This window comes from Bacillus salipaludis, assembly GCF_030938565.1.
In the GTDB taxonomy this organism is placed as follows: Bacteria; Bacillota; Bacilli; order Bacillales; family Cytobacillaceae; genus Neobacillus; species Neobacillus salipaludis_A.
This window is the reverse complement of record NZ_JAVGVR010000001.1, coordinates 5,935,897-6,051,239: the sequence shown is the minus strand read 5'-3', so window position 1 is coordinate 6,051,239 and position 115,343 is coordinate 5,935,897. Positions and strand designations below refer to the sequence as shown.

Genomic DNA, 115,343 nt, shown 5'->3' with positions numbered 1-115,343 from the left:
AACCAACTATATTTTAACGAAGATGGAACAAGAAGGCGTTTCCTATGAATCAGCCTTGAAAGAGGCACAGGAGCTTGGGTATGCGGAAGCAGATCCAACAAGTGATGTCGAAGGCTATGATGCAAGATATAAAGTTGTCATTCTAGCAAACTATATCATGGGTATTCCATTAAAGGTAGAAGACGTTTCTTGTAAAGGAATCACCGAGATTTCATTAAAGGACATTGAAGAAGCGAAGGCTGAAGGAAAGCGCTGGAAGCTGCTTGGGAAAGTGAAAAAGGAAAACGGCGAAGTGACTGCTTCGGTTGCACCGGAAAAGGTTGAGATTACCGATTCATTAGCATCGATTGGCGGCGCTGTCAATGCGATTACGTATGAATGTGATCTGCTGGGGCCTGTTACCTTAAGCGGGGCTGGAGCTGGTAAAACAGAAACAGGATTTTCTCTGTTAATCGACTTGATTCATATTAACCGTGAGCGTAAACCGGTAGTCGTTTAATAAAAAATAGAAAGGCGTGAAAGGGATGACAGTTCAAATCAGAGGACAGAAGATGTTGATTGGCGGCCAATGGGTGGAGCGTGATCAAGTGATTGAAGTGCGCGACCCCCAGGATAATCGTTTGATTGATACCGTTCCAGCAGCTACTAAGGAAGATATGCTTGAATGTATTGAGGCGGCAAAAGTAGGGGCCAAAATCGCGGCCGGCATGCCTGTGCACGAAAGAATCAGAGTCATCCATGCGGCTGCTGATTATATTGAAGAACATAAAGAGCGTTATGCTTCAATCATCAGTCAAGAAGGAAGCAAAACGATTCGCGAAGCGCAAAAAGAAGCCGCCCGCTGTATTCAAACATTAAGAATTAGTGCCGAAGAGGCAAGGAGATTAAATGGGGAAACGCTCTCCTTTGATCAAATGCCTGGCAGTGAGAATCGCGTTGGGTATTACTATCGCTTTCCAATTGGAATTATTGCCGCGATTACTCCTTTTAATGATCCGTTAAATCTTGTTGCCCACAAGGTTGGGCCGGCGATTGCGGCCGGCAATGCGATTATCGTAAAACCTGCAAGCGTGACACCGCTAAGTGCCCTATTGCTTGCAGAAGCCTTCTCCTCTGCAGGACTTCCGCCTAATGTGCTGTCTGTCATCACCGGACATGGCCGTGAGATCGGTGACATCCTTGTCACACATCCTGCGATTCGGATGATTAGTTTTACAGGAGGATTGGAAGCGGGAGAAGAAATCGTTCGGAAAGCCGGTTTGAAAAAGATTGGGATGGAGCTTGGTTCCAATTCTCCTGTCATCGTGCTGGAGGATGCGGACCTTGGAGATGCAGTTGAATCGTCCGTATCTGGTGCCTTTTGGGCTGCTGGTCAGAATTGTCTTGGTGTGCAGCGTATTTATATCCAAGCGGGGATCATGGCAGAATTTCAAAAAGCATTTGTTACGAGAACAGAGCAATATCATGTTGGCGATAAACAATCTGTACTTACCGACATGGGACCGCTGATTACCGAAAAAGAAGCGATCCGTGTTGAAAAAATGGTTGAGGAAGCCATCGAAAAAGGTGCCATTTTACTAACAGGAGGAAAACGGAACGGAGCCTTTTACGCCCCTACTGTTTTGACGAATGTTCCTGAAAACTGCAGCATCGCAAAAGAAGAAATTTTTGGACCGGTTGTTCTTCTTTGCCCGGTAGCGGATCTAGATGAGGCCATTCAAAAGTCAAACAGCGTGGAGTATGGCTTGCAGGCGGGAATTTTTACAAAAAATATCGAAAAAGCTCATAAGGCCATTTCCAAATTGGATGTGGGCGGGATTATGATCAATGACAGCAGTGATTATCGAATTGATGCGATGCCGTTCGGCGGTGTGAAAAATTCTGGATTAGGCAGGGAAGGCATCAAGTTTGCCCTCCAAGAAATGACGGAACCAAAGGTCGTGTGCTTTAAGTTATCAGATCAGTAATTTTTAAAAAAAGTTGATTCCACCAGGGAGGAAATTCGCTTATGTCATTTACAACAAGTGAGTATAAAGAGAGAATACGGAAAACGAAAGAACGAATGATGCAAAAAGGAATTGATGTCCTGCTCATCACCGATCCGGCCAATATCAATTATTTATCTGGCTATGATGGTTGGTCATTTTATGTGCATCAGATGCTTGTTGTCATCATTGACGAAGAACAGCCGATGTGGATTGGAAGAGGAATGGATGCGAATGCTGCTAAGGTAACGACCTGGCTCTATCGCGACCATATCATTCCTTACCCGGATGATTATATTCATTCAGACACCAAGCATCCGATGGATTTCGTAGCTGGCTTTTTAAAGCAAATTGGCCAAGAAAATCGCTCCATAGGGGTCGAAATGGAAAACTATTATTTCACAGCCAAAAGCTACGAGCAACTAAAAAAAGGTCTGCCAAATGCTAATCTACAAGATGCAACTTTGCTGGTGAATTGGGTGCGCCTCATCAAATCCGATGCGGAAATTGAATATATGAAACGCGCAGCTGTGATCGCCGAAAAAGCGATGCAGGCAGGAATTGAGCTAATTCAAGAGGGTGTCAGGGAATGTGATGTAGCTGCGAAGATTTTTTACACCCAAATTACGGGAACGGAGGAATTTGGCGGAGATTATCCAGCGATTGTACCGCTATTGCCATCCGGTGAAAAAACCTCGACTCCGCATTTGACTTGGACAGATGAACGGTATAAAGACGGGGATGCGGTTATTTTAGAATTGGCAGGATGCTATAAAAGATATCATTCCCCACTAGCCCGAACCGTTCAAATTGGTAAGCCAAAAGAAGAAATGGAAACCCTTTCAAAGGTGGCGGTCGAAGGCATTAATGCTTGCCTTGAGATGATTCGCCCTGGTATCGCGGCGGAGGAAATTGAAGAAACCTGGAGAAAGACAATTGAGAAAAGCGGCTTTGTAAAGGAATCACGGCTTGGTTATTCAATGGGCTGTAATTACCCGCCAGATTGGGGCGAGCACACGGTAAGTATTCGTAAAGGGGACAAAACAATCTTACAGCCGAATATGACATTCCACCTGATTCCAGGATTATGGCTCGACAAATATGGTTTTGAAGTGAGTGAGTCCATCCGGATCACCGAATCAGGCTGCGAAACCTTTGCCAAAATGCCAAGAGACCTGACCTTGAAGGAATTCGTTTAGTTAAGGAAAATTTAAGTTAAAAGGATAAAATTTATTCGATTAAATAAGGGGATGATGCATGGATGAAGAAAGCTACGATGGCTACTGCAATAGGGAATCTAGTTGAATGGTATGAATACGGTATCTATAGTTATACTGCGGCTCTTATTGGTGCTCAGTTTTTTCCGGAAAAAAGTAGTTCAGTAGCTTTGTTATACGGATTTGCGATATTTGCAATTTCGTTCTTCTTTAGACCGCTCGGTGGAATAATCTTTGGTTCGATTGGTGACCGTTTGGGGCGTAAGAAAGTAATGGTGGTAACGATTATGGTAATGTCCTCTTCAACCGCTATTATCGGGTTAATTCCCAGTTACGGGTCCATTGGTATTTTCGCACCGCTATTATTAATTTTGATGCGGATGACACAAGGGTTAGCCGCAGGCGGGGAGTATACAGGAGCATCTGTCTTTATGAATGAATCAGCTCCTGGTCGGAGACGCGGGCTATTCACTAGTTTACTAGAATCGGGATCTTTACTCGGCTACATTATCGGTTCCATATTTGTCGCGTTGCTCACGTCCGGGCTAAGCCATGACGATATGGCAGCATGGGGATGGCGGATTCCATTTATTTGTTCCTTGCCTTTAGCATTAGTGGGAATGTATGTTAGAACGAAAGTGGATGATACACCAACTTTTATTCAGATGAAGAAAGAGAATACTTTATCTAAGAACCCTCTAAAAGAAATGTTTTCAACTGCTCGCAAGCCGCTTGCGATTGCCTTCTTAAATGTGGCGTTCGCCAATGGTGCTTATTATACCTTGCTAACTTATCTTCCTTCTTATTTTGAGACACAGGTGGGGCTTTCGACAATGCAATCCCTTGTGGTTACGACGAGCGGGATGTTGTTCATGATGATTCTCTTTCCGATTTTTGGTATCCTGGCTGATCGCTATGGCAGGAAAAGGTTTCTGCTCTTATCATCCTTACTAGCTATTTTTACAGCGGTTCCGATTATTGCTTTCGTTTCAGGCGGATCTTCAGCTGGTCCGATAGTAGGTTACTTTGCCTTAGGAATCATTGTTGCGATGTTTATTGGGGTATTTCCTTCGACCATTCCATTGTTGTTTCCGGATCGAGTAAGAAACAGTGCCTATGGGATTTCCTATAATGTTTCGACTGCCATCTTTGGAGGTGGTGCACCATTCATTATCACCTCCTTACAAACAGCTACAGGAAACAACCTCATGCCGGCTTTCTATTTAATTGGGACAGGACTAATGGCCATAGTTTCCATCATGCTCATACCTAAAACCATCAAAAAAGCAACAACCAACGGTGCAATCGAATCAGACACCCACTCTGCCTAAACAGAAGAGCTAAGACCACTGGTCCCTATGGACGGTGGTCTTTTTGAATTCGGCAAAATCCGGGCCGTGCCTGTCACCACCTGGATTTTGTCGAAGCCCTTCAGCCCGATGCAATTGAATTCATTTTTTATCGATTACTTATGTTAAGATAGGTTCTAGTGAGGTTTTTGGAAGGAAGTTGTCATTTATGAATGATTATATAGATGAAAGCAGGCGCGATGATCAGGGTTATAAGCTGGCGGTGGCGGGGACTGGCTATGTCGGACTGGTAGCCGGTGTGTGTTTTGCTGAGGTAGGCCACATGGTGACGTGTGTCGATGTCGATGAAGACAAGATCGCCAGGATGAAACAGGGGATTTCTCCTATCTTTGAGGCGGGCCTTGAAGAGCTTATGAAGAAGAATTATGCGGCTGGCAGATTGCGGTTTACCACAGACTATTCACAGGCCTACAAGGATGCAGACGCGATTTTCATCGGAGTTGGAACCCCGGAGCAGCCGGACGGTTCAGCGGATCTTTCGTCAATTGCCACTGTTGCGCGGCAAATTGCTGAAACCATTGAGAAGGACTGCTTAGTGGTGGTGAAATCAACGGTTCCTGTGGGGACCAACGATAAAGTAGAACAGTTTATCCATGATTTTCTACCTCATCATGGCGGACAGGTAATGGGAAATGGGTCCGCCTCGGAAAAGCCAATCCGAGTCGAGGTAGCTTCAAATCCCGAATTCCTGGCACAGGGTACAGCTGTCCACGACACACTAAATGCGCCGAGAATCATCATTGGGACGGAAAGCAAGTGGGCAGAACAGATGCTGCAGAAGATTTATGAACCGTTTCAGCTGCCGATTGTTTCCGTCAGCCGGCGATCGGCGGAGATGATTAAATATGCCGCAAATGATTTCCTTGCGCTAAAAATTTCCTATATGAATGATATCGCGAATCTATGTGAGCTAGTTGGTGCCGATATTCAGGATGTAGCGGTCGGGATGAGTTTCGATGAGCGAATCGGCGCGAAATTTTTACATGCTGGAATTGGCTATGGCGGCAGCTGTTTTCCGAAGGATACGAAGGCGCTCAACTATTTGGCTGAGCAGCACGGATATGAGCTGCGGACCGTCAAGGCGGCCATTGACGTGAACATCGATCAAAAGACGGTACTATATAAGAAGGCCAGCAAACGGTTGATCACCTTCAATGGCTTGAAGGTGGCTGTGCTCGGTTTGACATTTAAGCCGGGAACGGATGACACACGGGAGGCACCGTCCCTTGATAATGTTCCCCTGCTATTGGAGCAGGGGGCCGAGGTTTTTGCCTATGACCCGGTTGGCGCCGAGCAATTTAAGCGGCGGTTTCCTGAGGGGTCCATTGGAAAAGGAAGTATCACATATGTGGAAAAGGCCGCAGAAGCGTTAGAGGGTGCCCATGTCTGTTTTATTTTTACCGAGTGGGGCGAAATCAAAGCGGTGAAGCCTGAAGATTATAAAAAGTGGATGCGAACACCGCTGGTATATGATGGCCGCAATATTTACCTGGTGGAAGAAATGAAGGGAGCTGGGGTTGAATATTATTCGGTTGGAAGACAAGCGGGAACGCGGAGAAGCGCTGCTGTTCTAGAGAGGGAAATAAATCATGTTTGAAAAAAATAAGACCTATCTGATCACTGGGGCGGCAGGGTTTATCGGCTATTTTTTAGCGCGGAGGTTATTAGAACAAGGCTGCCGGGTCATTGGGCTTGATAATTTAAACGATTATTATGATGTAAACCTGAAGAAAGCCCGTCTGGAAAAACTTCGAAACTATGAGCAGTTTATTTTTATGAAAGGGGATATTTCCGACAAGGAAGCGGTCTTCGGAGCATTTGAGACGCATGAACCTCATATTGTGGTGAACTTGGCCGCGCAAGCAGGGGTTCGTTATTCGATTGAGAACCCGGATGTTTATATTCAAAGCAATCTGATTGGTTTTTATAATATTTTAGAGGCGTGCCGGCATCACCCGGTTGACCATCTTGTATATGCTTCATCGAGCTCGGTTTATGGGGAAAATGAAAAAGTCCCTTTTACAGAAACGGATTTTGTCGACCACCCAGTTTCGCTTTATGCGGCAACGAAAAAGTCAAATGAGCTGATGGCCTATACGTATAGCCATCTTTATAAAATTCCCGTCACAGGGTTGCGCTTTTTTACGGTTTACGGACCGATGGGGCGGCCGGATATGGCCTATTTCGGGTTTACTCAGAAGTATTTTGCGGGTGAGCCGATTCGGATTTTTAATAATGGTGATGTGGAAAACGATCTCTATCGCGATTTTACGTATATTGATGATATTGTTGAAGGACTGGTGCGTCTACTGGAAGTGCCTCCTATGGCAGATGGAGGTGTACCACATACTGTCTTCAATATTGGCAACCATCGCCCGGAAAAATTGATGGACTTCATTGAGACATTGGAAAAAGCTTTAGGTCGGACGCTGGGCAGAGAGGTTCTTTTTAAAAAAGTCTTTGAACCTATCAAGCCGGGGGACGTTCCGGCCACCTTTGCTTCGACAGACAGGCTTGAAAAAGCAGTAGGCTTTAAACCTTCAACTTCAATTGAAGAAGGGCTGCAAAAATTCACGGATTGGTATTGTGAATATTATCAGGTGAAATAAAAGGGATGAGTAACATAATGACAGGGGAAAGAGTATTAAGTCAGCCATTTGTTTCAATTGTGATCCCTACCTACAATCGGCTTTATCAATTAGCCGAGTTGGTGGAGGCACTCAGCAGGCAGACGTACAAAAATTTTGAGGTAATCATTGTTAACGATTGTGGGGAAAAGGTCGATGTCCTTCAGGAAGTGTATCCTGATTTGAATCTAGTGATAGTGGAGCTGGGGGAGAATTCGAAGCATGTTTTGGCCCGCAATCAAGGGGTATTACGGGCTAAAGGCGAGTTCATCATGCTGATTGATGATGATGATTTAATTATCCCGACCCATCTTGAAACGATGGTCGGAGCGATTGAAGACTATGATTTGGTTTATTCCGATGTAGAGATTGTGAATTTTGCTGTGGAACACCAGGTGAGAGTTGCAGCCAGCCGGTTTTTATTTGCCTATGAGATGGACTTAGAGGCGATGAGAAGCTTCTCCACCTATGTCCCCTCCGGAAGTCTTTATCGACGGGAGTTGCATCAAACATTGGGGTTATTTGACCCAGACGTACATAACTATTGGGATTGGGACTTCTTCTTGCGGGTAGCGGAAAACCACCGGGTTCATCGGGTGGCGAAAGCCGGCGTTCTATACGACTTTTCCGATGCGAACAATAACCAATCGAAAGATCCGGCATCAAGAAGAGACTATCTAGACAAACTATCCGAAAAACACCAGCTTGGAAGCCTCCCAACCAAAAATTTCTTCCAGCTCCTAGAACAACCCGAAGTCAAACAAAGACAAGCCGAAAGCCACATCCTCTGGGACGGCCAACCGTTTCGGTCTCGATTAATTGGGTAAGGGGTTCTTTTAATTCGACAAAAGTCGGGCGGTGCCTGTCACCATTCGATTTTTGTCGAATTTTTAGTGATTTCTAAATACTTTTATTTTTTATGAGTATATTATTACAAAATAACGTGTTTTTTTTGCTATTGGTACTCTAAAGATGGTATTAAAGGAGTTTGGGCAAAATTTCCCCTTATGACTTGGTATATCAATATTATTTACTATTTTTTTTAATATTTTTACTTTTATTATCTTAGTTCACATGAAAAATGGACTATGATACGATCAATTTGGTTTTGGAATTGTTGTGCCCATCAATCGAACAATGAAACAACAAAATGAATCAGTCATCATACCTTCCAAAATCATCAAAATTCTTTAATAGAGGTGTGGATGATGAAGCTTAACCAAGCTTTTCAAAACGAGAACCTGAAACTTTTAACGGAAATCCGTGATCTTAAACTCAAAATGCAAAAACTCTACCAAGAAAAAGGTCCAAGCGCCCCCGACTACATCACACTTTCACTAAAACTCAATTTCCTCATGAACGAATACTTTGATGAAAAATTAGTCCATCTGCAATAGACTTATTATCCTATTCGACAAAATTCGGATGGTGCCTGTCACCATCCGAATTTTGTCGATTCTCCCCTTTTTTTACAAAAAAATCTCAAAATATCTCAAAATATCTTAAATTTTGTAATAGAGTAATAGTATAATTGTCTTATGAAAATATTTCGAGAATAAAAATATGGGGAGGAAGTATGAAAAAAGCAGTTATTTTAATAGTGGTTATGTTGATGTGTTCGACAATGTTCCCGCAATGGCTGACAGGGGGACAGGCCTTTGCAAAGGCCAACTATCCGGATGTGAATGAATATATTAAAACAAAAAAGCTCACACCGGTGAAATTCGAATATCAGCATATCAGTAAGTTTCCAGACTTTAATTATCGCAATGGCTATGCGATGGTTGAAGGGGTCGTCGCCCATGAAACGGCAAACAGCCACTCGACCATCTACGACGAAATCGCCTATATGTCGAAACATTATAACAATGCATTTGTGCATGCATTTGTCGATGGCTCCCATGTCATCGAAATCCAGTCCCCCGATTATGGGGCATGGGGCGCAGGACCGTATGCTAACAAACGCTTTGTCCATGTCGAACTGGTCCGAGTACATAGCTTTGATCAATTTGCTCGCTCCATCAATAACTACGCGAACTACCTTGCCTTTCTACTATTTGAATACAATCTAGGAGTCACAAGCGCTGAAAAAACAGGTAAAGGCACATTGTGGTCCCATAATGCCGTTTCCAAATTCCTTGGCGGCACAGACCATGGTGATCCGCATGGTTATTTTTCCCAATGGGGCTATAACTGGAATGACTTTGTTAATCAAGTCACGCAAAAATACAATACCTTAAATACAACAATCGATACAAAAAGATTAGGCTATATCAAAAACGAAGGCGCAAAAATTTATCAAGAAATTGGTGAAGACACCACTGCCATTACAGCAGATTCAACCTATACCAATCGCGTTTATTACATAAAAGAACAAGCGATCGAAGACGGTCAAATCTTTTTTCTATTAAGTAATGAAAAAGGAATCATCGGTTGGGCAAAGTCAGCGGATTTATCCGTAATGCCATACGCCATCATCAGTAAAAAATCAAAGAATTTTATTTTAAAAGGAACCGGAAAAGCCTATAGCAAGGAATGGGGCCAGAAAAATGACGCCGTCATCGCGACGCTTTCTTCCTATGCCGACCAAGAATTCGCGGTCAACGCAACGGAGCAAATCGGAAACTCAATTTGGTATCACGGAACGCTTGCAGGCCAACCGGTTTGGGTGTATTCAAGCAACGTAACGACCATCACTGAAAGCAGCACAAACCGATTAGGTGTGGTCAAAAATCCTGACGTTAAGATTTATAAGAACATTGGTGAGGAAGCGACTGCGAATCTAGCGGGTGCAACGAATACCAGCACTGTTTTTTACATTAAAAAGAAAGCTGCGGCAAACGGTAAAACCTATTACCTGCTTAGCACACAGCCAAGCAGCACAAAAGGAGTAATCGGCTGGGCAAAATCGACGGATTTAACAACGGAATCCTATGCAGAAGTTGATAAAAATCCGAAGATGTTTTTAATCAATGGATCCGGCAGCGCCTATAGCAAGGCATGGGGCGGTGTAAAGGATTCCACTATTAAAAATCTATCCGTCTATAAGGAACAGGGATTTAAGGCGCAGCTAACCGCTAAAATCGGCAGTACCATTTGGTATCGCGGACAGTTGGATGGTAAGACGGTTTGGGTTCCTTCTTATTCTGTCAAATCAATCAAAGAGAGCAGCACAAGCCGTTTAGGCCGTGTAAGAAGCAGCAGTGTAAAGATTTATAAACTGATAGGAGATAGCTCGTCTGGCTTCAAGGCAGGTTCAACCTATACGAATCATGTCTATTATATGAAGAAACAAGCAAGCTTTATGGGACAAACCTATTACTTGCTGAGCAATCAGGCTAGTGCAAGCAAAGGAGTCATTGGTTGGGTGAAACAAACTGACCTTTCCTCACAGAGCTATGCGCAGGTCAAACAAATAAGCAAAAAACTTGTTGTCAAAGGAACTGGCAGCGCCTACAGCAAACTATGGGGCAGCAAAAAAGACACCATCTACAAAAGCCTATCCAAATACAAAGGAAGTACCTTCAAAATCACTTCCACATGGAAAGTCGGAAAAACAACCTGGTACTACGGCAACTTCGGCGGCAAAAAAGTATGGATCGACAAAAAATATTTGAAATAATGATTCGACAAAAATCGGGTGGTGCCTGTCACCACCCGATTTTTGTCGAATTCTTCCCATTGAAAACGTTTTCGGTGAAAGCTATAATAATTTTAACTCTTCAAGTTTGGTAGGTTTATATTTTTTTATTCAATTAATTTCACCACTGGAGAAATTAAACTAAGAAATTGTGAATACACCTAGAAAAGTAGCATGGGATTATAGTCTTTATTAACACCATGGATAAAATTGCGGTATTGGATTTAAGATTACTTCTATCCCCAATCCTGTTATAGGAGACGAAATGGAAGTAATCCAATCATATTCTTTCAAGGGTATAACTCATATCAAACACAACAAGCAAAGTACCTGAAAAAATTATCAAAGGGGGAAGACAATTGAAGAAGACTCATTTTTGGAAAACGCTGCTGTTAATCGTTCTTTCGGCAATAGTAGTCGTTGGATGTTCCAGCAAGGAAAGCAGCAGTGAAAAGAAGCCTGGTACCAAATCAGGTGACAAAGAAATGGTGATTGCAGTAAATGAAAACTTTATTTCGATGGACCCGCACAATACGGGTGATACCAATTCTAACTCCGTGCAGTCTGCCATGCTTGAAGGGCTATTGGGCTTTGATGCAGAAGGAAAGATTATACCTAAACTAGCAGAAGAGTACAGCGTTAGTGATAATGCATTGGAATATACCTTTAAACTGCGTAAAGGGGTAAAGTTCCATGATGGGGAAGACTTTAATGCAGAAGCCGTAAAAGCCAACTTTGAAAGAATCATGAAAGATGACAGCCTTCGTTTAAACAGCCGCGGATTTAATCTCATCACGAAAATCGATGTAATCAATGATTATGAAATGAAAATCACCATCAAAGAACCATATGCTGGGATGTTAACCAGATTTGTATCCGCAAAAATTCTTAGTCCGAAGCTCTTAGCTGAAGGAAATGACAAAATTGCCAAAAACCCAGTCGGAACAGGTCCATTTAAATTTGTTGAATGGGTTCAAGGCGATCATTTAACCGTTGAACGTTTTGATGGGTACTGGAACAAGGCTGACCGTGTGAAAAAGATTACCTATAAACCAGTTCCGGAAAATGGCTCTCGCGTTGCTATGTTGAAAACAGGTGAAGCACAGGTCATCTATCCACTGCCAAGTCAAAATATTAAAGAATTAGAGAGTAATTCTGACGTTAAAGTAGAAAAAATTCCTTCTACGATCGCACGTTATGTATCGATTAACACGATGAAAAAGCCTTTTAACGATCCGCGTGTTCGTCAGGCATTAAACTATGCCGTTGATAAGGATGCTTTTATCAGTGTTGTCAATGCGGGCTTCGGGCTTCCTTTAGACTCGATTATCCCGAGCAAAACGCTTCACTATGTAAAACAGGAAGAATATCAGCAAAATATCGAAAAAGCAAAGCAATTATTAAAAGAAGCTGGATATGCAAATGGCTTCAAAACGGAAATTTGGGGGAATACAAACTCCGACACGATGAAGGGAATGCAGTTCATCCAGCAGCAATTAAAAGCCATTGGCGTCGATGTAAATATTAAATCAATGGAAGAAGGCACTCTTTCGGATGAAATTTATGGAGCACAAAAACCGGAAGATACAAAATTACAAATGTGGTATGTAAGCTGGTCTGCCTATCCTTCTGATACAACCAATGCGACAAAACCATTATTCTATGGCGGTTCGTTCCCTCCAAGGGTGCGAATACGGCTTATTACAAAAATGACAAGGTAGACAAATGGATGGATGAAGTGAATAAAACAGCAGATGAAGCAAAACAGGATGAAATCTATAGCAATATCCAGTCCACCATTTATAAAGATGCTCCATGGATTTTCCTAGGCGTCGATGAAATTTTAACTGGCAAGAGAACAAATGTGGAAGGTGTCAACATTACGCCAGATGGCGGAATTGACGTAACAAACGCAAACTTGAAGTAATTTTAATGGTTATAAAAAAGGCGGAGGGGGACTCTCTCCCCCGAGGCTTCTTACCTTCTTAGAAGATAAGAATAATTAAATTTTGACTTCGAGAACGGTCTAGCGCGCTTTTCTTAGAAAGGGGTTTTCACCATGCTCCAATATATTTTAAAAAGAATACTAGAAATGATTCCTATTCTATTTATTGTTTCTATTTTAATCTTCCTCTTTACCCACTTAATTCCTGGAGACCCAGCACGACTGGTGGCAGGAAAAGACGCCACGTTAGATGAGGTCGAAGCGATTCGGGCGCAGCTTGGGCTCAATCAGCCGATTTGGGAGCAATATTTTACCTACATGGGCCACCTATTTCAAGGGAATTTAGGTACCTCCCTGAAGACAAAATTACCAGTAACGGATATGTTTGTTGACCGCTTTATGCCATCGATTTATTTAACATTAGCCAGTATGGTTTGGGCTTTAATCATTGGATTAATTATTGGAACATTCTCCGCTGTTTTTAAAAATAAATGGCCCGATTATCTTGGGATGGTAACAGCGGTTTCGGGAATTTCGTTACCAGGTTTTTGGTTAGGGTTAATCCTCATTCAGATTTTCTCCGTACAGCTGGGATGGTTTCCAACAGGCGGTGCAGAGGGCTGGCAAAGCTATGTGTTACCATCGTTAACGCTGGGTGCCGGCATCATGTCGATGCTTGCCCGGTTTACCAGATCTTCATTACTCGAAACGCTTAAGGCTGATTTTATCCGTACGGGACGTGCAAAGGGATTGAAGGAATCGGTTGTCATTCCTAAGCATGCCCTGAGAAATTCACTTATTCCGGTTGTAACCATTGCTGGTTTGCAGTTTGGCTTTTTACTGGGAGGCTCCGTTGTAGTAGAAACTGTTTTTAGTTTCCCGGGAATGGGTCGGTTATTAATTGACTCGATTGCCTTTCGTGACTACCCTGTCATCCAGGCTGAATTATTACTGTTCTCCGTTGAATTTATTATTGTCAATTTAATTGTCGACCTTTTATATAGTTATCTTAATCCTAAAATCCGCTACGTTTCATAGAGGAGGGCCGTAATGGAATTATCGAAACAAGTTACTCAAAATCAGACGATCATCACAGAAAAAAGGTATTCTCCGTTTAAGGACTTTTGGAAAAATTGGAAAAAGCAAAAAACAGCGTTCTGGGCAAGTTTTTTTATCCTATTACTGATTATCATCGCAATTATTGGTCCTTATATCGCACCGTATGATCCCTATAAACCTGATTATAATGCACTGTTACAAGGTCCAGGCAAAGACCACCTAGCAGGCACGGATGAATATGGGAGAGATATCTTTAGTAGATTACTAGCCGGTGCTAGAATCTCATTGAGTGTAAGCTTTCTTTCTGTTTTTCTGGGAGCTTTGGTTGGTACCATGTTAGGGCTTGTCAGCGGCTATTTTGGCGGCTGGTTAGACCGGTTTATCATGAGAGGAAGCGACGTCATGTTTGCTTTTCCAGATATCCTTCTTGCGATTGCAATTGTCGCAATCTTGGGACCGGGATTGACGAATGTCGTGATTGCCGTGTCCATTTTTGGTGTCCCATCCTTCGCGAGATTGGTGAGGGGAGCTACGCTTGAGGCAAAAGAAACTGTATTTGTGGAGGCGGCCAAATCGATGGGGGCATCCCATTTTCGAATTATGTTTCAACATATTCTGCCGGAAACACTTGGTAGTTTAATTGTTTTTATCTCAATGCGGATTGGAACAGCCATCTTGGCAGCCTCGAGTTTAAGCTTCCTTGGTTTAGGGGCAAGTCCAGAAACACCGGATTGGGGAGCGATGTTAAGCCTCGGACGTGATTATTTAGGTACATCGTCGCATGTCGTAATGATGCCGGGGATTGCCATCTTTTTAACCGTTTTGGCCTTCAATGTTGTCGGCGATGGGCTGCGAGATGTACTGGACCCGAAAACGAAGAATGAATAAGGGAGTTTGAAAAGGATGGAGAAGCTGCTGCAGGTAGAAAAGCTTGAAACAGAATTCACGAAGGATAAACATAAAACGAAAATTTTACACGGTGTTAACTTTCACATCCATAAAGGTGAGGTTGTCGGTCTTGTTGGTGAATCAGGAAGTGGAAAAAGTATCACTTCCCTCTCCATCATGAAATTATTTAAAGGGACGAGCGGAGAAATTTCAGGCGGCAGGATTCAATTTAATCAAGAGGATTTAACGAGCAAATCTGAAGGGGAAATGAGGAAAATTCGTGGAAAACAAATTGCGATGATTTTTCAAGAACCGATGACTTCTTTAAATCCCGTGATGAAAATTGGCGAGCAGCTGCTCGAGCCGATCCGCCTTCATTTAGGATTTGATGAGAAGAAGGCACGGGAACATGCCGTTTCAATTTTAAAAAAGGTCGGTATTCCAAGGGCGGAGGAAATCATGAAGGAGTTTCCCCATCAGTTATCCGGCGGTATGCGGCAAAGAATCATGATTGCGATGGCGATAACCTGTCATCCACAGCTACTCATCGCGGATGAACCGACGACGGCACTGGATGTCACCATCCAGGCGCAAATATTAGATCTAATCAAACAACTTCAACAAAAGGAACAAATGTCGGTGTTATTGATCACACATGATTTAGGGGTTGTTGCGGAAATGTGTGATCGGGTAGTCGTATTGTATGCAGGCAGAGTGGTTGAAGAGGCGAATGTATTCGATTTATTTGAAAGCCCAAAACATCCTTATACGAAAGGGCTGATTGGCTCTGTGCCAAAGCTTGGTCAGAAAAGGGATAAATTGGACTCGATTAGAGGCAATGTCCCGGACCCGAATCATTTACCTCAAGGATGCAAGTTTGCACCAAGGTGTAATGATGCGATGCCGATTTGTTATCAGGAAGAACCTCCAGAATTGAAATTTGATCATGGCAGGACTTGCAGCTGCTGGTTATACAAAGAGGAAAGGGGGGGCATACGTGTCTAATACTCTTTTAAAGGTATCAGGGTTAAAGAAATCTTTTTCGATTCCGGATGGCATGTTTGGAAAAAAGAAAACGCTCAAAGCGGTCCATGATGTATCCTTCATGATTCCGGAGGGGAAGACGTTTAGTCTTGTAGGGGAAAGCGGCTGCGGAAAATCGACAACAGGGAGACTGATTAATCGGCTGATTGCACCGAACCAGGGCGAAATCTGGCTTGACGGGGATGAAATCTCGGGAAAAAAAGAATCTCAATTAAAAACAATGCGAAAAAAGGTGCAAATGATTTTTCAGGACCCGTATGCCTCTCTTAATCCAAGAATGAAAGTTCGTGATATTGTTGCCGAACCACTTGCGATTCATACGAAGCTATCAAGGGCAGAGCGATATAAACAGGTAGCGGAAATTTTAGAGGTCGTTGGTTTAAGTGAGTATCATGCAAATCGTTACGCCCATGAGTTCAGCGGCGGCCAGCGTCAGCGCATTGGCATTGCACGGGCACTGATTCTGAAACCAAGATTGATTATTGCGGATGAACCCGTATCGGCCTTAGATGTTTCCATCCAGGCTCAAATCCTTAATCTTTTGAAGGATTTACAAGCTGAATTTAACTTAACCTATCTATTTATCTCGCATGATTTAAGTGTTGTTGAGCATATCAGTGACCATATTGGTGTGATGTATTTAGGGACGATCGTGGAGTCTGGGCCGAAAGAGGTTATTTTTTCTAACCCGCAGCATCCGTATACAAAAGCGCTTTTGTCGTCGATTCCAATTCCAGACCCGCGCCTGCGAAGGGAAAGGATTATTTTACAAGGGGATTTACCAAGTCCTGTAAATCCGCCGGCAGGCTGCCGATTTCATACACGCTGCCCTGTAGCGACTGAGGCTTGTAAAGGGACGGAACCTGCTTTGAAAAAAGCGGGAACAGACGATCATTTTGTTGCTTGTCATTTGGTAGAATAGCAGTTTTAAAAAAATAGGAGGGGTTTTCGATGAAGGTTGGATTAAGTACATACAGTTTAGTGAAGGAATTACGCGAAGGGACCATGGACGTATTGGATGTCATTCAATGGATTGCGGATAATGGCGGCGAACATATGGAAATGGTTCCTTACGGTTATTCGATGGTCGATAATCCCGAATTAGCGGATCAAGTTAAGGAAAAAGCAGCAACACTCGGGATTGAGCTGTCAGCCTATTCCTTGCCGGCAAACTTTGTTCAAGAGACTGAAGAGGCTTTTCAAGAAGAAGTGGAACGTCTCAAAACACATGTAGATATCGTCAATCGTTTAGGGATCAAGATTATGCGCCATGATGTAACGGCCTTCACGCTAAAGCCTGAAGAAATGACCATCCATTATTTTGAAGAACATTTTTCAAAATTTGTTAGGGGCAGCCAGTTGATTGCTGATTATGCGGCACAATTTGGTATTACGACTACGATTGAAAATCATGGCTTTAATGTTCAGTCAAGTGACCGGGTTCAGCGGGTGATTCATTCTGTGAACCGTGAGAATTTTAAAACGACCCTTGATGTGGGAAATTTCCTATGCATTGATGAAGATCCGCTTGTAGGGGTAAAGAAGAATATTCCATATGCCGCGACTGTTCATTTTAAAGATTTCTATATTCGTCCTTACTATGAAAATCCAGGGGATGGTGTCTGGTTCCGGACGGTGAATGAAAACTATTTGCGTGGTGCGATTGTCGGCCATGGTGATTTAAATATTCGTGAGATTATCAAACTCGTTAAAAATTCAGGATATGACGGCTATTTAACGGTTGAGTTCGAGGGAATGGAAGATTGCAAGATTGGATCGAAAATTGGAATGGATAATGTAAGAAGACTATGGAATGAAGTGCAGTAATTTTTACAGAAGGGGTGAAACACATGGAACAGCTTCGGGTTTGTGTGATTGGAACAGGTTCAATTTCCGATATGCACCTGGCATCCTATGCGAACAATCTCCATGCCGTATTATATGGTGTGTACGATTTTTCAAAGGAAAGAGCGGAGGAGAAAGCAAGGAAGTACGGAATTGAAAAGGTGTATGACTCTCTAGAAGCGGTTTTTGACGACCCTCATGTTGATGCTGTCAGTATTTGCACCTGGAATAACACGCATGCTGAAATTTCAATCGGTGCTCTTAAAAGCGGCAAGCATGTTTTAGTAGAAAAACCTCTTTCCATGACAGTCGAAGAAGCTGTAATGGTGGAGGAAGCAGCGCGAAAATCCACTAAAACCTTTCAGGTTGGTTTTGTCAGAAGATTTGCCACCAATACGAGGGTATTGAAATCGTTTATTGATCAGGGGAAATTAGGGGAAATCTACTATGCCAAGGCATCCTGCCTGCGGAGATTAGGGAATCCGGGCGGCTGGTTTGCCGACCAGGCGCGCTCTGGCGGGGGACCATTAATCGATCTTGGTGTTCATATTATTGATATTTGCTGGTATTTAATGGGGCGCCCAAAGGTGAAATCGATCTCCGGGAATACGTATCGGCAGCTTGGAAATCGTGGAAACGTTGGGAATCTAAGTTTTTATAAAGCTGCGGACTATGATCAAGGGAAAAATACGGTAGAAGATTTAGCTAATGCCCTCATTACCTTTGAGAATGGCGCTTCTTTACTTGTAGATGTTTCCTTTACCTTACATGCAAAGAAAGATGAAATTCAAGTAAAATTATTCGGGACAAAGGGCGGAGCTGAATTAGAACCAGAATTGGTTTTGATTAGTGAAGAAAATAATACGATTTTAAATATTCATCCGCAAATGGATCATCTTAGCTTCGATTTTTCCAATGCGTTTCAAAATGAAATTGATTCCTTTGTGGAGAGCTGTTTATCAGGGATTGAACCAGTGGCACCCGTTGCAGACGGCGTTGAAATCATGAAAATTTTAGCGGGGATTTATGAAGCTGCGGAAAAGAAGTGCGAGGTGAGATTTTAATCTATGACTTCCTTAAAACTGAATAATAAAATTGGGGTTATCGTGGATAGTCTTCGATTGCCGCTCCGTGAAGGTCTTAAAGCAGTAAAGGAAATGGGAGCGGATGGTGTTCAAATCTATGCGGTTAACGGTGAAATGGCCCCGGAAAATTTAAGTGGCCAATCTCGGAAGGAACTTAAATCTTATCTTGAGTCATTAGGATTAGAAATCTCCGCCCTTTGTGGTGATTTAGGCGGTCATGGGTTTCAGGACCAGCAACAAAATAAGCAGAAGGTTGAAAAATCGAAGCGGATTTTAGACTTAGCCGTGGAGCTTGGAACCAATATTGTCACTACCCATATTGGGATTATTCCAGAGGAGAAGGATAGTCCTATCTTCGAAGCTATGCAATCAGCATGTGAAGAGCTTGGAGTCTATGCAAAAAGGATGAATGCCTATTTTGCTATCGAAACGGGTCCGGAGCATGCGGTCAGATTGAAGGACTTTTTGGATAGCCTAAGTACCAATGGAGTCTCCGTCAATTTTGATCCGGCGAATATGGTAATGGTAACGGGGGATGATCCTGTAGAAGGTGTAAAGCTTCTTAAGGATTATATTGTTCACACCCATGTAAAGGATGGGATCCGCCTTAAACCTGTTGACCCTCGCGATGTGTATGGTGCGCTTGGCTATGGAGGCGGTACTGACCATGAAAAAATCGCTCAAATGGTCGCCTCTGGGGAATACTTTCGAGAACTGCAACTCGGAAAAGGTGCAGTTGACTTTCCAAAATACTTCGCAGCCTTACAAGAAATCCAATACAACGGCTACCTAACCATTGAACGCGAAGTTCAAACCAACCCAACTCAAGATATAAGTGAAGCAATTGAATTTATTAAAGCATTTAAGGTAGATTGAGAAGGAGTTGTGTTCGATAAAATTCGGGGCGAGACAGGCGCCGCTCGAATTTTGTCGAATGAATTTAAAAAATGATGTTAGTGCTTTCTTATGAATGGGAGATTTAACATGATTTTTTAAAGAGAGATAGAAAAATCATTTAAAAAGGGATGTAAATGGAATGGAAAAACAGGATCAGCTTTTAATGAAGAAGCAGAATAAGAATTTAGTTTTAGAGATTATAAAGAATCAATCGCCGATTTCGAGGATGGAAATTGCTAAGATCACAGGGATGAGTCCGACATCGATTACGAGGATCGTAAATGAGCTTCATTTACAAGGATTTGTTAAAGAGACGGAATTAGTAACTTCCGGTGTTGGTAGAAAGGCTGTTTTACTTGATGTATGTGATGATGTGTTTTTTACGATCGGAGTTGAAATAGACAAATTTATTATAAAAATCGGTATTGTCAATTATGTTGGGGAGATTGTTGAATTAAGGAGGATTCCAAGATTGGAGTCCGAAAGTTACTTTGAAACACTTGAAAAGGTAAATATGAATCTAAAGGAATTAATTGAAAAAAATCGGATTCCTCATCAAAGGATAATTGGGATTGGGGTAGGATTACCGGGTTTTATTGATAATCAAAACGGAGTTGTAAAGGTATCGGATCAGCTTAAATGGAAAAATGTCAATCTAGCGGAAGATCTTAAACAGCTTACGGCATTCGAAGTCATGATTGATAATGAATTAAAAATGAAGATTGTCGCGGAGGATTTTAAGGGGAGCGCAAAAAATTCGCATCATGCCGTCCTTGTTGGTATTGGATCAGGTATCGGTTCTGCGATGATTCTTAACGGGGAAATTTACCGTGGCGATTCCAATAATGCGGGGGAAATCGGCCATACGGTGATTAATCCGACTGGGAATGTTTGTAATTGCGGGAAAATTGGCTGCCTTGCCACCTATATATCCGAAGGGGCGATTGTTGGGGATGCAAGAAAGGTAAAAGAAATTGATTCCATTCTTGATGTATTTGAGGCATACCGAAATGGGGAATCATGGGCCCATAATCTTATGGATCGAACAACGACTTATATTGCTCTAGCTGTCAGCAATATCCTTTGTCTCTATAATCCGGAAATGATTATTCTGAGCGGGGATACGATTGAAAGGCTCCCCGAAATAAAGCAACCGATTGAGCAGAAATGTGACCTATATATATGGGAACCATTGAAAGAAAGAGTAAAGATCGTTTATTCCCAGCTAGGGGAACATGGGGTTGTTCTTGGCGCAGCGATTCAAATACAAAATTTGCTTCTAGATTTAGAGTAAACAAGGGATTTCATTTTTTAAGGGGAGAGGTTAGAAGGATGAATGCGGTAAAATTAGTGGAAGAAACTAGAGCAGGCTTAGTTGAAAATGTTCATACAGGAATGATTTGCGGGGTAAATGAAAGGTTAGAAACGATCTTTTATGCAGGAGATCCTGACCACTACACCTATTATCGGTCAGCAGCCAAACCTATTCAAGCACTGCCTGCCTTCTTATCGAATATTATAACGAAATATGGATTGACAAGTGAGGAGGCTGCTTTGTTTACTGCTTCCCACCGCGGAGAATCCTATCATATTGCAGCTTTAGAGTCGATGCTAAAGAAATTACCTGTTCGGGAGGAAGAATTATTTTGTCCTTGCTCCTATCCTTTAAATGCAGCGCCAAGGGAAGAAATGCTTCGGGAAAATAAAGAAAAAAGAAGACTTTATCATAATTGTGCAGGTAAACATATGGGATTTGTTACGGTTTGTCGTGAACTTGGCTACCCGGTAGAAGGATATTGGGAAGTGGGCCACCCGCTTCAACAACAAATCTTACAGATTCTTTCGGGGCTCTCGGAAATCCCTATTGCGGAGATCAAAGTTGGAAAGGATGGCTGCGGGGTCCCTGTTTTTGCCATTCCTTTAAAAAATATGGCGACAACCTATCTAAAATTAGCTTGTCCTGATTTGATTAAGGACCCAATTTTACAAAAAGCCGTTATACAAATGACGGGTATTATGAATGAGTATCCCCATATCATTGCTTCAGAGCGATTTATTTGTTCTGTCTTGCTTCAAGATCAAAATATTGTCGCAAAAGGCGGAGCACAGGGAGTATATTGCTTTGGCTTGAAAAATGAAAGAATTGGTTTTGCTTTAAAAGTGTTAAATGGATCAGAGGATGTTTGGCCAGTCATTGTCGCCTCGATTTTGGAACAAATCGGGTATAAGAATAAACAAACGATTACGAATTTAAGAGCTTTAAAACCATCTGTTCTAAAAAATGATGCCGGTGATGAAGTTGGGGCCGTTCATGAACGGTTTGCACTGATTGCATATCCCGAAAATGCGGACAAACAAGAAATTTGAAAATAAGTTGCTATGTTAAAGGCTAGCGATGGTTTCTGTATGGAAACTGAAATCAATTTGTAGGGTGGTTGTTCATGCTTAAAGAAGTCTGTGTAGAAAATTTTACGAGGGTCCCCGAGGTAATTGCCAAAGGAGCTGGCCGAATTGAGCTTTGTGACAACCTTTCTGTAGGAGGCACAACCGTCAGCCACGGTGTTGCGGTTAAAACCATTGAATATTGCCATAGGAGCAATATTCAAGTGATGGCCATGGTCCGGCCTAGAGGCGGAAATTTTATTTATAGTAAAGAAGAAATAGAGTTGATGCGAGAGGATCTTGTCCATCTTAAACAATTAGGCACAGATGGAGTGGTGCTTGGCTGTTTAGATGAATCTGGCTGGATTGATGAGGAGGCGATGCTGCGCCTTCTGGAATCAGCAAAAAGCCTAGACGTAACGTTTCATATGGCCTTTGACCACATTCAGCCTGAATGGCAATTGGCTGCAATTGATTGGCTAGCAAATCATGGAGTAAAACGAATCCTAACCCATGGCGGCCCGATGAATTCCCTAATTGAACAGAACCACCATAGGTTGAAGGAATATATCGACCACGCTGCCGATAGAATCATCATCCTACCCGGTGGCGGAATCACAACTAAAAACCTAAACGAAATCACCACCTCCTTAAATATAAAAGAAGCACACGGAACCAAGATTGTTGGTTGAGCTGTAGAAAGAATGATGCGACAAAATTCGGGTGGTGCCTGTCACCGCCCAAGTTTTGTCGAATAATCCCTTTTCTGGATACAAATACTATCCTCGTTTGTATGATTTTCATATAAGGGAGGATTTTTTTCATTGGTAAAGAAATTTATTTTGTTTGTAATTTCGGTGCTGGTTCTGGCGGTGCAGGCGATGCCGTCTAAAGGATTTGCGCAAAAGCCGGATAGCAGGATGCAGCTGCGCTTGCTTGAAACGACCGATATCCATGTGTTTTTGGCAAACTATGATTATTATCAAACCAAGCAGGATGACAAGGTCGGCTTGGTGAAGACCGCCAGCCTCATTAAACAGGCGCGCAGTGAAGTGAAAAACTCCATGCTGTTTGATAATGGCGATGAAATTCAGGGCAATCCATTAGGCGATTACATGGCAAGAGTAAAGGGGTTAAAGCCAGGTGAAGTTCACCCTGTTTACCGGTCGTATAATCTTTTGGGGTATGATGCGACCACGCTTGGAAACCATGAATTTAACTATGGATTGGATTATTTAAAGGAAATACTGAATGATGCAAAAATGCCGGTGGTCAATGCCAATATCGTAAAGGCTGGAACTGAAGAACCGTATTTTACACCGTTTGTTATTTTGAAAAAGAAGGTTGTCGATGAGCGCGGCAAAAAGCATAACCTTAAAGTCGGAGTAATCGGTTTTGTTCCACCGCAAATAATGGAATGGGATAAGTCTAATTTAGAAGGAAAAGTGGAAACAAGATCAATTGTGGAGACGGCGAAAAAATATGTTCCACAGATGAAAAAGCAGGGAGCCAATGTGATTGTCGCTCTTGCTCACACGGGAATTAGCGGGGAGTCTTATCAGCCCGGAATGGAGAATGCAGGCTACTACATAACGCAGGTCAAGGGCATTGATGCGGTATTTACAGGACATCAGCATAACACCTTCCCGGGTCCAATCTACAAGGACCTGCCGAATACTAATCTGGAAAAGGGGACAATTAACGGGAAACCGGTGGTAATGGCCGGAGCCTTTGGCAGCCATCTTGGTGTGATTGACCTGCAGCTGCAGAAAAAGCGTGGCAAATGGAAGGTGGTCGATAGTAAAGCCGCCCTTAGGCCGATTGTTGATCCTACGGGGAAATCCCTCGTTCCAACTGATGAGACATTAATGAAGGTGATTAGGCAAGAACATGAGGCGACCATCAACTACGTTAATCAGCCTGTCGGTGAAACGACCGCCCCAATCTATAGCTATTTTGCCCTCGTCAAGGACGATCCTTCTGTACAAATTGTCAATAATGCACAAGCAGAATATGTGACGGGCGCATTAAAGGACCCAAAATATGCGGGCATTCCCATTCTTTCGGCGGCAGCGCCATTTAAAGCAGGTGGTCGTGGCGGTCCGACGTATTATACTGATATTCCAGCTGGAAAGCTGGCCATTAAAAATGTTGCGGATTTGTATTTGTATCCGAATACACTGCAAGCAAAAATGGTAACAGGTGCCCAATTGAAAGAATGGCTGGAAATGAGTGCAGGGCAATTTAATCAAATCAATCCTGCCGGCGGCGAGCAGGCGTTAATTAATCCGGATTTTCCATCGTTTAACTTTGATGTAATTGACGGTGTGCAGTATCAAATTGATGTAACCAAACCAGCGAAGTATGATATAAATGGGAATATGGTGAATGCGGGCTCAAGTCGGATCGTTAATTTGACCTATCAAGGGAAGCCGGTTACGGCCGACCAGAAGTTCATTGTTGCCACGAACAATTATCGTGCTTCGAGTGCGACTTTTCCGGGAGTTAGTCAAGGTGAGATTGTGTTAAAGGCACCAGATGAAAACCGGCAGATTGTGACCAATTATATTCAGGCGCACAAGCCGCTGAATCCGACTGCCGACCAAAACTGGTCGTTTGCGAAATTTGCCGGTTCGGCCGTTCTGGTATTTGATTCCTCGCCAAATGCGCAAAAATACCTTAGACAATTCCCAAATATTAAATATATGGGACCGTCTGATGGAGGATTTGCAAAGTATTTGGTGGATTTGACGGAATAAAGGAGATTTACAATAAAAAAGTGCGGACCCCAATGGGTTTGCGCTTTTTTTGAAGAAAGAACTAGGGATTCTAGAGTGAAAGTCCAGGGTATATAGTCCTGGTTTTAGACAAATGTAGGAGAAAATATCCTCCATCCTTATGATTTAATTAAACCCAACTTTTTCTATAATAAAAGTAGAAATGGTGAGGAGAGAGAAAAATGAAAGTAGTTATTATAAATGGTTCGCCTAGAAAAAAGGGAAGAACCAGAATCGCAGCCCGTTTTATTGCAAAAAAATATGATGCAGAACTATTGGATTTAAGTGAAGTGAGCATTCCGTTGTATAACGGAGAAGCGGAGCAGGCAGAGCTGCCAGAGGTGCAGCAATTAAAAAGGATGGTAAAAGAGGCGGATGCTGTTATCCTTGCATCTCCAGAATACCATAGTGCCATGAGCGGGGCGCTGAAAAATGCGCTGGATTTTTTAAGTAGTGAACAATTTGCGCAAAAACCAGTTGCTCTTTTAGCCGTAGCAGGCGGCGGTAAAGGCGGAATCAATGCTTTAAATAATATGCGTATGGTCGCAAGAGGCCTCTACGCCAATGCCATCCCAAAGCAGCTTGTTTTGGACCCTCACTGCTTTGACTACGAACAAAACACACTAAATCAGGAAAGCGCTGAGTTAGTTGATGGATTACTAAAAGAACTTATCCTCTATACGAAGTTTTATCAAACTTTATAATGAAAAAGGGTTGCATAGGTTGCAACCCATTTTTTTAAGATTCCATTAGGTTTGATACATCAACGCTTTGCTTTTGATTAGGCTGATCTAAAGGATGAATGGTAGCAGTGCCATTTTGTTGGTCAACATGCTCGATATAAATCCGAGTTCCATTATACATAACATTTGCCATCGTAGTTGAATTGGCAATCTCTTGAGCTCTTTGTGCGTCCATCATTCGAACCTCCTTTTCCTTTAACAGTATCCGCACAATGACAAGGTATATACGCATTTTTATGTAGGTGTGTGGTGTTTCGACAAAATACGGGTGGTGCCTGTCACCACCCGTATTTTGTCGAAAGCTATTTATTCCCTGACTCCATCTTTGAAATTTTTGTTCCAGTGTTTGTCGCCGGAGTGTTCGAAGTCTTGGATGGTGCGTTCAAGGACGTCGAGGATCCATTTTTTTGTTTCGTTTACGGTGTCGTAGAAGGCTTTTTCTGCGATTCCGGAGGTTTTGATTCCGGCTAAGGCGTTCGAGGAACTTAGACGGCGATGTTCATCTGCCTTTTTGTCGAACTCGTCAAGGACATGCTGTACGAACTTACCAAGGTCTTTGTGTTCCTTTGTAATCCGCTGCTGGATTTCCCGCAATCTCTTGTCCATATTTATTTTCCTCCTTGATTCGAGAGTGATTTATTATATTAAGAGACTTGAAAAATCATGGATTAGAATTCCATTAAAATTGTAATTTTTGGGGGAAACTAAGCATTTGGTTTGTGAATGGAGGTTTGTGTTAGAATGGTTTAAGTGATTCGACAAAAATTGGGTGGTGCCTGTCATCATTCGAATTTTTTCGAAAAGTTAATTTTGGAGGTGTGGGCTTTGTCCCAGGAAAAATTATCGATTCAGCATTCAAAGACTATTCAAACGCGATTGGTTTTTCCACCAGATACGAATCATTTGGGTACAATTTTTGGAGGAAAAGTACTGGCATATATTGATGAAATTGCAGCATTGGCAGCGATGAAGCATTCAAGTAGTGAGGTCGTTACTGCATCTATTGATTCGGTTGATTTTCTGTCTTCGGCAAAGGTTGGAGATATCTTGACGTTAGAGGCTTTTGTCACCTATACAGGGAGAACCTCAATGGAGGTCTATGTGAAGGTAACTGCACATAACCCTATCCAAAACAAGAAAACTTTAACAACTGAATCCTTCCTAACCATGGTAGCTGTCGATCAAGAAGGAAAGCCCAAACCTATTCCGGGCATATATCCTGAAAGTGAAGAAGAAAAACAACTATTTGAAACTGCCCTACCCCGCAAGGAAAACCGAAAATTAAGGTCGGCACTTCGATAGTGGGACACTGTCTTGAGAATATCCTGCAATTCGACAAAAAACGGGTGGTGCCTGTCACCGCCCGTTTTTTGTCGAATCCGTTCATCCAATCCACTCGCAGTTTTCGGGGTCGTTCGGGTCGATATGCCGAGGGATGAGGTCCTCTGCTGCTTCGCCTTCGTCACATAGGTAGTAGTGTCGGATAGGGTTAAGATTGTCGTCGAGTTCATAGACGAAGGGAATACTGTTGGGAATGTTTAGGCTCGTGACTACTTCATCGGGAATTTGATCGAGATTTTTCACCAGAGCCCTTAATGTATTTCCGTGTGCAGAGATGATCACGCGTTTGTTCTGCTGTAAATCAGGAACAATCGCTTCCCTCCAATAGGCTGCAGCACGCTTCTCTGTATCGAGAAGGCTTTCGGTAAAGGGTATATCTTCTGCTCCGAGCCCTGCATATTTCGGTTCGGTCAGGATACCCTTATGAGCCTCCTTAGAAAGCTCTGGCGGCCGGACTTTGGCCGAGCGCCGCCACTCATTTACTTGTTCTTCACCGAAGCGGGCGATGACCTCGTCCTTGTTCAACCCCTGCAGCCCACCGTAATGCCGCTCATTCAGCTTCCACGATTTTTGTACCGGAATCCACACTAAATCCATTTCATGAAGGAGAATCCAACAGGTCCGAATCGCCCGCTTGAGAACAGAGGTATAGGCAACATCGAAGGTAAATCCATGCTTTTTCAAAATCGCACCGGCTTCTCGGGCCCCATTGTACCCCTCATCGGTAAGGTCGATGTCCAGCCAGCCGGTAAAACGATTTTCCAGATTATAAAGACTTTGACCATGCCGGATAAAAACAATTTTTTTCACTGTTTTAACCACCTGAAAATAGTTTTTACTTAGTATGCGTTTTGCGGTAGTGAATTATAGATACAACGGGGATTACCGAATTCAGAGCACAATACTTGTACGGCCACAAAACATGTTCCTATAAAAAAAGAAGCAGCCCACCCGAAAGTGCCTGCTCTTAAATGATATTAAAATGGAACTTTCTTATAGTATCTTCTTGTAGTCAGCGGATGTTCGCGGTATTTTTCCAGGTAGCAGCTGACACGCTCGAGCAGGGTGGCAAAGACGATTGGTGATAGGTAGCTTCGAAATTCCGCTGAAATGCCTGTTAACTCATAGTCTTTCGTATCAAAAACAGTTACTTCCTTCGAATAGTGCTCGGCGAAACGTTCGACTCTTTCTACGAGTGAACGTGTTTTGTCTTCCCCTTTGAAAAGAAGGATGCTGGTGTCTTCTTCGACTAGTTCTAATGTGCCATGGAAGAAATGGGAGGCATGGACTGCTCGCGTTTTGATCCATTGCATTTCTTCTAAAATGCACATTCCATAATAATGCGTTTGGGCCCAATCGATGCCGGCACCGGAAAGGATGTGGTAAGGGGTGTTTTGGTGTTTGCGGGCGAAGGCTTTCGCGCGTTCTTCGGTTGCTTCCTTTACCATTAGTAATACCTCTGGTAAGCTCTTCATTTCCTCGGTGAATTGGTGGTATTGCGGCAACTCGTTTAGTTTATACAGGATGCGGAATGCTAGCAGGTAGGATTGAATGTAAAAGGATTCGCAGGATGTATCATCCTCTGCATAGTTTACAAAGGTGTAGTCTGTCAGTTGTGCCAATGGTGTATCTGCATGACCGACCAGGCTGATGGTGGTGGCGCCTTTTTCTTTAGCGTATTTCGCGGCCACCCCGGTTTCCTTCGTGGTTCCGGAAAGGGAAGGGAGGATGACTAGTGATTTTGGGCCAAAGTGTTTATGGTCAATGAGCATTATTTCTGATGAGATTTCTGTAAAGACAGGCAAGGTAGAGTGTGTTTTTAGGATGAATTCTGCCGGCTCCATTAGGATGGCTGCACCGCCTGTTCCTGCGAAAAATAGGTTTTCAACGCCTTTTTCTAACGCTGTATCAATCGCTTGGTCGAATTCATTTTTTAAATTTAATGCCCCATTTTGGATTTTCAAAAATCGTTCTACATCGAAATTATACATCTTCTACCCCTCCACCTTGTGTTTTATATAACCTTTGGTATGTTACCTCTGGTTATAATTTAACATGAGGATCAGTTGGAAATCAATCATATTTTTTGAAAAATCAAAAATTCAATTTAGCACGAAAAAGACAGCCGTCACGGCACCGGCTGCCTTGGTTACATCTCGTGTGGACGGTATACTTCGCTTTCAAAACGGGCCTTATAGGCGGGATACCTTGATTGGACGAATTCAAAAGGTGAACCGTTTTCGGTGAATCCAAGGCTTTGAAAAAGTACCATGGGACTGTCCAGGTCAATGTTCAGATAGGTAGATTCCCTTGTTGGTGCCTTTTTTACTTCAATCGACCGTTTGGCATTATGAATGGAAATGTTGTGCAGGTTTAGAAATTTGTATAGTGAACGTTCGGAAAAATCAGTGCGGATGAGGTCAGGACATATGTGCAATGGGATATAGCTGCTGACAAGGCATATGGGTTCATTGTCGACGAACCTTAGGCGCTCTAGTAAAAATACTTCTGAGTTTTCCGGGATTTCAAGGAATTTTGCAACGTCCACAGGTGCTGTTGTCACGATTTGTTGAAGCACCATCGATGTGGGTGTTTTGTTCTGATGGCTGGCATCTTCGTGGAAGCCAATAAATGACTGCAGTTCATGGTCAGTGTATTTTTTATCCGCAATAAAGGTTCCTTTACCAGCTAGGCGATATACCTCACCATCCTGCTCAAGTTCCTCTAGTGCTCTCCTTACCGTTGGTCTGCTTACACCAAAAAGGTCACATAGCTCCCTCTCCGAAGGAATCGGCGTGAGTGGTGACAGGTCCTTAAATTGCTTAAGGATTTTTTCCTTTAATTGTTGATATAGAGGAATACTTTTATCCATTTAAAATCAGATCCTTATCTTTGGATGTTAATAACCTTTGGTCATATTATTGAGTTTATCTTACCTGATTTGCTGAAAGGAGACAATCAAATTTTTCGACAGGTGCCTGTCACCACCCGAATTTTGCCGAATAAATTCATCCTCTGTGTAGACCTTTTTGATAGATTACAATTATTTTAGCAAAATAGACGTCGAAGTTCGTAAAATTCCCTGGGAAATCCTGTCGAAGAACAGGAAATTTCCGCAAATCAGTTATATGATTTTTCAAAAAGGTACCATGCGAAAAATGAACAAACACATTTTCACATACTTTTCACACATTTATACCAAGGTTTTACCCGCCTATTTGTCTATACTTAAAAATGTAATCTGGACAAATAAAGGAGGGATTCATGGTGAAGAAGGTTATGGTTGCCGGAATTGGGGCTGTGATGTTGTTGGGGGGCGTTTATGGAGTGAAAGCGTGTCGGCTGCGGCCAATCCTGAGAAAGTGGAAGGAAAAGCAGTTTTGCAGACAAATTCCCATATTGGAAAACGGCTAGCGTTTCGAGCTAAGTATATATCGATGTGGTGGTTGAAAGTAAATTCGGTGATTCGGTTATAATGGATGGGGAAAAATGAAGCGGGCTTTGATCAACCTGCTGGGAAATGCTATTCGGTATGCGGAAACGAGGATTGTGGTAAGAAGCTTTTTGGCCGAACAGCAGGTTATCGTTGAGGTAAAGGATGATGGTGTTGGATTAGCACCGGGAGGAGAGGAGAAAATCTTTCAACGGTTTTACAGCGGCGATGCCGGCGGGTCAGGGATTGGTCTGGCGATTTCAAAGCGATTATTGAAGGGCATAAGGGGTCCATCCATGCGTTTAACGGAAAGCCAAAAGGAGCGGTGTTCCAGGTTGAAATTCCGCTTCTACTACTTTCCAAAAAAGGGTCTGAACCAAAGGTTTAGATCCTTATCCTTTTTATAAACTTGCCCTTGTTTGCCTAGTGTCCACCCCACAAGGACAAAATCGATAAAAAGTCCACGACCGGTGCCTGTCACCTTTTTGAATAATGGGTTGGAATTCGAGGGAAAATACGGATTGGGACGGAATATTACCTTTAATTACTGCTAGGAAGTTGTTGACCAATGAATCGCTTATTTATTAGATGCACTACTACTATTTTATTTTCTGGACTAATTATGTTTTCAGGAAGTTCCGGGGGCTCTGCTGCATTCGCCATGATCGACCAAGGAGAAAGTAAAAGGCTGCTTCAGATGGATTTACCTAAAAGTATAAAAGAGGGGTTTCCCTTTATTCCTTTGAAAGTCACTCCCTATGCATGGGTACAGAAAACCAAAATTATCGCTCACGGGATGGGCGGAGTTGAAAGGAAAAGAGTGACAAATAGTTTAAAAGCCTTTCAATCCAATTATAAAAATGGTATCCGAGTTTTTGAGGTGGACCTTGTTTTTACGACTGACGGTCATATAGTCGCAAGGCATGACTGGCACGCGTATATGTATCCGTTTTTAGGCCAGAAGAACAAAGGCGATCAACTTTCACTTCAGGAGTTTAAAAGCTTAAAAATCCATGACGGGTGGGAGCCGCTGTCCGTATACGACCTCATCACTTTAATGAAAAGGTACCCTGATGTTTATTTTATCACGGATACAAAATTAGATAATACACGTGTTATTAGCGAGGTTGTGGCTCAATTTTCAAAGGAGAATCAGGCACTGCTGCAGAGAATAATTCCCCAAGTGTACGGGCCAAAAGATTATCAGAGAATAAAGGAGATTTATCCTTTTGAAAATATGATTTTAACAACGTATAGATTAGGTATGATGAGCCGGGAAAATATCCTTGGATTTCTGCAAAATAGCGATATTAAGGTAGTAGCATTGTCACAGAACCAAGCTAGTTTGCCATTTATTGAGAGGCTAAAGAGGCAGGGGATTTCGGTGTATGTCCATACGGTCAATAATAAAGTGGAGGCAAAAACACTATTAAACCAGGGTGTTACGGGAATCTATACAGACTATTTAAGGATAGATGATTTGAAATAATTCATGTCAGGCACCATGTGAAGAATTCACATGGTGCCTGACACCGTTCGTGGACATTTCACTATTTTTGTACACTGTGGGTGGACGGTTGAGGTGTCATTTTCCGAAGGAGGCTTCTCGCTCCTTATAAAGGGATTTTTCCTTATACATTTCTTGGTCTGCGGTTTCAAGAATTTCTTCGACGGTAATCGGAGCCCCAGGTACATAGTGGTAGAGCCCATGACTGACAGAGATGTGAAATTGCTTTTGTTTTTCTTCATTCAGGAACTCGAAATCACGCTGAATATCTCCCCAAATGTGCTCAACGTCTTCCCTTTTCTTTTTAAAAAAGAGGATGATAAATTCATCTCCGCCAAGACGAAAGAGGACATCGTGATGATCGATATGCCGTTTCAAGGTTTCGCAGCAAGTTTTAATTAGATCGTCCCCAGATGCATGGCCGAGACGATCATTGACCTTTTTCAAATCATTAATATCAATAAAGCTAAGAAAAAATTCTTCGGACTCTGGCCCTCCGGAAACTTGTTTACGGAGCTGCTCAATCCCAATCCTACCATTTTTGACACCGGTAAGCATATCATAAGAGGCATGCCTTTCTAGTTCTTCTTCCGTTTTCTTGATATCGGTAATATCCGTTGTTCCAATTAACATACAGGTGTGATCTAAGTAATCAACCAGCTCGAAATGAAGCATGGACCATTTGCGGATATATGGAGTGATTTGTTGCTCCGTTACAATGTTTTTAATCGTTCCCTGTTCCTTTAATCTTGTAAAAATATCATCCTTTTCTTTAGGGGTGCGAAACAAGAAGCTTCCGTCGGTTTCAATGTCCCGGAGTTGATAGTATTCAACTGCCTGGTGGTTCATGAGAAGAATTTCATTGCTATCAGGATTTATGAGAAACAAGGGATTGGGATTTAAATTAAATAAGCGGCGAAAAACTTCCTCTTTCCTGCCAAGCTTCCTTTTGTTTAAAAAATCATTTTTACGAAATGTGTAAAATGCTAGGGCAATCGTAAAAGAAATTACTGCAGCACCCGTGGAATTAATGAGCTTGATTAAAAATGAGACTCGGTCTTGTTCAAGGAGGAAAAGGCCTATAACAAAGAGTAAATGAACCCCCGTAAAATTTTTTAGTAGATATTCCGGATGGACAGGGAAAATGACAGCAACCCCAATTAAGATAATGATATAGGCGTAAAGATTTCCGTTCAGCAATTGACTATTGAGAGAGGAAACGGCTCCTATCAATAAATAAAAAAAGACATAAAGGTGAATGATAGACCCTTTTGCCTTAATGTCGTTCCGTAAATAGCGATAAATCACAATAAAAATAAGCGAAATCATAAGCCCAGAGACATGTACACCTGCTAGCATCTTTTTGTAAGTCGGATAAGCAAGCCCATTTAATAGGAAGAAATCGACAATGAAAAATGCGGGTTAAGTGAAAATCAACATATACGAAACAAGCTTTAAACGCTCAAATAAAACATCATCATTGAAATAAAGAAACTCCCGATCCGCACTGGAGCACACCTTCGATCGGTTTAGAAGTTTTTTAGTGAAGGACCTTTAACATCGTATCATCCTTTTAGCTTTGAAATCCGCAGTAGTTTAACATATTCATAAGGATGCTGTCGACAAAATTCGGTGGTGACAGGCACCACCCGAATTTTGTCGAACACACTTATTTAAGATTTTCCCTGCAGTACCATTTTCCGCGATTCCACGAATCGCTGCATGCGTTTTAGTGCTTCTTGGAGCTGCTGCATGGAGGTGGCGTAGGAGCAGCGAACGTAGCCTTCGCCGCTTTCGCCAAAGACGTTGCCTGGGACGACGGCGACTTTTTCCGCCAGTAGTAGTTCTTCGGCAAATTGTTCCGAGCTTAGACCTGTTGAACGAATCGACGGAAATACGTAGAAGGCACCACCCGGTACATGGCAGTCCAGGCCGATTTCGTTTAAGGCCTGCACCATAAAGTTCCGTCTTCTGCGGTAGCTTTTTCGCATCTCTTCCACTTCATGGTAGGTGTTGCGAAGGGCTTCAATCGCTCCGATCTGCAGCATATGCGGCGCACACATCGTCGTATATTGGTAAATCTTCAGCATAACCTCAACAAATTCCACTGGAGCCGCTAGGAACCCTAAGCGCCAGCCGGTCATCGCGAAGCCTTTTGAAAAACCGTTAATCAAAATGGTCCGCTCATACATCCCATCGATGGCTGCGAAGCTTGTAAAGGTTTCGTCGTAACTCAGTTCCGCATAAATTTCATCAGAAATAACGATTAAGTCATGTTTTTCAACAATCTTGGCAAGTTCCGTTAAATCTTCTCTTGTCAGCATGCTTCCTGTCGGGTTGTTCGGTGAACAAAGCAAAATCGCCTTTGTTTTTTCCGTGATAGCAGATTCGATTTGCTCCGGTGTTACCTTAAACCCGTTGTCCGGTGAAGTTGAAACCGGAATTGGTTTACCGCCAGCCAATGCAACCAATGGAGCATATGCAACGAATGCTGGTTCAACAATCAAAACTTCTTCCCCTTGGTTTAAAATCGCCCGGAAGGCGAGGTCAATTGCCTGACTTGCCCCGACGGTAACAATCACTTGATCTTTAGGATTATATTCGACTGAAAACCGATTATTTAAGTATTTACAGATTTCCTGACGTAATTCCAGCAACCCCGGATTGGCAGTATAAGAGGTAATCCCCTGCTCGAGTGAAAGAATCGTTGCCTCGCGAATATTCCATGGCGTGACGAAATCGGGTTCTCCCACCCCTAACGAAATAACCCCCTCCATACTGGCAGCCAAATCGAAAAATTTACGAATTCCCGAAGGCTGAATGTCTTTTGCCAATTGTGAAATATAGGAAGAATACCCGTTTTTCATGGTGTAACCACCATCCTGCGATCCTTATCTTCGCCGCCTTCAAAATTAACTCCATCATGTTTATATTTTTTTAACATGAAATGGGTGGTAGTGGAAATGACGTGCTCAATCGTTGATAATTTTTCTGATACAAAATTAGCGATTTGATTCATCGTTTTTCCTTCTATTGTAATGGATAGATCATAGGCACCTGACATCAGATACAAAGAGGATACCTCCGGAAAACGAGCGATTCTTTCCGCCACTTCATCAAAACCAACGCCGCGTTTCGGAGTAACCTTTACTTCAATCATGGCAATAATGTTTGCTTCGCCTTCAACCTTACTCCAGTTGATTAATGTCGGGTAACTCATAATAACCTTTTGATCTTCTAATTTTTTAATCGAGTTTTTGACGGTTTCTTCGTCGCTCATGACCATGGAGGCGATGGTGGCCGCCGATAATTGATGGTCCTCTTCAAGTATTTTTAAAATTTCAATTTCCTCACTGCTCAGTTTCATAACGAGCCTCCTCAAAGTATACAACCTCCAGTTTATAGGAGATTGGCGATAATTATCGAAATTAGTCGGTAATATTACTATAATAGGTTATTTTGAAATATCACTCAATTTAAATTCATTATTTTTTTATTAAAATTAGTGGAAAGTTACAGGAGGTTGGCAACCCTTTCCACTTTATTAAAAAATCCCCTCAAAAGCCATACTAAAATTATCAAAATAAGGGAGATGTTAGGGTTTGATTGGATTTATCGGACTTGGAATTATGGGCAGCCGTATGGCTGAAAACCTATTGAAAAGCAGCCATGAAATAGTCGTTTATAATCGAACAAAAGAAAAAGCGGAGGACCTTTTAAAGAAGGGGGCGAATTGGGCTGCATCTCCGAAGGAAGTCGCTGCCCGGTCCACTGTTATTTTTACCATGCTCGCGGTGCCAAAGGCTGTGGAAGAGGTTGCCTTGGGTGAGGAAGGATTTTTGGGGAGTTTACGTGAAGGCAGCCTCTGGGTTGAATGCAGTACCGTCGATCCCGCATTTACACGAAGAATGGCAGCGGAGGCAGAAAAACGTCAAATTCGGTTTTTAGAGGCACCCGTATCGGGCTCAAGAATTCCTGCAGAAAAGGCAGAGCTTGTTTTCCTCGTGGGCGGCAAGGAAGAGGATATGGAGGAGGTAAGGCCGCTGCTTCAGACAATGGGGAAGGATGTTCTCTATCAAGGAGAAACCGGGAAAGGGACGTCCATGAAAATTGTCATTAATTTAATGCTCGCCCAATCGATGGCTGCGTTTGCGGAGGCCCTGAATCTTGGTGAAGCTCTCGGTCTTCAAAAGGAAACTGTTATGGAAACACTGTTAAATGGGCCGACCGCGGCTCCGATGTTGAAAGGAAAAAAGACCAAAATTCTCTCCGGCGAGTATTCGGCCGATTTTCCGTTAAGGCTGATGCAAAAGGATCTTCAGCTAGTTTCCCAGGCGGCATACGAACACTCTTTATCGATGCCAAGCGCCAACCTCACCAAGGAACTCTATGCGTTAGCAAAACAACAGGGCCTCGGTGAACTTGATTTCTCGGCCATCTATCAATTCCTAAAACCAACTAAATAGAAGGATGTGAAAACTTCACAATGGCGAAAGAAACCATGTGAAGTTTTCACATTCCCAGCGAGTCTTTAAGATACAATGTCAAATAGTCGACATTGGTAATTTTTTTATTACAATCGGAACTATCGGTACAAATATAATTGCCGATGGCCTTGTAGTAATCCGGGTTTTTGGACTTTTTCGTTTTTGTTATGGTGGAAATGTAAGCAACCTGGCCAAAGCGGCTACAGAAGGCACAGATATTTTCTTTACTGATGGGAGTAACTTTGCATTCGATGCCGGCAATTTTTCCATCCAGCTCATAAACAATAAATTTTTTATTGGAACTGAGGTCGTTCCAACTCAAATAAGTCAGTTGGCCGTGATCAATTTGTGATAAATCAGGCAGCTTTAATTTTTTATTTTTAGGAAACATCTTTTTCAACTGCTGCTCGGTGATTTTGGGAAAAGGGATCACGTAGGCGGAAAGATGCTGGATATATTGATCATATTCGGCATCTGTCTTCAGCCTTGAAAGGTCGAGCATTTTATGATGTTCCAATGTTGCATTTGGAAAAAGGTCGTTGATTTTAGCATTGGCTAAGTCTTGCACTGCAGCTAAAACGGTAGGGGCCACATTCTTTTTGGCGCTATCCTTAATAAAGGCAATCTGATTTTTTATAAAATTAAGCTGTTCATTTTTAATAAATTTTTCGGTCATTTTGGGTAGCTCCTATCATTCTCTATACTGTTTATTTTAAAAAATACAGCTGATTTCTAAAATGGAGAAAATGGGTTAGAACTGTTTTTTACATAAAAAAGCACTGATGAAGTTTTTTCACCAGTGCTGTTCGATTATGTCTTTTTCGAATAGACAATTTTTTTGATGGTTTCTGTAGAGAGATAGTGTTCCTCGGCTAATTGCTGGATGCTGCAGCCGCTGTTGAACTTTGCTTTAATAGCGGCATTGCGGTGATCGAGCAGCCGTCTCCCGCCACTTGAGGTTCCCCATTTCCGGTACTCCGTTTCCGGTTTGGGAATGTATAGGGTTTCTCCCTGGACATATTTTTGGATTTCTACGATCAGCTTTTCGGGTAAAACCTTGTTTGCATTAATATATTTCATTTTTGCCAGCCCCTTATTTCGATTTTGAAAAAATAAGGTGCAAAGCCAAAATAGTAGAAAAGCTAGGTCGGCGATAAAATTAAATGATTCGCCCCATGCAAAGTATCGCCTTTCCAATACTAGGCTTTGCATGAGTGGCAGAAGTACCAGACAATCTTAAGTGATTCTCCAACTGTACGCACCTCCCTTAATCTGTTGTTATTATAACAAAATCTCCCACAAGCGTGAGGGATTTATTTTTTTACAGGTGCTTCTGCTCCACTTGGAGTGTCCATGCCCACACGTTCAAACTTCCATTGGCATACTGTGTTTTTACAGAATGTCGAATGGAGGGAAAGTATGAAAACACGAAAATGGTTTTGGACAATCGTTTTAAGTGCCATATTGGTTCTCCCGTTGGTTCTCGTAATGTTCCATGATAATGGAGCCAAAAAGCAGTCTGATCCACCTGAAGCGCAGACAGTCATGGGGGAGCATTCCACAAAGAATCCTGGAAAGTCTCACCCCAATTCCCACTCCCAACCTCATTCCCAGCCTAAACCGGAAAACAAGCCTGCTCCCAAACATAAAACCCTCTGGGGTGTCGATTCCGCTACAAAGGTGGATAAGGCATTTTTAAAATGTGTAAAAAAGCATTATGGCAAGCCAGCTGTGTTTGGCCGTTATTTGGAGACGAAAGAGGGAATCTCGACAGGACTTACGAAAAAAGAGGCTGACTTTCTTCACAAAGAGGGAGTCAAAGTTATTCCGATATTTAATCATTTTATCGATGCCACCGGCTATAAAAAAGGGGTATCTGAAGCAAAAGAAGCAATCCGTTATGCCAAAAAGATAGGAATTCCAAAGGGAACCGGGATTTTCGCTGATATCGAACCGAAATATCCCGTCGATGAAGGTTTTATTCGCGGCTGGGTCGACACCTTGCACAAATCGGATTATAAACCTGGAATCTACGGAGTGTTCACAAAGGAATCTAAGGTTACCTCTGCATATAAAAAGGCGATGGAGAAGGATAAGGAGATTCAAGATCAGACCATCATCTGGAGCAGCAACCCTGAACCTGGAATCACCAACAAGGACAGCGCACCCAAATTTAAACCAAAGGCCCCCGACAAAATAGAAGTATCCATCTGGCAATACGGAATCGACGGCCCAACCTGCAACATCGACACCAACCTCATTCAGTCAGACGTAATAGAGGACCTATGGTGAATACGGTGCCTTGAAATACGGTGCCTGACACCGCCCGTGGACTTTTCGCTCCATTTGTCCGTGTGGGGTGGACGCTTATGGCCTATCAGCGGAAACTGGGTTCCAATTGGCGAAACGAGGAGTCCGATCAGCGATAACAGCTCTCCAATCAGCGAAACACAAAGTGCCTGTCACCAATGTGAAAATTTCACAAAGCTGACAGGCACTAACCAAGAACTAGCTAATACCTATACCCCAACTTCACCGAGATCCGCCTTCCATATTCTACTACTCTGTCAATCAACAGCTTTTCCCGCTCCTCCGAAACTTGGAAATTGACATACCCGATACTAATGGCGCCAATCAGTTCATTCATCTGGTTAAAAATGGGGGCGGCCACCGCCGATGTCCCCTTCGTTTTCTCACCATGACTGATGCCATACCCCTGCAATTTTACAGCCTGCAATCTTTCGAAAAATGCGTCCTGCTCCTCTACAGCGACCAATTCTCCAACAATATTCTGCGACTCCGCATGCGGCAGGAACGCGAGCATCGCCTTGTTTGCAGCACCAATATGCATCGGAATCCGATTGCCGAGCTGGTCATAAATCCGAATCGGGTTGGTCGGACAATCAATTCTTTCAACCACAAGCGACTCCAGCCCAAACGGCTTATTGTAATAAACACTTTCTCCAACCTCGTTCATTAATCGCTCCATTTCAGGGCGAATCTGGCCGACAAAATCGAAGCTGTCATATAACTGCAAACCATATTCCAGCCATTTATTTCCCAGTGTGTAAAGTTTCGAGTCCGGATCCTGCTGAATCAGTCCATGCTCTTTCATTGAATTCAGCAAGCGGTGAATGGTACTAACAGGCAGGTCGCACTCCTTCGATATATCCGTAATCGACAACCACTTTGCCGCTTCACTGCCGGAAATAATCTCGATGATCTCCATTGCACGATCAATCGTTTGCATTTCCTCAACTCCCTTTTTCTAAATAATGATTGAAAATTCCGTAATGTGGAACATTATCCTTACTATACATTAATTTTTAAAAATTAAAAATATTGACATGATTATCGAACTGCTATACTATCAAATTATAAATTTCATTTGATGAAATAAAATTCCACTATGCGAAAAAATGGAGGTCAATTACATGTTTAAAAATGTTATTGTTAAAACACCTGGGAAAACATATGTAAACGGATTAACCACTTCAGATCTTGGAACACCAATTTTAGAGAAGGCGCTAGAGCAACATACTTTTTACATAGCAGCCCTTAAACAATGCGGCGTGGAGGTAACCGAGCTTCAAGCAAACGAAAACTACCCTGATTCCACCTTCGTTGAGGATACTGCTGTTCTTACACCAGGCTTTGCCGTAGTATCCAATCCCGGCGCAACCACTCGCAATGGCGAAATTATTGAAATGGAGCCGGTATTAAAGAAGTTTTATGATAAAATCTATCGTATTGAAGCACCAGGAACTCTTGACGGCGGGGATATTTTACAAATTGAAGATCATTTCTATATCGGAATTTCAGCGAGAACGAACCATGAAGGTGCCAAACAATTAAAGCAAATCCTTGAATCGGAAAACTACAAAGCTACCATTGTTGAATTAGAGAAATTCTTCCACTTAAAAACCGGGGTTAACTACATTGGGGAAGGAATCATCTTGGCCGCTGGTGAATTCGTCGACCATGCTGATTTCAATTCTTACAAAAAAATCATTGTGCCGACTGAAGAAGAGTATGCAGCCAACTGTATTCGCGTCAACGATTATGTTATCGTTCCAGCTGGATTCCCGAAAACTAAGAAAAATATAGAGGATGCAGGCTTCAAAACCATTGAAGTAGATACAACTGAATTCCGTAAATTAGACGGTGGACTAAGCTGCTTGTCCTTGCGTTTCTAAATCTTCATAGAAAAAGCTGCTCCATTCTGCTGCTCCTGACATGAAATGCCAGCCTATTAATGATAGTAAATAGATCGTTATAGCAGTATATTTAAAATGAGTTCCGCTTTTTTAGACAAAGTGTAATACCTTAAAAGGGGATAGAAGATCATGACAGAATATCAGTGGGCAACAAAAGAAGGGCTTCGCCGTTTGTTATGCGAGGTGGTGAGCTGGGAAAGCCGGACATTGACGCCGGGAGAACGGGAATTCCCTAAAAAGCTGGAAGCAAAACTACAGAGTTTGCCCTATTTTCAAGAGAATCCTGGTCACTTAAGTCTTCATGATGCGGATTTAGGTAGAAGATTCGTCACCGCTCTATACAAACATCCAGAAGCCCAGGATACCATTGTTCTCATTAGTCATTTTGATACGGTTTTTACAGCGGAATACGGGGATATCGAAGAATTCGCCTTCAAGCCTGAGGAATTAACGCAATTACTTTATAGCCGAATTGACAGCCTGCCGGAGGATGCAAGAGAAGATCTTCTTTCTGGTGAATATCTGTTTGGGCGCGGCACGATGGATATGAAAATGGGTCTCGTCATGCATATGGGATTAATTGAAAAGGCTTCCGCAGAAAAATGGCCAATTAATCTTATTTTACTTACGGTTCCGGATGAAGAAGTCAATTCGGCGGGTATGCGGGCCGCTGTAGTGAAATTAGTTGAAATGCGTGAAGAACACGGTCTCACCTACAAATTATTTCTAAATGGAGAGCCGGTATTTACGCAGCAGCCGGGTGACCGCAATTATTATATTTACTCCGGCTCGATCGGTAAAATTATGCCTTCCGTGCTTTTTTACGGGCGCGAAACCCATGTCGGCGAACCGCTGAGCGGGATTACTGCAAGCTATATGGCTTCGTTTATGACGCAGCAAATGGAGTGGAACGTTAAACTTGAGGAAACGGTGATGGGAGAAAAGACGCCGCTTCCGGTGACACTCCAGCAAAAGGATTTAAAAATGGAGTACTCGGCACAGACACCATTTCGTGCAGCTGCCTTGTATAATGTATTTTTAATGAAGCGAAATGCAGCGGAAATCATGGATATTTTTGAGGAGATTGCCGGGGACGCAGCAATGGCCTGCAATACGGCCTATCAAAAAATTTGTACGGCTCAGGGCGTAAAACCGGTAGGGGAAGTCCATGTTCTCCGTTATGAACAATTGCTCGAGCATGCTGTTGCAAAACTTGGCCAGGATTTTGTTAATTCGGTGAAAGCCGAGGTTCTCACCAACAGCGAGTGGGATGACCGCGATAAGTCCTTCCAAATCGCTGATACATTAATGATTGAGTGCCAAGAGCTGGCACCGGCAATGATTTTGCTCTATGCACCGCCATATTATCCGGCTGTCAATTCGTCTGATAGTGAATTTATTCGTGAGTGTGTGAGCCATATTAAAGCGCAGGGCATGGAAAATTTTGGGCTGCCGGTAGGACAAATCCACTATTTCAATGGCATTTGCGACTTAAGCTATGTGAATTACAACGATACGAATGAAGGATGGAATTCTTTTGTCGCCAACACACCGGTTTGGGGAGACAGCTACAGCATCCCATTCGAGGAAATGAAACAACTCCAAGCACCCGTGCTGAACGTGGGGCCATTTGGGAAAGATGCCCACAAACGCACCGAACGCCTCCATATCAAGAGCGCATTTGAAGAAGTTCCGGCGCTTGTGGAAGAGTTGGTCAAATCGATTTCTAGGAACAACACGAAGGGACAGGTCCCTTGTAAATAACATTAATGAAGAAAAAGGGCAACACAGGGTTGTCCTTTTTTGTTGTTTTCTGAAAATATTGAATACTGTAAAACTGAGTGGTAAACTATATAAAGATAATCTTATCTTCTAAACAACGTGACTTCTTCTACCAATCGTACTTTTTCGAGGAGGTAATGATGTTAAATTTCAATGCTGCCGGTCCTAATCATATAGATGTTGAAGGGATGAACCCAATTTCAAAACAGTTATCAGCAAAAATAGATAATTATCTGATACTATGCGTCTATGAACAGGATTATAAAATTCAAGATCACACTGGTTTAGAGTGGGAACAATCCAAGAATTCACTAGCAGCGATGCCGTTATCTGCGGACACAAAGGGATCTAATACTTTTATTATTTGGGACCGAGTCTATCAGGAGAGCACCCACGTGTTTAATAGTTTGCGTCTTGCGGCTAGGAATCGGTTAATTAGGCATATCTCCAATAATATTGTGAACTATCTTTTAACGAAGTATAAAAAGTTTTCTCCGATATTCTCCACGATTCTTAATGATGTTGAAATGAAAAGCCGGTCGATTCACTATTTTGAGGAGATGTTAAAAAGAGACACTTTCTTAGTTAATGAGGATGTTTGGGATAACTTTTGTGATTGGTTCCGGATCTATTTAACTGAATGGGTACTGGAAGAAATGGCCCAAACCCTTGGTGAGGATCGATTAGTCCAGCTGGAGAAAAAGGAATTAAACGAGCAATTCTATCAATTTATCTCCATGAATTTTTCGCAAAATAAAAATTTCATTACAAGGTTTACAAGTATTGTAAATAACTATACCTTAGAGTGGGTTGAAAAAATTATTACCTTTTTAAATTTAGAAAATTATTCTATTCAGCAAATCGAATCATTGCTTTGTAAAGATATCTCCATTTCTGAACATCCATCACCCTCTCCTGTAAATGAGTTCACGTTTAATTCAGCAGGGAATGACTGTATATTTGTCATGAATAATGCACCGTATCAGTCTGTTCGTGAAGCTTTATATAAAACGAGTTTTACAAAAAAAGAAGAATTTCTTTGGCCCACCTTCCCTATTATAAAGAGCAGTGTTAAGGGAATCCTGCAAATCAAACCCTTTAAAAAAGACTATTACCCATTACATAAAAATCATCCTATTGTAAAAGAAACCTGGGAGGAGGTTAAGGTTTTATCGGATTTAGAAGCAGATATATTCGATGCTCTTTGTACCTTCTTTTTATCAAATGCCAAACATCCAGATGATGTCATCGAAATCCAGTTGGATGACTTGTTAGCTATTCGGGGCTTAAAACCAAAAATGGGTGGTGATGGCCGTCGTGGCGGATATGAGGAGAAGCAGCGCCGTCAAGTATTGAAATCGCTTTCGCTTATACAGAAACTTTGGATTGACTTGGAAAAAACGATTGTCTATGAAAAAGGGAAGCCCTCCGAGACTCGGCTCCAAGGCAGGGCCTTTCTTTTCGTTGACCAGAATCGAGTCGAGTATCCCATTACGGAAGAAACAAATGAGAAAAAAATAAGTTATAAAGTGGACCAGGTCTTTTCTAGATACTTGTTTGGATCAGGAAGACAAGTGGCTCTTCTTCCTTTAAAAGTGTTACATTATGATCCGTATCGAAAAACATGGGAGAAGCGATTAACAAGATACCTTAGCTGGAGATGGCGGATACAGGCCAGAAAAGAGGATTATTTACAGCCGAATAAAATTAACACGTTACTTGATGCGATCGGTGTCAAAATAAATGAACGAACCCCGTCACGCACAAGAGAAAGATTGGAAAAAGCACTTGATACCTTGCAGCAAGATGGTGTGATCGGGGCATGGCACTATGAGAAATGGGAAGAGTCGATCGCCGACCAAAAAGGATGGGGGCGTATTTGGCTGAATTCTATGATCAACATTCAGCCGCCGGATTTTATAATGGAACAATATCGTCCGATTAAGAGAAGCTATCAAGGCCAGAGTATAAAACAACCTCAGAAAGAGGTATTGGGTGAAGAGGCAGAATTGATTGGAGTACGTATAAGGGAGATTAGGGAAAAGTTCAACTTGGCTTTAGCACATGTTTCGGAAGAATTGGAAATCTCCACCTCTTATCTAAGCAATATTGAAAGAGGCATTAAAATCCCATCTAAAAAAATTCAGTTCAAGCTTATGAAATGGCTGAAGCGCTTTGAATAAAAAAAGAACAATATGTACATGAAAAATGTGCATATTGTTCTTTTTTTTCGTAAAAAGGGTTTATCTTATACATTTGTCGAGGTTGTCTTGAACAGATGTCGGGATGATGGTGTACATAAAAAAATTACTAGTTTATTTTGCTGTTGATAGACCAAGGTTTTTACCCATTTTTTCTTTTTTTTCTCACTAATAATTAAATAATATAAGTTGCTTTGTTTTCTGAATATTAAAAATCAATTGTGTATGATTACAACTATGAAAACAATAGTAAAGATTGGGGTGGAAGAAATGAAAAATGAAAACGTTTCCTATAGAAGTTTGGACCCCTTATTTTATCCTCGTTCCGTTGCAGTATTAGGGGCGTCAAAAAATCCTAATAAGCTGGGTTACATTCAGGTGAAAGCATTATTGGATGGGAACTATGATGGAGCGATCCTGCCGATTAACCCAAAGGAAACCGAAATTGCTGGGTTAAAATGCTATTCCACATTATCAGATGTCCCTGGACCCATTGATTTAGCCATATTTTGTGTGAGTGCCAGTCAAGTTTTACAAAGCATCGAGGATTGTGGAAAGAAAAAGGTGAAAGCCGCCATTATTTTTGCCTCAGGATATTCAGAAACAGGAGTAGAGGGGGCAAGACAGCAGGAAATGATTGTAGATACAGCTAGAAAGTACGGAATTAGATTAATCGGCCCTAACTGTGTTGGACTCGTCAATACTTTGAATGGATTGGTAGGAACCTTCTCACCGGCTGTAATGAGTCATCCATTAAACGATCAGCGGGCTGTAGGTTATGTTTCTCAAAGTGGAGCCTTCGGGATTCTAACTTATATGGCGGCAGCCCAGAACGGATTAACCTTTAATTATTTTGTCAGTGTTGGAAATGAAATGGATACAGAATTTGCTGACGTTGTGGAATATATGATTCATGACCCAAAAACGAAGGTCATCAGCGGTTATCTCGAGGGAGCTAAAAATCCTGCTAAACTGCGGCAGCTCGCAAAGGAAGCATTGAACAAAAATAAACCAATTGTAGTAATGAAAACAGGCCGCAGTTCAGCAGGAAGCCGGGCCGCAGCTTCCCATACAGGTTCCTTGGCGGGATCAGATCAAATCTATGACGCATTTTTTAAGCAAACAGGAATCGTAAGAGCAAATGACTACGAAGAAATTATTTCTTTCTCCAAACTGTTTCTATCAGGTAAGCTGCCCACTGGACGTAATACGGTCATTATTACAAGTTCTGGCGGCAGGGGAATTAATGAAGCAGACCGCTGTGAGGCAAGCGGACTAAAGATTATCCCGTTAAGGAATGAGACGAAGGAAAAAATAAAAGAAGCTTTACCATCCTTTGCAAGTGCTGCCAACCCAGTTGATTTAACCGCTGCAGCCGCAGTTACGAATCCTGAGTTGTTTATCGCACCGCTGAAGGCACTTTTGGAAGATCAAGAGATTGATAATTTAATATTTACTGAGTTTCCAATGTTTTGGAGAGACGATCACCCACTATTACAAGAGTTTATTCAAAAGTGTAAGGAATCGGATAAATTTGTTCTGGTAACAACCTTTCCATTACAAGGAATGTCAATCCCTAAAGGGACATCCGAAATGGAGAAAAACGGAATTCCTGTAATACCTGGGAACTTAAATCCAATTGGGGCTTTGGCAAAATTGGTAGAGTACAGTGAAAAATATCGTAAAAATCAAATCAACGAGGCTCAAGCCGGACAAAAGTATCCCGTCCTAAAAGGCTCAAAACCAAATTTACAGCAGTTGTTAAAGCCAGGTGTAACGCTAAGTGAATTTGAATCAAGTGAAATATTGGAATTATACCATATTCCAACTTCCCAAAAAGCATTAGCGCGAACAGCGAAAGAAGCTGTTTTACACGCCAAAAGTATCGGTTTTCCCGTTGTAATGAAAATAGACTCCCAGGATATTCCTCATAAAACCGAAGCAAATGCCATTCGATTGAATTTACAAAACGAACAGGATGTAGTGGATGCCTATGCGGATATTTTAAGTTCCGGTAAAATGTACAATCCTGATGCCGTCATCAATGGCGTATCTGTTCAAGAGATGCTGCCGAAAGGTACAGAGGTGATTGTAGGGGTAACAAAGGACCCAGTTTTTGGGCCGGTCATCATGTTTGGTCTTGGTGGAATTTTTGTTGAGACGTTCAAAGACATTTCTTTCCGTGTTGCCCCTCTAACCCGTCAAGATGCAGCAGAGATGATGGAAGAAATTAAAGGAAAGGCGATTCTGAAAGGGGTAAGAGGACAGGCTCCTGCTGACCTTGAGACACTTATCGATGTTTTATTAAAAGTTTCTGATTTAATTTCTGACGCAGATGGTGGGATTGAGGAAATCGATATTAATCCACTCATTGTTTATGAGAATGGCTTAAAAGCGGCGGATGCCTTAATCATTACCAGTCATTCTTCACTTGAAAAAACGGAAGCAGGGAGGAGATAAGATGGATTTGGACAGCAGCATTATTGGATTAATGGGTCCAGAATTTACTTTTGAAGTAGAAAAACGACATATACGACAATTTGCTCAAGCAATTGGAGACCCCAATCAGCTTTACGTAGATGAGGAGTATGCCGCACAAACTCCTTACATGGAAATCATTGCCCCGCCTACTTTTCCGATTGCCATTGGTGCGGAAGGTGAAGGGATTGACTTGGACCTCAATCCAAAGAGAATGCTTCATGGTGAACAGGAATTTATCTATAACCGTCCGATTAAATCTGGGGACAGGTTGGTGTGTCAAATGAAAGTGACGGATTTATATGAACGAGAGGGAAAAAGCGGGAAAATGCAGTTTTTGGTGTTAGATACAGAGATGAAAGATGAAGGGGGAAATCTGGTAGTCATCAGCCGCACGAATATTATTTATCGGCCAAAACAATAGAATGAACCTTTTATTCTTTTAATCTGCGGTTCAAAAATAAATGAGCACCCTGCAAAAGGAGGGAAGATGAATGTTAGTATATGAAGATTTACAAGAAGGGCAGGTTTTACAGCCTATCATAAAGCCACCCGTGACAAAGGTCCAATTAGTTAAATATGCGGGAGCCTCTGGGGACTTTAACCCGTTGCATACCGATGATGCGTTTGCCCAAAGTATAGGAATGCCAGGTGTCATTGCCCATGGAATGCTGGTGATGGGTTTTTTAGGGGAATATGTTATGCAGCTTGCAGGCAAAACCGCAGAAACAACTAATTTTCGAATGAGATTTGGCGCTATGACTAAGCCAGGAGATCAAATTACCTGTTCTGCCATCATCCAAAACTTCTTTGAAGAAGATGGAAAACGGTTTGTAAGGTTAGCACTAAAAGCGGAGAAGGCCCCGGAAAAAGTTGTGGGGTCCGGTGAAGCGATTTTACGTTTTTTCTAAAATAAAGAGGGAGGTTTTCTTGTGGGATTGATTAAAGATCGCTATGCGATTGTTGGTGTAGGGGAAAGTGAGCGTTCAAAAAATTCAGGAACAACTCCGCTGCATTTAGCCTTAGATGCAGCAAGAGCTGCCATTCAAGATGCAGGTATTGAAGCGAAAGAGATCGATGGTTTCATGAGCTACAGTGAAAATGATTCTTGTACCTCTCATCAATTAGCCACATATTTAGGAGTTCGTCCTAAATATGTGAAAGATATTATGGGCGGCGGCAGCAGTACAGAAATGTTGATTGCCGATGCGATTGGATTAATTGAAACAGGTCAGGTCAATACCGTTTTAATTTATCGTTCGATGAATGGCCGATCTGGTGTCAGGATGGGAGGCGGCGGATGGGATGTAAATATGCTTCAATCTGCCATTGATGGAGGAAGCTTTATCATCCCATATGGTGCAGGAGGACCAAGTCAGTGGTTTGGAATTTTTGCAACAAGGCATATGCATGAAACTGGGCTTACGCAAGAACATTTGGGGCATGTATGTGTAAGCTTTTATGAACATGCCCAGCGGAATCCCAAAGCATTTTTTTATGGAAAACCGCTAACCATGGAGGAGTATAAAAATACACCTTATTTAAGTTACCCGTTTAATAAACATGACTTCTGTCTGGAATCAGATGAAGCCAATGCACTGATTGTTACTTCAGCTGAAAGGGCCAAGAATGGTAAATCAAGACCGGTGTACATTATGGGGATTGCGGCAAGACAATGTGTATCCCATGCGCATTACTGGTCAGATCTTTCGGAAGTTGCTGCGGATTACGTTGCACCTGAGGTGTATAAAATGGCAGGGGTTAAACCGGAAGATCTTCATGTAGCTTCCATCTATGATTGCTACAGCTGGGTGGTGTTACGCCAGCTTGAGGCTTATGGAATTGCTCCTCGCGGTCAAGTAGGAGATTTTGTTGCTGATGGAAATTTACGAATGGGTGGGAGATTGCCGAGTAATACAGCGGGTGGCATGCTTTCCGAAGGCTATACACATGGAATGAATAATGTTCTCGAAATTGTTCGCCAGATCCGCCACGATTATAAAGGAACAGACCGTCAAGTAGAAAATTGTGAGGTCGGCTTATGTACTGGCTGGGCGGGGCCAGATATTGCAGGGGCTATGATTCTTAGAAACTAGGAGGGTTAAGAATGGGATATCAAAAACCAATACCATTAAAAAATCAGGATAATCATCCCTTTTGGGACGCCGCGGATCGTCATGAACTTATGATCCAAAAATGTGAAAGTTGTCATCGATACCTGCATCCACCTGGCCCTGCTTGTGCAAAATGCGGCAGTACGGAACTTAGCTGGGTGAATTTTGGAAGTGACATTAAAGGAACGGTCTATTCTTACGTTATATCCTATCGTCCATTTCTTCCAGGATTTCAAGACAATCTGCCCTTAGTGATTGCGATTGTGCAGCTTGAAAAAGCCCCTGATATAAAGATAATCGGGAACATTCTCCATTGCAGTCCAGAGGATGTCAAGATTGGAATGAACGTAAAAATGACATGGCAGGATATCAACGAAGAACGCGCACTTCCGCAATGGATCCAGGTATAGTAAAAAGATTTATTTTTGAAAGGAGGAAATGAAGCAAATGGATTTTTCTTTTACAGAAAGGGAAGAAGCATTTCGCCAAGAATTACGAACATGGCTGGAGAATCATTTACCGGATGGTTGGCTTATGGGAAACAGGGAGCTACCAAAAGAGCGAAATGAGTATTCTCAATTCTTAAGAAACTGGCAAAAAAAATTATATGAGGGTGGATACGCTGCGATTGCTTGGCCGGAAAAATATGGAGGCCGGAATGCCAGTTTAATAGAGGAGATTATTTATCAGCAAGAAATGGTTCGAGTAAAAGCTCCGCCATTGGTTAATTATGTTGGGAATCATATGGTCGGACCTACATTGATGCAAATCGGGACAGAGGAACAAAAAGCTGCCTATATTCAGAAAATATTAACAGGTGAAGAGGTTTGGTGCCAGGGATATTCGGAGCCGAACGCAGGATCTGACTTAACTGCCATCCAGACCTCTGCAGTGCGGGATGGGGATCGTTGGAAAATTAATGGACAAAAAGTGTGGACGAGTTTTGGACACTTGGCAGATCGTTGTTTTCTTCTTGCAAGAACAAGCAAGGGAGAGAAGAAGCATAAAGGGATTACTGTTTTCCTATTAGATATGAAACAGCCTGGGGTGGAAACTCGGCCCATCATCCAAATGGATGGCAAACATGATTTTAATGAAGTGTATCTAGAAGACGCGATTGCTTATGATGCCGACATTGTCGGTGAGGTAGATGAAGGCTGGAAGGTAATGATTGCCCTCTTAATGCATGAAAGAACGGGAATCGGAGCCCAAGTCTTTACTTTGGAACAGCAATTTCAAGATTTAGTCGTTTTAACAAAAGAATTGCGAGAAGATGGCCAACCACTAATTAAAAATCCGTTTGTTCGTAACACAATGGTTGATTTATATACACGCTCAAGAGGTTCTCTTCTAAATTATTATCGAAATCTGACCAAGACATTAAAAAATGGGCATCCAGGTGCAGAAGGTTCCATGGATAAATTATTGGTTAGTGAATTAACCAAGGAATTATTTGCTCAATCTATGTCCATACAGGGGCATCAAGGTGTGCTATGGAAAGAGGATTCCCTAATCGGAGATTCGTATTGGCAAGAAGGTTTTCTTTATTCATTCGGTATGACCATTGGGGGCGGAACGAGCGAAGTTCAGAAAAACACGATCGCGGAGCGGATTTTAGGACTTCCTAAAGATATGGGAAGATAGTGAAAACGGGGGTGACAAGTCATGGATTTTTCATTAAATGAAGAACAAGAGATGTTCCGCAATTATGTTCACAAGTATTTAAATGATAAGGGGCAAACAAAAATTGCCCGGGAGTTTATTAAGGGTGAAAGGGAATTCTATCAATCTGTCTTTTTAGGATTGGTGGAGTTAGGCTGTACGGGTATCAATATTTCGGAAGAGAATGGTGGAATGGGACTTGGAGCATTGGATTTGGTTCCCATTCTAGAAGAGCTGGGCCGGAATGTGCTCCCGGGTTTATATTTAGAAACCAATGCATTTGCCGTACCTTTGCTGGAGAGATTTGGAACAACCGAGCAAAAGGAAAAGTACCTGCCTGCGGTTGCCGATGGAACGCAAACTTTTTCCCTTGCTTGGCTTGAACCGGGAGGTAGTTACAACCCATCAGATATAAGAATGACTGCTTCCTTAACGGGTGATCGAATCATTCTAAATGGAACAAAGACACTTGTTCCAGATGCCGAGATGGCGAATAGTTTGATCCTGCTTGTTCGTACGGGGGAGGGAGATGGAACTGAAGGGGTGTCACTTGTAATCCTTGATCAATCTGATCCCAAAATAAGGATTAAGAGACTAGCAAATATAGATGAAACACGCCAGTTAGCTGAAATTACTTTAGAGAATGTTGCCATCTCAAACGAGCAATTGATTGGGCCTCTTCATGAAGGCTGGGAGGTTCTGCAGAATGGATTGCTTTCGATCAATGCGGCACTTGCATCCGTGATGGTTGGCGGAATGGAGAAGGTCGTCGAAATGGCGGCCGAATATGCTAAGATTCGTGAACAGTTTGGCCAGCCAATTGGCCGTTTCCAGGCAATCAAGCATAGGATTGTCGATATGAAGCTGGATCTTGAAACAGCAAGATCCTTAGCCTACTATGCGAACTGGGCATTAGAAAGCGGGGCAGAGGATCGTGTACAGGCGATTTTCAGCGCCCGAATTTTTGCAAGCGAAGCCTTTAACCGTGTAGCAGCACATAATATTCAAATTCACGGTGGCATTGGTTTTACCGAAGAAATGGACTGCCATTTATTTGTGAAACGGGCACGCTTTTATGAAAATTACCTGGGAAGCACGCAAAGCTATTATGAAAAAACAGCAGCTGCATTGGGGTGGTGAGAGTAGATGAAAATCGTAAGTGAAATCAAGGAATACCAAAATCAATTGAATGGAAAAGCTGTGCCGGCATCATCCGGCAAAACCATTGATAGTATTGACCCGGCAACAGGTAAAGTGTGGGCAAAGGTGCCTGGCAGTTCTATACAAGATGCCGAAGAAGCGATTTCTTCTTCAAAGCAGGCTTTTAATGATTGGGCCGCCTTATCAGCGATGGAACGTGCGGCTTATCTAAGAAAAATTGGCGATCAGTTAGTCCGGCATGCCCAAGAGCTGGCCGCATTAGAAACAAAAGACATTGGTTGGGTCATCCGGGAAACAAGCTATGGATTGATTCCGGTATTGACGAGTATTTGGCATGATGCTGCTGGTGCAGCAGCCGTGGCAAGTCGGGGAGAAACGGTTCAGCTCGATTCAAAGAGTTTTGGATATACGCTGCGAGAGCCATTAGGGGTGGTGGTTGGCATTCTTCCGTGGAATGCACCACTCTTTACTTTTACGATTAAAGCTGCCTATGCACTTGCTGCAGGGAATACCGTGATTATCAAACCATCTGAGTTTGCATCCGTTTCTAGCTTACGATATGGCGAAATTTTGAATACAATTTTTCCCCCTGGAGTCTTAAATGTTGTCTCCGGTGATGGGGAGGTTGGCGATGTATTGGTTCGTCATCGGGATGTAAATCGGGTTAGCCTGACAGGATCAGTGAATACAGCGAAAGCAATTGTCCGTTCCTCTGCCCAGGCACCGAAACCACTGACTTTTGAGTTAGGTGGAAAGTCGCCTAATATTGTATTTGCCGACGCAAACCTTGAAAAAGCGGCTGAAGGCGTAACACTTAATGGCATTTTTACAGGAAACGCAGGGCAAATTTGTGTGGGCGGTTCAAGAATCCTGATTCAAAGGCCAGTATTCGAGAAAATGCTTTCTTTAATGAAAGAACAAATAGAGAAAAATATTAAGCTAGGATACCCGATGGACCCGGAAACCTCCATGGGACCGATTGCCAATAGTGTTCAATATAAAAAAGTATGTAACTATATCGAGTTGAGTAAAGAGGAAGGTGGAGAAATTATTGTCGGAGGCCGTTATGGGGGAGCTGCTCTGCTGCCAAACAACCCTTCATTTGCTGAAGGCTATTGGATTGAACCGACCTTGATTCTTGTTGGTAGCAATTCGCTTCGGATATGCCAAGAAGAGATTTTTGGACCTGTTGCAGTTGTGATGCCATTTGATACAGAAGAAGAAGCTCTAAAAATCGCAAATGAAACGGCCTATGGTCTTGGAGCAGGGGTTTGGACGACAAACTTAGACCGTGTTCATCGAATGATCAGAAAATTGGAATCCGGTAATGTGTGGGTCAATACGTATCGAAGAGTGGGACCAGAGCTGCCGTTTGGTGGTGTAAAGGAAAGTGGCTATGGAACGGATTCGATTCTAGAGAACACACGGGAAAAGACCTGCATTATCGAAATGGGGTAGAATGGGGAGCTTGTTCGTTCCCCTGTTTATACCGATAAAGATTATTGGAACATTTTAAATTGGAGGGGAAGTTATTGGAGGAGAAATTTATTAGAAGATCTTTTCACTTCTTATGTTTAGGGATTCTACTTGTCGTTTTTGCAGAGGCAACACATATACCGGCCTATCCTAAAATGCTTGAACACTTTCATTTAGGTGCAGGGTATGCAGTCTATATGCAATTGGGGTTTGCATTGGGGCTAACAGGATTCCAGCCCTTAATGGGATGGCTGTCCGATTCTTTTGGACAAAAAATAGTAGTGCTTTTTGGCGCAGGATTTTTGGCCGTTGGCTCCATTTTAGTTGCAGCAGCTCCTGCTTTTTGGGTTTTGGTAGTAGGTCTTTTCTTAAAAGGCTTTTCCGGTGCAGCCGTTATTCCTGCAGGTGTTTCCTTCGTAGGTAGATACTTTACCCAACAGCAACGTGGAAAAACGATGGGGATCTATGGGTTTTATACGGTAATTGGAGGACTTGCGGGGCCGATTTTAAGCGGAATCCTTATAGATCGTTTCGGGTGGAACTCTATCTTTTTCCTCTGCAGTTTCTTTGGTGTAATTTCCTTCCTGTTATTTGCACTAGGTGTTCCAAATGTAAAAGGCCAAAAGTCAAAGTCTTTCGATTTCTTAGGTGTAATCTTTGTATTCTTATTACTGGGAGGACTCCTGACCGTTCCAACCTTTATAAACAATTATGGAATTTCCTCTTGGATGTGGGTTCCAGCTCTCGTGGTTTCCATTCTTTCCTTCCTATTGCTATTAGCTGTCGAAAAAAAACAGAAGAAACCACTGTTAGACATCAAATATGCAAAAACAAGAACCTTCTGGGGTCCTTCGATCATTGCGGTGATTATGTATATGTCCTTTAGCAGTGTCATGTACGTTTTAACATTCTTTGTCCAGAGTGTGCAAGGGAAATCTTCAACCGTTGTCGGATTATTACAATTCCCGCTATTTTTGACAATGGCAGTAGCAAATATCATAAGCGGAAGATTAATGGGTAAATACTCCCCGCGCAGATTAATTGGTATAGCCATCGCATTATTAGTGGCAGGAGTCGGAATGTTATCGATGGCAAGAACCGCTACCTCCTTTATCTATTTATTTATTTCTATGAGTTTAATTGGATCGGCAATTGGAACGGTTGGTCCGGTAGTGAAATCGGTGATTGTATCAAAAGCGAGTCCAACCCGTCTAGGTGTTATTTCGTTTACTTATATTACGATAGAGAATGTTGCTTCCCGAGTCGGTGCCTCATTTGCCCTTGTCGCATTTGCTTTATTCTCGGCCGGAGGAAATGCCTCAAGCGCTCTTTCAACTACAGCTCTTTTATTAACCATTTTTACGGCTGTGTCGTTCCTATTTCTTATGTTCATTCCCAAAAAGAATGAGGAAAACGGAGAGGAAATGGTGGAAGTTATAGATCTTAATCAAGAATCCGAATCCACAACTATAGGTTGATAATGGATTTTAAACAAAGGCTCTTTTCTGAGAGATTGTTGTTTTTTAAATGAATTTTGGAAACGCAAACGATTAATAAATCGGTTGATTGGAAGGGAAATCGAGCAGCATTCGTTCCAATCAACCACTCTTTATTCAAGAACAACAAAGTTTACGAAAACAGCCTAAAAAGAAAAAGGGATTTTGTAATTTACTAGACTTAGTAAGCCAATTCAATAAAGGTGGGATGATTTTGAATATTTATGTGCTATTAAAAAGGACGTTTGATACAGAGGAAAAAATTTCTCTCTTAAATGGGAAAATCAATGAAGAAGGAGCAGAATTTATCATTAATCCCTATGACGACTATGCGGTTGAAGAAGCACTAAATGTGCGTGAATCACATGGTGGTGAAGTGACGGTTGTCACCGTAGGGAATGAAGAAGCAGAAAAACAACTTCGGACGGCACTAGCCATGGGGGCAGATCAAGCAATTTTAATTAACGTAGAGGATCTTGAAGACGGGGATCCCTATACAACTGCAAAAATTATTAGTAAATATCTGAAGGATAAAGAAGTTGATTTAATCTTTACAGGAAATGTAACTATTGATGGCGGTTCCGGTCAGGTTGGCCCCCGCGTAGCTGATATCTTAAATATTCCTTATATCACAACGATTACAAATCTGGATATCAGCGGTGCCCAAGTCACCGTTATAAGAGATGTCGAAGGGGATTCTGAAACCATTCAGTCTACAATGCCCCTATTGGTGACTGCGCAACAAGGGTTAAATGAACCACGTTACCCATCCTTGCCGGGGATCATGAAAGCAAAGAAAAAGCCGTTAGTGGAACTGGAGTTGGATGACCTGAATCTTGATGAAGATGAGGTAGAAGCTAAAACGAAAACCATTGAAGTTTTTTTGCCACCAAAAAAAGAAGCTGGAAAGGTTTTAAGCGGGGATTTGAAGGATCAAGTAAGTGAGCTTATCCAATTACTTCGTAACGAAGCAAAGGTTATTTAATTTATGTCAATGTATTCAAAATAGAAATTATTTTAATAGGGTAATAGGAGGGTGTTTTTATGAGCAGGAAGGTTCTCGTATTAGGAGAAGTACGTGACGGAACGCTTAGAAATGTTTCATTTGAGGCAATTGGGGCTGCAAAACTTGCTTCTCAAGAAGGAGAGGTAATGGGTGTATTACTGGGTGAGAATGTACAGCCGCTAGCAAATGAACTCATTCAATATGGAGCAGATCGGGTCGTTGTGGTAGAAGATGAAAAATTAAAACAATATACATCAGATAGTTTTTCACAAGCCTTATTTGCTGTGATTGAACAAGAAAATCCAGACGTCATTCTTTTCGGTCATACCGCACTAGGAAAAGACTTGTCTCCAAGAATTGCAAGCAGATTAAAATCCGGTCTCATCTCGGATGCCACTGCGGTTGAAGAAATAGCTGGAAACCTTATTTTTACCCGGCCAATTTATTCGGGTAAAGCTTTTGAAAAGAAAATGATTACGGATGGCCTTGTGTTTGCAACTATCCGTCCTAATAATATTCAGCCGTTACTGAAAGATGAATCCCGCTCTGGTGAGGTTTCCATCCTATCCACTCAAATAAAAGATTTACGGACGATAATTAAAGAGGTAGTCCGGAAAACAAGTAAAGGTGTAGATCTTTCCGAAGCCAAGGTGGTGGTAGCCGGAGGGCGCGGTGTGAAAAGCAAGGAGGGGTTTGAACCTCTAAAAGAATTGGCCCAAGTTCTAGATGGGGCTGTCGGTGCCTCGCGCGGAGCATGTGATGCTGATTTTTGTGATTATTCACTGCAAATCGGGCAAACGGGTAAGGTGGTAACACCCGATTTATATATTGCCTGCGGGATTTCTGGTGCCATCCAGCATCTTGCGGGAATGTCCAATTCAAAAATCATAGTGGCGATTAATAAAGATCCCGAAGCAAATATTTTTCAAGTAGCCGATTATGGGATTGTGGGAGATTTATTTGAAGTGGTTCCTATGTTGATTGAAGAATTTGCTGCAGTAAAACAATAAACCTACAAGAACTTAGGGAGTTGAAATGGTGAACCCATTATTAATCAATATAATCGCATTTACTTTAGTAACGGGTTACGCCCTTTGCTTGTTTCTATATTTAATCAAGACACGTTATGAATATATTAAACTTGGCCGCAAGCAGGAATTTGACCGCCGCTTTAAAGAAAGATTTGAACTGATAAAAGTAAATGTATTTGGGCAAAAAAAATTATTAAAGGATAAGAAAAGCGGCGTGATTCACGTCATGATGTTTTATGGTTTCTTATTAGTCCAATTCGGGGCAATCGATTTTATTTTAAAAGGACTTGTACCAAGGGCACATCTGCCTCTTGGTTCAGCCTATCCTGTATTTACCTTTTTCCAAGAAGTCATCACCTTAATGATCCTTCTTGCTGTAGCTTTGGCCTTTTACCGGCGTTATATTGAAAAGCTGACCCGCTTAAAACGTGGTTTTAAAGCAGGCCTTGTCTTGATTTTTATCGGTACTCTCATGCTTTCTGTCCTATTTGGAAATGGCTTCTCAATTATTTGGCATGGTCATTCACCATCATTGTCCGAACCTGTTGCTTCCTTCCTTGCGATCTCTTTTAACTGGATCAGCCCGTCGGCAGCAATGACCTTATTTTATATTTTTTGGTGGATTCACTTGTTTGCATTACTTAGCTTTCTTGTCTATGTACCGCAGTCCAAGCATGCCCATTTAATTGCAGGGCCGGTAAATGTGTTTTTCAGCCGTTTAACCTGCCCAGGCAAGTTAGAGAAGATCAATTTTGAAGATGAAACGCAGGAAACCTTTGGTGTTGGTAGAGTCCAGGATTTTAAACAAACACAGCTCATTGATTTATATGCTTGTGTGGAATGCGGACGTTGCACAAATATGTGTCCGGCAACGGGGACAGGGAAAATGCTCTCGCCAATGGATTTAATTGTAAAACTGCGTGATCACTTAAACCTGACAGGGGCGGCGATTACCTCTAAATCTCCGTGGGTGCCAGGAATTGCTTTTTCTCGCACAAAGGGCAATCAATTGGCCTCGATGGCTCGAACAGACGGCAATCAAGAAATGGCAGCAACACTTGAACATCTACCTAACTTAATCGGAGAAGTAATCACCGAGGAAGAAATATGGGCTTGTACCACTTGCCGAAATTGTGAGGATCAATGTCCCGTTATGAATGAGCATGTCGATAAAATTATTGACCTTCGCCGCTACCTTGTTTTAACAGAAGGGAAAATGGATGGAGATGCCCAAAGGGCAATGCAAAATATCGAACGGCAAGGAAACCCTTGGGGATTAAATCGGAAAGAAAGGGAGAATTGGCGCGGGTTACGAGAAGATATTAATATCCCTACTGTAAAAGAGTTGAGAAAACAAGGAGAGGAATTTGAATACTTATTTTGGGTAGGTTCAATGGGTTCGTTTGATAATCGCAGTCAAAAAATTGCTCTTTCGTTTGCAAAACTTTTAAATGAGGCAGGAGTCAAGTTCGCCATATTAGGCAATAAAGAAAAGAATTCAGGGGATACAGCCCGAAGGTTGGGAAATGAATTCCTATTTCAGGATTTAGCTGCTGCGAATATTGAAGAATTTAAGAAAAACGATGTAAAGAAAATTGTAACAATCGACCCTCATGCTTTCAATATTTTTAAAAATGAATATCCAGACTTTGGTCTAGAAGCAGAAGTATATCATCATACCGAACTTCTGGCCAAGCTTGTGAAGGAAGGGCGGCTTATTGTGAAAAAAGCAGTAAATGAGACGATCACCTTTCATGATTCCTGCTATTTAGGCAGGTATAACGAAGTATATGACCCTCCAAGGGAAATCTTAAAAGCAATCCCAGGTGTAAAGCTTGTAGAAATAGAGCGCAACCGTGAGAAAGGGATGTGCTGCGGGGCTGGAGGAGGACTTATGTGGATGGAAGAAAAGTCTGGTAGCAGAATTAATGTTGCCAGAACGGAACAGGCAATGGCAACCAACGCTACTACCATTTCCAGCGGATGTCCTTATTGCTTAACCATGATTAGTGATGGAACCAAAGCCAAAGAAGTAGAAAATGAAGTTAAGACCATGGACATTGCGGAAATTTTAGAACTAGCTATTTAAGCCACCCTATAATTCGCTCTTTTTTGGTACGAAGGATTATAGTTGCAAGATAAAAAAAATATTGCTAGAATTTAGATGTCTAATATTTAGATATCTAAATATATTTTCAGGGAAAGAGGTCTTACGAATGAGATTACTAGGGAAAATTGCAATTGTTACCGGAAGCGCCTCAGGAATTGGAAGAGGTATTGCTCTTGCTATGGCCAAGGAAGGGGCACATATCGCCATTGTCGATGTGAATGAAGAAAAAGGAAAACAAACTCTTGAAGAGATAAACCAATATACAGAGGGTATGCTTTTTATTAAGGATATTTCAGTCAAAGAAACCGTATATACAATCGTAGAAGAAGTGGTTAAGAGATTTGGAAAGCTAGATATTATCGTTAATAATGCGCATGTATCGAGTCAAGCGCCATTTATTGAAACCACACAGGAGCTTATAGACTTGTCTTTTGGAACGGGCTTTTATCCGACATTCCATTTCATGCAGGCAGCCTACCCTGAATTGAAAAAATCAAGGGGTAAGGTGATTAACTTTGCATCTGGTGCTGGTCTTGAAGGACAGGTCACCCAAACGTCCTATGCGGCGGCAAAGGAAGCCATTCGAGCTATTTCCCGCGTGGCAGCAAATGAATGGGGCCCAGAAGGAATCAATGTCAACATGATTTCACCTATCGCCCTTACACCAGGTGTTGAACAATGGCGTGAGAGTGCTCCACAATTATACGATGAGATGATTAAGAAAATTCCGCTCCGCCGGCTTGGAGATCCTGAACAAGATATTGGTAGAGTAGCAGTATTCTTGGCAAGCAGTGATTCGGATTATATTACCGGTCAAACCTTCATGGTTGACGGCGGTTCAATAAAATTACGCTAAAAGCTTGAAAAAGGAGTTTTCAAAAATGGGAAGAGTACAAGATAAGGTGGCGCTGGTTACCGGCGGAGCCTCAGGTATAGGATTATCCTCAGCGACATTATTGGCCAAGGAAGGGGCCAGAGTTGTTATAGCTGATTTCAATGTTGAGGGGGCAAAGGAGGCAGTAAACAAGATCAAAGCCCAAGGTGGAGAGGCGGCAGGTATTTTTCTCGATGCCGGTGATGAAACTTCCATTAAAGAAGCAGTTGAATTTACGGTTGAGCACTACGGTAAGATTTCTGTTCTATTTAATAATGTTGGTGCAACCAATTTGAAAAAGGATTTAGATGTTGTAAACATGGATCTTGATGAATGGGACCGACTAATGAATCTGAATTTAAGAAGTGTGCTGCTTGGAAGCAGATTTGCCATTCCGCATATGATCAAAGCTGGTGGCGGCTCGATTATCAACACAGCATCCATGGCAGGCTTTTTCGGCGATTCGATCCGTGCGGCATACGGGGCATCAAAAGCTGGTGTTGTTAATCTGACAAGATATTTGGCGGCCCAATACGGAAGACATTTTATTCGATGTAATGCCGTGGCACCAGGTTTAATTTTTACACCTGCTGCCCAAAATAATATGCCGCCTGCTGTATTGGATATCTTTGCGAAATATAATGCCCTGCCATATCATGGTGAACCTGATGATATCGGGAATACGGTTTTATTCCTGGCATCAGAAGAATCTAAATTTATTACTGGGCAGACGATTCAAGTAGAGGGCGGACATTATATTGCCAACCCAACAATTTCGGATTTTGAAGAGTTTATGAAAAAAAAACAAGGCTAATCTAAATGGGCAATTTGGATTTGCTGGCTTCATAAAATTTACCTTAGGGAGAATTGAAAATGGGAAGATTAGATCAAAAAGTGGCCATTATTACAGGAGGAGCCTCCGGGATTGGTGAACGGATGGTTGACTTGTTCAGCCAAGAAGGGGCCATTGTCATCGCTGCAGATATTAATGAGGCAGCACTTGAAAAAGCGAGCCAAAAAGAGAACGTATATGGGATGAAATTAAATGTTGCTTCTGATGACGACTGGGAAGCATTAGCAAAAGAAGTGAACGACCGTTTTGGCAGAATTGATATTCTGGTCAACAATGCTGGGATATCTTCAGAAAAACCATACCAGGAAATCAACTTTGAGGATTGGCAAAAGATGCTATCCATTAATGGTTTTGGTCCATTTGCCGGCATGAAGCATGTTGCACCTTACATGGCTGCACAGAAGAAAGGTTCCATTGTAAACATTTCTTCCTATACGGCCCAAATTGGACAGGGTTTTAATCATTATTCAGCATCAAAAGGGGCAGTGCGGGCGATTTCGAAAGCAGCGGCAACAACCTTTGGCAGCCAGGGAGTACGTGTTAATACACTATTTCCAGGAATAATTGAAACACCGATGACCCAAGCTTTAAGTACATCAAAAGAACTTCTTGGACGTCTCATTCAAGCAACGCCGCTTAGAAGGTTAGGGAAGCCAGAAGATATTGCAAATGCAGCTTTGTTTTTAGCTTCTGATGAATCATCTTATATTACAGGTGCAGAATTGGTGATTGACGGCGGATTTTCTGCACAATAATATAATGGAGAGCCCCTGTTGATAGTAGGGGCTCTTACCTTTAAATTAGAAGGAAGTTGTTATACATAATGGCAGAACAAACTATTTTTGAGTTAATTCACTTAATGGATAAGGTGACGAATAATTTAATTATTCAGTGGAATAAAACGTTTAACGAAGACCTCGGTGTCTCCCATATTCTTGTACTTGGGCACTTGAAGAAATATGGAAAAAGTCGTCCATCCGATATTGCAAAAGCATTGGGATTGACCCCTCCGACGTTGACACATTTAACTGAAAAAATCGTGCAAAAAAATTTGGCCATTCGACTGAATGATGAGTCGGATCGGAGGATTGTTTATTTGGGAATTACGGATAAAGGAATTGATATGCTAGAAAAGGCAAATAAAGAAGGGGAAATACTGCGAAAAAACCTTTTTGAAAGATTAACCGAACAGGATAGGCAACAATTATTAAAAATATATACAAAACTCAGTTCAGAAAAAAACTAAATCCATTTTAAAGCGGCTAGCACTTTGAGGAATTCTCTTATCGTGCCGGCAGCTTTTTTGTTTTGAAAACATTTTGGGGGGCAGAGAGCTATAAAACTCTCTGTCTTTTTTATTTTTGATTAAGTTAACATTCAGATAAATTTAAATAATTAAAAATAATGAAAGATAATTATTGACTGAAAACGCTTTTAGGCTTATTATTGAATCAAACATAACCAACACTTAACCAAAACATTACAACAAATAGACAAAATAGTCACCATCTTCGATTGTGTTGGTAAGTTATTAAGAGATTGCCAAATTGGTTAAATCATTAACTAATAGATACTAAATGAAATTTTCAAGGAGGAAAAAATCATGACTGAGGTAGCTACAAAAGTAAGAACCATTAAAAACTACATAAACGGTGAGTGGGTTGAAAGCAACACAACCAAATATGAAGACGTCTTTAATCCAGCAACAAAAGAAGTAATGGCTCAAGTACCACATTCCACAAAGGAAGATGTCGAACTAGCTGTCGAGGCTGCGAAAAAGGCATTCGAAAAATGGAAAGACGTTCCAGTTCAAAAACGTGCAAGAGTTTTATTTAACTTCCATCAATTATTACAAGAAAACGCAGAAGAATTAGCGCGTCTAATCACAATCGAAAATGGTAAAGCCCTAACAGAAGCAAGAGGAGAAGTTCTTCGCGGGATCGAAAATGTTGAATTTGCTGCAGGTGCTCCAACGCTTATGATGGGTGATTCGCTCACAAACATTGCAACAGATATTGAAGCAACTAACTACCGTTACCCAATCGGTGTTGTTGGTGGAATCGCGCCATTCAACTTCCCAATGATGGTACCTTGCTGGATGTTCCCAATGGCCATCGCAGTTGGTAATGCGTTCATTCTAAAGCCATCTGAAAAAACACCGCTTCTAGTAGAAAAATTTGTTGAGCTATTTGAAAAAGCAGGACTTCCAAAGGGTGTATTCAACGTCGTTTACGGTGCCCATGATGTGGTAAACGGCATACTAGATCATAAAGAAGTAAAAGCCATCTCCTTTGTAGGCTCAAAGCCAGTTGGCGAATATGTGTACAAGCGTGCAAGTGATAATTTAAAACGTGTTCAGGTTTTAGCCGGTGCAAAAAACCATGTTACGGTACTAAATGATGCTGATCTTAATGATGCGGTAACGAATATTATCGGCTCAGCATTCGGTTCAGCCGGCGAGCGCTGCATGGCAACTTCTGTTGTAACCGTAGAAGAAGGCGTCTATGATGCATTCGTAGCAAAACTGGTTGAAAAATCAAAAGAAATTACAATGGGTAACGGTTTAGATGATGGTATTTTCTTAGGACCGGTCATTCGTGAAGAAAACCAAAAACGTACGATTGGCTATATTGAAAAAGGTGTCGAAGAAGGAGCAAAACTAGCACTCGATGGACGTGAACGTGTTCTAGAAGAAGGTTACTTCGTTGGACCAACCATTTTTGAAGAGGTAACAACAGACATGACCATCTGGAAAGATGAGATTTTTGCTCCAGTATTATCGGTAGTAAAAGTGAAACACTTAAAAGAAGCAGTAGAAATTGCGAACCAATCTGAATTCGCAAACGGGGCTTGTATTTTCTCAACCAATGCTTCATCAATCCGTTACTTCCGTGAAAATATTGATGCAGGTATGCTCGGAGTAAACTTAGGTGTTCCTGCACCAATGGCCTTCTTCCCATTCTCTGGCTGGAAGTCTTCTTTCTTTGGTACCTTACATGCCAACGGAAAAGACAGTGTTGATTTCTTCACTCGTAAAAAAGTGGTAACTGCACGCTATAAAGCACCAACATTCGAATAAAAAAAGTAGGCTTTTAAAATGGAATGAACAGTATGAGTTCTGTTCATTCCCATCCTTTTCATAATTAAGATTTTGACTCTGAGAATTGTCCAGCTCCAGCGCCTAGCCCCTCGAGGTCGCTTCGGCCCAGCCGATGAAGTCAAAGAACGACTTCACCGTCTGGTCCTCCAGCGCTTGTCGGGGCTGAACAAGGCGCTTGCGCTTTTCTAATTAGAATAAGGAAAATGAGAGGTACTCAAAATGAGCAAATTACTTCGCAAACCAATTAAAAATGAAGCTGCACCAGGAGTTACGATTGTTCACGATGTGACAGAACAAAATTCTTCATTAGAATATGTTGGTTTTAAGGTTGTCGATCTCGCTCCAGGCGCTAAATATTCAGAAGAATTAGGCAATAAGGAATGCTGCATTGTCGCTTTAACGGGAAAAATACATGTGACAGATGGTGAACAAACATTTGAAAACCTGGGCACGCGCGAAAGTGTTTTTGAAAAGAAACCCACGGACAGCGTTTACGTCTCCAACCATCGCAACTTTGAGGTAAAAGCAGTGACAGATGCTAGAGTGGTTCTCTGCTATTCCCCATCAGAAAAACAATTACCAACCAAGCTAATCAAGGCTTCTGATAACGGTATCGAACATAGAGGCAAATTCAGCAATCAGCGCCTCGTTCATAATATTTTACCTGATTCCGACCCGTCTGCTAATAGTTTACTAGTTGTAGAGGTTTATACCGAAGCAGGAAACTGGTCGAGCTATCCGCCGCATAAACATGACCAAGACAACTTGCCTCTCGAATCATTTTTGGAAGAAACTTACTACCATGAAATGAATCCGCAGCAAGGTTTCATCTTCCAACGAGTTTATACGGATGACCGTTCCCTAGATGAAACCATGGCAGTCGAACATGGTGATGTTGTTCTTGTACCAGTAGGCTATCATCCAGTAGGTGTTCCTGATGGCTACACTTCCTACTATTTAAATGTCATGGCTGGACCAACACGTATTTGGAAATTCCACAACGACCCCGATCACGAATGGATCTTAAACCGGTAAGGAGCTGTTTTCGAACATGAAATATCTATTTAATGAAGAAAAAGAGTACGACCTCATTGCCATCGGCCGCGCCTGCATCGATTTAAACGCGGTTGAATACAACCGTCCAATGGAAGAGACGATGACGTTTTCAAAATATGTTGGCGGTTCCCCGGCTAATATCGCGATTGGTTCATCCAAACTGGGCCTGAAAGCCGGTTTCATCGGGAAGCTTGCCGATGATCAACATGGCCGTTTCATCGAAAGCTATATGCGCGGTGTCGGCATCGATACCTCCAATATGGTTGTTGACCAAGAAGGTCATAAAACCGGTTTGGCTTTTACAGAGATTAAAAGTCAGGAAGAATGCAGCATTTTAATGTACCGCGAGAATGTTGCGGACCTTTATTTAAAAGCTTCCGAAGTCAATGAAGATTACATAAAAAAGGCAAAAATCCTGCTTGTTTCCGGAACAGCACTATGTAAAAGCCCGTCACGTGAAGCAGTATTAAAAGCAGTAGGCCTTGCCAAAAAGAATGATGTGAAGGTTGTTTTTGAGTTAGATTACCGTCCATATTCATGGGAATCCGTTGAAGAAACATCTGTCTATTATCAATTAGTCGCCGAGCAATCCGATATTGTCATCGGGACCCGGGATGAATATGATGTGCTTGAAAACAAGCTCGAAGGTAACAACGAAGAAACGATCAACTATCTATTCCAACATTCTCCGGAACTCATCGTCATCAAGCACGGTGTCGAAGGATCTTATGCCTTTACAAAATCAGGGGAAACCTTTAAAGGTCATGCATATCTGACCAAAGTGTTAAAAACATTTGGCGCCGGTGATTCCTATGCCTCTGCTTTCCTTTTCGCCTTATTAACAGGCAAGGAAATCGAAACGGCCTTGAAATATGGAAGTGCATCGGCTGCGATTGTTGTCAGCAAGCACAGTTCATCTGAAGCGATGCCAACCGTAGCAGAAATCGAACAATTAATTGCTGAAAGAACGGAAAAGGTTGAGGTGAAATAAGCCGTGGGAAAAATTCGATTAACAACCGCACAAGCTTTAATCAAATTTTTAAATCAACAGTATATCCATGTAGACGGTCAAGAGTTTCCATTTGTAGAGGGTGTTATCGCTGTTTTTGGTCATGGAAATGTCCTTGGCATGGGGCAGGCACTTGAACAAGATCCTGGACACTTAAAAGTCATCCAAGGAAAAAATGAGCAAGGGATGGCCCTTGCCGCGATGGCTTACGGTAAACAAATGCTCCGCCGAAAAATATATGCTGTTACCACCTCCGTAGGTCCTGGTTCCGCGAACCTTGTAACAGCAGCGGCAACTGCTCTTGCAAATAATATTCCGATGCTGCTCATCCCTGGAGACACGTTCGCAACGAGACAGCCGGATCCGGTCCTGCAGCAATTTGAACAAGAATACAGTGCAGCCGTGACCACCAATGATGCCCTTAAACCTGTTTCAAGATATTGGGATCGCGTGACTCGTCCTGAACAATTGATGTCCAGTCTAATCCGTGCATTTGAAGTGATGACAGACCCGGGTAAAGCAGGCCCTGCGACGATCTGTATTTCACAGGATGTAGAAGGTGAAGCGTTTGATTATGATGAGAAATTTTTCGAAAAACGTGTTCACTACCTTGACCGCAAAGCTCCGGTAGACCGTGAATTAAAGGGTGCAGCGGAACTGATTAAGGCAAGCAAAAAGCCGTTGATTTTAGTCGGCGGCGGTGCAAGATATTCAGGCGCACGCGATATATTAATGAAGATTTCCGAAAAGCATAATATTCCTTTAGTCGAAACCCAAGCTGGAAAATCAACAGTAGAATTTACCTTTAAAAACAACTTGGGCGGCATGGGTATTACCGGAACATTGGCTGCCAATAAAGCGGCGCGTCAAGCAGATCTTATTATCGGAATCGGTACAAGATATACGGACTTTGCTACTTCCTCTAAAACTGCATTCGATTTTGATAATGCTAAATTCTTAAACATTAATGTCAGCCGCTTGCAGGCTTATAAATTAGATGCTTTCCAGGTAGTAGCTGATGCAAGAACAACATTAGAACAATTGGCACCATTGTTAGATGGATACGAAAGCGAATTCGGTCCAATGATTGAAGAATTAAAAACGGAATGGTTAGTGGAACGTGACCGTTTAAGTAAAATCACTTTCAGTCGTGAGAATTTTATTCCGGAAGTTAAAAACCACTTCTCACAGGAAGTACTAAATGAATATGCCGATACGTTAAAAACGGAATTTGTTCAAACAACTGCACTAATCACTATCAATGACATTGTAAATCCAGACAGCATTGTGATCAGTTCAGCAGGATCCCTTCCTGGTGACTTGCAGCGGGTGTGGAATCCAACTGTGCCGGAAACCTATCATCTAGAATACGGCTACTCTTGTATGGGCTATGAAGTATCCGGTGCATTAGGAATTAAATTAGCAGCGCCAAATCAAGAAGTATATTCCCTTGTAGGTGATGGCAGTTTCTTAATGATGCATTCCGAGCTTGTTACAGCGATTCAATATAATCAAAAAATTAATGTTCTTCTATTTGATAATTCTGGATGGGGATGTATCAATAATCTACAAATGGATCACGGCAGCGGCAGCTATCATTGTGAATTTAGAACCCATGACAATAAAGTCCTTAATATTGATTATGCGAAAGTGGCAGAGGGATATGGGGCGAAAGTATACCGTGCAAATACAGTTGATGAATTGAAAGCAGCATTAGAGGATGCGAAGAAACAAGAGGTTTCTACTTTAATAGAAATGAAAGTGCTGCCAAAGACGATGACAGATGGTTATGACAGCTGGTGGAATGTAGGCGTTGCCGAAGTTTCTAATAAGGAAAGTATTCAGCAAGCGTATGAATCCCGAAAACAGAAACTAGAAACAGCAAAACAATATTAAGAGGAGAAGGATCTTATGGGGGAACAAACTATTCTATGGGGAATTGCACCAATTGGCTGGCGGAATGATGATATTCCGGAAATTGGGGCAGGGAACTCCCTATCTCATTTGTTAAGTGATATTGTTGTAGCAGGCTTTCAAGGAACAGAAGTCGGTGGATTTTTTCCGGAAGCTGAAGTATTGAATAAAGAGCTGAAGTTACGAAATTTAAAAATTGCTGGACAATGGTTTAGTAGTTTCATTGTTCGGGATGGTATAGAAGAAGCAGCCAAATCCTTTCACAAGCATTGTCAGTATTTAAAAGAAGTGCATGCCAGCGTTGCGGTTGTTTCAGAGCAAACATACAGTATCCAGGGGACTGGAAAAAATGTTTTCACGGAAAAGCCTTACTTTACCGATGATGAATGGAACACATTGTGTGCAGGACTAAATGAACTTGGGAAAATAGCACAACAATATGACTTAAAACTCGTCTTCCATCATCATATGGGAACCGGTGTTCAGACCCTAGAGGAAATTGATCGGCTCATGGAAAATACGGATCCCAACCATGTTCATTTACTTTATGATACAGGCCACATCTTCGTCTCTGATGGAGATTATCTAACGCTATTAAATAAACATCTAGACCGGATTAAGCATGTTCACTTTAAAGATGTTAGAAAAGAAGTTTTGGAACAATGTAAGCAGGAAGGAAAATCATTTTTACAATCCTTCTTAAGCGGCATGTTTACCGTACCTGGTGATGGCTGCATCGATTTCACAAACGTTTACGAGACGCTAATCAACAATGAATATCAAGGATGGATTGTGATAGAAGCGGAACAAGATCCATCCATTGCACACCCTCTAGAATATGCTCTCATTGCTCGTCATTATATTGATGAAAAACTATTAATTCATGCTTAAGCAGCAGGGGGCAACTATATGACAAAACAGGGAACAGTGAAACCTCGAAATCAAAAGTCATTTTTAAAGACCATTACGTTAGTCTCGACCTTCGGGGGTTTGCTTTTTGGTTATGATACGGGAGTAATCAACGGCGCTTTGCCATATATGTCTAAATCGGATCAGTTAAACCTGACTCCGGCAACGGAAGGGCTTGTTGCCAGTTCACTCCTTTTCGGAGCTGCCCTTGGGGCGATGTTTGGGGGTAGATTGTCAGACAAAAATGGACGTCGCAAAAATATTCTTACTCTTGCCGTTCTGTTCTTTATTGCTACATTAGGCTGTACGCTTTCGCCAAACGCTTCTATCATGATTGTCTTTCGTTTCTTGCTTGGTCTAGCGGTTGGCGGTGCATCGGTAACCGTACCAACTTATTTAGCAGAGATGGCGCCGATGGAACGCCGGGGCCGAATGGTGACCCAAAATGAACTGATGATTGTTACTGGACAATTATTGGCCTTTACCTTTAATGCGATTCTCGGAACAACGCTCGGGGAAAGCGGCAATGTTTGGCGGTTTATGCTAGTAATTGCGACACTGCCGGCTGTTGTCTTATGGTTCGGGATGCTGATTGTACCGGAAAGCCCGCGCTGGTTGTCTTCTAAAGGAAAATTTGGTGAAGCATTAAGAGTTCTGCAGCAAATTCGTGAAGAAAAACAGGCTCAATCCGAACTAAAAGAAATTAAAACAACTCTTTCACAAGAAAAAGAAGTAAAACAAGCAACCTTTAAGGATTTAAATACTCCATGGATTCGGCGGATTGTTTTTCTTGGAGTTGGAATAGCTGTTGTTCAGCAAATCACCGGTGTTAACTCCATTATGTATTATGGAACGGAAATCCTAAAAGACTCAGGATTCGGAACAGAGGCAGCGCTGATTGGTAATATTGCAAACGGTGCCATCTCCGTTTTAGCCACTTTTGTTGGGATCTGGCTGCTTGGTAAAGTTGGCCGCCGCCCAATGTTATTGACTGGACAAATCGGTACGACGGCAGCACTTCTGTTAATTGGCATTTTTTCAATTGTACTAAAAGGCTCTCCTGCACTTCCTTATGTAGTGCTTTCGCTAACCGTAACATTCCTGGCATTTCAACAAGGAGCCATTTCACCAGTTACCTGGTTGATGCTCTCAGAAATATTCCCGCTTCGACTACGGGGAATTGGAATGGGCGCAACAGTGTTTTGCCTATGGATCACGAACTTCCTAATTGGATTGTTATTTCCAGTACTACTCGCCGGAATTGGATTATCAACCACTTTCTTCGTCTTCGTCGTACTTGGAATTGGGGCCATTGCCTTCGTGAAAAAATATTTACCGGAAACTAAGGGGCGTTCCCTTGAAGAATTGGAACATCATTTCCGTAGCTTGGATCAAAAAGGTATGAAAGATGTTTCAACCAAAATAGCTCAGTAATTTTATCGTAAGCGTTTACCCTATAAGACTATTAATAATCATTATGATAACTTGGAGGAACATAATCATGACATTGAAATTTGGTGTAGTAGGAACTGGAGCCATTGGCCGTGAACATATTAAAAGAATTACGAACACATTATCAGGTGGAAAAATAGTCGCTGTCACCGATGTAAATCAAGAGTCTGCAAAACAAACCGTCGAACAATTTGGTTTGGATGCCGTTGTCTATCCGGATGATAAAACACTAGTAAAGGATGAAAATGTTGATGCTGTCCTAGTTACTAGCTGGGGTCCTGCACACGAACAAACCGTTTTAGCTGCGATTGAAGCAGGAAAATATGTTTTTTGTGAAAAACCTCTGGCAACGACTGCAGAAGGCTGCATGCGAATCGTTGAAGCCGAAATCAAGCATGGCAAACGTCTTGTCCAGGTTGGATTTATGCGCAGGTATGACCGCGGTTATATGCAAATGAAAGAAGCCATCGATAGTGGGTTTATTGGAGCACCTTTAATGATTAAAGCTGCCCACCGCAATCCAACGGTTGATGAAAAATATACAACGGAAATGGCTGTTGTTGATACGTTAATTCATGAAATTGATTGCCTTCACTGGTTAGTAAATGATGATTATAAATCTGTTCAGGTCGTTTATCCAAGAAAAACCAAATATGCCTTAGCGCATCTGCAAGATCCACAATTGTTTACTATTGAGACACAGGGCGGTATCGTCATCAATGTAGAGGTATTTGTAAACTGCAGATTTGGATATGATATTCAATGTGAAGTCATTGGCGAAGACGGAGTTGTGACCTTGCCTGAACCGTTAAGTATCGGCTTCCGTAAAGAAGCAAAATTAGGGACGAATCTATTAATGGATTGGAAAGATCGCTTTATTGATGCTTATGATGTAGAATTGCAAGATTTTATGGATTCCATTAAGAAAACAGGAGAGCCTAATGGCCCGACTGCATGGGATGGCTATATAGCTGCTGTCACAGCTGATGTATGTGTGAAGGCACAACAGACAGGGGAAAAGGAACTGATTACCCTTCAAGAAAGACCAGCATTTTATAGTGAAAATGCAATTTGCACAACTGTTTAATTTTTGAAGGAGCATTGAAAGGGGATAAAAGCGAATGCGTTTAGCATATGATCCGTCACATTATCGTGACAATACAAATTTAAAAGATACAATCGATGCAGTTGCAAGACTAGGATATGAATGGGTAGAGTTATCCCCTCGTAAAGATTTTATTTGGTTTAATCAATATCCAAAGGTAGATAGGCAGCTAATCAAAGATTTAAAAAAATATTGTTTAGATGCTGGCGTAAAAATCTCATCCGTACTTCCTGTTCAGCAATGGTCCTCACCAAATGAAGAAGTACGTCAAGCTGCAGTGAGAAACTGGAAACGCTGTATCGAAATCACTTCTGAATTAGGAGTTGATTTGATGAACAGTGAATTTGCCGGCGACAAAAACCGTCCGGTTGAAAGTGAAGCTGCTTTTGTAAAATCAATGGATGAGCTGATGCCGATTTTTGAAACAGAGGGAATTAAACTAAATTTACAATCTCATCCACATGATTTTATTGAGTTGAACACAGAAGCGATCCAAATGATTCGTGCCCTGGATAAAGATTGGATTAAGCTGGTCTATTCTGTTGCACATGCTTTCTTTTATGATGACGGTATTGGTGATGTGGCCAAACATTTAGACGAAGCAGGAGATTTACTCGCGCATGTACTCATTGCGGATACACTTAATCATAAAGCAGCATTTGGATTACGCTATATCATTAATCCACCTGATGCAAACGTAACGATTCACCAGCATTTGAATCCAGGTCAAGGAGAAGTAGATTTTGATGCGCTCTATCGTAAATTAAGAGAAATGAAATTTGACGGAATTGTAACGAATTCAGTTTTCGCTTATCCTGATAAACCTGAATGGTCAAATGATGTAACATTGAAATCCATTAGAGAGGGTCTACATATTTAATGTAAAACTGCCAACTCTCTTATTTCTTTAAGCGGTGAGATCAATGCGAATAAGCATGGTTATCCAAAGACTATAACCATGCTTTATCTAAAAGAAAATTTGAACGAATGGAAACGGAGAGGTTCCTTATGAAATTATGTTTTAATCAGGCTACTACACTTGAAAATTCTAATCTAAAAAAAGATTTAGAGCTTTGTGAAAAACATGGCTATGATTATATTGAAATCCGTACAATGGATAAACTTCCTGAGTATTTAAAGGGAAATTCCATCGAAGATTTAGCAAACTACTTCGAAAATCATCATATTAAACCATTAGCCTTTAATGCTTTAGTATTTTTTAATAATCGTGATGAAGAAGGTCATGCGGCTATTATTGATGAATTCAAAGGCATGCTGGAGACAGGCAAAAAATTAGGTGTGAAGTATGTTGTAGCGGTTCCGCTTGTGACCGAACAAAAAATCCTAAAAGAAGAGATTAAGAAAAGCTGTGTAGAGGTATTAACAGAGTTATCTGATCTTGCAGAACCATATGGAATGAAAATTGCGGTTGAATTTGTCGGACATCCGCAGTGTACCGTAAATACTTTCGGTCAGGCCTATGAAATCGTTGAGACTGTTAATCGTGAAAATGTTGGCCTAGTCCTTGACTGCTTCCACTTCCATGCAATGGGTTCTAAAATGAAAGATTTGAAAAATGCGGACGGCTCGAAAATCTTTATTTTGCATATGGATGATACTGAAGATTTCCCAATTGGCTTTTTAACTGACGACGATCGTGTTTGGCCTGGATTAGGTGCTATTGATTTAGACAGCATTTTATCTACATTAAAAGAAATTGGTTATTCCGAAGTAGCTTCAGTAGAGCTATTCAGACCGGAATATTATCAACTAGATACAGATGAAAATATTAAGACTGCTAAAGAAACGACCGTTGGAGTGGTTTCAAAATACTTTGACTTTGAATAAGTAATAATGAAAAAACTTTTAAAAGGGGAGGTGCACGATTGATGACGATAGTACCTGTAAAAGAACATTCTCTTGTACCGATGAAAGAAATGCTTTTTAAAGCAAAAGAAGGCGGATATGCTGTTGGGCAATTTAATATTAATGGCCTACACTGGGTTCAGGCGACACTGCAGGCAGCAGAAGAAGAACAATCACCGATCATATTAGCGGCATCTGATCGCCTTGTCGATTATTTAGGTGGCTTTGGAATGGTTGCGGCAATGGTAAAAGAACAAGTGAAACGAATGAATATTACAGTTCCTGTCGCCTTGCATTTAGATCATGGCCGAAGTGTGGAAAGTTGCAAACAGGCAATTGATGCCGGATTTACCTCCGTCATGATTGATGGTTCCCACCTTCCAATTGACGAAAATATTGCGATGACAAAGCAAGTCGTTGAATATGCAAGGGCATTTGGTGTATCTGTAGAAGCGGAAGTGGGCACGGTTGGTGGAAATGAAGACGGCTTAATTGGCGGAATCCAATATGCAGATCCAAATGAATGCTTGCGAATCGTTACAGAGGCAGAAATCGATGCGTTAGCCGCTGCACTTGGCTCTGTTCACGGACCGTACCAAGGGGAGCCGAAGCTCGGCTTTGCCGAAATGAAACAAATTTCTGATATGACTGGAATACCTCTTGTGTTACATGGCGGTTCCGGTATTCCTGAGTATCAAATTGAAAAGGCAATAGCACTTGGTCATGCTAAGATCAATGTCAATACAGAATGTATCCAAGCCTGGACCAATGCAGTCCGTGTCTTTTTGGATACTGATCAAAAGGTATATGACCCTAGGACTATTCTTACGCCTGGGAAAGATGCGATTGTAGAAACAATTAAAGAAAAAATCAGATTGTTTAAGTCAAACCAAAAGGCTTGACGAATAGGGGGGCCTTATCTAACATGACTAAGGCATCCCCTATTGATAGCATTTGATCTTTTATTATATAGTAAAAATAAACTAGATGAACGTATGAACATGAAGTAAAGGGAGGTGGCGAGAATTGATTAAGACAAAACGGATTAAACAGATACAGGATTATATTTTTGAACATCAAACCGCTTCTCTAGACGAACTTTGTGATGTTTTTAATGTTTCTAAAAATACGATTCGTCGTGATATTCAAGAATTAGTTGAACTTGGAGAAATTAAAAAGGTTTATGGCGGGGTTGCTGTAAATGCGGAAGCACTGGTTTCCTTTAGTGACCGGAAAATACGCAACCAACAATCAAAAGAAGTCATTGCGAAAGCTGCTGCAAGCTATGTGGAAGACGGGGATGTCATTTTTATTGATTCTGGGACGACCACGCTAGAAATGATTGAATACATTAAAATGAAAAATTTAACAATTATCACGAATAATCTTGATTTTATGATTAATGCCCTTCCATATGAGAATTTAAACGTCATTTCTACTGGCGGGGTACTGGAACGGAAAACGAATTCGTTTATCAGCTTGAAACAATTTAATTTGCTTCAATCCTATAATATTAACAAAGCATTTATGGCTTCGACGGGTATTTCCTTAACAAATGGAGTGACAAATGCTTCACCGCTTGAGAGCGAAACGAAAACGATTGCGGTAGAAAGAAGTTCAAAAGTCTTTTTATTGGTGGATCGGGATAAATTTGATAAATATGGTCTAATGACTTACTGTGGCTTAGACGAGATTGATTATGTCGTGACTGATCAAATGCCATATGAAAACTATCAAGAATTTTTTAATCAGAATGAAATTGAGCTTGTTGTTGCAGAAGATCACGATTAAACCTAGAAAACAATCTCAGTCCAAATGTGAAAAACCATGTACATACGTCCATGGTTTATTGTTTATTTACTTCACTTTTCGAATGGAAGGTGACTGACGAAAAAGACTGGGAGTGGTTCATTGCGTACGTTTAATCCTATTAGGGATAAAACTATTTTTTTAGCGGTTTCGTTCATTTTATGGTTTTCCCATTTTATTTATGTTCCGATTTTATCCCCCTATATGGAATCAATTGGGGGAAAATATACGTTTATCGGAATCGTTTTGGGCAGCTATGGTCTGATGCAATTATTATTTCGATTACCGATTGGTATTTCTTCAGATATGCTGAAAGTAAGAAAGCCATTTTTAATTTTTGGAATGATGGTTAGTGCGCTAAGCTGTCTGATTTTTTCGGTAACCGATCATTTACTATGGGTTCTGATTGCCCGTTGCCTTGCAGGAATAGCTGCAGCAACGTGGGTAGTTTTTACCGTCCTGTACTCTAGTTATTTTTCAGACCGTGAAATTCATCGGGCGATGAGCATGATTTCCTTCATTGTTGTGTTTGCACAGCTTCTAGGGATGGGGCTAAGCGGTTATATTGTTGATCGGTGGGGCTGGCATGCGCCGTTTTGGTTCGGAGCAGGTATTGCGGTAATTGGTGTGTTTCTTTCATTCTTTGTGTTTGAGCCGAAGGAAGGGATAGATAGGAAACCTATTCAATTAAAAGATTTGACCACGGTGGTAAAGGACCCTCTGCTTTTAAAAGCTTCTACCTTATCGATTTTGGCCCATAGCATTATTTTTTCAACGATGTTTGGATTTATTCCGGCCTATGCACTACATATTGGTTTTAGCACAAATGATTTAATTCTTGTCATTCTTTCGTTTATGATCCCGCATGCGATTGCTACTCTTTATATGGGGAATCTATTGGTTCCATCGATGGGAAAATGGGGAACGTTAGGAATTTCTTATTTGCTGGCGGCTGTTTTCACGTTTGCAGTTCCATTTATTCATTTAAGGAGCTTATTTTATGTCGCACAAATCGTTAATGGGTTTTCACTGGGGATTATCTTTCCACTGCTTTTAGGTATGTCGATAGAAACGATTCCGCATGCGAAAAGGGCAACTGCAATGGGGGCCTATCAAGCCATTTATGCCATTGGGATTTTTGCGGGGCCCTTTATTGCGGGCATATTAAATGCCCATTTGGGGCTGGCAGCTGGATTTTATTTCGCTGCTGCCATCGGAGGGGTTGCGGTGATTTTTATTAGTCTATGGAGAAGAAAGAATGCTTTTAATCCAGCATTAGAAAATGGAATGGATGTTTAATTTTATTGTATGGAGAGGATGAAGTAAAAATGGTACAAAAGGCTCGGCTTGGACGATCTGATCTAGTGGTTACCCCAATAGGACTTGGTACAAATGCGGTAGGCGGCCATAATTTATATCCAAATTTGGATGAACAAATGGGGAAAGAATTAGTTAGGGCGGCTCTTCGCCATGACGTTGATTTTTTGGACACCGCTTTTATTTATGGGCCAAAGCGCTCTGAGGAGTTAATCGGTGAGGTAGTAAAAGAATCAGGGATGCGCGGTAAAGTTGTTTTAGCAACCAAAGCAGCCCATCGATTTATTGGGAATGGTGTTGTCATGGATAACTCGCCTGCTTTCTTAAAACAGTCAGTAGAGGAGGCCTTGAGACGTCTACAAACAGATTATATTGACTTATTTTACATCCACTTTCCCGATAATAAGACCCCAAAATATGAGGCAGTTGGTGCATTGAAGGAGTTAAAGGATCAAGGGAAAATCCGGGCTATTGGTGTTTCTAACTTTACACTCAACCAGTTGAAGGAAGCGAATCAGGACGGGTATGTCGATGTCTTTCAAGGTGGATATAATCTATTAGACCGCGGAGCGGAGAAGGATGTTCTGCCGTATACAGCAGAAAACCAGATTTCATTTGTACCGTTTTTCCCATTAGCCTCGGGTCTTCTTGCAGGGAAATATACGAATGATACAAAGTTTGGTCCAAAGGATTTGCGCAGTGATATGCCACATTTCCAAGGTGAAGCATTCAAACAAAACTTAGAAAAAGTAGAGCGATTGCGGAAAATGGCTGAAGCGAAAGGAGCGGAAGTGGCTCATATTGTGCTTGCATGGTATTTAACGCGAGGTTCGATTGATGTAGTCATTCCGGGGGCTAAGAATCCTGAGCAAGTATTGAACAATTTGAACACTTTAAATGTAGAACTATCAATGAATGAAATTGAGGAAATTGACTGGATCTTTAAATAATATTTTGAAAAAAACTATATCTAAAAAAGAGCCAAATGAAATTTATGGGCTCTTTTTTTGTTTATTAAGCGGAAATTACCGTAAAAAATTATTCTAAGATAGAAAGGATTACGAAACTATTAGAAAATACAAAAAAATCTGTTGACTGAAAGCGCTTAACAAACTATTATTAAGTTAACCAAGAATTAATCAATACATAACAAATTTTCTTAAGATGAATGGGTAATATAGTTATTGTGTATTGGTTTGTGGGTAACTAAATACTTTAAATAGTAGAGTTAACCATAATATTATCAAAAGTTAATAATTCAAAAAGGGTCTAATCACACTAAGGGGGAATGATCTTTCTATTCGGTTAAATCTTCAAAAATATAACTTGGAAACTCCATTTGAAAAGTGTGCAAATCTAGTAAACTACTTAGAACATACATAAATACAAATATAAGGAGGAAGTATTGTACATGAATAAGAAATTAATGGGTTTGTTGATGGCTTTTGTATTACTTTCAGGATTACTAGCCGGCTGCGGTTCGGCAACAACTTCAGGTAAGGATAAAAATCATATTGTCATTGGTGCAGCGATGCCGGTGTTCGACGATAAATGGCTATCATACCTATATGATGGAATTAATCAATATGACAAAGAACATAAAAATGTAGAAGTGAAAATGGTAGATGCCAAAAATGACTCTAGTAAGCAAATGTCTCAAGTGGATACATTCATTACTCAAGGCGTAGATGCAATTATTATTAACCCAGTTGATACAGATGCAGTTGAACCAATGGTCAATGCTGCAAATGACGCTAATATCCCAGTGATTATTGTAAATAGAGCGCCAAGTAAAAAGGTTTTGAAAAAAATCTATGCATATGTTGGTTCAGAGTCTCTTGAGGCTGGAACTATCCAAATGAAAAAAGTAGCAGAATTATTGGGAGGCAAAGGAGATATTGGTCTAATGAATGGTACATTAGGTCAAGAATCAGTAGTAAAAAGAACACAAGGGAACAAAGATGTTGTGAAAGAAAACCCAGGTATGAAAATTGTCCGTGAAGCTTCCGCTGATTATCAAAGATCCACAGGGATGACCTTGATGGAAAACTGGATCCAATCTGGAAAACATTTTGATGCCATTGTTGCAAATAATGATGAAATGGCCATTGGAGCGATTGCGGCGCTTGATGAAGCAGGTAAGCGCGGAAATATCATTGTTGCAGGTATTGATGGAACAATTGACGCTTTAAAATATGTTAAAGATGGGAAATTAAATGTTACCGCTTTCCAAGATGCATTTGGTCAAGGTAAAGGAGCGATTGAAGCAGCAATTGATGCTGTAAAAGGTAAAAAATTAAAGAATAACTTTATTAATATCCCATTCCAATTAGTTACAAAGGATAATGTCGACGAGTTTATCAAAAAATGGGAAAAGTAATTCTTAATTGAAAAGGTCGCTCAGACCCGAGTTCTGAGCGGCCCCTTTACAAAAATCTTAATCTAGGCGGTGATGAAGGTGAGTGAGTATATTCTCGAACTCGATAACATTACAAAGGAGTTTCCCGGGGTAAAAGCACTAGATAATATTCAATTAAAGATAAGAAAAGGTTCTGTTCACGGCCTAATGGGAGAGAATGGGGCGGGGAAGTCCACTCTAATGAAGATTATCTTTGGGATCTATACTCCAGATGCTGGCACTATTCGGTTCAAAGGTAAAGAATTAAAAGTAAGCGGGCCTAAAGAAGCGGTGAAAAATGGTATTTCCATGATTCATCAAGAATTAAGTCCAGTCCCGCATATGACGGTGGCTGAGAATATTTTTTTAGGCAGGGAATTTTCATTTGGAAAGACCGGCTGGGTAAATAATAAAAAAATGGTGGAAGAATCTAGAAAACTCTTTGAAACATTGAATATCAATATTGATCCGGCTACGAAAATGAAAGATTTAAGTATTGCCAATATGCAAATGGTTGAGATAGCAACAGCTGTTTCCTATAATGCTGACTTAATTATTATGGATGAGCCAACATCAGCGATTACAGATAAAGAGGTTGAACAGTTATTTGCAATTATTCGTTCTTTACAAGCCAAAGGCGTTTCCATCATTTATATTTCACATAAAATGGATGAAATTTTTAAAATCTGTGATGAATTAACTGTTTTTCGAGACGGCCAATATATAGGCACAAAATCAGCAAAAGAAATAGATGAAAATACATTGATTCAAATGATGGTTGGGCGGGAAATAAAGCAAGTCTTTCATAAAGAAAAAGCTGAATTGGGAGAAGTCATCTTAGCGGTCAAAAATCTTTCCAGGAAAGGGAAGTTCCAAAATGTTAATTTTGAACTTCGAAAGGGCGAGATTTTAGGGATTGCTGGCCTGATGGGAGCGGGAAGAACAGAGGTCATTGAGAGCATCTTTGGAATTGATCCTCCTGATACCGGCGAGATTTACATAAAAGGCAAAAAGGTAAAAATAAAAAATCCGCAAGATGCCATTAAAAATAAAATTGCCCTGTTAACGGAAGATCGGAAATTAACGGGCGCTTTTCTTCCTCTATCTATTCGGGAAAATATGATTATCTCCAATATTAATCGGTTTTTAAAGGGTGGCTATATCAATAATAGGGAAGTAAAAGAAAAATGCAATGAACAGGTCGAACTGTTAAATATTAAAACCCCTCACCTTGATCAGCTCATTATGAATTTAAGCGGTGGAAATCAACAGAAAGTATTACTTGCACGATGGCTCTTGAATGACCCGGATATTCTTATCCTGGATGAACCGACAAGAGGTGTAGATGTTGGTGCTAAATCAGAGATTCATAAGCTAATGTCTAAGCTTGCGCAGCAAGGAAAGGCGATTATCATGATTTCCTCCGAAATGCCGGAAATCTTAGGAATGAGTGACCGAATTATTGTCATGCACGAGGGTGATAAAAAGGGAGAATTAGGGCGAGAGGAAGCGAATCAAGAAAAAATATTAGAAATCGCCTATCATTAATATTTTTTAGGGAATTGAAGAGGAGGGTTCAAATTGAGTAGTCCATCAACTAGTACTGTTTCTACTGTAAATCAAGGTAGTGAAAAAAACCTTTGGAAAGAAAAGATTGGCCCATTCATTAGTAAATATGGAATTGTCTTTGTTTTACTTGCAATGGTTATTATTATGTCGTTTCTATCGCCGTCCTTTCTAAAAACACAAAACCTATTAAACATTATTCGGCAAATCTCGTTTATTGGAATAGTTGGCATTGGTGTTACCATTGTTATTATTACAACTGGTATTGACTTATCCTCCGGCTCAGTTATTGCATTGACTTCTGTTATGGTAGCGAGTTTTGCGCATCCTGGGGACTCTCTGGTCATATCTTTATTGATTGGTGTAGGGGTAGGGGTTGCCTGTGGCGCGATAAATGGAATTATCTCAACAAAGGGGAAGATTCCGCCATTTATCTCAACGCTTGGAATGATGACAGCGGCAAGAGGTTTAGCCCTGTTATATAGTGACGGAAGACCGATTCCAAACTTATCTGAACCATTTATGTTTTTAGGCAGAGGTGTCATTGCAGGAATTCCGGTTCCGATTATTATATTTGCTTTAGTAGGGATTGTGTCTCATATATTACTAGCTAAAACAAAGTTTGGTAAGTATACCTATGCAATTGGCGGTAATGTTCAAGCTGCGAAAATCTGTGGAATCAATGTTGATCGCTACCTAATTTTAATCTATGTTTATGCAGGATTGCTATCTGCTATTGCCGGTATGCTGCTGACTGCAAGGGTAAGTGTCGGACAGCCAAGTATGGGAGTATCCTTTGAGCTTGATGCGATTGCTGCTGCGGTTATCGGTGGCACAAGTTTAGCAGGTGGGGTCGGTACCATCCCTGGAACGATTATTGGTGCCTTGATAATTGGGGTTTTAAATAACAGCCTTGATTTATTAGGAGTATCTTCTTACTGGCAGCAAATTTTAAAGGGTGCCATCATCGTAAGTGCTGTATTAATTGATTCTCGTAAAAATAAAAAAGCTTAATAGAGAAGAACAAACAGGTCTGACTTTTAGAGGTCAGACCCATTTTATGCAATATAGATAAAGGGTTTCCCTAAAATAATAAAAGGTGGAGATTTCGGATGAATAGGGTAAAGGTTGGTATAGTTGGCTTAGGAAGATTAGGCAGGCAGCATGCGGAAAATCTGGCGTTTCGCATTCCTAATTGTGAATTATCAGCCGTTTGCAGTGTAATTCTCGAGGAAGTGGAAGAAGTTCAAAAAGAGTGGAATATTCCATATGCCTATACGAATTATGATGAGATGCTAAAAAATAAGGAACTGGATGCCATCTTTATTGCTTCACCATCAGGGTTTCATTGTGAGCAAATTGAGAAAGCTTTAAATGCTGGATTCCACGTGTTCAGCGAAAAACCACTTGGATTGTATTTAGAAGAAGCGCTTCATGTACAAGAAGTAGTCAATATGCATAAGGACCAAGTATTTATGCTTGGATTTATGCGCAGATATGATAAGTCTTATGCCTATGCAAAAAAGAAAATAGAAGAAGGTAAAATTGGGGAACCATTCTTAATTCGCTGCTATGGACTTGACCCGGCAAAAGCCATCAACGGGTTTATGCAATTTGCGAAAAATAACTATAGTGGTGGTTTGTTCCTTGATATGGCGATTCATGATTTGGATCTTGCCAGATGGTTTTTAAACGCAGAGGCTAAACAGGTTTGGGCTATTGGCGGTGCCTATGCCTATCCTGATTTTTCAAAGTTAAATGATGCTGAAACAGGTGCGGCAATGGTAAAATTTGAGGATAATAAAATGGGGATTTTTGTAGCTGGTCGTAATAGTGCCCATGGCTATCACATTGAAACGGAAATTATCGGAACAAAAGGTACGTTGCGAATTGGAATGGTTCCAGAAAAAAATATGGTTACTGTCTTTGATGAAACTGGCGCAGTAAAGGAATGCTCTGATGGGTTTTTGGAACGTTTTGAACAGGCCTATTTAAGTGAAGTTGAGGAGTTCATCTCTTGTATAAGGGATAATAGAAAGCCAAACGTTACAGTCGAAGATGGAGTGTTATCAACCGCTCTTGGCTATGCTTGCAAGGAATCATTTGAAACAGGAGAGTTGATTATGGTTCAATCTCCATATCATAAACTAACTAATAAATGACTCAGTATTTTATTAACAAAGACTTTCATCCAAGCTTTGAAGATGGTACCATTCCGAAACTGCTCTATATTTGTAATGTTGATTCAACTCATACAAGCTTGCCTAGAGCGATGCATATGCATCATGATGTACTGGAAATTATTTTTATCAAAGAAGGAAGCGGCGGTCACTTGATTGGTGACCGGCACTATAAAACCATTAAAGGTGATATATTAATCTATAATAGTGGTGTTCTTCACGATGAATATGGAAATCCGGATACGAATATGAGCGTTTTTTGCTGTGGGATTACAAATTTAAAGCTATCTGGATTTCCGAAAAATCATTTGGTTTCAAAAGATTCTTCCTATGTTTTACGCAGTGGGGAGTATGCCACGAATATTGAATCGTTACTAGAAATGATGTATTCACAAATTTCGGGGAAAAACCAGGTGCAGAAGAAACATGTAGTTATTTGCTTCGTGCCCTTATTACGATCATTTTGCAAATTCCACAGGAGAACCTCGTATTATCAAAATCAGAGGAATCACTACTAGCCAATACCATTAAATCGTATATTGACGAACATTATATGGAAGATATTTCATTGAATATCCTTTCGCAAAAACTTCATATTAGTTCCTTTTATCTCGTTCATGTTTTCAAAGAACATACTGGATTTTCTCCGATTCAATATATCATTCGCCGCCGAATTGGGGAAGCGCAGTCATTGCTGATTAACACAAACGAAAGTGTTACCAATATTGCGGGTGTGGTTGGTTACGATAATACTAGCCATTTTACGACCCTTTTTTCTAAAACTGTAGGAATGTCTCCAAAAAAATACCGACAATTATGGATTAAAAAGTGAAGGAAGAAACTCCTCTCCCAAAATATAAAAACATTAAAAAGTCCTCATCTGGTGATATTTGATCCAGATGAGGGCTTTTTTTGTACTTTGTTCATTTGAAAACCTGATAGTGCAAGATTGTGAAGTTTTTTTATAAAAAAGTGAACATTTCTTTTGATGGCCAAGTACCCATCAAGTTTTTAGAACATCACAAAAATAAGATATTGGAGGTAGAAATATATATAAATACTATAATTTATTTATAGGGAGGAAACGCTTACAGGTTAATTGATAGGGGACGAAAAAAATTAAAAAGGAGTGTTTAATATGTTAAATGGTGAAAGAAAAATAGCAAGACCACTACGTTGGGGTATGGTCGGAGGTGGCCGACTTGGACAAGTTGGTTACAAACACCGTACGGGTGCACTACGAGATAATACTGCTTATCAATTAGTAGCAGGAGCATTTGATATTGATTCCGAGAGAGGAAGGGATTTTGGTGTAAATATTGGAGTAGACGCAGACCGTTGCTATTCTGATTATAAAACCATGTTTGCAGAAGAATCGTTGAGAGAGGATGGGGTTGAGGTTGTAACCGTCGCTACTCCTAACGGAACTCATTATGAAATCTGTAAGGCGGCGTTAGAACCTGGTCTGCATGTTATTTGTGAAAAACCTTTGTTTTTTACCTCCCAAGAGGGTGAAGAGATTAAAGCACTGGCAGAGAACAAAGGGAAAATTGTTGGGGTAACGTATGGTTTTTCCGGAAATCAAATGTTACTGCAAATGAGGGCAATGATTGAACAAGGAAAAATTGGTGACATTCGTGTTGTTGAGTTGCAGTACACTCATGGTTTTAATTCTAATGATAAGTCTGATAAAACAAATGATGCACAAAAATGGCGTATTGATCCTACGGTTGCAGGCCTAAGTTTTGTTTTAGGGGACCTTTCCACCCATACGTATTATATGTCCCAGCTGATTATGCCACATATGAAAATAAAAAAATTGTTATGTGACCGGCAGAGTTTTATTGGAACCCGCGCTCCTTTAGAGGATAATGCTTTTGTTCTTATGCACTATGAAATGGGGCGGTCGGAAGACTTTGGACATCCTCCATTAATGCAGGATGTATGGACGGACATCGGATTCGAATTGTCGGATCTAAGGCAAGTTTGGAATGGTGGGACAGTAAAGGTGGAGAACTGAAATATGAGGTTCAGGGCGAACCTGCTCAAACTTTAATCCGTGCTATGGCTTACTTAGATGATAGTTCTAATGCAGACGAACGTTTAGGTGCACTGCATGTCGAAGGATTATCTGAAGCTTGGGCTAATATTTACCTCAAATTTGCGATTGCAATTGATGCAAAAAACCGAAATGATGAGGAAACATTAAAGCATTTAGTTTACCCTGATATTGACGCTGGTATAGAAGGAATTCGCTGGATTGAAAATTGTGTTCGTTCTGCAGATAATGGATCAGTTTGGGTAGAGTTTCAAAACAAAAAAGCCTTATTAGTATAAAAAGGGGATTTCCAACTCTTGACAAAATATTGTAAACTCTTATTCAATTATATTAACTGGTGAAACTGTCACACCGTAGAAGAAGAGGTGGGTTTATGGTACAGAGTTTTGTTAAAAAAGAATTCACACCATCTTTTGAAAATGGCAAACTTCCAAAGCTCCTTTATGTTTGTAAAGCTGAGGCCGATCATACCAAACTACCTTGTGTTATGCATGTGCATCATGACAGGCTCGAAATTTTGTATATTAGAGATGGCAGAGGAATTCATACGATTGGCGGACGGCAATACCATACGAAAAAGGGCGATATTCTTATTTATAACAGCGGAATGATCCATGATGAGCGTACAAATCCAGAGGCAGAAATGAGTGTGTACAGCTGTGGTGTAGGAAACTTAAAGTTAGAGGGATTACGGGAAAATTGTCTAATACCCGACGGATCAAGTCCCGTTTTACGCAGCGGAGCCTTTGGCCAGGATATTGAAGATTTATTTCGAATGATGTACACCCAAATTTGTTCGGGGAATACTGGGGCGGAAGAAATCAGCCATCATCTAATGCATACCCTCTTGATTATGGTGCTAAAACAAATGGATCGAAGGAATGATACGGAGGAAAGCAAGGGAGTTATTTTAGGAGAACGCATAAAGAATTACCTGGATGAACATTTTTCTGAAATCGATACGTTGGAAACCATAAGTGAAGCTTTAAATATCAGCCTTTCATACTTATGTCATATTTTTAAGGAAACGACTGGTTATGCTCCGATGCAATACATTATGAGGCGTAGAATTGGGGAGGCTCAATCTCTCTTGATTAATACCCAGTATAATTCCACTGAAATCGCATCCTTAGTAGGATACGATAATTCCAACTACTTCAACACAATTTTCACCAAAATTGTTGGCATGTCTCCAATCAAATATCGAAAATGCTGGGTGGATATAAATGAACCTGTTGGGAAATGAACATTTCATGAAAGGGGATAGCTCTTTAAGGGAGTTATTCTCTTTTTTTTAAAACGATTAAAAACAAGATAGTGAAAGTTTTACTTATATAGATAGAAAAATCGTTTTAAATCAAACAAGATAGTGAAAGCGTTTAACCGATACAAAATTTATAATGAAAGCATAAGTTTCGGAGGTGTTTCAATTGAGTATAAAAATTTCAGGAGCCCCATGCTGCTGGGGGGTGGATGATCCCCAAAATCCTTATCTGCCTCCATGGGAGCGGGTGCTGAACGAGGCATCACAAGCTGGGTATAAAGGTATTGAGTTAGGGCCATATGGATATATACCAATGGATATTGAGAGAGTACAAGATGAGCTCTCGAAACATGATTTGACGATTATTGCAGGGACAATATTTGATGATTTAGTTTCAGAGAGTAATATTGAAAATTTACTACAACAGGTAGATGATATTTGTACTTTAATCACAAAACTTCCTCCTTCCCCAAAGGAGAAGGGACAAAAATTTCCAACTCCTTATTTGGTGATTATTGATTGGGGGCATGACGAAAGAGACTTTAATGCTGGCCATCCTGATCGGGCACCAAGGTTATCGACACAGGATTGGGACAAGATGATGAACCATATTCGTTCACTTTCCGAGCGGGCGTGGAATCTGTATGGCGTACGTCCCGTCATCCATCCGCATGCCGGGGGTTATATTGAATTTGCAGACGAGATTAAGAAACTATTAGAAGATATTCCATATGAAACCGCCGGACTATGCCTGGATACAGGACATCTATATTATTCTAAAATGGATCCGGTTCAGTGGCTAAGAGATTATGCAGACCGAATGGATTATATCCATTTCAAGGATATTGATCTAGATATCTATCACCAAGTGATGGATGAACAGATTCGCTTTTTTGATGCTTGCGGCAAAGGGGTCATGTGTCCAATCGGGCAGGGGATCATGGATTACCATTCGATTCACCAATTATTAAAAGAGATTCATTACCATGGATATATCACGATCGAACAGGAACGAGACCCTAGAAATGCGGATACTAGTTTACGCGATGTGAAGCAAAGTGTTGACTATTTAAAGAGTGTAGGCTATTAAGAGTTTCAAAGAAAAGGAGAAATCAAAAATGATCTATGGCGAAAAAAATGTTGAGAAACCAATCCGTTGGGCAATGGTAGGTGGCGGACGCGGAAGTCAAATTGGGTATATTCATCGTTCATCTGCTTTACGTGACAATAATTTTAAATTGGTTGCCGGAGCCTTTGATATTAATCCGGAACGTGGAAGAGATTTTGGCGTAAATTTACATGTTAGTCCAGACCGTTGCTACCCAGATTATAAAACCATGTTCGAAGAAGAAGCTAAACGTGAAGATGGTATTCAAGCCGTTTCAATTGCAACCCCAAACGGCACTCACTACGAGATTTGCAAAGCTGCACTGAATGCGGGTCTGCATGTTGTTTGTGAAAAGCCGTTGTGTTTTACGACTGAAGAGGCAAAAGATCTTGAGGCGCTTTCCAAAAAGGAAAATCTTGTGGTGGGTATCACCTATGGTTATTCCGGTCATCAGGTCATTGAACAGGCACGTCAAATGATAGCGAATGGTGATTTAGGGGAAATTCGTATTGTGAATATGCAGTTTGCACACGGATTCCACTCAGGAGCTGTGGAAGAAAATAATGCAAGTACAAAGTGGCGTGTAGATCCAAAAATGGCAGGTCCAAGTTATGTACTGGGTGATTTGGGAACACATCCTCTCTACTTGTCAGAAGTAATGCTGCCTAATTTGAAAATTAGAAAATTGATGTGTACGAGACAGAGCTTTGTTAAGAGTCGAGCTCCACTGGAAGATAATGCCTATACCATTATGGAATATGATAATGGTGCTGTTGGTACGGTGTGGTCCTCATGTGTAAATGCTGGTTCCATGCATGGACAAAAGATCCGGGTCATCGGTTCTAAGGCCAGTATTGAATGGTGGGATGAACAGCCTAATCAGCTGCGTTATGAAATCCAGGGAAAACCTGTGCAGATTGTAGAACGCGGTATGGATTATCTCTATCCTGAAGCATTAGTAGATGATCGCATTGGCGGTGGTCATCCTGAAGGGCTATTTGAAGCATGGTCCAATCTATACACACGGTTTGCAAAAGCTATGGCAGCAGTAGATCGGGGTGAAACGCTAGAAGATGTTTGGTACCCGGGTATTGAGGCAGGGGTAGAAGGTGTCCGGTGGGTGGAGAACTGTGTACGATCTGCAGACAATGGTGCTGTATGGGTCGAATATCAATAACAACAGATAGGGGGGCAAGATGATAAAAAGAGTGGAACACGTCGGTATTATGGTTTCAGATATGGATGAGTCCATAAAGTTTTACAATACTCTACTAGATTTTAAGGTTCGTGTAAGAAGTCATAATGGAGATAAGGAGCTTACATTTTTAACTCAACCGGGGTTGCCTGGATTTGAGATTGAACTCATTCGTGATCTTCGGCAAGATGTCATTTATTCGGAACATGGGTTAGTCAATCATTTGGCATTTGTTGTAGAAGATATGGATACAGCAATTTCTTATTGTAAACAATTGGGGATTATCTTTGAAACGAGTGAACCCAAACGTGGGATCAATGGTCGTAAAACGATTCGTTTTAGGGGACTCAACGGGGAATTGCTGCAATTTGTGGAAGAAAGAAAGGAAGATTAGTTAACAATGAGAGGCCGGGCATTTTCAGAAGGATTGGACTCCATTATCTTGAAAGTAATTCGAAGATCGATTAAATAAAATAATAATAAACGCTAATTCTATTTGTTTTAAGAATTGGCGCTTATTATTGTTCTTTTATTTTCAAGTTGTATTTTCATCTGGACCTTCCTTACCTCGTCAGTGTATTGAATCCCTTAGGTTAAATTTGTTTACCTTAAATAGGTTTTTATACGAGCATTTCCATAGGAATCTGCTGCTTTTTTGTAAGCCTTAAGTGTGTTCGTCATGAACCGTACTAATTTTTTCATTTAGGTTTCCTCCTTATTTTATTTATGACTTTATTATTGTCCTTTAAGGATTATTTGACAAAGACAGTGAAAACGGGAACATTTACCATGAAAGCGACAACATCGGAATATATCGAATAAAAGGTAGGGTTTTCTCATCATTTCACGATTTTAGAGATTGTGCATAGTAATAACTAATTGCGAAAAATGCACCACCCGAATTGTGTTTGAAAAATAAAAAGGCTGAATCGTCAGCCTTTTTGCTAAAATTCAAGCTCTAGAAATTTTTCCGGAAGTAAATTCAACTTTTCAGTATTCACCACCCGTAGCCATGATGGTGCCACGGGTGATGAAATCCATAGCCAAAACCGCCATAGTATGGGTAGTGATGATGATGGAACCCATATCCACCGTACATATATGGATTAAATCCTACTCCGATAATTGGATAACCAAAAACTCGAGGCATATAGACACCTACTCTCATTTATTTGTACCTACACTCTAGACATATGAATGAGGGATTAAAAATGAGCATTTCTCATTAAAAATGGGCCGTTAGTTAAAGGGGAATATGAAATAAAACACAAGGTGACAAGCACTATGCGGATTTTTTACATAGTGTTTTTTGTGCATGATTATGTAAGGAACGGCAAATAATGACTTCATGAGTACCGTTGTAAAGGATGAATGAGTTGGAGCATGTTGTGATTTTAGCAATTTTACGTACAGTTGTTTCTTTTATTATTCTAATGGTGGTCACTTACTGTATTGGCAAACAGGTAAATGCTCATAAAAACCATTATAATTTTGCATTGTCTATAACGTTAGGTTCATTTATTGCAAACATGGGCTTTGATACTAATCTCAAATTTTACCCGATGTTGGCAGCCTTTCTTACACTTATATTTCTCTACTTAATCATGTCTGCTTATTCTGCCAATAGCAGACGTTTTCGAAAGTGGCTTTCAGGAAACCCAACCATCATTATAGAAAATGGAAAACTTTTGGATTCAAATATGAAGAAGGTAAAATACACTCTCGATCATTTGAATCTGCAACTAAGGGAGCAGGGAATCTTTGATATTGTTGAGGTAGAGTTTGCCTTACTTGAGGTGAGTGGAAACTTATCAGTATTAAAAAAATCATCTTTTCAGACTGTCACCAAAAAGGATCTAAATCTAGATCAGCCTCATCAAGAAAACAGCCTTCCAGTAGAACTGATCATGGACGGAGTGGTTATTGATAAAAACCTCAATGATCCGTATTCCAGACCATGGCTTGAACAACAGCTAAAAACGAGGAGATTAGAAATAAAAGATATCCACTATGCGGTCGTCGGAACCAATGGTTCTTTTTTTATTGACCTTTATCAGGATTAGTTGAAGTCACCAGGGGGCAAAGAATAGGGGTGAGTGTGTTCAACAAAAATCGGGTGGTGACAGGCACCACCCGATTTTTGTCGAATTTTATTTCAAATCTTCAATTGAATTAACATCCATGTAGGTTGGGACTACTAGGCCAAGTTTTGTGCCGGCTAGGTTTTCGCCTAGGTCTTGGAATTTGCCTTTGTATTTTTTGTAGTAGTCGGCGTGGGTGGATGGGAGCCAAGCTGCGACAGAGGCGTCGAGGCTGCCATCGGCTATGCCGGTCCACATTGGTCCAGCTTCTACTTGTCTTAACGTAACTTTATAGCCCATGTCGGTTAAGACTTTGCCAAGGACATTGGTGCTGGCGATTTCGCTATCCCATGCAACATAGCCAAGGGTAACTTTTTCGCCAGAACCTTTCTTCGCACCCTTCGTCCATTCGGCTACCTTATCCGCATTATCCTTTACCCATTTAGCGGCAGCATCTTCTGGTTGGTCTCCATCTTCAATACCGTTCATCACGACACCCATATCATCTGGAGTCCAGTGGAATTGGTCGATAACCTTAAAGGCTTCTGGTAAATCTTTTTCAAGGCCATTACGGGCAATCGTATGGATCGTTTCATCCTTCCCAAATGAACCTTTTGGATCTTCTAAGTATTTTAAATCAAATTTGGCAAACATCCAATGCGGTGTCCAGCCGGTAACAATAATCGGCTCTTTTTTGTCATAGGCTTTTTTCAAAGCGGCAGTCATTGCAGCACTTGAACCTTCAACCAGCGTCCAATCATCTAACCCATAATCCTTGATTGCTTTGGCAGATGCCTTCATCAAACCGGCACCAGGGTCAATCCCGATGATTTTATAATTAACACTATCCCCGACTGTTTTTCCCTTGGCATCCGAACTTGTTTTATCTGATCCACATGCAACAAGTCCCATGGTCAATAAAGCTGCGAGTAACATCAATATCCATTTTTTCATTTCAGGCAGTTCCCCCTTGTTTTTTGCTTTTTCCTATATTTTGCGTAATCCGGTCTAGAATGATCGCAATGACAACAATCGATAGACCGGCTTCAAACCCTTTCCCAATTTGAATCTGTGTAACAGCCCGGTACACATCGGCACCTAGACCAGGAGCCCCAACCATGGAAGCAATGACAACCATGGATAGCGCCAGCATGATACTTTGGTTAATCCCTGCCATGATCGTAGGCATGGCTAGCGGCAATTGTACTTTTAGCAAACGCTGTCCGGTTGTCGATCCAAACGCCTCGGTGGCTTCAATAATATCAGCCGGAACCTGCTGGATGCCGAGAATCGTTAAGCGAATGGTCGGCGGCATCGCAAATATAACCGATGCGACAACCCCTGGAACAACACCTATATTAAAGAAGAAAATGGCTGGAATCAGGTAGACGAAGGCAGGCATTGTTTGCATAAAGTCCAAAACAGGTGTCACCGTTTGTTTGACTGCTTGGTTTTGTGAAGCCCAAATACCCATCGGTATGCCTAAAACAATCGAAATGATGACGGCTGTGAGTACAAGCGCCAAGGTTTGGAGCATTGGATCCCAATAGCCGAGATTTGCGATTAAAAATAAACCAACTAATGTAAAAAGTGCAATTCCCTTATTAGCGATTTTCCAAGCAAGCAGTGTTAATAGAATCATAAAAATATAGGAAGGGATATAGCCGAATCCTGCGACTAAGCCATCGACAAATGATTCAAGGACTTCGGAAACTCCGTCAAAAGCCACTTCAAAAGCTGTCGTCAGCCAATTGACAAAAGCATCCACCCAATCGGCAATCGGGATTTTTGGCAACCATTTTTCCATCGTTTATTCACCCCTGCTTTCTTGAACGGCTGCGACTTCGGATTTTGCGGTTTCTAATTGATTAATTGTGTCATTGTTGCCTGCCAGCGCAGCAATGACGGCCCCTCTGACAAGAATCCCGCTTAAGCGCTTGTTTTCGTCGACAACCGCTACCGGAATTGACGCGGTCGAGACTTTTTCAAATAAATCGGTTAATAAAGTATCGGGCGCAACAGTGGAAATATCCGTTTGTAAAATTTCCCGGACTAAGAGGCCATGTTCAAGCGCGTTTTTTGCATCAGAGGCAGTGATCGCTCCGAGTAGAGTTTTCTTTTTATCCACGACATAAATACTCGAAATTCCTAGTTCCCTCATCATCTGTAGGGCAACTCTCGGACCTTTTTCAATCGAAACAGACTCGGCACGTTTCATGACATGACCGGCTGTCAATACTTTGGATAGGTCCACATCCTCTACGAATCTCTCAACATAGTCGTTTGATGGGTTAATAAGGATCTCCTCCGGTGTTCCAATCTGAACGATGGAACCATCCTTCATCAAGGCAATACGGTCACCGATTCGGAGCGCTTCGTCAAGATCGTGAGTTATAAACACAATTGTTTTTTTCATCGTTGACTGTAGCTCGAGCAGCTCATCTTGCATATCTTTGCGAATTAAGGGATCGAGTGCACTAAAGGCTTCGTCCATTAGCAGGATATCGGCATCATTAGCAAGGGCCCGGGCCAATCCAACCCGTTGCTGCATTCCGCCGCTCAGCTGTTTCGGGTACTGGTTTTCATATCCTTCGAGCCCGACAAGCCTTAAAGCCTCCAGCGCCTTTTCTTTGCGGATTTCTTTTGCAACCCCCTGGACCTCCAGCCCATATTCGGTATTTTCTATAACCGTGCGGTGAGGGAGGAGTGCAAATTTCTGGAAGACCATACTGATTTTTTTACGGCGCATGTCCCGTAGCTGTTCTTTGTTCATTTTTACAATATCTTTCCCATCAATCAGGACTTCCCCGGATGTAGGCTCAATCAGGCGATTGATCAATCGCACCAATGTCGATTTACCGCTTCCGGATAAACCCATGATGACAAAAATTTCACCGGCTTCGACTTCGAAGTTGGCCTGGCTAACACCTACAGTTGCACCAGTTTTCTTTAAAATGCTTTGTTTGGTCTCTCCCACTCTCAATAGCTGAAGAGCTGTTTTTGATTTTCCAAAAACTTTTGTAACATTACGAACTTGAATTTTATAGTTGTTACTCATAGATTCACCTCAATTTTTTCGAACTGACTATCTTATTGTAGATTATTTTAGATTTACTGGGCAATGTTGGTATTACGCCAAATCTGTTCATAAAGTACGTACAGAAAAAACTTTACAAAGTGTATTCGTATTATTCTTACAATTCCTCCGAAATGCTCCCTAATGCTCCCTAACTAGCTCCTTTACTTTTCAATTTTTCATGATAATCTAATAAAGGACACGATTGTAAAGTGAGTGTGAATTGGATCATGGATGGAGAACAAAAGCTTGAGCATGCCCGTGAGCGGGTTATAGAGGCGATTTCTCAAAATATGAATTTATATGGTGTAACGGAATCTGTTGGACGTTTATATGGTGCTTTGTATTTTCAAGAGGGACCATTGACATTAGATGATATGAAGGAAGAGCTCGGGATGAGCAAAACGAGTATGAGCACATCTGTGCGAAGTCTTTTAGAGTTAAAAATGGTCGGGAAAGTTTGGAGAAAAGGGGTCAGGAAGGACCTTTATCAGGCAGAGCCGGATTGGTATCAAACCTTTATTGATTTTTTTACGGTTAAGTGGAGAGCCGGGATTTCAATCAATGTTTCGGCGATGGAAAAATCACTCCGGGAGCTTCGGTCGCTTTTAGAGGATGAAAGTGTCGAGGAGCTTACAAAAGAGAAGGCCAGGCTGGATATTGAAAAACTCACTTCTGCGCTTGAATACTATGACTGGCTGAACCGGTTAGTGGATAGTTTTGAGTCCGAGGAGATCTTTGAGTTTATACCGAAGAAGAGATAGTGCTTTTACGTGAAAAAATCACCTGCCTAGTTGGCCGGTGATTTTTTCTTTAAACTTTTTAAAATCGTAACTGTTTTCCCGTTATTGGTCGCTTTCACGAGCCCGATGTTTTTGGCGAAGTAGGTAGTATAACCGGAATCCTCTTTTACGATGATGCAATTTTTAAAGTTACCGGCCGGCGTTTTGACAGTTTTCGTGATGGAGATAATCCGTGCCTTGCCCTCACCTTCGTAACCGACGTCCCATGACTGGCCCACCTTTGCCGGGTATTTGATATCAATATAGTACTCGGAGTCAATATATCCCGTGTACAGGCCTATACTGTTTTCGCTTACAATGAATAATTGTTTCTCAGTTGATTTGGAGGAGTAGTACCATTTGTCCCAGGTTTGGTTATACTTTTTCCCAGTGGGGATCAATTGGTAGGTTCCATCTTTGCTTGTATAGGTATAAACCTTGGTTTTGTCTAGTAGATAGCTTGCGCGTTTTGAAGTTTTGAATTTTAGATACTTCGTGTAAACGTAGGCTTTTTTTGACTTGTAGCGAATTTCAGACCATTTTTGGGATTTCGTTTTAGAATAGACGGTGACCTCGGTGCCTTTTTTCAAGCTTCCTATTTTTTTAGCGCTGAGGCTAGGTTTTTCTCTTACATTTAATATACTTGCCGTTACGGTCGCGGTCGACTTGGACTTGGTAACCGCCTGTGCAGGGATATTAAATGGAAGGAAGATCCCAACTAGTAGAGAAAGTAGAATCGTTAATTTCAGCAGAGATTTCAAAGCCACCCCTCCATTTCCTTTATTACTATAATTGTAACGAACCTGGAAACAGAGAGTAACCCAATATAATAACAAATATTCAGACAATTTATTCGTAGAATATCCAGGAAAAATGTAGAAGATTGAAGAGTATTGAATGGGGGAGGTATGGTTCGACAAAATTCGGGTGGTGACAGGCACCACCCGAATTTTGTCGATTAGACTTTTTCTACATTTACTCTGCCGGAAAAGAAGGTGGCGCCGCCGCCCATGTCGGCGATTCGGTCGGGTGTTAGGGTGTTTACGAGTTGCCTGGTGCCTTGTTGGTCTGCCCAGAGACCTTGGGTGACGAGGACCCCTGGGAGGACGTTTTCGCCGATGCTTACTTTTAGGATGCATTCGCCTCGGTGGTTCCAGATGCGGACCTTGGCACCGTCCTCAATTCCTTCCTTAACTGCATCGCGAACATTCATATGCAGGCGCGGTTCTTTTTCAAGTGTGGTGTGCTTTTGATTGTTTGAAAAAGTAGAGTTTAAGAAATTATGGTTTGGTGCCGGAACAAAGGAATAGTCGAAAGCTCCGTCCTCTTGTAAAGGTATATAGGTTGGAAATGGGGGATGCCCATCCTCCTTCATTTTTTCTGAGTAAAGCTCAATTTTTCCACTTTGGGTTGGAAGCTTTCCAGGGAAAAGCGGTTTCACCTTGGCTTTCAGATAATGATGTTCCGCCAGCCCCGCAAAATCAATGCCTTCCAAATAAGGATTTTTCAAATGATCCAATGCTTCGGCTATCATTTCTGCTTCAGATTGTTTAAAAACAGGTTCATCAAAACCCATCACTTCAGCCAGTAGCTGGAAAACTTCAACATTCGATTTTGCCTCGTAATATGACTCGATGACGGGCTGCTGAAGCTGAATATAGTGATGCCAGTAGGAGGTGTAAAAATCCGTATTTTCAAAGGATGAAGTCGCTGGCAAAATGATATCAGCATACTTGGCCGTATCGGTTAAAAATAAATCATGGACGACCGTAAATAAGTCTTCCCGGGCAAGGCCTTCGCGGACTTTATTGCCATTGGGCGCAACTACTGCCGGATTTGAACCGTACACAAAAAGGGATTTCACAGGTGGGTCCAATGTCAGCAATGCTTCACCAAGAAGATTCATATTTATAACGCGGGTGTTTTTATTTTTTAATAAATCTGGGCGCTGTAATCGAAGCTCATTATGTGACAGGTAGCCGCCATTTCCCTTAATAGCTCCGCCGCCTTTTACAAGCCATTGGCCGGTGAGTGCGGGAAGACATGCAACCGTTCGGACGAACATCCCGCCATTGTCATGGTGCTGCGGACCGTTTCCGATGCGAATAAAAGAAGGTGAGGTTTTTCCGTACATTCGCGCCAGTTTATAGATATCCTCGGGAGAGACACCTGTGATTCTTGAAACAGTGTCCGGGTCATATTGGCGGACATGTTCGCGAAGTTCTTCGTATCCCACGGTGTATTTTTGTAAAAAGTCTTCGTTGACCAGGTTTTCGGAAAATAGAATATGCATGATTCCAAGGGCGAGGGCGCTGTCGGTTCCTGGTAAAATCGGAATAAACCAATCTGCTAATCTGCCGGTCTGGTTTTTGTGAACGTCAATGACGACAATTTTCGCCCCGTTTTGTTTGCGGGCCTTTTGGGCAATCGCCACCTGATGCATATTGGTGCTGACGGCATTGATGCCCCAAAAAATGAACAGTTTCGAATGGATGGTATCTTCAGGATCAATGCCGAAGCTGCCGCCCATCGTATATTTATAGCCGGCTGAACCCGCAGAGGAGCAGATTGATCGATCGAGCTGGGAAGCGCCTATGCGGTGGAAGAAGCGGCGGTCCATGCCTTCCGCGCTGAGATTTCCCATATTCCCATAAAAACTGTAGGGGAGGATGCTTTCCGGTCCATCGGTTTGGATCAGGCTTTTCCAACGGGCGGTTATCGTTTGGATTGCTTCATCCCAAGTAATCTGTTCAAACTGGCCTTCTCCTTTTCGCCCCGTTCGTCTTAGCGGGTATTTCAAACGTTTCTCATCATTGATCCGGTCAGTCATATTCCTGACCTTATTACAAATATGGCCTTGAGTTACCGGATGATTAGGATCTCCCTCCACCTTAATAATTTTCCCGTTTTCCTTTTGTAAAAGAAGACCACATTGATCCGGACAATCAAGCGGGCAAACGGCCTTAAAAATACCGTTTTGGCTCATGACTGTACCTCCTTTTCATAGTTTTCACAAGGTGACAGGCACCGTTCGTGGACTTTTTATCTATTTTGTCCGTGTGGGGTGGACATGTTGTGGTGAATACATTTTTTGGATGTTGTTTTTATCATAAAGCAGTTTGGGATGTCCCGCAAGGTAGGAATAGGGGAAAACGAGAGGGGCCCAGCCGACCAAAAAAACCGCAACAAAAAAGTCCCAAGTGCACGATCTAACCTCGGCATTTGGGACTTTCATTTATATTCTATTTTAAGATTTTCACTTTAACCGTTTTTCTGCCCCATTGAATGGCTTTTTTATAAGTAGGCATGAAAACATCGATTTCTTTTCCTTTGATGGCGCTGCCTTTGTCGGCGGCAATCGCATAGCCGTAACCTTCAACATATACCTTTGAGCCTAGTGGAATCACTCTAGGGTCAACCGAAATCACTTTTAGATTCGGATTTTTCTTTAGGTTAAGACCTGTGTAGGTTTTACCTGAGCAGCCTGCGCAATTAACCGTATAAGCAGAAGCACTCACTGTAATGGTCTTTACTACTTTTTGTGACTTGCTTGCTGTTACTTTGCTAGTAGTCTTTTTTACAGTTTTACTAGTTTTTGTAACATTACTAGTAGCAGGCTTCGTAATCTTTAATTTCTGGTTTGGATGAATGACATCTGATTTAAGATGGTTCCAATTTTTTAGATTGGTAATCGAAACATGTGTTGTTCTGGAAATCTTATAAAGGGAATCGCCTTTTTTAACGGTATATGTATTAGATGCTGCGGATGCTCCACTATTATGTGCTAGTAATAGAAATGCTGCAAGACTTATTGTTGCGAGGAATTTTTTCATAATTCAAACTCCTTTTCTTTGATACTAAAAATATACCATGGTAGTGTTACAGTTATATTTCAATCGTTTACTAGTTTTATGACATTTTTCTTAAAAAACGGCTTTTTATGACGAAAATGTGAAATTTCTACCTTATTCTGGGATTAAATGGAGAATATTGGGGGTATAGGGGTGGAATGTGAAAAAATCACATAGGTGTCAGGCACCTATGTGATTTTTTCGCAAATTTTATTTTACCTTTATTTTCGTAGTTTTGCTTACATTTTTGGCCTTATCTGTTGCTGTAACAGTAAGAACTGTTTTCTTTTTTTGTGCTTTGATTTTTACTTTAAATTTGCCATGTGAGTCTGTCTTGGTTGTTCCGACCGTTTTATGGCCCACTTTGACGACAATCATGGAACCCGATTCTGCTGTACCGCTAAGATTTTTCGTTGTGCTTTTTACAACGGTTTTCAATTTCGGTGCTGCAGGAGGGCGTTTGTCTGTCACGGTCACCGGCACCGAACGTGCATTACTAGCAGCATCCTTAGCTGTCACGGTCAGTTTTGCACCCGCTTTTTGTACAGAAATTCCAACTTTGAAGTTTCCGTAAGAATCCGCCTTGCCATAATATTTTTTCGAACCTGCCACAACCGTAATGGATGCGCTTTTTTCCGTTAGGCCGCTAACCGTCTTCGATAGGTTAGACACGGATTTAACCTTTATAGAGGCAGGCGGGATTTTATCGACAACCGTTATGGTTTTTACCGAACTTACGTGTCCAGCAGCATCCTTAGCGGTTACAGTTAGCTTCGTTCCAGCTTTTAGTACCGGAATGAACACTTTAAAGCTTCTGGCAGAATTGGCAACAGCTTTATAGCTTGCGGAACCAATTACAACCGTAATCGTCGCTCCGGCCTCAGTTTTTCCGATTACTTCCTTTGAAAGGTTTGACACTGTGTTCGTAATCGTAACCGCAGGGACGGTGACGTCAACGACCTTCACGCTTACAACATCACCGGTATATCCAGCCGAAACAGATAAAATCGTACCCGCCTTTTGCACAGGAATCGCTACAGTAAAATGCCCGTCCCTATCAGCGACTGCCGTATATTGCCTGTCGCCAATTTTAATTGTAACCGTTGCCCCCGGTTCAGCCGTTCCCATTACCGAGTTGGATTTTTCAGTTACCTGACCAACTGTTGGTCTGAAGTAGGTTAAAGCCTTATATGCATTTAGCTTTTTACCGCCTGAAATTTTTGTATTTAATGAAATCAAGTTGTCGCCGGATGAGAGTAGAATCTTTTTCAATTGCTCGGCATCAAAGCTTGGGTATTTGCCCGCCAACAATGCGGCAACACCGGTCACATGAGGAGTGGCCATGGATGTTCCGTCAAAATAATCATATGCATCATTGTAATTCGTCTCAGCAGGGAAAATCAGGTTAATTTTCGCCAAGTTCGGATTATTACTCGTAAAATAATCAGTGTAAGGGGCATATCCAAGCGGGTACTTTCCACCATCGTAAATCGTCCCGGGTACCCCTACAGCGGTTCTTGCCGCACCTTCCCCCGTAATATGAAGGGAGAGAGTATTCGTTACAAAACTGGAATCCTCATTTTGATACAATAAATCTTCACCGCTTAAAATAAGAGATTTCTGACCTTTCTTCAAAAATTGATCGAGGGAAGTGAGATCATTATTGGTTAAAGTAGGATATTGATTTCCCATTGCGTACCCTGAAAACCAAATGACCGTATCATAGCTGCTGAGTATTCCCAAGTCTGGGCCGGAATTATCTGTTGATACTGTTACTTCTTTATAAGTACTCACCCCGGCTTGTTTTAAAAGTTCCTCGTACTTTTTCAGGAAGTTTGGGTAACCATCATCAGATTCATCATCCTGAACTAATAATATCTTTGAAGCGGCTGTAACCCCTAAATAATCGAGCGCTTTTTTAAAAGCCTCTGGACCGTCTGTACTAGTCATGTTTTCAAAACCAAAGCCATTCACAATCGCTTTATATTGATTGGCAGAATTATTAATCTGAGCAGAAACGCCAGCCTCTAATTTTTTCGGAACCGTACTTAGAATACTCACACCGGGCGCAGCAATATCCACACCTCGAGTCCCGTAGTTCGAAAAATTTGCTAGTTTACCAGTGTTATCGATCGCAGCAACAGAAATAATATTTGGGCTGGTAAAGCTTGCCGGGTAATCAGGATAATAGTCAATATTTTTCCCGTCATTACCCGCCGCCGTGACAAATAACATGTTCGAGCGTTCAATCGCATCCTTCAGGGCTTGGTCATAATCAGAACCGCCCCAGCTGTTATTGGAAATTTTAACGCCCATCTTCGCCGCATAATCAATCGCTGAAATCGCATCTGCAGTGGAACCGCCATCAGGGCCAATGAACTTTAATGGCATAATTTTTACATTCGGGGCAATCCCGGTTACCCCAAGACCGTTATTACTTGACGCCGCAATCGTTCCCGCCACATGGGTCCCATGCTCGTCGCCATCAGCCGCATCAAAAACGGAATTATCATGGTGAAGGAAATCCCAGCCATGCACATCATCTACATAGCCATTTCCATCATCATCTTTCCCGTTATTGGCAATTTCCCCCGGATTCGTCCAAATATCACCCTGCAAATCAGGATGATTGATATCCACCCCCGTATCAATCACTGCAACAACGGTCTGACTAGGGTTTGCAAGTTTATGAAACTCCTGCATGGCTTCCGGGTAATCAATATCCATATCGGTGGCCCCAATGCTGTCGGCAATCTTTTGTCCTGTATTGTGGAGGCCCCATAATTGATTAAACGACGGATCATTTGGGAGAGCAGAAGGTTTATATAAATAGTTGGGCTGAACATATTCAACCGAAGGATCTGCCTCCAATTTTTCCATTTGGCTATCCATTGACGTGCCAGTTTGTACCTTCACAACCTCAGCATCAATTGCTTTCAGCTTTTTCAGCGATTTGAGCGAATGCTTCGTTCGAACCTTCGTGGACACTGTATTATTTTTATACTTAACAATCAGTTCACCAGGCACATACTTTTCTTGATTCTTTTTTGAAAAAGCTGCCCGTGCTGCTTGCATTGCTAGTTTCTTTTTGCCAACAAGGTCTGACTGTGAAACGGATTTTTCTAGCATGTTGTTGTCGTGCTTTTGTATTAATGCATAGTTCTCATCTTTCTGCTCATTCCTTGCAGCAAATACTAGAGCCGAAGCCGAAGAAGAAAAAACTAGTAAACCAGAAAGAAGAGAGACTGCAACCTTTTTGTACACTCGACCAATACCCCTTTCGGTGCCAGGCACCTCCGAAATAACTAGGATTCTATTGAAAAACAGTACTTTTTGTCCAACTACTATATATTACAATATTCATAGGGGAAATTATATAAGTCTCGCTATCTGCCAAATTTTTTTTATAGGAAAGGGAACGGCCCCGTCTTGGCCGTTCCTTTCGTATTGTTTATTCAGCTATCCTCTCCCTCAACTTTTCGCGTGCTCCCGCACGCCAGCTTTTGACAGCAGACATGGAGACGTTTTCTTTAATGGCAATCTCTTTAATTGAAAGATCATGTAGTGCAGTGTATAGCACCCATTTCCTTTGGTTGGGTGTTAAGGTGGTGCAAACGGATAGGATGGTTTCTGTCTCTAAAGGATAATCAATGAAAATCCCTTCGGCGGTTTCCCAGAATTCTTCTTTAGGACAGACACAATTTTCTTCATATTTGTGTGCTTTAGTTAATTCTAATAGAAGGAACCCTCTAATATAGTTGTAGGCATAGCTGGTGAAGTTTCCTTTTTCGGGTTCAAAGCGATTGCTTGCCTCCCAAAGGGCAATCAGACCATGTTGATAGAATTCATCCCAATTTTTATAGATGTGCAATGTGTGAATGATTTTATGGATCATCGGACTATAATGGACAACCAACTCTTCAAAGCTTTCCAAGGGAAATCCTTTCAGAAAGCGCGCTTCACCTTTTATTCCCGGGTACCTCTACCATAACGGGAAAAAACATTTCCATCGAACCGACCAAAACCAAATTTGAATGTAAGTAACAGCTAAAAACTTGATTTTAGAGATCAAAATTCACTTTTGGGGGGGATTTTGGTTATTTCAGCTGTTTTTTATAGATTTTTCGACAGGTGCCTGTCACCACCCGAATTTTGTCGAATAACAGTGGCCGCATAAGCGCTATTGACAATTGCTTTATTGGCTCATACGATATTAATGTTGTTTGATATTATGCTAGAATAGCAAAGTGAGGGAAACGAAATGGGTTGGATGATTATATGGGCGCCATTGTTAGAACTGATTGTTGGCAGTTTACTTTATATAAAGTTTGCGGAGAAAATAAAGGATATCGCTTTTTTGATCGTTGTACAAGTTATTCTTTACGTCGTTCTCATGAATGGTTTGCTTTTATATGGGTATTTGAGTAAATAGGGATTGACCGAAAATGGACAATCCCCTATTTGTTTCACAAGGTGTAAAGGAGTAATCCTATTACCCTGCAATTCTCGTATTGTTATCAATCCCTCTATTTTTCCGTGAACGGAACCAGGCGAGGATAATGGCTGCAATTAATGTAAAGCCTAGATAGCCCATTAGCGGGTATACCGTACTGACTAATTTGATGAATCCGACAAAACTGGCTGCAAAGGAAAGAACGCCGAAGCCAATGACTGCTGGTTTGAATTTTTTAGAAGAAGGTTTGATCAAGCGTACGGAAAACGCGTACAACATTCCAACAGCTGTGTTATAAATCATCCCAAGTAACGCGATCGACATCAATGCACCTAGAACCGGATGCATATGGTTGGCAAGCATCAATGTAGGCATGTCCACACTTTTCAACTGGTCCATTTTCACAAACATTCCGATATTGATCAATAAAATCAATAATCCCAGGCCAAGTCCTCCTAGAATACCACCGCGTCCAGCCACCTTCGAATCCTTTTCCGTTCCTCCCATGACCGCAAGCATCGCTGCTCCTGCAGCAATATTATAGGAAACATAAAGAAGTCCACCCATTAACCAGTTTGATGCAGCTTGCGGCTGCGCTTTTGCAATCGCATTAAGGTCTGCAAAACTTTGGTCCATTGTAAAAAGGGAATACCCTGTGATGATTAAGACCAATACCATTAAAAACGGTGTAATCATACTAATGATGTTTAACAATTTTTGTACATTCAAGCAAACCGTTAAAATCGTCAGAGCTGCCATAACAATGTTCCCGACTATTGCTGGCAGTCCGAATTGCTGTTCAAAAATCGAACCGCTTCCGGCCATCATTACAACGGCAACACCAAATAAGAAGAAGGTAATAATAATATCGACAATAACCCCTAAATAACGCCCACAAATATGATAGATTACGTCTTTATGGGAATCTGTTTTAAGACGCGAGCCCAACTGGGTCAGCTGCATGCCCAAAAAGGCAAAGAAAAAGGTTGCAATGATGCCTCCCGCGATTCCCATCCAGCCAAAGCTAGTGAAAAATTGTAGAATTTCCTGCCCTGAAGCAAATCCGGCGCCAACGATGATTCCGACATAAGCGCCGGCAATCTGAAAACTTTTTTTCATATCCATTCTCCTTTGTAGTTTTAGAAAAATTCGGAAAATTTAACCCATAAAGAGAGAGGAGGCCAACTCCCCTCAATTTAATAATTTTGCTTTCTTACTGTAAATGACTCAATTGCGTCAATGTTCGGATCATATCCAATTCCTGCCTTACTTGGCACAGTAATTAGCCCGTTATGGACTGTAACTTCCGGATCAATAATATCCCGCTCCCAATAACGAGAAGATGCTGCTGTATCTCCAGGCATCGTAAAATTTGTGAGCGTAGTCAAGGCGATATTATGCGCTCTGCCAACCCCGGCCTCGAGCATCCCGCCGCACCAAACCGGCAGACCTTGTTCCATACATAGGTCATGAATCCTTTTCGACTCTGTTAGGCCTCCAACTCGTCCAATTTTAATATTAATAATTTTACAGCTTCCGAGACTGATGGCTTTGCGTGCATCCTCATAGGAATGGATGCTTTCATCCAGACAAATCGGTGTAGTCAGATGTTTTTGCACAAGCGCATGGTCGACAATGTCATCAGAAGCGAGTGGCTGTTCAATCATGGTTAAGCCGAACTCGTCCAGTTGTTTCAACAACTCCAAATCTTGAAGACGATAGGCAGAATTTGCATCAGCCATCAACTGGATGGTTGGAAAATGGCGGCGGATTTCACGGATAACATCGATATCCCAGCCCGGTTTGATTTTTACTTTGATACGGCGGTAGCCTTCTGAAACGGAACCGTCAATAATTCCCAGCAAATCGTCTACTGATTTTTGAATGCCGATACTGATCCCGACTTCAATTTCTTTTTTCTCACCACCGAGTGCGGTTGCAAGAGGGAGATTTTCCCGTTTTGCATACAGGTCCCAAATTGCGCCCTCAATCGCTGACTTTGCCATATTATTTTTTCGAATGGGTTTGAAGAGGGCGGACACTTCGTCAGGGTGGCTGATTTCCTTATCCTTAATCATCGGAATCAAGAAGTCCTCGAGTATATGCCAGTTGGTTTTTAGTGTTTCTTCATTATAAAGAGGGGATGTGAAAGCTACGGATTCGCCCCAGCCTGATGCGCCATTCTCATCCTGTACCTCTACTAAAATAAATTCTTTATCTGTAAATGTTCCAAAGCTAGTCGTGAATGGAAAGTTCATCTTCATTTTTAAGTGACGGAGAATTACCTGTTTAATCATCATTTAAATGGCCTTCTTTCTACTGGAAGTAAATCTCGTTTTTTTAGTAAATAGTAATGGACAGGTTCGTCGGCTGTTTTCACAACCCTTACGGCAGTAAATCCATTGGCAAATAGGGATTCAAACAATTCCCGCGTCTTCAGGCGCCAATCAAGCGCCAGCTCGGGGTAATCCTTTTTCATTTGCTGGAACTGGTTTGAAACAGGGATAAGCAAGGCTTCGCTGTTAAAAAAACTACTAGGATCAACCTCTGCAAGCTGTGGAAGTCCATCTGCTGTTTGCACATATGGTACCCGTTCAATCGCCGCCAGGTCATCCTGATGTTTTTCCTCAATATAGGGATTGGTGATCCACCACTCTACCTGAAAACGGTCGGAAGGCAAGCCTTGATTAAGTCCATCCTTCATTTCCCCGTAGCAATTTTTCACATATGTACTGCAAATTGCTTTCAGCTTTGTCAAATTCAAAAAGGCATTTACGCTTTCAAGCGGGTCATATGTCCAAGTCAGTAAATCATAGCCCATTTCAATCGCCGCGTTCTTTTGCTCTTTCTTTAAAAATTCACCAATGCCTTGTCCTCGATAGTTTTCGTCAATTCCAAGCATATGTGAGCAAAGGTAGGGTTTGCCATTAACGAAGCCCGGGAAGCCGTAACTAAATCCTACTAATTGATTCTTTTCGTATGCTCCGACGACAATCCCGCCGTTTTTAACAGCGGTTAGGGTTTGGTGAATCGGAATCGCCGGGTCTCCCCAAACTGCTTTTTCTAGTTGTTGAACTTGTTTGAGTTCTTCAATAGTCTTTATCTGTCTTACTTCAACAGTGCTGTTCATAGTGCTGTGGCGCCTCCTTTTTCAAATGTTCAAAGGTATTCATGATGGTTTTTGTTAAAATTTCAATACCTGAAAAGATTGCTTCATGATTAAAGGTCATTTTTGGATGATGCAGACCAGGGGATAGGTCACAACCAAGGCCGAGCATCGTCGCTTTAATGTGTGGTCGTTTTACTGTGTAAAAATGAAAGTCCTCACCACCGCTTGAAGGGTAGGGGGCTGTTACATTTCCGAGTGTATCAACTATGGCTTTTTCCATAAGCTTTTGGGCTTGCGGATCTACCTTTGCCGCTGCGACAAAAGCTTTGGTTTCAAGCGGAATCTCTACTTCGTACAGGGCGGCAATGGCTTGCGTGATTTTTTCTACCTTAGCGGTTAATGTTTCCATGACCTCGTTTGTTTGCGCTCTAAGATCCAGATGGAAACTTGCATGACCCGGAATCAGATTGCTGCTTTCGCCGCCGGCATGGAACTTGGTCATCTTCACAGAAGATGGAACCATCGGATCGACATGAATTTTTCCCATTTCGTTGATAAGGGCCGCGCCAATTTCAATGGCATTTTTTCCAAGATGCGGTCTTGCTCCATGCGCATCTTCACCGATAATTTCACCGGCGATAAACTTAGCTGAGCCGTGAAAAATGGCAGGTGTTGCTGTGCCATCCGAGATTTCTTGGATTGGGCGAAGGTGGACGCCGTATAAAAAGTCGAGGTCATCGACAATTCCCTTTTCAACCATTTTTAGGGCACCAGTACCTTTTTCTTCTGCGGGTTGAAATAGGACCTTGAGTTTCCCGCTAGGTTGATAGTTTAGTTTTTTGAGAAGCAGCAGGACGCCGATTATCATCGTCATATGGGCATCGTGCCCACAGGAGTGATTGGCTTTGAAAGTACCGTCTACCTCCTGCCATAGGGCATCAATATCGGTCCGCAGTCCGACCTTGTGTGGTCCGTCGCCGATTTCAACCACAAGCCCCGTGCAATCATCAAATGTCTGCGGCTGAAGCCCGTTCTGCTGTAAAAGATTTTTTATGTAGGCCGTCGTCTCTACCTCCTCCCAACTCGCCTCAGGATGCTGATGCAAATGATTAAATATCTCAAGTAGCATTGGCCGTAACTCATCAAGCTCAGTTCTCATACGAACCGCCTCCTAATAAAATTCGGTGACAGGCACCGTTCGTGGACTTTTCGTCTATTTTGTCTACGTGGGGTGGACATTAAAGCTGTTAGTCACAAAATAGATGGTCGACATCAAGTGTTTCGTATTGATGTTTGCGTTTTTCAAATTGTTCCTTATTCTGTACGGATACGTTTGCTACTAGAGCATTTAATAATGAAAAAAGTGATGGCATGGCATCAAGTGTTGATTTTTCTGGCTGGGATATGGTAAGAACCACATCAGCATATTGGCTGATTGGAGCGACGGGGGAATCCGTTATTCCAATAACTGTTGCTCCTTGGTTCTTTGCCAGCTCTGCCATTTTTACTGTTTCTTTTAAATAGCGGTGAAAAGAGATGGCCAAAAAGACGGATTGATCATTCATCCGGTCCAAGGTCAGTATTAGATCATCGGTATCCGGCTTATATAAGAAAACATTTTTTCTCATTAATCCCAGCGTGAAGGATAGCCAATGTGCTGCTGCAAAAGACGAGCGCAATCCAGTAATAAAAATTTGTTTGGCTTGAATGAGGTGATGGACTGCCTTTTGAAATTGTCCCTCATCGATTTGTTCTGCAGTCCGTTTTATGTTGTGGCAATCTTGATCCATTACATTTGTAAAGAAATGTGGTTGATTAACCAGTTCCAGCTTATTGGAATAGTACTGATCCAAGCTGCTTTTTGGTAATAGCAGGTTTTCTCTTACGGTTTTCTGCATCTCGGAAAAACCATTAAATTGTAAGGAATAGCAAAATCGAATAACGGTGGTTTCACTAACTCCTACTGCTTTCCCGATTTCCCCGGCTGATTTTATCGCAAACTGCTGTGGCTGATCCAATAAATATTTGGCGATTTTTTGCTGGCTCTTGGATAGGGTCGAGAACTGGGTTTTCAGACTTTCTAGAAATACTATATTAATCACCCTTTCATAACGGTGAAGTATAAAATTCAAATTAAACTATTATGAAGCCTAAACTTCATTTGATAAAACAAAAAATATCATAATTCAGAAAATTCCGCAACACCCAATTTCATAATTTCACAAAGTGACACATAGGGTGACAGGCACCGTTCGTGGACATTTTGCCTCTTTTGTCCGTATGGGGTGGACTTTTTCATCCTGACTTAAAAGGGAATGACTTCCCTGAATCATTTTGTATGGAATGTTTTATTGAGGAGATGATTTTTATTTAATCTTTTTGATGATTCAAAAGTGGAACTTATGATGAAGGGCAATGGGGAGGAGAGCGTGAACATTACATTATTCATACCTGAAATAAGTCTCATCTCTTTTTTGCACGAATACTAATCCCCAGCGTCCCTATCAGAGCCTTGGTCCCCATCTGAATAATGGCCTTCAGAAGAGTATTCCCTTTCATAAGAGATGCTGTTGTCATTAGGGTCATTGTTTTTAGCATTCTGGTTTCCACTTCCGCCGCCGGGGAAAAATAAAAAGGCAACAATAATCGCAACAATTCCTGGAAACCTCTGACCTGTAACGAATAGATATATGCCATCCAAGAAAAAGAGGCCGCTAATCACCTTTAAAATAACCCTTAAGGTTTTCAGAGTCATTCCCCCTAGAAAAAGGATAAATATCACTTATATAAAATGAATATTATCTATATTGGACTTTTATACATTTCCATTTCATTACAATTACGGTGACCGGCACCGTCCGTGGACATTTTGGTCATCTTGTCTGTGTGGGATGGACAAATCAGTGCATACTTAAACTAGTCTGTTTTTCGCATCCCTATGGTATGTTACTCTTTAAGTATTATATATACATAAGTAAAGGTGATCTAAATTGTTAAACAAAATAAAAGGGGCACTTTTTGGTTTTGCGATTGGCGACGCTTTAGGAGGAACGACAGAGTTTTTGACAAAGGAAGCAGTCAAGGAACGGTACGGGCAAGTGCGGGAAATCATTGGTGGTGGTGTTTGGCGCCTGGAAAAAGGGGAGACAACCGACGATACAGCGATGACCTTGGCGGTTGGCAGGGGAATCTTAAAACACCCACAAAATCTCGTCAGTGCGATTGGTGAGGAATTTTTAAAATGGAATGCCTCAAAGCCGAAGGATATTGGGAATATCATTCAAACCGTTTTTGAAATTTATGAGGGGGACTGGTTTGAAGCTTCGAAAAAGGCCCATTTTCACTATCTTAATGAAAAGTCAGCGGGTAATGGATCATTGATGCGATGTCTCCCGGTTGCGCTTGCTTATACAGATCTTGAAAAAATTGAAGAAATAACCAAATTACAATCAAAAATGACCCATTATGATGCTCTTACGGAAGAAGCGTGCGTTATTTATAACCGAATTGCGTTTCAGATTCTTCAAGGGAAGTCTCTAGGGGAGGCAATTACCAGCGAGGTCAAAGGCACCATTTATGAAGAGGCACTGAAGGGCAAAATGCCATCCTGCCCTCCTGATGGTTTTGTTGTTAACACAATGGAATGGGTTTTGTACTGGCTCCTTAACGAGGACAATTTCTTAGGGGTTGTGATTGGAGCCGCAAATGAGGGATATGATAGCGATACTGTTGCTGCCATTGCCGGCGGTCTGGCCGGGTTACACTTTGGTTTTGAGGAATTGCCGAAAGACTATTGCCAGGTGCTCCTGCAAAAGCATGAATTAGAGCAGCTAGCCCTTGGTCTATATTATTTTTCCAAGGGGGAGTAATCAAAAAAAGGCTGGAAGAAGTTCCAGCCTTTTTGCATAAGTACTTTTATCGCTCACAAGCAATCAAATCTTTATCCCGATCACGCGATTTATTCGCGTCATAAAGTGCCTTTGAAACAAATGGTTTGTAGTGGGTTTTTCCTCCTTTGTTTTTCACTTTGGAAGAACGGGCTACGCCCCCTTTATACACTTTATTCATAGCCTTACAGTTTTTAAACGTAACAATCTTTGATTTTGCTTCTGCTAAATTTTGTGAGCTTGAACCGTATGAAAAACCTAAAACCAGTCCAAAGGCGAGTAAAAATGCAAAAAAACGTTTCATTTTCAAATTACCTCTTTTCCCTATATTTACCTTAAAAATAATAATAATTTACTATTACATATTTTTCAATAGAATAAGAAACTTTTAGAATTAATCTAGAAATCGACAATTTTTTTATAAATCAAGCAGGACTTTAAAACTAGAAATCGAATTATTATAAGGAGAGGAAACATGTCCTCCTTAAACCCAACAACCACCCAGTTCCTCGTAACTTTTCCTTACCAAACCAACTTACAATAAGGAGTGACTCCCGTATGGCTCGTAAGCCTCGTGCCTGGCTTCCCGGCTTTAAATACCACATCATCAGCCGCGGAATTCGAAAACTACCACTATTTTTAGATGACAGAGATCGTTATAAATATCTAAATCTACTAGTAGAAATAAAACAAGAATACCCCTTCATCATCCACACCTACTGTCTGATGACCAATCACATACATCTGCAGCTTGAAACCATCGACACATCTCCGAGCATCATCATGAGCCAGCTCAATACCAAATACGCCCGGTACTTCAACAAAAAATACCAGTTTAGCGGACATCTTTTTGAAAAACGATATAATGGCGAACTGATTGATTCTGCCGCCTACGAGCTCGACCTCAGCAAATATATTCACCTAAACCCTGTCAAGGCTGGCATCGTAGCGCGCCCCGAAGATTATCCTTGGAGCAGCAGCCGCGCTTATCTTCTCGGTGAAACCAACCCGCTTATCGAAACCAATCAGATTTTTTCCTACTTCCCAAACCCACCAATCGAACATTACCGTGAATTTATCCAAAAGCCATTTATTGATGAAGCAGCAAAACAATTTTTTGAAGAAATCTATTGAAAGGAAGACAAAACTATGTCAGCTAAAGTAACCAGCATCGGCCTAAAAGGGCTCGAGGGCTTTCGTGTAAATGTCGAGGTCGGGACATTTGTCGGCAATGATTCGATCAAAATTGTCGGCCTGCCCGATGCTGCTGTGAAGGAATCCAAGCTCCGTATTCTCGCCGCCCTTCGTTCCCTCGGATACAATCTCTCCGGTCAAAACATCATTATCAATCTATCCCCAGCCGAGCAGAAAAAGGATTTTCGTTCTTTAAAGGGAAAAACGGAGGAGTCTTCACAAACAGTAAGAAAGAGGGTAGAGTCGGCAAGAGAGAGGCAGTACGATCGATATGGGGAGGAAATTTGTAATAGCAGAGTGCCTTATGAGGTTTTAGTCAAATGAGTCCATTAACCAATGAACAGCAACGCTCCCTACAACAGGTTTCCATCAAGAAAAATTGGAGCAATCGAACGTATATTAAATCATCTGGCTGGCCCGGACGATTGCTAATCTGCATGGAGTCAGGGAGATTACCGATCAAAGCATTTGGGAGGCCATTAAATTGAACACAGGTGTAAGCGGGAGACCCAAAAGCAGTCTTGTTTTATAAAGGAAAAGGGATGTAGAGGCTTAATCTACATCCCTTTTTCCATAAGATGAACCGGCTATTCATCCTCATCTTTCTTATCTTTTTGCTGTTCCTGTAAGGCTTTGAGCAGCTCTTGCACATCAATTTTTCCATCCTTATTTAGATCAGCCAGAATGCTATCCGGCGTGCTTTGTGGCGTTGGGGCAGGAGGAACAGGTGCCGGCGCCGGATTTGTTGCTACCGTAAGAGCCTGCTGTTTCGGTCTAAAAGCAAACGTGAAAGCCAATAGTAAAATGACTAAGAGCCCTGAAACACCATCGATAATATAGAAGAGGGTGCGGTAATCGGACCAAAGAATTTTACTGTCGTCGACCTTTTTCTCCGCATTGGTGATGTATTGCTTGATTTCTGAATGATTCGGGTAAATCCGCTGGACGGCCTCAAATTTTTCTAAGGCATTTTTGTAATAACCGCCCCAATACAATTGAAGGCCTTCTTTGTAGAGGGTGTCGGTGTCACTCTTCGTATTTTTCGCACCTGCATCATTTACGAATTCTTTTACTGTATTAACCGGAACGGCAAAGTTAAAGCCTTGAACCTCCTGGCCATTGACTGTGTCGCCTCTAAATGTTAATAAACCAACGATTTCTCCCTTTTCGTTCACCACTGGTCCGCCGCTATTTCCGTGGGTGGCGGCAGCATTTAGTTGAATCACTGGACTGCCTTGCTTCGTATTTTTTGAAGCGGTGGTAATCTGGCCGCTATTGGTTGTCGAAATTAACGAGGAATCTGGCGATAATAGGTCCGAATCAGCCGCCGCCGGATACCCGCTGACCCAGATATTGTCTTGGTTTTGGATATTATCGGAGTTTCCAAGCGTTAAAGTAGGGAAGTTTTTCCCTTCAATTTTGAGAACAGCTACGTCTTTGCCTTGATTGACAGGAGCACCGTAGGCTTTAATTTCCCCATCGAGAATGTCTCCGCCAGGTAAGATTACTTTTGTGACCATCTGAACGTCAGTGTAGAGATTATACTTAGCGAGATAATTTACGACAGCATTATAGTCGTAATTATAGGTTTTGGCGATTTGCTCGGCCAGCTGATGCATGGCTTCTGTGGCAACATCACCTTTTTCCATCTTGGAGATTTCTACTACATGGGCATTGGTTACGATATAGCCATTTGAACTAATAATTGCACCGGACCCAGATCCGCCAATTACGGATTGATAGTTTAATTGTTTTAAAAAATCGTTGATATCTGCGTTATAGCCGTTATATTGCCAGCTGACAACGGCATAGTTCACAATCCGTACAACGGCCGGACGGATGTACTCCGCAAGCTTTTGCCCGGTTTTTAAACTTCCGGTGGACGGCTTAATGCTCATAAGGAAGAAGGAAGTAACCATAACCGCAATAAGCAGCACACTGATTGGAATAGTAAAAATGGCCCGTTTTTTCAAAAAGGAAACACCCCTTAATCAAATTTTCACCTCAGCAATATATTCAGGGAACAGAAAAATGTAGTTTTGTACACAAAAAAATAAGCGGTGCCTGTCACCGCTCGTGGACTTTTTGGGTGTTTTGTGCGTGTGTGGTGGACATGAATAATCCAATCCCAATCTAATCGTATGCAACCGGCAGTATTAAGCGTTATTTGATTTCGGCACCTGTTTCTGGTCCTGCGTATATTTGTACTTTTCCAAGTTGTTTTGTTTGGATGATATAGACATTTGGCCAGGTCTCACCTAGGATTTCGTATTGGAGTCCGCCATATTTACTTGGACGCAATTGGTCAGGCAGGGCATTTTTTTTGATTGGATCTTTATTAAGCGGGTAAATTCTCCAGGAATCAGCTGAAGCCGGCAGGAAAAGTGTCTTCTTTTTACTGTCAGTGCTCTCTTTTGTATAGGATGATGAAGAAGAGGCCGGCCGCTGTAAAGCCTTTTTAGAATCTGAAGCTGTTTTCGTTGTCGTTTTTGTTGTTTTTGTCAACTTATGGAGGTTGAGTGCTTTAGCGAGTCCATTTACATGTCCGCGTGCTACGTTGTTTATCCAATCTGGATCCTTCATTTTTGCTAAGTCATTGGTATTGTCAATAAAACCATTTTCCGACAGCATCGCATCCATGTTAGATTCCCGAAGAACGTGGTAGTTTGCTTTCTTTATACCACGATCGATAAGATCGTTTAATTTAATGACTTCCTTATGAATGGTCCGCTGAATTTCTGCTGTCCGTGAATTGTTGGAAAGAAGGTCATGAATATAATCCTCGTAGCCGGTTCCACCGCCTGAATTAATGTGAACAGCCAAGTAAAAATCAGCACCCCAAGCATTCGCCATATCAGTCCGTTCCTCGAGGGAAACCGTTTGGTCGCCGGTTCTGCTCATTTTGACTGTGGCATTCTCATATTCATCTTCTAACATATCGCGAATTCTTGTGGCAATTTTAAGAGTGACATCTTTCTCGGCTAGACCAGTTCCGGTTGCTCCCGGGTCACTTCCACCATGACCGGGGTCAACAAATATCTTTACCATATTTATCACCTCTTAATTTTATATGTAAGCGGCCAAACTCCCGTTATAGGTCTATCGAACTGAAAAAAGATGGTAAAAAATAAGTGACAATATAAGGTGACAGGCACCGCTCGTGGACAAATCATCAAATTTGTCCGTTCAGAGTGGACAGTAGGTATTTAGATTGCCAAGTTTCTTAAAAACGATATCTATCTTAAAAAAAGAGGCTGTTCCAAAGTCTGCCAAGCAACGGCAAATGGAACAGCCTCAAATTTATTATAAAACACTAAACCTCTCATCTCGAACATCGCTGATAAACATATGTCCAGGTGCGTGGGTAATCATGATGGACGGTTTACTTTTCATTGCTACCGCTTGTGGTGTAACACCACAAGCCCAAAATACCGGAATTTCTCCGTCCTTAATGGTTACAGCATCCCCAAAGTCAGGCTTAGAAACATCAGCAATCCCAATCTGACTTGGATCGCCAATATGAATCGGAGATCCATGCACAGCTGGAAACCGTGAAGTAATTTGAACCGCACGAATCGCGTCCTCCGGTTTCATCGGCCGCATGCTGACCACCTGGTCCTTCAAACACACCGGCTCGTTCACATGGAATATTCGTCTTGTACATCGGAACATTACAATTCTCCTCAATATGACGAACCGGAATCCCACTTTCCAAAAGCGGTGTCTCGAAGGTAAAACTGCATCCTAGCAAGAAACCAACCATATCATCTTCCCAATACTCCGATATATCCGTTACCTCTTCAGTAAAAACACCATCTCGGTAAATCCGATACCGAGGGATATCCATCCGAATATCAGCATTCTGAGCAATTTTCCCAGGAACAAAGGACCCTGGTTCCGTCACATCCAGGAGCGGACATGGCTTAGGATTTCGCTGGCAAAATAATAGAAAATCAAATGCATATTCCTTCTTTAAAATCACTAGATTCGCTTGTGTGAACCCTTTTGACATCCCCGCAGTAGGACCTGTAATCGTTTGACGACGAATCAATTCCCTTATTTCTTCAGGAGACATATTTCCAAAGTCACTCATTTTAACCCTTCCTTTATGAAATCTATTTAAAAAGCAAAGGAATTTGTTCAATTAAAGTATCGATTCCTAAATACCCCATGACCACAACTACGATTCCACCAGTAATCGTCAGCCACAGTGGATGTTTATATTCTCCAACCACATTTTTCTTATAAACCCCAATTAACAAGGTTCCTAATGCAATTGGTAAAATTAGTGCATTGAGGGCACCTACCAAAAGTAAAATTTTAACCGGTTTGCCAACCAACGTAAATGTCAAAGTGGAAACCAAGATAAATATGATAATAATCCAATTGTGATATTTCTCAATCACGGGACTAAAAGAACGAATAAATGAGACCGAAGTATATGCTGCTCCTACAACAGAAGTAATCGCAGCTGCCCACATGATGATTCCAAACATACGGTAACCGATCTGCCCTGCAGCTAATTGAAAAACGGAAGCCGGAGGATTTGCTGCATCAATTTGTAGACCCTTTGAAACCACGCCAAGTACTGCTAAGAATAAGGCAACACGCATCAAACCTGTTACAACAATGCCAGTTACGGAACTTTTTGTCACCTCTGGTATGGATTCAACCCCTTTAATTCCGGCATCTAACAAACGATGTCCGCCGGCAAAGGTAATGTATCCGCCAACTGTCCCGCCAACTAGCGTTACGATGGCAAAAATGCTAATTTTTTCTGGTGCAACCGTATTGACTATTGCTTCCCCAACAGGAGGAGAGGTGATGAAAGCAACATAAATCATTAAGAGGATCATGATGGCACCGGCAA

105 protein-coding genes and 3 pseudogenes (2 of these 108 only partly in view) are annotated in these 115,343 nt (G+C 41.6%); 77 read left to right on the top strand and 31 right to left on the bottom strand.

From position 1 onward, the window contains the following. The 22 genes and pseudogenes from RCG21_RS30025 to RCG21_RS29920 form a co-directional block, all read left to right on the top strand. Positions 1-499 carry the end of a homoserine dehydrogenase gene (locus tag RCG21_RS30025; protein ID WP_308914158.1) on the top strand. It extends 557 nt beyond the left edge of the window, so the window shows 499 of its 1,056 coding nt (coding positions 558-1,056); its start codon lies off the left edge, out of view; its stop codon occupies positions 497-499. A 25-nt stretch (positions 500-524) separates the two neighbouring features. Then, positions 525-1,967, top strand: coding sequence for an aldehyde dehydrogenase family protein (locus tag RCG21_RS30020; RefSeq protein WP_308914157.1), 1,443 nt, complete (start codon positions 525-527; stop codon positions 1,965-1,967). 41 nt (positions 1,968-2,008) lie between these two features. Then, positions 2,009-3,184, top strand: coding sequence for a M24 family metallopeptidase (locus RCG21_RS30015; RefSeq protein WP_133333829.1), 1,176 nt, complete (start codon positions 2,009-2,011; stop codon positions 3,182-3,184). 62 nt (positions 3,185-3,246) lie between these two features. Then, positions 3,247-4,533, top strand: a complete 1,287-nt coding sequence (locus tag RCG21_RS30010; RefSeq protein WP_133333830.1) for an MFS transporter — start codon at positions 3,247-3,249, stop codon at positions 4,531-4,533. Positions 4,534-4,720: 187 nt separating this feature from the next. Then, positions 4,721-6,169 (top strand): UDP-glucose dehydrogenase family protein, encoded by a 1,449-nt coding sequence (locus RCG21_RS30005; RefSeq protein WP_133333831.1) that lies wholly within the window; start codon positions 4,721-4,723, stop codon positions 6,167-6,169. After that, the gene (locus RCG21_RS30000; RefSeq protein WP_308914156.1) at positions 6,162-7,181 is read left to right on the top strand and encodes an SDR family NAD(P)-dependent oxidoreductase; all 1,020 of its coding nucleotides are present in this window, start codon (positions 6,162-6,164) and stop codon (positions 7,179-7,181) included. The genes RCG21_RS30005 and RCG21_RS30000 overlap by 8 nt, the downstream gene beginning before the upstream one ends. Positions 7,182-7,186: 5 nt before the next feature. Continuing rightward, positions 7,187-8,026: a glycosyltransferase family 2 protein gene (locus tag RCG21_RS29995; protein ID WP_308914155.1), complete on the top strand. Its 840-nt coding sequence runs from the start codon at positions 7,187-7,189 to the stop codon at positions 8,024-8,026. A gap of 378 nt (positions 8,027-8,404) precedes the next feature. Then, the gene (locus tag RCG21_RS29990) at positions 8,405-8,596 is read left to right on the top strand and encodes a hypothetical protein (protein ID WP_165976216.1); all 192 of its coding nucleotides are present in this window, start codon (positions 8,405-8,407) and stop codon (positions 8,594-8,596) included. A 179-nt stretch (positions 8,597-8,775) separates the two neighbouring features. Beyond that, complete coding sequence (locus RCG21_RS29985; RefSeq protein WP_308914154.1) at positions 8,776-10,821, top strand: GW dipeptide domain-containing protein; 2,046 nt, start codon at positions 8,776-8,778, stop codon at positions 10,819-10,821. A 377-nt stretch (positions 10,822-11,198) separates the two neighbouring features. Beyond that, positions 11,199-12,766, top strand: a pseudogene (locus RCG21_RS29980) (glutathione ABC transporter substrate-binding protein). 132 nt (positions 12,767-12,898) lie between these two features. Continuing rightward, positions 12,899-13,822, top strand: a complete 924-nt coding sequence (gene nikB / locus RCG21_RS29975; RefSeq protein WP_308914153.1) for a nickel ABC transporter permease — start codon at positions 12,899-12,901, stop codon at positions 13,820-13,822. Positions 13,823-13,834: 12 nt separating this feature from the next. Next, positions 13,835-14,731 carry an ABC transporter permease gene (locus RCG21_RS29970; RefSeq protein ID WP_133333837.1) on the top strand — a complete coding sequence of 299 codons (897 nt, stop codon included), beginning with the start codon at positions 13,835-13,837 and terminating at the stop codon, positions 14,729-14,731. Between the two features lie 15 nt (positions 14,732-14,746). Next, positions 14,747-15,736 (top strand): ABC transporter ATP-binding protein, encoded by a 990-nt coding sequence (locus tag RCG21_RS29965; protein WP_133333838.1) that lies wholly within the window; start codon positions 14,747-14,749, stop codon positions 15,734-15,736. Next, positions 15,729-16,697 (top strand): ABC transporter ATP-binding protein, encoded by a 969-nt coding sequence (locus RCG21_RS29960; RefSeq protein WP_235824763.1) that lies wholly within the window; start codon positions 15,729-15,731, stop codon positions 16,695-16,697. The genes RCG21_RS29965 and RCG21_RS29960 overlap by 8 nt, the downstream gene beginning before the upstream one ends. 29 nt (positions 16,698-16,726) lie before the next feature. After that, positions 16,727-17,602, top strand: coding sequence for a sugar phosphate isomerase/epimerase family protein (locus RCG21_RS29955; protein WP_308914152.1), 876 nt, complete (start codon positions 16,727-16,729; stop codon positions 17,600-17,602). Between the two features lie 23 nt (positions 17,603-17,625). Beyond that, complete coding sequence (locus RCG21_RS29950; protein ID WP_133333841.1) at positions 17,626-18,684, top strand: Gfo/Idh/MocA family protein; 1,059 nt, start codon at positions 17,626-17,628, stop codon at positions 18,682-18,684. A gap of 3 nt (positions 18,685-18,687) precedes the next feature. Then, positions 18,688-19,581 carry a sugar phosphate isomerase/epimerase family protein gene (locus RCG21_RS29945; protein ID WP_133333842.1) on the top strand — a complete coding sequence of 298 codons (894 nt, stop codon included), beginning with the start codon at positions 18,688-18,690 and terminating at the stop codon, positions 19,579-19,581. A 160-nt stretch (positions 19,582-19,741) separates the two neighbouring features. Next, positions 19,742-20,896: an ROK family transcriptional regulator gene (locus tag RCG21_RS29940; protein WP_308914151.1), complete on the top strand. Its 1,155-nt coding sequence runs from the start codon at positions 19,742-19,744 to the stop codon at positions 20,894-20,896. Positions 20,897-20,934: 38 nt separating this feature from the next. Beyond that, positions 20,935-21,969, top strand: coding sequence for an asparaginase (locus tag RCG21_RS29935; RefSeq protein WP_308914150.1), 1,035 nt, complete (start codon positions 20,935-20,937; stop codon positions 21,967-21,969). Between the two features lie 74 nt (positions 21,970-22,043). Then, positions 22,044-22,676, top strand: coding sequence for a copper homeostasis protein CutC (locus tag RCG21_RS29930; protein ID WP_133333845.1), 633 nt, complete (start codon positions 22,044-22,046; stop codon positions 22,674-22,676). A gap of 132 nt (positions 22,677-22,808) precedes the next feature. Further along, positions 22,809-24,743 carry a bifunctional 2',3'-cyclic-nucleotide 2'-phosphodiesterase/3'-nucleotidase gene (locus RCG21_RS29925; protein ID WP_372512736.1) on the top strand — a complete coding sequence of 645 codons (1,935 nt, stop codon included), beginning with the start codon at positions 22,809-22,811 and terminating at the stop codon, positions 24,741-24,743. Positions 24,744-24,943: 200 nt separating this feature from the next. Then, positions 24,944-25,465, top strand: coding sequence for an NADPH-dependent FMN reductase (locus RCG21_RS29920; RefSeq protein ID WP_308914149.1), 522 nt, complete (start codon positions 24,944-24,946; stop codon positions 25,463-25,465). 34 nt (positions 25,466-25,499) lie between these two features. Here the strand turns inward: RCG21_RS29920 and RCG21_RS29915 are convergent, their stop codons facing one another. Both RCG21_RS29915 and RCG21_RS29910 read right to left on the bottom strand, forming a co-directional pair. Beyond that, positions 25,500-25,679, bottom strand: coding sequence for a small acid-soluble spore protein H (locus tag RCG21_RS29915; protein ID WP_308914314.1), 180 nt, complete (start codon positions 25,677-25,679; stop codon positions 25,500-25,502). A 131-nt stretch (positions 25,680-25,810) separates the two neighbouring features. Then, positions 25,811-26,110: a hypothetical protein gene (locus RCG21_RS29910; RefSeq protein ID WP_133333848.1), complete on the bottom strand. Its 300-nt coding sequence runs from the start codon at positions 26,108-26,110 to the stop codon at positions 25,811-25,813. A 219-nt stretch (positions 26,111-26,329) separates the two neighbouring features. Here RCG21_RS29910 and RCG21_RS29905 point away from each other — a divergent pair, with 219 nt between their 5' ends. Then, positions 26,330-26,806, top strand: coding sequence for an acyl-CoA thioesterase (locus RCG21_RS29905; RefSeq protein ID WP_308914148.1), 477 nt, complete (start codon positions 26,330-26,332; stop codon positions 26,804-26,806). An 81-nt stretch (positions 26,807-26,887) separates the two neighbouring features. Here the strand turns inward: RCG21_RS29905 and gpmA are convergent, their stop codons facing one another. The 3 genes from gpmA to RCG21_RS29890 form a co-directional block, all read right to left on the bottom strand. Then, positions 26,888-27,655 carry a 2,3-diphosphoglycerate-dependent phosphoglycerate mutase gene (gene gpmA, locus RCG21_RS29900; RefSeq protein ID WP_308914147.1) on the bottom strand — a complete coding sequence of 256 codons (768 nt, stop codon included), beginning with the start codon at positions 27,653-27,655 and terminating at the stop codon, positions 26,888-26,890. Between the two features lie 167 nt (positions 27,656-27,822). After that, positions 27,823-28,836: an SIS domain-containing protein gene (locus RCG21_RS29895; RefSeq protein ID WP_308914146.1), complete on the bottom strand. Its 1,014-nt coding sequence runs from the start codon at positions 28,834-28,836 to the stop codon at positions 27,823-27,825. 158 nt (positions 28,837-28,994) lie between these two features. Beyond that, entirely contained in the window at positions 28,995-29,717 is a 723-nt protein-coding gene (locus RCG21_RS29890; protein WP_308914145.1) for a GntR family transcriptional regulator, read from the bottom strand. A 392-nt stretch (positions 29,718-30,109) separates the two neighbouring features. Here RCG21_RS29890 and RCG21_RS29885 point away from each other — a divergent pair, with 392 nt between their 5' ends. The 3 genes from RCG21_RS29885 to RCG21_RS29875 all read left to right on the top strand — a co-directional run bounded on the left by RCG21_RS29885 (position 30,110) and on the right by RCG21_RS29875 (position 31,767). Further along, entirely contained in the window at positions 30,110-30,259 is a 150-nt protein-coding gene (locus tag RCG21_RS29885; RefSeq protein ID WP_308914144.1) for a hypothetical protein, read from the top strand. A gap of 75 nt (positions 30,260-30,334) precedes the next feature. After that, positions 30,335-30,685 (top strand): sensor histidine kinase, encoded by a 351-nt coding sequence (locus RCG21_RS29880; protein ID WP_133333852.1) that lies wholly within the window; start codon positions 30,335-30,337, stop codon positions 30,683-30,685. A 161-nt stretch (positions 30,686-30,846) separates the two neighbouring features. Further along, positions 30,847-31,767, top strand: coding sequence for a phosphatidylinositol-specific phospholipase C/glycerophosphodiester phosphodiesterase family protein (locus RCG21_RS29875; RefSeq protein WP_133333853.1), 921 nt, complete (start codon positions 30,847-30,849; stop codon positions 31,765-31,767). 96 nt (positions 31,768-31,863) lie between these two features. Here the strand turns inward: RCG21_RS29875 and RCG21_RS29870 are convergent, their stop codons facing one another. The 3 genes from RCG21_RS29870 to RCG21_RS29860 all read right to left on the bottom strand — a co-directional run bounded on the left by RCG21_RS29870 (position 31,864) and on the right by RCG21_RS29860 (position 35,152). Then, on the bottom strand, positions 31,864-33,114 hold the full coding sequence (locus tag RCG21_RS29870) for a sensor domain-containing diguanylate cyclase (protein ID WP_165976218.1): 1,251 nt from the start codon (positions 33,112-33,114) through the stop codon (positions 31,864-31,866). A gap of 344 nt (positions 33,115-33,458) precedes the next feature. Further along, positions 33,459-34,652, bottom strand: a complete 1,194-nt coding sequence (locus RCG21_RS29865) for an aminotransferase (protein WP_133333855.1) — start codon at positions 34,650-34,652, stop codon at positions 33,459-33,461. Beyond that, positions 34,649-35,152, bottom strand: coding sequence for an Lrp/AsnC family transcriptional regulator (locus tag RCG21_RS29860; protein ID WP_133333856.1), 504 nt, complete (start codon positions 35,150-35,152; stop codon positions 34,649-34,651). Before RCG21_RS29860 ends, RCG21_RS29865 begins: the two co-directional genes overlap by 4 nt. 235 nt (positions 35,153-35,387) lie before the next feature. Between RCG21_RS29860 and RCG21_RS29855 the strand changes: the two genes are divergently transcribed. Beyond that, on the top strand, positions 35,388-36,251 hold the full coding sequence (locus RCG21_RS29855; RefSeq protein WP_133333857.1) for an NAD(P)-dependent oxidoreductase: 864 nt from the start codon (positions 35,388-35,390) through the stop codon (positions 36,249-36,251). 46 nt (positions 36,252-36,297) lie between these two features. Here the strand turns inward: RCG21_RS29855 and RCG21_RS29850 are convergent, their stop codons facing one another. After that, positions 36,298-36,948, bottom strand: a complete 651-nt coding sequence (locus tag RCG21_RS29850) for a FusB/FusC family EF-G-binding protein (protein ID WP_133333858.1) — start codon at positions 36,946-36,948, stop codon at positions 36,298-36,300. A 134-nt stretch (positions 36,949-37,082) separates the two neighbouring features. Next, the gene (locus tag RCG21_RS29845; protein WP_133333859.1) at positions 37,083-37,352 is read right to left on the bottom strand and encodes a CD3324 family protein; all 270 of its coding nucleotides are present in this window, start codon (positions 37,350-37,352) and stop codon (positions 37,083-37,085) included. A 339-nt stretch (positions 37,353-37,691) separates the two neighbouring features. Between RCG21_RS29845 and RCG21_RS29840 the strand changes: the two genes are divergently transcribed. Then, positions 37,692-38,564, top strand: coding sequence for a glycoside hydrolase domain-containing protein (locus RCG21_RS29840; RefSeq protein ID WP_308914143.1), 873 nt, complete (start codon positions 37,692-37,694; stop codon positions 38,562-38,564). 220 nt (positions 38,565-38,784) lie between these two features. Here RCG21_RS29840 and RCG21_RS29835 read toward each other — a convergent pair whose 3' ends face one another. Further along, complete coding sequence (locus RCG21_RS29835; protein WP_308914142.1) at positions 38,785-39,522, bottom strand: IclR family transcriptional regulator; 738 nt, start codon at positions 39,520-39,522, stop codon at positions 38,785-38,787. A gap of 184 nt (positions 39,523-39,706) precedes the next feature. Here RCG21_RS29835 and RCG21_RS29830 point away from each other — a divergent pair, with 184 nt between their 5' ends. From RCG21_RS29830 to RCG21_RS29620, 43 genes and pseudogenes are all read left to right on the top strand, one after another. Next, positions 39,707-40,468, top strand: a complete 762-nt coding sequence (locus tag RCG21_RS29830) for a dimethylarginine dimethylaminohydrolase family protein (protein WP_133333862.1) — start codon at positions 39,707-39,709, stop codon at positions 40,466-40,468. A gap of 150 nt (positions 40,469-40,618) precedes the next feature. Beyond that, entirely contained in the window at positions 40,619-42,253 is a 1,635-nt protein-coding gene (locus RCG21_RS29825) for a M20/M25/M40 family metallo-hydrolase (RefSeq protein WP_308914141.1), read from the top strand. Between the two features lie 158 nt (positions 42,254-42,411). Next, positions 42,412-44,454 carry a helix-turn-helix domain-containing protein gene (locus RCG21_RS29820; protein WP_308914140.1) on the top strand — a complete coding sequence of 681 codons (2,043 nt, stop codon included), beginning with the start codon at positions 42,412-42,414 and terminating at the stop codon, positions 44,452-44,454. Between the two features lie 288 nt (positions 44,455-44,742). After that, a complete protein-coding gene (locus tag RCG21_RS29815) occupies positions 44,743-46,932 on the top strand; it encodes an acetate--CoA ligase family protein (protein WP_308914139.1) in 2,190 nt (729 codons plus the stop codon). A 1-nt stretch (position 46,933) separates the two neighbouring features. Beyond that, positions 46,934-47,374, top strand: coding sequence for a MaoC family dehydratase N-terminal domain-containing protein (locus RCG21_RS29810; protein WP_308914138.1), 441 nt, complete (start codon positions 46,934-46,936; stop codon positions 47,372-47,374). Between the two features lie 70 nt (positions 47,375-47,444). Continuing rightward, positions 47,445-47,861, top strand: a complete 417-nt coding sequence (locus RCG21_RS29805) for a MaoC/PaaZ C-terminal domain-containing protein (protein ID WP_308914137.1) — start codon at positions 47,445-47,447, stop codon at positions 47,859-47,861. Between the two features lie 21 nt (positions 47,862-47,882). Beyond that, on the top strand, positions 47,883-49,046 hold the full coding sequence (locus RCG21_RS29800) for a thiolase C-terminal domain-containing protein (RefSeq protein ID WP_308914136.1): 1,164 nt from the start codon (positions 47,883-47,885) through the stop codon (positions 49,044-49,046). An 11-nt stretch (positions 49,047-49,057) separates the two neighbouring features. Beyond that, positions 49,058-49,474 carry a Zn-ribbon domain-containing OB-fold protein gene (locus RCG21_RS29795; RefSeq protein WP_308914135.1) on the top strand — a complete coding sequence of 139 codons (417 nt, stop codon included), beginning with the start codon at positions 49,058-49,060 and terminating at the stop codon, positions 49,472-49,474. A gap of 37 nt (positions 49,475-49,511) precedes the next feature. Continuing rightward, positions 49,512-50,708 (top strand): acyl-CoA dehydrogenase family protein, encoded by a 1,197-nt coding sequence (locus RCG21_RS29790; protein WP_308914134.1) that lies wholly within the window; start codon positions 49,512-49,514, stop codon positions 50,706-50,708. Between the two features lie 21 nt (positions 50,709-50,729). Then, positions 50,730-51,866 carry an acyl-CoA dehydrogenase family protein gene (locus RCG21_RS29785; RefSeq protein WP_308914133.1) on the top strand — a complete coding sequence of 379 codons (1,137 nt, stop codon included), beginning with the start codon at positions 50,730-50,732 and terminating at the stop codon, positions 51,864-51,866. A gap of 6 nt (positions 51,867-51,872) precedes the next feature. Continuing rightward, positions 51,873-53,345 carry an aldehyde dehydrogenase family protein gene (locus RCG21_RS29780; RefSeq protein WP_308914132.1) on the top strand — a complete coding sequence of 491 codons (1,473 nt, stop codon included), beginning with the start codon at positions 51,873-51,875 and terminating at the stop codon, positions 53,343-53,345. A gap of 74 nt (positions 53,346-53,419) precedes the next feature. Beyond that, a complete protein-coding gene (locus tag RCG21_RS29775) occupies positions 53,420-54,841 on the top strand; it encodes an MFS transporter (protein WP_308914131.1) in 1,422 nt (473 codons plus the stop codon). A 232-nt stretch (positions 54,842-55,073) separates the two neighbouring features. After that, positions 55,074-55,844 (top strand): electron transfer flavoprotein subunit beta/FixA family protein, encoded by a 771-nt coding sequence (locus RCG21_RS29770; RefSeq protein WP_308914130.1) that lies wholly within the window; start codon positions 55,074-55,076, stop codon positions 55,842-55,844. Positions 55,845-55,903: 59 nt separating this feature from the next. Then, positions 55,904-56,875, top strand: a complete 972-nt coding sequence (locus tag RCG21_RS29765) for an electron transfer flavoprotein subunit alpha/FixB family protein (protein WP_308914129.1) — start codon at positions 55,904-55,906, stop codon at positions 56,873-56,875. A gap of 25 nt (positions 56,876-56,900) precedes the next feature. After that, positions 56,901-58,985 (top strand): (Fe-S)-binding protein, encoded by a 2,085-nt coding sequence (locus RCG21_RS29760; protein ID WP_308914128.1) that lies wholly within the window; start codon positions 56,901-56,903, stop codon positions 58,983-58,985. Positions 58,986-59,112: 127 nt separating this feature from the next. Next, positions 59,113-59,862 carry an SDR family NAD(P)-dependent oxidoreductase gene (locus RCG21_RS29755; protein WP_308914127.1) on the top strand — a complete coding sequence of 250 codons (750 nt, stop codon included), beginning with the start codon at positions 59,113-59,115 and terminating at the stop codon, positions 59,860-59,862. Between the two features lie 25 nt (positions 59,863-59,887). Beyond that, the gene (locus RCG21_RS29750; RefSeq protein ID WP_308914126.1) at positions 59,888-60,694 is read left to right on the top strand and encodes an SDR family NAD(P)-dependent oxidoreductase; all 807 of its coding nucleotides are present in this window, start codon (positions 59,888-59,890) and stop codon (positions 60,692-60,694) included. A gap of 59 nt (positions 60,695-60,753) precedes the next feature. Beyond that, a complete protein-coding gene (locus RCG21_RS29745) occupies positions 60,754-61,488 on the top strand; it encodes an SDR family NAD(P)-dependent oxidoreductase (protein WP_308914125.1) in 735 nt (244 codons plus the stop codon). Positions 61,489-61,556: 68 nt separating this feature from the next. Further along, complete coding sequence (locus RCG21_RS29740; RefSeq protein ID WP_308914124.1) at positions 61,557-61,979, top strand: MarR family winged helix-turn-helix transcriptional regulator; 423 nt, start codon at positions 61,557-61,559, stop codon at positions 61,977-61,979. Positions 61,980-62,336: 357 nt separating this feature from the next. Then, complete coding sequence (locus RCG21_RS29735) at positions 62,337-63,812, top strand: CoA-acylating methylmalonate-semialdehyde dehydrogenase (protein WP_308914123.1); 1,476 nt, start codon at positions 62,337-62,339, stop codon at positions 63,810-63,812. 240 nt (positions 63,813-64,052) lie between these two features. Beyond that, positions 64,053-64,868: a 5-deoxy-glucuronate isomerase gene (gene iolB, locus RCG21_RS29730; protein ID WP_308914122.1), complete on the top strand. Its 816-nt coding sequence runs from the start codon at positions 64,053-64,055 to the stop codon at positions 64,866-64,868. A 16-nt stretch (positions 64,869-64,884) separates the two neighbouring features. Beyond that, positions 64,885-65,880, top strand: a complete 996-nt coding sequence (gene iolC / locus RCG21_RS29725) for a 5-dehydro-2-deoxygluconokinase (RefSeq protein ID WP_308914121.1) — start codon at positions 64,885-64,887, stop codon at positions 65,878-65,880. Between the two features lie 3 nt (positions 65,881-65,883). Then, positions 65,884-67,794, top strand: a complete 1,911-nt coding sequence (gene iolD, locus RCG21_RS29720) for a 3D-(3,5/4)-trihydroxycyclohexane-1,2-dione acylhydrolase (decyclizing) (protein ID WP_308914120.1) — start codon at positions 65,884-65,886, stop codon at positions 67,792-67,794. Positions 67,795-67,809: 15 nt separating this feature from the next. Beyond that, the gene (gene iolE, locus RCG21_RS29715; RefSeq protein ID WP_308914119.1) at positions 67,810-68,703 is read left to right on the top strand and encodes a myo-inosose-2 dehydratase; all 894 of its coding nucleotides are present in this window, start codon (positions 67,810-67,812) and stop codon (positions 68,701-68,703) included. 18 nt (positions 68,704-68,721) lie between these two features. Continuing rightward, positions 68,722-70,155, top strand: a complete 1,434-nt coding sequence (locus RCG21_RS29710; protein ID WP_308914118.1) for a sugar porter family MFS transporter — start codon at positions 68,722-68,724, stop codon at positions 70,153-70,155. Positions 70,156-70,222: 67 nt separating this feature from the next. Continuing rightward, entirely contained in the window at positions 70,223-71,260 is a 1,038-nt protein-coding gene (iolG, locus tag RCG21_RS29705) for a bifunctional inositol 2-dehydrogenase/D-chiro-inositol 1-dehydrogenase (protein WP_308914117.1), read from the top strand. A 34-nt stretch (positions 71,261-71,294) separates the two neighbouring features. Continuing rightward, entirely contained in the window at positions 71,295-72,158 is an 864-nt protein-coding gene (locus tag RCG21_RS29700) for a sugar phosphate isomerase/epimerase family protein (RefSeq protein ID WP_308914116.1), read from the top strand. 128 nt (positions 72,159-72,286) lie between these two features. Then, on the top strand, positions 72,287-73,126 hold the full coding sequence (gene iolI, locus RCG21_RS29695) for a 2-keto-myo-inositol isomerase (RefSeq protein ID WP_308914115.1): 840 nt from the start codon (positions 72,287-72,289) through the stop codon (positions 73,124-73,126). A gap of 41 nt (positions 73,127-73,167) precedes the next feature. Continuing rightward, a complete protein-coding gene (gene fba / locus RCG21_RS29690; RefSeq protein WP_308914313.1) occupies positions 73,168-74,046 on the top strand; it encodes a class II fructose-1,6-bisphosphate aldolase in 879 nt (292 codons plus the stop codon). A gap of 124 nt (positions 74,047-74,170) precedes the next feature. Continuing rightward, on the top strand, positions 74,171-74,935 hold the full coding sequence (locus RCG21_RS29685; RefSeq protein WP_308914114.1) for a DeoR/GlpR family DNA-binding transcription regulator: 765 nt from the start codon (positions 74,171-74,173) through the stop codon (positions 74,933-74,935). A gap of 120 nt (positions 74,936-75,055) precedes the next feature. Further along, on the top strand, positions 75,056-76,252 hold the full coding sequence (locus RCG21_RS29680) for an MFS transporter (RefSeq protein ID WP_308914113.1): 1,197 nt from the start codon (positions 75,056-75,058) through the stop codon (positions 76,250-76,252). 29 nt (positions 76,253-76,281) lie between these two features. After that, on the top strand, positions 76,282-77,220 hold the full coding sequence (locus RCG21_RS29675) for an aldo/keto reductase (RefSeq protein ID WP_308914112.1): 939 nt from the start codon (positions 76,282-76,284) through the stop codon (positions 77,218-77,220). 461 nt (positions 77,221-77,681) lie between these two features. Then, positions 77,682-78,650 (top strand): sugar ABC transporter substrate-binding protein, encoded by a 969-nt coding sequence (locus RCG21_RS29670; protein WP_308914111.1) that lies wholly within the window; start codon positions 77,682-77,684, stop codon positions 78,648-78,650. Between the two features lie 72 nt (positions 78,651-78,722). Then, the gene (locus tag RCG21_RS29665) at positions 78,723-80,216 is read left to right on the top strand and encodes a sugar ABC transporter ATP-binding protein (protein ID WP_308914110.1); all 1,494 of its coding nucleotides are present in this window, start codon (positions 78,723-78,725) and stop codon (positions 80,214-80,216) included. A 105-nt stretch (positions 80,217-80,321) separates the two neighbouring features. Further along, positions 80,322-81,248: an ABC transporter permease gene (locus RCG21_RS29660; RefSeq protein ID WP_308914312.1), complete on the top strand. Its 927-nt coding sequence runs from the start codon at positions 80,322-80,324 to the stop codon at positions 81,246-81,248. Positions 81,249-81,346: 98 nt separating this feature from the next. Then, the gene (locus tag RCG21_RS29655) at positions 81,347-82,396 is read left to right on the top strand and encodes a Gfo/Idh/MocA family oxidoreductase (protein WP_308914109.1); all 1,050 of its coding nucleotides are present in this window, start codon (positions 81,347-81,349) and stop codon (positions 82,394-82,396) included. Then, positions 82,393-82,932, top strand: coding sequence for an AraC family ligand binding domain-containing protein (locus RCG21_RS29650; protein ID WP_308914108.1), 540 nt, complete (start codon positions 82,393-82,395; stop codon positions 82,930-82,932). Before RCG21_RS29655 ends, RCG21_RS29650 begins: the two co-directional genes overlap by 4 nt. Next, positions 82,851-83,246: a helix-turn-helix transcriptional regulator gene (locus tag RCG21_RS29645; protein ID WP_308914107.1), complete on the top strand. Its 396-nt coding sequence runs from the start codon at positions 82,851-82,853 to the stop codon at positions 83,244-83,246. The genes RCG21_RS29650 and RCG21_RS29645 overlap by 82 nt, the downstream gene beginning before the upstream one ends. Before the next feature lie 306 nt (positions 83,247-83,552). Next, positions 83,553-84,751 (top strand): annotated as a pseudogene (locus tag RCG21_RS29640) (Gfo/Idh/MocA family protein). 95 nt (positions 84,752-84,846) lie between these two features. Next, on the top strand, positions 84,847-85,719 hold the full coding sequence (locus RCG21_RS29635) for a helix-turn-helix transcriptional regulator (RefSeq protein ID WP_308914106.1): 873 nt from the start codon (positions 84,847-84,849) through the stop codon (positions 85,717-85,719). Between the two features lie 184 nt (positions 85,720-85,903). Further along, the gene (locus RCG21_RS29630; protein ID WP_308914105.1) at positions 85,904-86,827 is read left to right on the top strand and encodes a sugar phosphate isomerase/epimerase family protein; all 924 of its coding nucleotides are present in this window, start codon (positions 85,904-85,906) and stop codon (positions 86,825-86,827) included. 28 nt (positions 86,828-86,855) lie between these two features. Then, on the top strand, positions 86,856-88,022 hold the full coding sequence (locus tag RCG21_RS29625) for a Gfo/Idh/MocA family protein (RefSeq protein WP_308914104.1): 1,167 nt from the start codon (positions 86,856-86,858) through the stop codon (positions 88,020-88,022). Between the two features lie 19 nt (positions 88,023-88,041). Further along, positions 88,042-88,434: a VOC family protein gene (locus tag RCG21_RS29620; protein ID WP_308914103.1), complete on the top strand. Its 393-nt coding sequence runs from the start codon at positions 88,042-88,044 to the stop codon at positions 88,432-88,434. 603 nt (positions 88,435-89,037) lie between these two features. Here the strand turns inward: RCG21_RS29620 and RCG21_RS29615 are convergent. Next, positions 89,038-89,190 (bottom strand): hypothetical protein, encoded by a 153-nt coding sequence (locus RCG21_RS29615; RefSeq protein WP_308914102.1) that lies wholly within the window; start codon positions 89,188-89,190, stop codon positions 89,038-89,040. A 217-nt stretch (positions 89,191-89,407) separates the two neighbouring features. On the opposite strand from RCG21_RS29615, the gene RCG21_RS29610 reads away from it, so the two are divergent. Then, positions 89,408-90,103 (top strand): DUF421 domain-containing protein, encoded by a 696-nt coding sequence (locus RCG21_RS29610; RefSeq protein ID WP_308914101.1) that lies wholly within the window; start codon positions 89,408-89,410, stop codon positions 90,101-90,103. 87 nt (positions 90,104-90,190) lie between these two features. On the opposite strand, the gene RCG21_RS29605 is transcribed toward RCG21_RS29610, so the two are convergent. The 3 genes from RCG21_RS29605 to RCG21_RS29595 are packed head-to-tail and all read right to left on the bottom strand — an operon-like array spanning position 90,191 to position 93,179. Continuing rightward, on the bottom strand, positions 90,191-91,075 hold the full coding sequence (locus RCG21_RS29605; RefSeq protein ID WP_308914100.1) for a glycine betaine ABC transporter substrate-binding protein: 885 nt from the start codon (positions 91,073-91,075) through the stop codon (positions 90,191-90,193). A gap of 1 nt (position 91,076) precedes the next feature. Then, complete coding sequence (locus RCG21_RS29600; RefSeq protein ID WP_133333866.1) at positions 91,077-91,928, bottom strand: ABC transporter permease; 852 nt, start codon at positions 91,926-91,928, stop codon at positions 91,077-91,079. Between the two features lie 3 nt (positions 91,929-91,931). Next, positions 91,932-93,179: a quaternary amine ABC transporter ATP-binding protein gene (locus RCG21_RS29595; protein ID WP_133333867.1), complete on the bottom strand. Its 1,248-nt coding sequence runs from the start codon at positions 93,177-93,179 to the stop codon at positions 91,932-91,934. Positions 93,180-93,427: 248 nt separating this feature from the next. Here RCG21_RS29595 and cudC point away from each other — a divergent pair, with 248 nt between their 5' ends. Continuing rightward, positions 93,428-93,961, top strand: coding sequence for a choline uptake/conversion transcriptional regulator CudC (gene cudC / locus RCG21_RS29590; protein ID WP_133333868.1), 534 nt, complete (start codon positions 93,428-93,430; stop codon positions 93,959-93,961). 26 nt (positions 93,962-93,987) lie between these two features. Here cudC and RCG21_RS29585 read toward each other — a convergent pair whose 3' ends face one another. From RCG21_RS29585 to RCG21_RS29565, 5 genes are all read right to left on the bottom strand, one after another. Then, entirely contained in the window at positions 93,988-94,740 is a 753-nt protein-coding gene (locus RCG21_RS29585; protein WP_165976221.1) for an SH3 domain-containing protein, read from the bottom strand. Positions 94,741-94,937: 197 nt separating this feature from the next. Continuing rightward, positions 94,938-96,965 (bottom strand): molybdopterin oxidoreductase family protein, encoded by a 2,028-nt coding sequence (locus RCG21_RS29580; RefSeq protein WP_308914099.1) that lies wholly within the window; start codon positions 96,963-96,965, stop codon positions 94,938-94,940. A 256-nt stretch (positions 96,966-97,221) separates the two neighbouring features. Then, entirely contained in the window at positions 97,222-97,812 is a 591-nt protein-coding gene (locus RCG21_RS29575; protein ID WP_308914098.1) for a 3D domain-containing protein, read from the bottom strand. A 228-nt stretch (positions 97,813-98,040) separates the two neighbouring features. Next, positions 98,041-101,094 (bottom strand): S8 family serine peptidase, encoded by a 3,054-nt coding sequence (locus RCG21_RS29570; RefSeq protein ID WP_308914097.1) that lies wholly within the window; start codon positions 101,092-101,094, stop codon positions 98,041-98,043. Positions 101,095-101,281: 187 nt separating this feature from the next. Continuing rightward, on the bottom strand, positions 101,282-101,764 hold the full coding sequence (locus RCG21_RS29565) for a sigma-70 family RNA polymerase sigma factor (RefSeq protein ID WP_308914096.1): 483 nt from the start codon (positions 101,762-101,764) through the stop codon (positions 101,282-101,284). A gap of 327 nt (positions 101,765-102,091) precedes the next feature. Between RCG21_RS29565 and RCG21_RS29560 the strand changes: the two genes are divergently transcribed. After that, on the top strand, positions 102,092-102,262 hold the full coding sequence (locus RCG21_RS29560; RefSeq protein ID WP_308914095.1) for a hypothetical protein: 171 nt from the start codon (positions 102,092-102,094) through the stop codon (positions 102,260-102,262). 60 nt (positions 102,263-102,322) lie between these two features. On the opposite strand, the gene RCG21_RS29555 is transcribed toward RCG21_RS29560, so the two are convergent. From RCG21_RS29555 to RCG21_RS29530, 6 genes are all read right to left on the bottom strand, one after another. Continuing rightward, a complete protein-coding gene (locus tag RCG21_RS29555; RefSeq protein ID WP_308914094.1) occupies positions 102,323-103,402 on the bottom strand; it encodes a YkvI family membrane protein in 1,080 nt (359 codons plus the stop codon). A gap of 77 nt (positions 103,403-103,479) precedes the next feature. Continuing rightward, complete coding sequence (menC, locus tag RCG21_RS29550; protein WP_308914093.1) at positions 103,480-104,583, bottom strand: o-succinylbenzoate synthase; 1,104 nt, start codon at positions 104,581-104,583, stop codon at positions 103,480-103,482. Then, positions 104,580-105,413, bottom strand: coding sequence for a GNAT family N-acetyltransferase (locus RCG21_RS29545; RefSeq protein ID WP_133333876.1), 834 nt, complete (start codon positions 105,411-105,413; stop codon positions 104,580-104,582). Before RCG21_RS29545 ends, menC begins: the two co-directional genes overlap by 4 nt. Beyond that, on the bottom strand, positions 105,397-106,551 hold the full coding sequence (locus RCG21_RS29540) for a M20 peptidase aminoacylase family protein (RefSeq protein WP_308914092.1): 1,155 nt from the start codon (positions 106,549-106,551) through the stop codon (positions 105,397-105,399). The genes RCG21_RS29545 and RCG21_RS29540 overlap by 17 nt, the downstream gene beginning before the upstream one ends. Positions 106,552-106,639: 88 nt before the next feature. Beyond that, positions 106,640-107,494, bottom strand: a complete 855-nt coding sequence (locus RCG21_RS29535; RefSeq protein ID WP_308914091.1) for a MurR/RpiR family transcriptional regulator — start codon at positions 107,492-107,494, stop codon at positions 106,640-106,642. Positions 107,495-107,877: 383 nt separating this feature from the next. Further along, positions 107,878-108,147 (bottom strand): hypothetical protein, encoded by a 270-nt coding sequence (locus RCG21_RS29530; RefSeq protein WP_308914090.1) that lies wholly within the window; start codon positions 108,145-108,147, stop codon positions 107,878-107,880. A gap of 235 nt (positions 108,148-108,382) precedes the next feature. Between RCG21_RS29530 and RCG21_RS29525 the strand changes: the two genes are divergently transcribed. Further along, positions 108,383-109,261 carry an ADP-ribosylglycohydrolase family protein gene (locus RCG21_RS29525; protein ID WP_308914089.1) on the top strand — a complete coding sequence of 293 codons (879 nt, stop codon included), beginning with the start codon at positions 108,383-108,385 and terminating at the stop codon, positions 109,259-109,261. A gap of 46 nt (positions 109,262-109,307) precedes the next feature. On the opposite strand, the gene RCG21_RS29520 is transcribed toward RCG21_RS29525, so the two are convergent. After that, positions 109,308-109,583 (bottom strand): excalibur calcium-binding domain-containing protein, encoded by a 276-nt coding sequence (locus RCG21_RS29520; protein ID WP_308914311.1) that lies wholly within the window; start codon positions 109,581-109,583, stop codon positions 109,308-109,310. 254 nt (positions 109,584-109,837) lie between these two features. Here RCG21_RS29520 and RCG21_RS29515 point away from each other — a divergent pair, with 254 nt between their 5' ends. Then, positions 109,838-110,413, top strand: a complete 576-nt coding sequence (locus RCG21_RS29515) for a transposase (RefSeq protein WP_133333881.1) — start codon at positions 109,838-109,840, stop codon at positions 110,411-110,413. A gap of 15 nt (positions 110,414-110,428) precedes the next feature. Then, on the top strand, positions 110,429-110,797 hold the full coding sequence (locus RCG21_RS29510) for a magnesium chelatase domain-containing protein (protein WP_308914088.1): 369 nt from the start codon (positions 110,429-110,431) through the stop codon (positions 110,795-110,797). A 263-nt stretch (positions 110,798-111,060) separates the two neighbouring features. On the opposite strand, the gene RCG21_RS29505 is transcribed toward RCG21_RS29510, so the two are convergent. The 4 genes and pseudogenes from RCG21_RS29505 to RCG21_RS29490 all read right to left on the bottom strand — a co-directional run. Continuing rightward, a complete protein-coding gene (locus RCG21_RS29505) occupies positions 111,061-112,446 on the bottom strand; it encodes a S1C family serine protease (protein ID WP_308914087.1) in 1,386 nt (461 codons plus the stop codon). A 190-nt stretch (positions 112,447-112,636) separates the two neighbouring features. Then, on the bottom strand, positions 112,637-113,521 hold the full coding sequence (locus RCG21_RS33665) for an N-acetylmuramoyl-L-alanine amidase family protein (protein ID WP_372512734.1): 885 nt from the start codon (positions 113,519-113,521) through the stop codon (positions 112,637-112,639). A 255-nt stretch (positions 113,522-113,776) separates the two neighbouring features. After that, a pseudogene (locus tag RCG21_RS33660) lies at positions 113,777-114,236 on the bottom strand (D-glutamate cyclase family protein). Between the two features lie 352 nt (positions 114,237-114,588). Further along, a protein-coding gene (locus tag RCG21_RS29490; RefSeq protein ID WP_133333885.1) for an NRAMP family divalent metal transporter crosses the window boundary here: on the bottom strand, positions 114,589-115,343 show its 3' portion. 490 nt of this gene lie beyond the right edge of the window; 755 of the gene's 1,245 nt are visible here — the last part of the coding sequence; its start codon lies off the right edge, out of view — the gene reads right to left on this strand; its stop codon occupies positions 114,589-114,591.

What these genes read in the sequence shown, in the direction of transcription:
- fba (WP_308914313.1), top strand. Translation starts at nt 73,168, where the DNA reads ATGACGATAGTACCTGTAAAAGAACATTCTCTTGTACCGATGAAAGAA.
- iolG (WP_308914117.1), top strand. Translation starts at nt 70,223, where the DNA reads ATGACATTGAAATTTGGTGTAGTAGGAACTGGAGCCATTGGCCGTGAA.
- RCG21_RS29595 (WP_133333867.1), bottom strand. Translation starts at nt 93,179, where the DNA reads ATGAGTAACAACTATAAAATTCAAGTTCGTAATGTTACAAAAGTTTTT.
- RCG21_RS29910 (WP_133333848.1), bottom strand. Translation starts at nt 26,110, where the DNA reads ATGGACAAGAGATTGCGGGAAATCCAGCAGCGGATTACAAAGGAACAC.
- RCG21_RS29860 (WP_133333856.1), bottom strand. Translation starts at nt 35,152, where the DNA reads ATGAAACTGAGCAGTGAGGAAATTGAAATTTTAAAAATACTTGAAGAG.
- RCG21_RS29880 (WP_133333852.1), top strand. Translation starts at nt 30,335, where the DNA reads ATGAAGCGGGCTTTGATCAACCTGCTGGGAAATGCTATTCGGTATGCG.
- RCG21_RS29845 (WP_133333859.1), bottom strand. Translation starts at nt 37,352, where the DNA reads ATGAAATATATTAATGCAAACAAGGTTTTACCCGAAAAGCTGATCGTA.
- RCG21_RS29515 (WP_133333881.1), top strand. Translation starts at nt 109,838, where the DNA reads ATGGCTCGTAAGCCTCGTGCCTGGCTTCCCGGCTTTAAATACCACATC.
- RCG21_RS29795 (WP_308914135.1), top strand. Translation starts at nt 49,058, where the DNA reads ATGGGATATCAAAAACCAATACCATTAAAAAATCAGGATAATCATCCC.
- RCG21_RS29740 (WP_308914124.1), top strand. Translation starts at nt 61,557, where the DNA reads ATGGCAGAACAAACTATTTTTGAGTTAATTCACTTAATGGATAAGGTG.
- RCG21_RS29930 (WP_133333845.1), top strand. Translation starts at nt 22,044, where the DNA reads ATGCTTAAAGAAGTCTGTGTAGAAAATTTTACGAGGGTCCCCGAGGTA.
- RCG21_RS33665 (WP_372512734.1), bottom strand. Translation starts at nt 113,521, where the DNA reads ATGGTAAAGATATTTGTTGACCCCGGTCATGGTGGAAGTGACCCGGGA.
- RCG21_RS29815 (WP_308914139.1), top strand. Translation starts at nt 44,743, where the DNA reads ATGAAAAATGAAAACGTTTCCTATAGAAGTTTGGACCCCTTATTTTAT.
- RCG21_RS29735 (WP_308914123.1), top strand. Translation starts at nt 62,337, where the DNA reads ATGACTGAGGTAGCTACAAAAGTAAGAACCATTAAAAACTACATAAAC.
- RCG21_RS29575 (WP_308914098.1), bottom strand. Translation starts at nt 97,812, where the DNA reads ATGAAAAAATTCCTCGCAACAATAAGTCTTGCAGCATTTCTATTACTA.
- RCG21_RS29700 (WP_308914116.1), top strand. Translation starts at nt 71,295, where the DNA reads ATGCGTTTAGCATATGATCCGTCACATTATCGTGACAATACAAATTTA.
- RCG21_RS29785 (WP_308914133.1), top strand. Translation starts at nt 50,730, where the DNA reads ATGGATTTTTCATTAAATGAAGAACAAGAGATGTTCCGCAATTATGTT.
- RCG21_RS29920 (WP_308914149.1), top strand. Translation starts at nt 24,944, where the DNA reads ATGAAAGTAGTTATTATAAATGGTTCGCCTAGAAAAAAGGGAAGAACC.
- RCG21_RS29755 (WP_308914127.1), top strand. Translation starts at nt 59,113, where the DNA reads ATGAGATTACTAGGGAAAATTGCAATTGTTACCGGAAGCGCCTCAGGA.
- RCG21_RS29760 (WP_308914128.1), top strand. Translation starts at nt 56,901, where the DNA reads ATGGTGAACCCATTATTAATCAATATAATCGCATTTACTTTAGTAACG.
- RCG21_RS29555 (WP_308914094.1), bottom strand. Translation starts at nt 103,402, where the DNA reads ATGAAAAAAAGTTTTCAGATTGCCGGCGCTTATGTCGGAATCATCGTT.
- RCG21_RS29655 (WP_308914109.1), top strand. Translation starts at nt 81,347, where the DNA reads ATGAATAGGGTAAAGGTTGGTATAGTTGGCTTAGGAAGATTAGGCAGG.
- RCG21_RS29985 (WP_308914154.1), top strand. Translation starts at nt 8,776, where the DNA reads ATGAAAAAAGCAGTTATTTTAATAGTGGTTATGTTGATGTGTTCGACA.
- RCG21_RS29530 (WP_308914090.1), bottom strand. Translation starts at nt 108,147, where the DNA reads ATGACTCTGAAAACCTTAAGGGTTATTTTAAAGGTGATTAGCGGCCTC.
- RCG21_RS30020 (WP_308914157.1), top strand. Translation starts at nt 525, where the DNA reads ATGACAGTTCAAATCAGAGGACAGAAGATGTTGATTGGCGGCCAATGG.
- RCG21_RS29870 (WP_165976218.1), bottom strand. Translation starts at nt 33,114, where the DNA reads ATGATTTCGCTTATTTTTATTGTGATTTATCGCTATTTACGGAACGAC.
- RCG21_RS29765 (WP_308914129.1), top strand. Translation starts at nt 55,904, where the DNA reads ATGAGCAGGAAGGTTCTCGTATTAGGAGAAGTACGTGACGGAACGCTT.
- RCG21_RS29650 (WP_308914108.1), top strand. Translation starts at nt 82,393, where the DNA reads ATGACTCAGTATTTTATTAACAAAGACTTTCATCCAAGCTTTGAAGAT.
- RCG21_RS29510 (WP_308914088.1), top strand. Translation starts at nt 110,429, where the DNA reads ATGTCAGCTAAAGTAACCAGCATCGGCCTAAAAGGGCTCGAGGGCTTT.
- RCG21_RS29540 (WP_308914092.1), bottom strand. Translation starts at nt 106,551, where the DNA reads ATGAGAACTGAGCTTGATGAGTTACGGCCAATGCTACTTGAGATATTT.
- RCG21_RS29620 (WP_308914103.1), top strand. Translation starts at nt 88,042, where the DNA reads ATGATAAAAAGAGTGGAACACGTCGGTATTATGGTTTCAGATATGGAT.
- RCG21_RS29945 (WP_133333842.1), top strand. Translation starts at nt 18,688, where the DNA reads ATGACTTCCTTAAAACTGAATAATAAAATTGGGGTTATCGTGGATAGT.
- RCG21_RS29950 (WP_133333841.1), top strand. Translation starts at nt 17,626, where the DNA reads ATGGAACAGCTTCGGGTTTGTGTGATTGGAACAGGTTCAATTTCCGAT.
- RCG21_RS29840 (WP_308914143.1), top strand. Translation starts at nt 37,692, where the DNA reads ATGAAAACACGAAAATGGTTTTGGACAATCGTTTTAAGTGCCATATTG.
- RCG21_RS29580 (WP_308914099.1), bottom strand. Translation starts at nt 96,965, where the DNA reads ATGAGCCAAAACGGTATTTTTAAGGCCGTTTGCCCGCTTGATTGTCCG.
- cudC (WP_133333868.1), top strand. Translation starts at nt 93,428, where the DNA reads ATGGATGGAGAACAAAAGCTTGAGCATGCCCGTGAGCGGGTTATAGAG.
- RCG21_RS29665 (WP_308914110.1), top strand. Translation starts at nt 78,723, where the DNA reads ATGAAGGTGAGTGAGTATATTCTCGAACTCGATAACATTACAAAGGAG.
- RCG21_RS29675 (WP_308914112.1), top strand. Translation starts at nt 76,282, where the DNA reads ATGGTACAAAAGGCTCGGCTTGGACGATCTGATCTAGTGGTTACCCCA.
- RCG21_RS29610 (WP_308914101.1), top strand. Translation starts at nt 89,408, where the DNA reads ATGAATGAGTTGGAGCATGTTGTGATTTTAGCAATTTTACGTACAGTT.
- RCG21_RS30015 (WP_133333829.1), top strand. Translation starts at nt 2,009, where the DNA reads ATGTCATTTACAACAAGTGAGTATAAAGAGAGAATACGGAAAACGAAA.
- RCG21_RS29820 (WP_308914140.1), top strand. Translation starts at nt 42,412, where the DNA reads ATGTTAAATTTCAATGCTGCCGGTCCTAATCATATAGATGTTGAAGGG.
- RCG21_RS29865 (WP_133333855.1), bottom strand. Translation starts at nt 34,652, where the DNA reads ATGAAAAACGGGTATTCTTCCTATATTTCACAATTGGCAAAAGACATT.
- iolE (WP_308914119.1), top strand. Translation starts at nt 67,810, where the DNA reads ATGGGGGAACAAACTATTCTATGGGGAATTGCACCAATTGGCTGGCGG.
- nikB (WP_308914153.1), top strand. Translation starts at nt 12,899, where the DNA reads ATGCTCCAATATATTTTAAAAAGAATACTAGAAATGATTCCTATTCTA.
- RCG21_RS29830 (WP_133333862.1), top strand. Translation starts at nt 39,707, where the DNA reads ATGTTTAAAAATGTTATTGTTAAAACACCTGGGAAAACATATGTAAAC.
- RCG21_RS29875 (WP_133333853.1), top strand. Translation starts at nt 30,847, where the DNA reads ATGAATCGCTTATTTATTAGATGCACTACTACTATTTTATTTTCTGGA.
- RCG21_RS29895 (WP_308914146.1), bottom strand. Translation starts at nt 28,836, where the DNA reads ATGTATAATTTCGATGTAGAACGATTTTTGAAAATCCAAAATGGGGCA.
- RCG21_RS29915 (WP_308914314.1), bottom strand. Translation starts at nt 25,679, where the DNA reads ATGGACGCACAAAGAGCTCAAGAGATTGCCAATTCAACTACGATGGCA.
- RCG21_RS29520 (WP_308914311.1), bottom strand. Translation starts at nt 109,583, where the DNA reads ATGAAACGTTTTTTTGCATTTTTACTCGCCTTTGGACTGGTTTTAGGT.
- RCG21_RS29970 (WP_133333837.1), top strand. Translation starts at nt 13,835, where the DNA reads ATGGAATTATCGAAACAAGTTACTCAAAATCAGACGATCATCACAGAA.
- RCG21_RS29965 (WP_133333838.1), top strand. Translation starts at nt 14,747, where the DNA reads ATGGAGAAGCTGCTGCAGGTAGAAAAGCTTGAAACAGAATTCACGAAG.
- RCG21_RS30005 (WP_133333831.1), top strand. Translation starts at nt 4,721, where the DNA reads ATGAATGATTATATAGATGAAAGCAGGCGCGATGATCAGGGTTATAAG.
- RCG21_RS29615 (WP_308914102.1), bottom strand. Translation starts at nt 89,190, where the DNA reads ATGCCTCGAGTTTTTGGTTATCCAATTATCGGAGTAGGATTTAATCCA.
- RCG21_RS29940 (WP_308914151.1), top strand. Translation starts at nt 19,742, where the DNA reads ATGGAAAAACAGGATCAGCTTTTAATGAAGAAGCAGAATAAGAATTTA.
- RCG21_RS29790 (WP_308914134.1), top strand. Translation starts at nt 49,512, where the DNA reads ATGGATTTTTCTTTTACAGAAAGGGAAGAAGCATTTCGCCAAGAATTA.
- RCG21_RS30000 (WP_308914156.1), top strand. Translation starts at nt 6,162, where the DNA reads ATGTTTGAAAAAAATAAGACCTATCTGATCACTGGGGCGGCAGGGTTT.
- RCG21_RS29850 (WP_133333858.1), bottom strand. Translation starts at nt 36,948, where the DNA reads ATGACCGAAAAATTTATTAAAAATGAACAGCTTAATTTTATAAAAAAT.
- RCG21_RS29890 (WP_308914145.1), bottom strand. Translation starts at nt 29,717, where the DNA reads ATGGATAAAAGTATTCCTCTATATCAACAATTAAAGGAAAAAATCCTT.
- RCG21_RS29600 (WP_133333866.1), bottom strand. Translation starts at nt 91,928, where the DNA reads ATGGAAAAATGGTTGCCAAAAATCCCGATTGCCGATTGGGTGGATGCT.
- RCG21_RS29935 (WP_308914150.1), top strand. Translation starts at nt 20,935, where the DNA reads ATGAATGCGGTAAAATTAGTGGAAGAAACTAGAGCAGGCTTAGTTGAA.
- RCG21_RS29835 (WP_308914142.1), bottom strand. Translation starts at nt 39,522, where the DNA reads ATGCAAACGATTGATCGTGCAATGGAGATCATCGAGATTATTTCCGGC.
- menC (WP_308914093.1), bottom strand. Translation starts at nt 104,583, where the DNA reads ATGATGATTAAACAGGTAATTCTCCGTCACTTAAAAATGAAGATGAAC.
- iolB (WP_308914122.1), top strand. Translation starts at nt 64,053, where the DNA reads ATGAGCAAATTACTTCGCAAACCAATTAAAAATGAAGCTGCACCAGGA.
- RCG21_RS29605 (WP_308914100.1), bottom strand. Translation starts at nt 91,075, where the DNA reads ATGAAAAAATGGATATTGATGTTACTCGCAGCTTTATTGACCATGGGA.
- iolC (WP_308914121.1), top strand. Translation starts at nt 64,885, where the DNA reads ATGAAATATCTATTTAATGAAGAAAAAGAGTACGACCTCATTGCCATC.
- iolI (WP_308914115.1), top strand. Translation starts at nt 72,287, where the DNA reads ATGAAATTATGTTTTAATCAGGCTACTACACTTGAAAATTCTAATCTA.
- RCG21_RS29780 (WP_308914132.1), top strand. Translation starts at nt 51,873, where the DNA reads ATGAAAATCGTAAGTGAAATCAAGGAATACCAAAATCAATTGAATGGA.
- RCG21_RS29545 (WP_133333876.1), bottom strand. Translation starts at nt 105,413, where the DNA reads ATGAACAGCACTGTTGAAGTAAGACAGATAAAGACTATTGAAGAACTC.
- RCG21_RS29750 (WP_308914126.1), top strand. Translation starts at nt 59,888, where the DNA reads ATGGGAAGAGTACAAGATAAGGTGGCGCTGGTTACCGGCGGAGCCTCA.
- RCG21_RS29625 (WP_308914104.1), top strand. Translation starts at nt 86,856, where the DNA reads ATGATCTATGGCGAAAAAAATGTTGAGAAACCAATCCGTTGGGCAATG.
- RCG21_RS29560 (WP_308914095.1), top strand. Translation starts at nt 102,092, where the DNA reads ATGGGTTGGATGATTATATGGGCGCCATTGTTAGAACTGATTGTTGGC.
- RCG21_RS29825 (WP_308914141.1), top strand. Translation starts at nt 40,619, where the DNA reads ATGACAGAATATCAGTGGGCAACAAAAGAAGGGCTTCGCCGTTTGTTA.
- RCG21_RS29885 (WP_308914144.1), top strand. Translation starts at nt 30,110, where the DNA reads ATGGTGAAGAAGGTTATGGTTGCCGGAATTGGGGCTGTGATGTTGTTG.
- RCG21_RS29810 (WP_308914138.1), top strand. Translation starts at nt 46,934, where the DNA reads ATGGATTTGGACAGCAGCATTATTGGATTAATGGGTCCAGAATTTACT.
- RCG21_RS29805 (WP_308914137.1), top strand. Translation starts at nt 47,445, where the DNA reads ATGTTAGTATATGAAGATTTACAAGAAGGGCAGGTTTTACAGCCTATC.
- RCG21_RS29670 (WP_308914111.1), top strand. Translation starts at nt 77,682, where the DNA reads ATGAATAAGAAATTAATGGGTTTGTTGATGGCTTTTGTATTACTTTCA.
- RCG21_RS30010 (WP_133333830.1), top strand. Translation starts at nt 3,247, where the DNA reads ATGAAGAAAGCTACGATGGCTACTGCAATAGGGAATCTAGTTGAATGG.
- RCG21_RS29635 (WP_308914106.1), top strand. Translation starts at nt 84,847, where the DNA reads ATGGTACAGAGTTTTGTTAAAAAAGAATTCACACCATCTTTTGAAAAT.
- RCG21_RS29710 (WP_308914118.1), top strand. Translation starts at nt 68,722, where the DNA reads ATGACAAAACAGGGAACAGTGAAACCTCGAAATCAAAAGTCATTTTTA.
- RCG21_RS29990 (WP_165976216.1), top strand. Translation starts at nt 8,405, where the DNA reads ATGATGAAGCTTAACCAAGCTTTTCAAAACGAGAACCTGAAACTTTTA.
- RCG21_RS29745 (WP_308914125.1), top strand. Translation starts at nt 60,754, where the DNA reads ATGGGAAGATTAGATCAAAAAGTGGCCATTATTACAGGAGGAGCCTCC.
- RCG21_RS29995 (WP_308914155.1), top strand. Translation starts at nt 7,187, where the DNA reads ATGAGTAACATAATGACAGGGGAAAGAGTATTAAGTCAGCCATTTGTT.
- RCG21_RS29955 (WP_308914152.1), top strand. Translation starts at nt 16,727, where the DNA reads ATGAAGGTTGGATTAAGTACATACAGTTTAGTGAAGGAATTACGCGAA.